Annotated in this window: 106 protein-coding genes and 5 pseudogenes (2 of these 111 only partly in view); 44 read left to right on the top strand and 67 right to left on the bottom strand. The window is 39.4% G+C overall.

The genetic code is table 11. The features are described 5' to 3' along the window. Positions 1-1,187, top strand: partial view of an MATE family efflux transporter gene (locus VCASEI_RS01620; RefSeq protein WP_174208756.1) — the 3' portion only. 157 nt of this gene lie to the left of the window's left edge; 1,187 of the gene's 1,344 nt are visible here — the last part of the coding sequence; the start codon falls outside the window, past its left edge; its stop codon occupies positions 1,185-1,187. Here the strand turns inward: VCASEI_RS01620 and VCASEI_RS01615 are convergent. From VCASEI_RS01615 to VCASEI_RS01545, 15 genes are all read right to left on the bottom strand, one after another. Continuing rightward, entirely contained in the window at positions 1,180-2,904 is a 1,725-nt protein-coding gene (locus VCASEI_RS01615; RefSeq protein WP_089110325.1) for a pilus assembly protein TadG-related protein, read from the bottom strand. The two genes, VCASEI_RS01620 and VCASEI_RS01615, sit on opposite strands and share 8 nt — an antisense overlap. 2 nt (positions 2,905-2,906) lie before the next feature. Next, on the bottom strand, positions 2,907-3,266 hold the full coding sequence (locus VCASEI_RS01610; protein ID WP_086959322.1) for a DUF3613 domain-containing protein: 360 nt from the start codon (positions 3,264-3,266) through the stop codon (positions 2,907-2,909). 56 nt (positions 3,267-3,322) lie between these two features. Then, positions 3,323-4,006: a tetratricopeptide repeat protein gene (locus VCASEI_RS01605; protein WP_226983422.1), complete on the bottom strand. Its 684-nt coding sequence runs from the start codon at positions 4,004-4,006 to the stop codon at positions 3,323-3,325. After that, complete coding sequence (locus tag VCASEI_RS01600) at positions 4,007-4,933, bottom strand: type II secretion system F family protein (RefSeq protein WP_086959326.1); 927 nt, start codon at positions 4,931-4,933, stop codon at positions 4,007-4,009. A gap of 8 nt (positions 4,934-4,941) precedes the next feature. Further along, entirely contained in the window at positions 4,942-5,829 is an 888-nt protein-coding gene (locus VCASEI_RS01595; protein WP_089110326.1) for a type II secretion system F family protein, read from the bottom strand. Then, positions 5,826-7,088: a CpaF family protein gene (locus VCASEI_RS01590; RefSeq protein ID WP_174208755.1), complete on the bottom strand. Its 1,263-nt coding sequence runs from the start codon at positions 7,086-7,088 to the stop codon at positions 5,826-5,828. The genes VCASEI_RS01595 and VCASEI_RS01590 overlap by 4 nt, the downstream gene beginning before the upstream one ends. Before the next feature lie 10 nt (positions 7,089-7,098). Next, on the bottom strand, positions 7,099-8,262 hold the full coding sequence (locus VCASEI_RS01585) for a type II and III secretion system protein family protein (protein ID WP_238321380.1): 1,164 nt from the start codon (positions 8,260-8,262) through the stop codon (positions 7,099-7,101). Positions 8,263-8,314: 52 nt separating this feature from the next. Then, on the bottom strand, positions 8,315-9,400 hold the full coding sequence (gene cpaB, locus VCASEI_RS01580) for a Flp pilus assembly protein CpaB (protein WP_162621004.1): 1,086 nt from the start codon (positions 9,398-9,400) through the stop codon (positions 8,315-8,317). Between the two features lie 47 nt (positions 9,401-9,447). Beyond that, complete coding sequence (locus VCASEI_RS01575) at positions 9,448-9,996, bottom strand: TadE/TadG family type IV pilus assembly protein (RefSeq protein WP_086959334.1); 549 nt, start codon at positions 9,994-9,996, stop codon at positions 9,448-9,450. A gap of 42 nt (positions 9,997-10,038) precedes the next feature. Further along, positions 10,039-10,437 carry a prepilin peptidase gene (locus tag VCASEI_RS01570; RefSeq protein WP_089110328.1) on the bottom strand — a complete coding sequence of 133 codons (399 nt, stop codon included), beginning with the start codon at positions 10,435-10,437 and terminating at the stop codon, positions 10,039-10,041. A gap of 9 nt (positions 10,438-10,446) precedes the next feature. Next, on the bottom strand, positions 10,447-10,656 hold the full coding sequence (locus VCASEI_RS01565) for a Flp family type IVb pilin (RefSeq protein WP_089110329.1): 210 nt from the start codon (positions 10,654-10,656) through the stop codon (positions 10,447-10,449). Between the two features lie 429 nt (positions 10,657-11,085). Further along, on the bottom strand, positions 11,086-11,907 hold the full coding sequence (gene cysE, locus VCASEI_RS01560) for a serine O-acetyltransferase (RefSeq protein WP_086959338.1): 822 nt from the start codon (positions 11,905-11,907) through the stop codon (positions 11,086-11,088). A 132-nt stretch (positions 11,908-12,039) separates the two neighbouring features. After that, positions 12,040-13,062 (bottom strand): NAD(P)H-dependent glycerol-3-phosphate dehydrogenase, encoded by a 1,023-nt coding sequence (gene gpsA, locus VCASEI_RS01555; RefSeq protein WP_174208754.1) that lies wholly within the window; start codon positions 13,060-13,062, stop codon positions 12,040-12,042. A 276-nt stretch (positions 13,063-13,338) separates the two neighbouring features. Next, a complete protein-coding gene (gene secB, locus VCASEI_RS01550) occupies positions 13,339-13,800 on the bottom strand; it encodes a protein-export chaperone SecB (protein WP_089110330.1) in 462 nt (153 codons plus the stop codon). Between the two features lie 119 nt (positions 13,801-13,919). Beyond that, positions 13,920-14,375, bottom strand: coding sequence for a rhodanese-like domain-containing protein (locus tag VCASEI_RS01545; RefSeq protein WP_086959344.1), 456 nt, complete (start codon positions 14,373-14,375; stop codon positions 13,920-13,922). Between the two features lie 298 nt (positions 14,376-14,673). On the opposite strand from VCASEI_RS01545, the gene VCASEI_RS01540 reads away from it, so the two are divergent. The 4 genes from VCASEI_RS01540 (at position 14,674) to VCASEI_RS01525 (ending at position 21,812) form a co-directional block, all read left to right on the top strand. Beyond that, positions 14,674-15,699 (top strand): IS110 family RNA-guided transposase, encoded by a 1,026-nt coding sequence (locus VCASEI_RS01540; RefSeq protein ID WP_110957767.1) that lies wholly within the window; start codon positions 14,674-14,676, stop codon positions 15,697-15,699. 838 nt (positions 15,700-16,537) lie between these two features. Then, positions 16,538-18,082, top strand: a complete 1,545-nt coding sequence (gene gpmM / locus VCASEI_RS01535; protein WP_086959346.1) for a 2,3-bisphosphoglycerate-independent phosphoglycerate mutase — start codon at positions 16,538-16,540, stop codon at positions 18,080-18,082. Positions 18,083-18,260: 178 nt separating this feature from the next. Continuing rightward, positions 18,261-19,463 carry a murein hydrolase activator EnvC family protein gene (locus VCASEI_RS01530; RefSeq protein WP_110957766.1) on the top strand — a complete coding sequence of 401 codons (1,203 nt, stop codon included), beginning with the start codon at positions 18,261-18,263 and terminating at the stop codon, positions 19,461-19,463. Between the two features lie 252 nt (positions 19,464-19,715). Then, on the top strand, positions 19,716-21,812 hold the full coding sequence (locus tag VCASEI_RS01525) for a sensor domain-containing diguanylate cyclase (protein ID WP_162621003.1): 2,097 nt from the start codon (positions 19,716-19,718) through the stop codon (positions 21,810-21,812). Between the two features lie 62 nt (positions 21,813-21,874). Here the strand turns inward: VCASEI_RS01525 and VCASEI_RS01520 are convergent. The 7 genes and pseudogenes from VCASEI_RS01520 to wecA all read right to left on the bottom strand — a co-directional run. Beyond that, positions 21,875-22,330: pseudogene (locus VCASEI_RS01520) on the bottom strand (ShlB/FhaC/HecB family hemolysin secretion/activation protein); the annotation flags it as partial. A gap of 72 nt (positions 22,331-22,402) precedes the next feature. Then, a protein-coding gene (locus VCASEI_RS01515; RefSeq protein WP_225736794.1) for an IS3 family transposase occupies positions 22,403-23,946 on the bottom strand; the annotation gives its coding sequence in 2 pieces (ribosomal slippage) (positions 22,403-23,493 and positions 23,493-23,946; 1,545 coding nt in all). Between the two features lie 34 nt (positions 23,947-23,980). After that, positions 23,981-24,808: a POTRA domain-containing protein gene (locus VCASEI_RS01510; protein ID WP_089111011.1), complete on the bottom strand. Its 828-nt coding sequence runs from the start codon at positions 24,806-24,808 to the stop codon at positions 23,981-23,983. Positions 24,809-24,865: 57 nt separating this feature from the next. Then, positions 24,866-26,380 carry a collagen-like triple helix repeat-containing protein gene (locus VCASEI_RS01505; RefSeq protein ID WP_089111010.1) on the bottom strand — a complete coding sequence of 505 codons (1,515 nt, stop codon included), beginning with the start codon at positions 26,378-26,380 and terminating at the stop codon, positions 24,866-24,868. 426 nt (positions 26,381-26,806) lie between these two features. After that, positions 26,807-27,769 carry an acetyltransferase gene (locus VCASEI_RS01500; protein WP_089111009.1) on the bottom strand — a complete coding sequence of 321 codons (963 nt, stop codon included), beginning with the start codon at positions 27,767-27,769 and terminating at the stop codon, positions 26,807-26,809. A gap of 44 nt (positions 27,770-27,813) precedes the next feature. After that, entirely contained in the window at positions 27,814-28,980 is a 1,167-nt protein-coding gene (locus VCASEI_RS01495; protein WP_086959358.1) for a nucleotide sugar dehydrogenase, read from the bottom strand. 160 nt (positions 28,981-29,140) lie between these two features. Further along, on the bottom strand, positions 29,141-30,256 hold the full coding sequence (gene wecA / locus VCASEI_RS01490) for a UDP-N-acetylglucosamine--undecaprenyl-phosphate N-acetylglucosaminephosphotransferase (protein ID WP_226983471.1): 1,116 nt from the start codon (positions 30,254-30,256) through the stop codon (positions 29,141-29,143). Positions 30,257-31,074: 818 nt separating this feature from the next. Between wecA and VCASEI_RS01485 the strand changes: the two genes are divergently transcribed. From VCASEI_RS01485 to VCASEI_RS01475, 3 genes are all read left to right on the top strand, one after another. Further along, positions 31,075-32,280: a polysaccharide export protein gene (locus VCASEI_RS01485; RefSeq protein ID WP_089111008.1), complete on the top strand. Its 1,206-nt coding sequence runs from the start codon at positions 31,075-31,077 to the stop codon at positions 32,278-32,280. Between the two features lie 133 nt (positions 32,281-32,413). Then, complete coding sequence (locus VCASEI_RS01480; RefSeq protein WP_086959364.1) at positions 32,414-32,857, top strand: arsenate reductase/protein-tyrosine-phosphatase family protein; 444 nt, start codon at positions 32,414-32,416, stop codon at positions 32,855-32,857. A 211-nt stretch (positions 32,858-33,068) separates the two neighbouring features. Next, positions 33,069-35,237, top strand: coding sequence for a polysaccharide biosynthesis tyrosine autokinase (locus VCASEI_RS01475; RefSeq protein WP_089111007.1), 2,169 nt, complete (start codon positions 33,069-33,071; stop codon positions 35,235-35,237). A gap of 924 nt (positions 35,238-36,161) precedes the next feature. Here VCASEI_RS01475 and VCASEI_RS01470 read toward each other — a convergent pair. From VCASEI_RS01470 to VCASEI_RS01450, 5 genes are all read right to left on the bottom strand, one after another. Continuing rightward, positions 36,162-36,464: a type II toxin-antitoxin system RelE/ParE family toxin gene (locus VCASEI_RS01470; protein WP_086963372.1), complete on the bottom strand. Its 303-nt coding sequence runs from the start codon at positions 36,462-36,464 to the stop codon at positions 36,162-36,164. After that, positions 36,464-36,724 (bottom strand): type II toxin-antitoxin system Phd/YefM family antitoxin, encoded by a 261-nt coding sequence (locus VCASEI_RS01465; protein ID WP_086963374.1) that lies wholly within the window; start codon positions 36,722-36,724, stop codon positions 36,464-36,466. The genes VCASEI_RS01470 and VCASEI_RS01465 overlap by 1 nt, the downstream gene beginning before the upstream one ends. Positions 36,725-36,906: 182 nt before the next feature. After that, positions 36,907-37,194 carry a GIY-YIG nuclease family protein gene (locus tag VCASEI_RS01460; RefSeq protein ID WP_086963376.1) on the bottom strand — a complete coding sequence of 96 codons (288 nt, stop codon included), beginning with the start codon at positions 37,192-37,194 and terminating at the stop codon, positions 36,907-36,909. A gap of 1,395 nt (positions 37,195-38,589) precedes the next feature. After that, positions 38,590-40,133, bottom strand: a protein-coding gene (locus VCASEI_RS01455) for an IS3 family transposase (protein WP_110957763.1) whose coding sequence is annotated in 2 segments (ribosomal slippage) — positions 38,590-39,668 and positions 39,668-40,133 — 1,545 coding nt in all. Because the reading frame shifts where the segments join, the coding sequence is not laid out codon by codon here. A gap of 34 nt (positions 40,134-40,167) precedes the next feature. Next, positions 40,168-41,361 carry an aldose 1-epimerase family protein gene (locus VCASEI_RS01450; RefSeq protein WP_110957762.1) on the bottom strand — a complete coding sequence of 398 codons (1,194 nt, stop codon included), beginning with the start codon at positions 41,359-41,361 and terminating at the stop codon, positions 40,168-40,170. Positions 41,362-41,653: 292 nt separating this feature from the next. Here VCASEI_RS01450 and tnpC (VCASEI_RS01445) point away from each other — a divergent pair, with 292 nt between their 5' ends. Together tnpC (VCASEI_RS01445) and tnpC (VCASEI_RS01440) are read left to right on the top strand one after the other, a co-directional pair. Then, entirely contained in the window at positions 41,654-43,042 is a 1,389-nt protein-coding gene (gene tnpC / locus VCASEI_RS01445; protein ID WP_110957761.1) for an IS66 family transposase, read from the top strand. Positions 43,043-43,141: 99 nt separating this feature from the next. Beyond that, positions 43,142-44,556, top strand: a pseudogene (gene tnpC, locus VCASEI_RS01440) (IS66 family transposase). A 93-nt stretch (positions 44,557-44,649) separates the two neighbouring features. Here the strand turns inward: tnpC (VCASEI_RS01440) and VCASEI_RS01435 are convergent. From VCASEI_RS01435 to VCASEI_RS01340, 20 genes and pseudogenes are all read right to left on the bottom strand, one after another. Continuing rightward, a complete protein-coding gene (locus VCASEI_RS01435; protein ID WP_238321378.1) occupies positions 44,650-45,483 on the bottom strand; it encodes an IS66 family transposase in 834 nt (277 codons plus the stop codon). Between the two features lie 77 nt (positions 45,484-45,560). Then, on the bottom strand, positions 45,561-45,728 hold the full coding sequence (gene tnpB, locus VCASEI_RS19845) for an IS66 family insertion sequence element accessory protein TnpB (RefSeq protein WP_089110540.1): 168 nt from the start codon (positions 45,726-45,728) through the stop codon (positions 45,561-45,563). Further along, a complete protein-coding gene (gene tnpA / locus VCASEI_RS01425; RefSeq protein WP_086960553.1) occupies positions 45,725-46,018 on the bottom strand; it encodes an IS66 family insertion sequence element accessory protein TnpA in 294 nt (97 codons plus the stop codon). The genes tnpB (VCASEI_RS19845) and tnpA overlap by 4 nt, the downstream gene beginning before the upstream one ends. Positions 46,019-46,312: 294 nt before the next feature. Further along, entirely contained in the window at positions 46,313-47,431 is a 1,119-nt protein-coding gene (locus VCASEI_RS01420; RefSeq protein WP_089110539.1) for a glycosyltransferase family 4 protein, read from the bottom strand. A 38-nt stretch (positions 47,432-47,469) separates the two neighbouring features. Further along, positions 47,470-48,234 carry a hypothetical protein gene (locus VCASEI_RS01415; RefSeq protein WP_089110538.1) on the bottom strand — a complete coding sequence of 255 codons (765 nt, stop codon included), beginning with the start codon at positions 48,232-48,234 and terminating at the stop codon, positions 47,470-47,472. Next, positions 48,227-48,868: a hypothetical protein gene (locus VCASEI_RS01410; protein WP_089110537.1), complete on the bottom strand. Its 642-nt coding sequence runs from the start codon at positions 48,866-48,868 to the stop codon at positions 48,227-48,229. The genes VCASEI_RS01415 and VCASEI_RS01410 overlap by 8 nt, the downstream gene beginning before the upstream one ends. 2 nt (positions 48,869-48,870) lie before the next feature. Next, positions 48,871-50,091 (bottom strand): O-antigen polymerase, encoded by a 1,221-nt coding sequence (locus VCASEI_RS01405; protein ID WP_089110536.1) that lies wholly within the window; start codon positions 50,089-50,091, stop codon positions 48,871-48,873. A 42-nt stretch (positions 50,092-50,133) separates the two neighbouring features. Further along, the gene (locus VCASEI_RS01400; RefSeq protein ID WP_162621001.1) at positions 50,134-50,940 is read right to left on the bottom strand and encodes a glycosyltransferase; all 807 of its coding nucleotides are present in this window, start codon (positions 50,938-50,940) and stop codon (positions 50,134-50,136) included. 67 nt (positions 50,941-51,007) lie between these two features. After that, positions 51,008-51,856 carry a hypothetical protein gene (locus VCASEI_RS01395; RefSeq protein WP_089110534.1) on the bottom strand — a complete coding sequence of 283 codons (849 nt, stop codon included), beginning with the start codon at positions 51,854-51,856 and terminating at the stop codon, positions 51,008-51,010. 11 nt (positions 51,857-51,867) lie between these two features. Beyond that, complete coding sequence (locus VCASEI_RS01390) at positions 51,868-52,110, bottom strand: hypothetical protein (RefSeq protein ID WP_162621000.1); 243 nt, start codon at positions 52,108-52,110, stop codon at positions 51,868-51,870. Positions 52,111-52,144: 34 nt separating this feature from the next. Next, positions 52,145-53,032, bottom strand: coding sequence for a glycosyltransferase (locus VCASEI_RS01385; RefSeq protein ID WP_089110532.1), 888 nt, complete (start codon positions 53,030-53,032; stop codon positions 52,145-52,147). Positions 53,033-53,058: 26 nt separating this feature from the next. Beyond that, the gene (locus tag VCASEI_RS01380; RefSeq protein WP_089110531.1) at positions 53,059-54,324 is read right to left on the bottom strand and encodes an ATP-grasp domain-containing protein; all 1,266 of its coding nucleotides are present in this window, start codon (positions 54,322-54,324) and stop codon (positions 53,059-53,061) included. Between the two features lie 4 nt (positions 54,325-54,328). Further along, the gene (locus VCASEI_RS19735) at positions 54,329-54,862 is read right to left on the bottom strand and encodes a polysaccharide pyruvyl transferase family protein (protein WP_089110530.1); all 534 of its coding nucleotides are present in this window, start codon (positions 54,860-54,862) and stop codon (positions 54,329-54,331) included. Between the two features lie 26 nt (positions 54,863-54,888). Further along, complete coding sequence (locus VCASEI_RS19730) at positions 54,889-55,593, bottom strand: polysaccharide pyruvyl transferase family protein (RefSeq protein ID WP_089110529.1); 705 nt, start codon at positions 55,591-55,593, stop codon at positions 54,889-54,891. Beyond that, positions 55,590-56,687, bottom strand: coding sequence for a DegT/DnrJ/EryC1/StrS family aminotransferase (locus VCASEI_RS01365; RefSeq protein ID WP_089110528.1), 1,098 nt, complete (start codon positions 56,685-56,687; stop codon positions 55,590-55,592). The genes VCASEI_RS19730 and VCASEI_RS01365 overlap by 4 nt, the downstream gene beginning before the upstream one ends. Positions 56,688-56,690: 3 nt before the next feature. Then, the gene (locus VCASEI_RS01360; protein ID WP_089110527.1) at positions 56,691-58,136 is read right to left on the bottom strand and encodes a lipopolysaccharide biosynthesis protein; all 1,446 of its coding nucleotides are present in this window, start codon (positions 58,134-58,136) and stop codon (positions 56,691-56,693) included. Between the two features lies 1 nt (position 58,137). After that, a complete protein-coding gene (gene rfbA / locus VCASEI_RS01355; protein ID WP_089110526.1) occupies positions 58,138-59,013 on the bottom strand; it encodes a glucose-1-phosphate thymidylyltransferase RfbA in 876 nt (291 codons plus the stop codon). Then, a complete protein-coding gene (gene rfbB, locus VCASEI_RS01350; RefSeq protein WP_089110525.1) occupies positions 59,013-60,104 on the bottom strand; it encodes a dTDP-glucose 4,6-dehydratase in 1,092 nt (363 codons plus the stop codon). The genes rfbA and rfbB overlap by 1 nt, the downstream gene beginning before the upstream one ends. Position 60,105: 1 nt before the next feature. Next, entirely contained in the window at positions 60,106-61,113 is a 1,008-nt protein-coding gene (locus VCASEI_RS01345; protein ID WP_089110544.1) for an NAD-dependent epimerase, read from the bottom strand. A 1,050-nt stretch (positions 61,114-62,163) separates the two neighbouring features. Continuing rightward, positions 62,164-63,285: pseudogene (locus VCASEI_RS01340) on the bottom strand (ISAs1 family transposase). Between the two features lie 170 nt (positions 63,286-63,455). Here VCASEI_RS01340 and VCASEI_RS01335 point away from each other — a divergent pair. Further along, positions 63,456-64,685: a sugar transferase gene (locus VCASEI_RS01335; RefSeq protein WP_197709574.1), complete on the top strand. Its 1,230-nt coding sequence runs from the start codon at positions 63,456-63,458 to the stop codon at positions 64,683-64,685. Positions 64,686-64,707: 22 nt separating this feature from the next. Here VCASEI_RS01335 and VCASEI_RS01330 read toward each other — a convergent pair whose 3' ends face one another. From VCASEI_RS01330 to VCASEI_RS01305, 6 genes are all read right to left on the bottom strand, one after another. Beyond that, a complete protein-coding gene (locus VCASEI_RS01330) occupies positions 64,708-65,451 on the bottom strand; it encodes a glycosyltransferase family 2 protein (RefSeq protein WP_089110523.1) in 744 nt (247 codons plus the stop codon). Next, a complete protein-coding gene (locus tag VCASEI_RS01325; RefSeq protein ID WP_089110522.1) occupies positions 65,448-66,680 on the bottom strand; it encodes an MATE family efflux transporter in 1,233 nt (410 codons plus the stop codon). Before VCASEI_RS01325 ends, VCASEI_RS01330 begins: the two co-directional genes overlap by 4 nt. Continuing rightward, complete coding sequence (locus VCASEI_RS01320; protein WP_089110521.1) at positions 66,670-67,548, bottom strand: polysaccharide pyruvyl transferase family protein; 879 nt, start codon at positions 67,546-67,548, stop codon at positions 66,670-66,672. The genes VCASEI_RS01325 and VCASEI_RS01320 overlap by 11 nt, the downstream gene beginning before the upstream one ends. Continuing rightward, a complete protein-coding gene (locus VCASEI_RS01315) occupies positions 67,548-68,654 on the bottom strand; it encodes a glycosyltransferase (RefSeq protein WP_089110520.1) in 1,107 nt (368 codons plus the stop codon). The genes VCASEI_RS01320 and VCASEI_RS01315 overlap by 1 nt, the downstream gene beginning before the upstream one ends. A gap of 3 nt (positions 68,655-68,657) precedes the next feature. After that, on the bottom strand, positions 68,658-69,740 hold the full coding sequence (locus tag VCASEI_RS01310) for an EpsG family protein (RefSeq protein ID WP_089110519.1): 1,083 nt from the start codon (positions 69,738-69,740) through the stop codon (positions 68,658-68,660). A gap of 64 nt (positions 69,741-69,804) precedes the next feature. Further along, the gene (locus VCASEI_RS01305) at positions 69,805-70,947 is read right to left on the bottom strand and encodes an LPS O-antigen chain length determinant protein WzzB (RefSeq protein WP_238321377.1); all 1,143 of its coding nucleotides are present in this window, start codon (positions 70,945-70,947) and stop codon (positions 69,805-69,807) included. Positions 70,948-71,246: 299 nt separating this feature from the next. Between VCASEI_RS01305 and VCASEI_RS01300 the strand changes: the two genes are divergently transcribed. From VCASEI_RS01300 to VCASEI_RS01290, 3 genes are all read left to right on the top strand, one after another. Further along, the gene (locus tag VCASEI_RS01300) at positions 71,247-72,704 is read left to right on the top strand and encodes an MBL fold metallo-hydrolase RNA specificity domain-containing protein (protein WP_089110518.1); all 1,458 of its coding nucleotides are present in this window, start codon (positions 71,247-71,249) and stop codon (positions 72,702-72,704) included. A 96-nt stretch (positions 72,705-72,800) separates the two neighbouring features. Next, positions 72,801-73,745, top strand: coding sequence for an ADP-glyceromanno-heptose 6-epimerase (gene rfaD / locus VCASEI_RS01295; RefSeq protein ID WP_089110517.1), 945 nt, complete (start codon positions 72,801-72,803; stop codon positions 73,743-73,745). Between the two features lie 182 nt (positions 73,746-73,927). Then, the gene (locus VCASEI_RS01290) at positions 73,928-75,055 is read left to right on the top strand and encodes an O-antigen ligase family protein (RefSeq protein WP_162620999.1); all 1,128 of its coding nucleotides are present in this window, start codon (positions 73,928-73,930) and stop codon (positions 75,053-75,055) included. On the opposite strand, the gene VCASEI_RS01285 is transcribed toward VCASEI_RS01290, so the two are convergent. Further along, positions 74,974-76,095, bottom strand: coding sequence for a glycosyltransferase (locus VCASEI_RS01285; protein WP_089110515.1), 1,122 nt, complete (start codon positions 76,093-76,095; stop codon positions 74,974-74,976). The two genes, VCASEI_RS01290 and VCASEI_RS01285, sit on opposite strands and share 82 nt — an antisense overlap. A gap of 179 nt (positions 76,096-76,274) precedes the next feature. Here VCASEI_RS01285 and lpxM point away from each other — a divergent pair, with 179 nt between their 5' ends. The 5 genes from lpxM to waaA are packed head-to-tail and all read left to right on the top strand — an operon-like array spanning position 76,275 to position 81,808. Continuing rightward, entirely contained in the window at positions 76,275-77,237 is a 963-nt protein-coding gene (gene lpxM / locus VCASEI_RS01280) for a lauroyl-Kdo(2)-lipid IV(A) myristoyltransferase (RefSeq protein ID WP_089110514.1), read from the top strand. 38 nt (positions 77,238-77,275) lie between these two features. Continuing rightward, positions 77,276-78,367 carry a glycosyltransferase family 4 protein gene (locus VCASEI_RS01275; RefSeq protein WP_089110513.1) on the top strand — a complete coding sequence of 364 codons (1,092 nt, stop codon included), beginning with the start codon at positions 77,276-77,278 and terminating at the stop codon, positions 78,365-78,367. A gap of 2 nt (positions 78,368-78,369) precedes the next feature. Continuing rightward, the gene (locus VCASEI_RS01270) at positions 78,370-79,461 is read left to right on the top strand and encodes a glycosyltransferase family 9 protein (RefSeq protein ID WP_089110512.1); all 1,092 of its coding nucleotides are present in this window, start codon (positions 78,370-78,372) and stop codon (positions 79,459-79,461) included. A 31-nt stretch (positions 79,462-79,492) separates the two neighbouring features. Then, positions 79,493-80,524 carry a lipopolysaccharide heptosyltransferase II gene (gene waaF, locus VCASEI_RS01265; RefSeq protein WP_089110511.1) on the top strand — a complete coding sequence of 344 codons (1,032 nt, stop codon included), beginning with the start codon at positions 79,493-79,495 and terminating at the stop codon, positions 80,522-80,524. Between the two features lie 6 nt (positions 80,525-80,530). After that, positions 80,531-81,808, top strand: coding sequence for a lipid IV(A) 3-deoxy-D-manno-octulosonic acid transferase (gene waaA / locus VCASEI_RS01260; RefSeq protein ID WP_089110510.1), 1,278 nt, complete (start codon positions 80,531-80,533; stop codon positions 81,806-81,808). A gap of 1 nt (position 81,809) precedes the next feature. Here the strand turns inward: waaA and VCASEI_RS01255 are convergent, their stop codons facing one another. Then, positions 81,810-82,307 (bottom strand): serine O-acetyltransferase, encoded by a 498-nt coding sequence (locus tag VCASEI_RS01255; protein ID WP_089110509.1) that lies wholly within the window; start codon positions 82,305-82,307, stop codon positions 81,810-81,812. Further along, the gene (locus VCASEI_RS01250; protein ID WP_086962443.1) at positions 82,307-83,035 is read right to left on the bottom strand and encodes a 3-deoxy-D-manno-octulosonic acid kinase; all 729 of its coding nucleotides are present in this window, start codon (positions 83,033-83,035) and stop codon (positions 82,307-82,309) included. Before VCASEI_RS01250 ends, VCASEI_RS01255 begins: the two co-directional genes overlap by 1 nt. 240 nt (positions 83,036-83,275) lie before the next feature. On the opposite strand from VCASEI_RS01250, the gene VCASEI_RS01245 reads away from it, so the two are divergent. From VCASEI_RS01245 to VCASEI_RS01235, 3 genes are read left to right on the top strand one after another with little or no spacing between them, the layout of a single operon-like run. Beyond that, positions 83,276-84,328, top strand: a complete 1,053-nt coding sequence (locus tag VCASEI_RS01245; protein ID WP_086962201.1) for a glycosyltransferase family 9 protein — start codon at positions 83,276-83,278, stop codon at positions 84,326-84,328. Positions 84,329-84,335: 7 nt separating this feature from the next. Next, positions 84,336-85,109 (top strand): glycosyltransferase family 2 protein, encoded by a 774-nt coding sequence (locus tag VCASEI_RS01240; RefSeq protein WP_086962203.1) that lies wholly within the window; start codon positions 84,336-84,338, stop codon positions 85,107-85,109. 29 nt (positions 85,110-85,138) lie between these two features. Then, on the top strand, positions 85,139-85,870 hold the full coding sequence (locus tag VCASEI_RS01235) for a glycosyltransferase family 25 protein (protein ID WP_086962204.1): 732 nt from the start codon (positions 85,139-85,141) through the stop codon (positions 85,868-85,870). Positions 85,871-86,044: 174 nt separating this feature from the next. Here the strand turns inward: VCASEI_RS01235 and VCASEI_RS01230 are convergent, their stop codons facing one another. Further along, a complete protein-coding gene (locus VCASEI_RS01230) occupies positions 86,045-87,046 on the bottom strand; it encodes an NAD-dependent epimerase (RefSeq protein ID WP_086962206.1) in 1,002 nt (333 codons plus the stop codon). A gap of 165 nt (positions 87,047-87,211) precedes the next feature. Between VCASEI_RS01230 and VCASEI_RS01225 the strand changes: the two genes are divergently transcribed. Continuing rightward, complete coding sequence (locus VCASEI_RS01225) at positions 87,212-88,255, top strand: glycosyltransferase family 4 protein (protein WP_089110508.1); 1,044 nt, start codon at positions 87,212-87,214, stop codon at positions 88,253-88,255. A gap of 19 nt (positions 88,256-88,274) precedes the next feature. Beyond that, the gene (gene coaD, locus VCASEI_RS01220) at positions 88,275-88,766 is read left to right on the top strand and encodes a pantetheine-phosphate adenylyltransferase (protein WP_086962210.1); all 492 of its coding nucleotides are present in this window, start codon (positions 88,275-88,277) and stop codon (positions 88,764-88,766) included. Between the two features lie 281 nt (positions 88,767-89,047). Here the strand turns inward: coaD and mutM are convergent, their stop codons facing one another. From mutM to radC, 4 genes are all read right to left on the bottom strand, one after another. After that, the gene (gene mutM / locus VCASEI_RS01215; RefSeq protein WP_089110507.1) at positions 89,048-89,872 is read right to left on the bottom strand and encodes a bifunctional DNA-formamidopyrimidine glycosylase/DNA-(apurinic or apyrimidinic site) lyase; all 825 of its coding nucleotides are present in this window, start codon (positions 89,870-89,872) and stop codon (positions 89,048-89,050) included. Between the two features lie 109 nt (positions 89,873-89,981). Next, positions 89,982-90,149 carry a 50S ribosomal protein L33 gene (gene rpmG / locus VCASEI_RS01210; protein WP_002535344.1) on the bottom strand — a complete coding sequence of 56 codons (168 nt, stop codon included), beginning with the start codon at positions 90,147-90,149 and terminating at the stop codon, positions 89,982-89,984. A 13-nt stretch (positions 90,150-90,162) separates the two neighbouring features. Then, positions 90,163-90,399, bottom strand: a complete 237-nt coding sequence (gene rpmB, locus VCASEI_RS01205) for a 50S ribosomal protein L28 (RefSeq protein ID WP_004728407.1) — start codon at positions 90,397-90,399, stop codon at positions 90,163-90,165. A 441-nt stretch (positions 90,400-90,840) separates the two neighbouring features. After that, entirely contained in the window at positions 90,841-91,515 is a 675-nt protein-coding gene (gene radC, locus VCASEI_RS01200) for a RadC family protein (protein WP_089110506.1), read from the bottom strand. A gap of 395 nt (positions 91,516-91,910) precedes the next feature. Here radC and coaBC point away from each other — a divergent pair, with 395 nt between their 5' ends. The 4 genes from coaBC to lpxL are packed head-to-tail and all read left to right on the top strand — an operon-like array spanning position 91,911 to position 95,253. After that, positions 91,911-93,143 (top strand): bifunctional phosphopantothenoylcysteine decarboxylase/phosphopantothenate--cysteine ligase CoaBC, encoded by a 1,233-nt coding sequence (coaBC, locus tag VCASEI_RS01195; protein ID WP_174208761.1) that lies wholly within the window; start codon positions 91,911-91,913, stop codon positions 93,141-93,143. A 17-nt stretch (positions 93,144-93,160) separates the two neighbouring features. Beyond that, positions 93,161-93,619 carry a dUTP diphosphatase gene (dut, locus tag VCASEI_RS01190; protein WP_086962259.1) on the top strand — a complete coding sequence of 153 codons (459 nt, stop codon included), beginning with the start codon at positions 93,161-93,163 and terminating at the stop codon, positions 93,617-93,619. 53 nt (positions 93,620-93,672) lie between these two features. Next, a complete protein-coding gene (slmA, locus tag VCASEI_RS01185; protein WP_086962261.1) occupies positions 93,673-94,263 on the top strand; it encodes a nucleoid occlusion factor SlmA in 591 nt (196 codons plus the stop codon). Between the two features lie 15 nt (positions 94,264-94,278). After that, the gene (gene lpxL, locus VCASEI_RS01180) at positions 94,279-95,253 is read left to right on the top strand and encodes an LpxL/LpxP family Kdo(2)-lipid IV(A) lauroyl/palmitoleoyl acyltransferase (RefSeq protein WP_086962263.1); all 975 of its coding nucleotides are present in this window, start codon (positions 94,279-94,281) and stop codon (positions 95,251-95,253) included. A 3-nt stretch (positions 95,254-95,256) separates the two neighbouring features. Here lpxL and VCASEI_RS19400 read toward each other — a convergent pair whose 3' ends face one another. Then, complete coding sequence (locus VCASEI_RS19400; protein WP_162620998.1) at positions 95,257-95,433, bottom strand: hypothetical protein; 177 nt, start codon at positions 95,431-95,433, stop codon at positions 95,257-95,259. 96 nt (positions 95,434-95,529) lie between these two features. Between VCASEI_RS19400 and recG the strand changes: the two genes are divergently transcribed. Continuing rightward, positions 95,530-97,611, top strand: a complete 2,082-nt coding sequence (gene recG / locus VCASEI_RS01175) for an ATP-dependent DNA helicase RecG (protein WP_089110505.1) — start codon at positions 95,530-95,532, stop codon at positions 97,609-97,611. Between the two features lie 725 nt (positions 97,612-98,336). Beyond that, positions 98,337-99,698 carry a uracil-xanthine permease family protein gene (locus VCASEI_RS01170; protein ID WP_162620997.1) on the top strand — a complete coding sequence of 454 codons (1,362 nt, stop codon included), beginning with the start codon at positions 98,337-98,339 and terminating at the stop codon, positions 99,696-99,698. A 365-nt stretch (positions 99,699-100,063) separates the two neighbouring features. Here VCASEI_RS01170 and envZ read toward each other — a convergent pair whose 3' ends face one another. From envZ to VCASEI_RS01155, 3 genes and pseudogenes are all read right to left on the bottom strand, one after another. After that, positions 100,064-101,392 carry a two-component system sensor histidine kinase EnvZ gene (gene envZ, locus VCASEI_RS01165; RefSeq protein WP_086962267.1) on the bottom strand — a complete coding sequence of 443 codons (1,329 nt, stop codon included), beginning with the start codon at positions 101,390-101,392 and terminating at the stop codon, positions 100,064-100,066. 214 nt (positions 101,393-101,606) lie between these two features. Then, on the bottom strand, positions 101,607-102,329 hold the full coding sequence (ompR, locus tag VCASEI_RS01160; protein ID WP_086962269.1) for an osmolarity response regulator transcription factor OmpR: 723 nt from the start codon (positions 102,327-102,329) through the stop codon (positions 101,607-101,609). A 164-nt stretch (positions 102,330-102,493) separates the two neighbouring features. Next, positions 102,494-102,844, bottom strand: a pseudogene (locus VCASEI_RS01155) (GreA/GreB family elongation factor); the annotation flags it as partial. A 183-nt stretch (positions 102,845-103,027) separates the two neighbouring features. On the opposite strand from VCASEI_RS01155, the gene VCASEI_RS19395 reads away from it, so the two are divergent. The 13 genes and pseudogenes from VCASEI_RS19395 to VCASEI_RS19605 form a co-directional block, all read left to right on the top strand. Beyond that, positions 103,028-103,165, top strand: coding sequence for a hypothetical protein (locus VCASEI_RS19395; RefSeq protein ID WP_162620996.1), 138 nt, complete (start codon positions 103,028-103,030; stop codon positions 103,163-103,165). A 20-nt stretch (positions 103,166-103,185) separates the two neighbouring features. Continuing rightward, positions 103,186-104,457 (top strand): gamma-mobile-trio recombinase GmtY, encoded by a 1,272-nt coding sequence (gene gmtY, locus VCASEI_RS01150; RefSeq protein WP_238321376.1) that lies wholly within the window; start codon positions 103,186-103,188, stop codon positions 104,455-104,457. Beyond that, positions 104,457-107,726 carry a gamma-mobile-trio integrase GmtZ gene (gmtZ, locus tag VCASEI_RS01145; protein ID WP_110957760.1) on the top strand — a complete coding sequence of 1,090 codons (3,270 nt, stop codon included), beginning with the start codon at positions 104,457-104,459 and terminating at the stop codon, positions 107,724-107,726. Before gmtY ends, gmtZ begins: the two co-directional genes overlap by 1 nt. Before the next feature lie 59 nt (positions 107,727-107,785). Further along, a complete protein-coding gene (locus VCASEI_RS01140) occupies positions 107,786-108,160 on the top strand; it encodes a hypothetical protein (protein ID WP_110957753.1) in 375 nt (124 codons plus the stop codon). Beyond that, the gene (tnpB, locus tag VCASEI_RS01135) at positions 108,157-108,483 is read left to right on the top strand and encodes an IS66 family insertion sequence element accessory protein TnpB (protein WP_004393962.1); all 327 of its coding nucleotides are present in this window, start codon (positions 108,157-108,159) and stop codon (positions 108,481-108,483) included. The genes VCASEI_RS01140 and tnpB (VCASEI_RS01135) overlap by 4 nt, the downstream gene beginning before the upstream one ends. A 115-nt stretch (positions 108,484-108,598) precedes the next feature. After that, positions 108,599-110,197: an IS66 family transposase gene (gene tnpC / locus VCASEI_RS01130; protein ID WP_102969847.1), complete on the top strand. Its 1,599-nt coding sequence runs from the start codon at positions 108,599-108,601 to the stop codon at positions 110,195-110,197. 223 nt (positions 110,198-110,420) lie between these two features. Continuing rightward, a complete protein-coding gene (locus tag VCASEI_RS01125) occupies positions 110,421-110,657 on the top strand; it encodes a hypothetical protein (RefSeq protein ID WP_110957759.1) in 237 nt (78 codons plus the stop codon). Position 110,658: 1 nt separating this feature from the next. Next, on the top strand, positions 110,659-111,282 hold the full coding sequence (gmtX, locus tag VCASEI_RS01120; protein ID WP_110957758.1) for a gamma-mobile-trio protein GmtX: 624 nt from the start codon (positions 110,659-110,661) through the stop codon (positions 111,280-111,282). An 18-nt stretch (positions 111,283-111,300) separates the two neighbouring features. Beyond that, the gene (gene greB / locus VCASEI_RS01115; protein ID WP_110957757.1) at positions 111,301-111,720 is read left to right on the top strand and encodes a transcription elongation factor GreB; all 420 of its coding nucleotides are present in this window, start codon (positions 111,301-111,303) and stop codon (positions 111,718-111,720) included. 59 nt (positions 111,721-111,779) lie between these two features. Continuing rightward, on the top strand, positions 111,780-112,154 hold the full coding sequence (locus tag VCASEI_RS01110) for a hypothetical protein (RefSeq protein WP_110957753.1): 375 nt from the start codon (positions 111,780-111,782) through the stop codon (positions 112,152-112,154). Next, positions 112,151-112,477, top strand: a complete 327-nt coding sequence (gene tnpB, locus VCASEI_RS01105) for an IS66 family insertion sequence element accessory protein TnpB (protein WP_004393962.1) — start codon at positions 112,151-112,153, stop codon at positions 112,475-112,477. Before VCASEI_RS01110 ends, tnpB (VCASEI_RS01105) begins: the two co-directional genes overlap by 4 nt. A 115-nt stretch (positions 112,478-112,592) precedes the next feature. Beyond that, positions 112,593-114,191: an IS66 family transposase gene (gene tnpC, locus VCASEI_RS01100; RefSeq protein ID WP_110957756.1), complete on the top strand. Its 1,599-nt coding sequence runs from the start codon at positions 112,593-112,595 to the stop codon at positions 114,189-114,191. Positions 114,192-114,258: 67 nt separating this feature from the next. Then, positions 114,259-114,351 (top strand): annotated as a pseudogene (locus VCASEI_RS19605) (transcription elongation factor GreB); the annotation flags it as partial. Here VCASEI_RS19605 and VCASEI_RS01090 read toward each other — a convergent pair. Next, positions 114,348-114,662, bottom strand: a complete 315-nt coding sequence (locus VCASEI_RS01090; protein ID WP_110957755.1) for a helix-turn-helix domain-containing protein — start codon at positions 114,660-114,662, stop codon at positions 114,348-114,350. The pseudogene VCASEI_RS19605 and the gene VCASEI_RS01090 sit on opposite strands and share 4 nt — an antisense overlap. 103 nt (positions 114,663-114,765) lie before the next feature. Here VCASEI_RS01090 and VCASEI_RS01085 point away from each other — a divergent pair, with 103 nt between their 5' ends. Further along, positions 114,766-115,236 (top strand): hypothetical protein, encoded by a 471-nt coding sequence (locus VCASEI_RS01085; RefSeq protein WP_110957754.1) that lies wholly within the window; start codon positions 114,766-114,768, stop codon positions 115,234-115,236. Positions 115,237-115,304: 68 nt separating this feature from the next. Here the strand turns inward: VCASEI_RS01085 and tnpC (VCASEI_RS01080) are convergent, their stop codons facing one another. Beyond that, a protein-coding gene (tnpC, locus tag VCASEI_RS01080; protein ID WP_102969847.1) for an IS66 family transposase crosses the window boundary here: on the bottom strand, positions 115,305-115,343 show its 3' portion. It continues 1,560 nt past the right edge of the window; the window shows 39 of its 1,599 coding nt (coding positions 1,561-1,599); the start codon falls outside the window, past its right edge; the stop codon is at positions 115,305-115,307.

Genomic DNA, 115,343 nt, shown 5'->3' with positions numbered 1-115,343 from the left:
GTTTTACTTTCCCTGTCACTTTCGGTGTTAGCTGTATTACGCTCGGTATTGGGATGGGGTTGTCTGCCAATGTCGGACGCTTACTAGGCCAAGGTGACACTCATAATGCCGCCCGTTTTTCTACTCATGGCTTGTTACTGGCCGTGTTACTGGTCACGCTCGCGTCCACATTGGGTTATTTCACTATTGAACCTCTTTTTAGACGACTCGGGGCGAGTGATGATCTCCTGCCGCTCATCGACCAATACATGCAAGTGTGGTACTTCACCATTCCATTACTGGTGATCCCCATGGCGGGTAATAGTGTTATTCGCTCAACTGGTGATACTAAAACCCCCGCTAAAATCATGATGACGGCTGGATTCATTAACGGCGCACTCGATCCATTATTGATCTTCGGTTACGGCCCGTTTCCTGAGCTGGGCATTCAAGGAGCGGCTATTGCTAGCGCAGTGAGTTGGTTTGGGGCATTAATTGCCTCGCTATACATTCTCATTAAACGCGAAAAATTACTCGCGCCCCCCGCTTTCATGCGCATTATTCAAGACTGGACACAAATACTCAAAATCGGCACACCAGCGGCCTTTTCCAGTGCGATGAACCCACTTTCCGGCGCTATTTTAATGATGATACTGGCAAGTTTTGGCACCGAAGCGGTAGCCGCTTATGGCGCGGCGCAACGGGTTGAGTCCATCATGATCCTCGTTTTAATGTCGCTCGGTTCAGTGCTGACTCCTTTTATTGCGCAGAATATTGGTGCAAACCAACCCCAGAGAAGTTTCTCGGCGTTATTTATAACGATGCGCTTTGCGGTGATATTTCAATTGGGTTTATTTGTGTTAATGGTGCCACTCAGCATGCCGATTGCGTCCTTATTTAGCCAAGAACAAAGCGTGCAAGATATGCTGTGGCATTTCTTATTAGTGGTGCCGATCAGTTATGGTTTTCAAGGCATTGTGATGATGATGGTCAGTTGCCTTAATGCCATGCATCAGCCTTTAAAGGCCTTTTTGTGGAATTTTTCTCGGCTGTTTATTTTTACGCTTCCGAGCGCATGGCTAGGCAGTCAATGGTATGGCGTCGAAGGATTATTTGTTGGCATTGCCGCCGGTAATATCATGGGCGGCATCTGCGCGTATGGTTACGCGCTCACATTTAGAAAAAGTGTGTTAGCCACGGCTATTTGATAATACCGTATTGGGTGGTGCCTACAGCGTCTACCCAGACGGTTGTGGTGCCGATATTAACACCAAGGCCAGATAAACTTTGCACGATAACATCATTAATGATTGGTGATAATAAAGACGGTAAAGCTGAAATTAAAGTATTCACTATCGGCGTCACTAACGGTAAGACTAAACCTTGAACCAAACCGGAAATAAGACCACCACTAAAATCTGGCTCACTTGAAGCTACTCTTAAGTGTGTATTAATACTTATTTCTTCAGCATATATAGTTTGTTCAAGTGGAAGATTACTTAGCGAAACTAGGATATTAGTTTCTTGTGCAGACAAGTCTAAATCTGGAGCTTGGCCACTAGCATCATTTTGCGTTAGTGTTATATCAATTGGCACTTTAACGAAACTCAAACCCAATATCCCAAGGTCTACACCAACTTCGACAGTAACTCTAACCCCAAAATCATCAATTTCTACCGTCCCTAATGATTGATTAACCTTTAAATTCAAATCGTCATCAAAATCACCACTCAATAATATCGCAGTAGCTTGTGCACCTTTAGCATGTATGACGATCGGGGATATTTCCACTTTCACAGGGTTGGAAAGAATAGGTAAAGCATCAAGTAGATTCTCTAAAGAACTCAGAGTACCAGATAGAAGTGATATATTTGCAGTCAAATCGACCTGCTCAGTACTTACACTAAGATCATCTCCTTCTTTAATAGGTAATAACGCCACTTTAAATTGAGGAGCCTCAATAAGTTCGAGTGTAGAATTAGCACTAACCACTCCGGGTATATTAATATCTATTTCAGGAGAACTAACACTATTGACCTTATTTGCCGCATACAATGTCGCTTTCACGAGATCTAAAGCATTCAAATTTGCCCCTAATGCTGCAAATGGTTGAGTACTCGATAACTCAAGCAATTGCCCTAAAGTAAGATTAGGAACAGCAGATACCCCATCAACAAGGTTAGCTATAGCATCAAGTTGTGATTTGAATATCGATATATCGCCATCTTCATCATGATTAAGGCGTAAAACATCCGCGTAAGCGTATAATAAGTCACTCGCGGATATTTCCGTGCTCAACACTTCTTCTGGGGTTATGGCGCTTAAATCAATACCCGGTAAAAACGGTATTAGGTCATTAAGCCGAATATTACTTTTGACTAAACCGCTATAACCAACCGCACTGAGATCAACAATAGAGAGATCGGCAGAGATCAACTCAGATCCTATCCCCAACCTCACCACACCACTTTTCTGAATGGCGGCGGTGGCTGTAAGTTTTACCGTATTATCATCTAAAGCACCACCTGCAATCATGCTTTTAGGTACTGTTTTTTCGACCTTTACTTGTGCCGCGGAATAAGGACGCTCATCTGAATAAGTACTGTTGGGGAAAAAAGTCCAATAATCATCCACAATGGCAGCGGAACCCGGTTGAACCTCCAAGGTATCGACTTTACCTTCTTCGTCCTTATATTTAGCTATAAGCTCACCTTCAATACTATCCATATCACCATCAATATAATAAGGATTGTCCCTTGCCACTTCTAATGCCGCAATATCCGCCACACTTTGTAGCGCTTGTTGTTGATAGGTAAGCCGAGCCATGTCGATGGCTAATGCGGCAAATAACACCAATACGAGCATGATCATCGCCATCATTAAGCCTAGGGCTCCACGCTGCTTACGAACGATGCTCGTTTTCATGGCTATTCTCCAAAACTATCAGTGATGAATTTTTCGGGTATCTCATGGGTGAAGCTTTTCGCGGCTCTTTCTTGAACCGATTTTGCCATTTCAGGGGACAGCTCATCTTGGTAAGCTGTCGCTTGAGTATTACTGCGTTGCAAGGCTAACCATGAACGGGTTCTGTCTTCCCGTACCACTTCATCGTTATTCGATTGGCTGGATGGCTGATATTGAACCGGTTGCTGACCATTGCTATTGGTCGTTTGTTCTTCTTGAGCCGCATTCGCTCCCAGCGCCACAAGCCCTAACAACCCGACAAGTAACTTGCTTTTGATTGGCTTACCCAACCGTAACGAATGTCTCGCTATCATTGATTCCATATGTCTTCCTTACCTGTAATTCAGGGCTGCTGTCTACTTACCTTGCTTGAAGCGTATTAAGGCTTATCCACATCTATTGGGCTAAATTGGGTAGCGGCTAACGTCAATTTTTGTGTTTCGTCGTCACTCCAACTAAAGCGCTTATTTAGACTGGAAGCGGCTTTAGTTTCATGATTACGAAAAAGCACTAACCATAAATTTTTCGCGGCCGTTTCATTGGTTGGTGCCAGTTCTAAAGCGGTAATAAATTCGCCTCTTGCTTTTTTGTCTTCCCCAATAGAAAGCAATAAAAAGCCATAATCATTACGAATATTAGGGTTAGCCGGTTCCGATTTTGCGGCTTTCGACAGCCACGTTTGCGCCGACTTCATATCACTTTGGTAAGCAGAAATAAGCCCAAGACCATGCTGTGCATTACCCTTTACACACGTATCGAGCAACGACTGATAGATTTTTTTTGCGTCATCTAACTCCCCTGCTTTTCGGTATGCACTGGCTTGCAGAGCACGTTTGGTGACGGAATCTGAATCGATTTTTTCCAATGTTGCAAGAGAGGAGTAATACTGTCCTTGCTGAAAAGATTGTTTCGCCATGCTGATTTGCATGCCCATACTTTTGGATAAATGCTCCCCACAAAGCCCAGGTTCTTGCTCGGGTACATTTTGCACCACAACCGGTTGGGGCGATGAAGAACAAGCCGATAACCACAGGGTTAAGGTGACGAGTATTATTCGGTTCATTTAATCTCCTAATGCGGTTTTTAGCGCTAACGCTGCTGGCCCGCCAAGCACAATGAATAAAGCAGGAAACATAAAGACCATCATGATCACTGAGATCTTACCCGACATCTTGGTGACTTTTTCTTGTAAATCAGTTCGCTTTCTATCTTGAAGAATTTTCGCTAACGATTGGAACGCACTTTTTAACCCCCCACCTGAATCCCCCGCTTGAGACATCATGGTGAGAAGATCTTGGAAACCAATCGATAACGTTCTTGACGCCATATCGTTAAAGACTTGTTCACGATTTTGCCCGGTATCAATACGAGCCAAAATCAAGCCAATTTCCTTATTTAGCTCAGGGGTGAGTTCTTCTGCTTCTTGATGATAAGCTCGCAACAAGCTTTCAAGAGACAAGCCCACTTGCCAAAGGATCGACATTAAATGCACCGTGATCAAAATCTCATCATCCATTTTCTTCGCTCGGGATTTCGCTTTATAACGAAACCAGCGCAACGTCATCCACAATAAAAAACACACAAAAATAATGAATGACAGCACCCCGTGGGTCGCGGTTTGTTCTGAAAAAAACTGTTGCCCGAAGAACACAGCCGAAATAACAATCCACGCTAATAGCACCTTAAACAGACAGACCGTTTGCTCACGACTGCTGATATAACCCGCTTGTCGCATGGTGCTGACCATATCGGTTAGCCTTTGTTGATTCTGCTGTTTCACTCGTCCCCACAGCTTTTGCCCTTTCTGAAGCCACTTTTCTTTTCTTTCTTCTGAGCGCATTTTGGAACGCGCTTTCAAGTTTTGGGCTTTAACCGCTTGAGCTTGTTGTGCTTCTAGTGTTGTCACGGTCAATGATTGCATCCATAAAAAAGCAGACAAAGCCAATAACAAGAACGATGCCGCCAACCAGAAGAAAAATTCCGTTCCCATAGTGCCTCCTACAAGCTCTTCAGCATTCGCCAAATAACAATAATGCCCATCAACTCCAGTCCACCTGCAAACATCAATAATGGGCGACCCGATTCTGATTCCCACATGTCGATTAACATGGTTGGATTTTGCGACAACATATACCCTGCAACTAATATCGGTGCGACACCGATGACCCAAGCGGTGACTCGTGTTTCGCCCGTTAAAGAGCTTAATTCTCGTCGGCTAGAATCTTGTTGACGGAGCAGTTGCACCACACTTTCTAACGAATCATTGATGCTGCCGCCAAAGCGAGCGTTAACACTGAAAATAGAGCCTAGTAATTGAAAAGATGGCACCCCTGTAATGCGCCATTCTTTATAAAACGCATCTTGCAATTCAATGCCAAGTTGTCTTCTTTGATTAACCCTTTCTAAGATTTCGCTTAGCGGTTTCGGGGTTGTTTTTGCCGATTGTTCTATCGCGCGAGGTAAACTGATCCCCACTTGAATACGGCGGTTAACTTGATCAATAAAAGAGGGCATAAGATTGGTGACTCGGCGCTGAAACTTGGCTCGACGCCATTGAGCCAGTAGAAACAAAACAAATACGCTGGCGAAAACACTGACCAAAGCGCCTACAGTACTCATAAACACAAACCCCAAAAATCCCACCACAATAATCAAAAAAATCAATAACACATTAATAAAACGAGACGTACTAAAGCCCGCTCTTAACCACCACTCATTGATTTTTTCTTGCTGAGAGGTTTTGCGTTTTTTCTTTTTTGGGTGCTTCAGTGCCGCCGATACGGAGGTCGGCTTGGCGATTGGCACTGGGGCGCTTTTGATCAATAACATCATCGCGATAGCGACAATAACGAACAGGCAGGCGGCAACAATAAACCATACATTCATGGTGTTTCCTCCAATTGTTGCTGTAATCGTCCCGATAATTGCCCAACATGTTTGAAGGTGTGAGACGACACCTCATAATGATAAATCGAATGGGTCGATATTTTATCGCCATCAATTTTACTGACTTCAACAATGTCCGTTATGACCCGTTTGCCATTGGGTTGGCGGCTTATCTGAATGATGACATCAAGCGCAGAAGCCACCACTTTACGAATAAAGGTTTCACTGGAATGAAAGCCTGCAAGGGTCACCATCATTTCTAATCGAATTAAGGCATCACTGGGTGAATTGGCGTGTAAAGTACTCATGGAACCCAAGTGCCCAGTGTTCATGGCTTGAAGCATATCCAACACTTCTCCGCCTCGGCTTTCCCCTAAAATAATTCGGTCTGGGCGCATCCGCAGCGCATTTTTCAGTAACTCGCGCGCGCTGACTTCCCCTTTGCCTTCGGCATTAGGCGGGCGAGTCTCCAAGCGAACAACATGGCCATTTCTAAGTTGTAATTCTGCCGCATCTTCAATCGTGACGACACGCTCATGATGTTGAATAGATTGACTTAAAATATTGAGTAACGTGGTTTTACCAGAACCTGTCGCCCCACTGATTAACACATTAAATCGAGCTTTTACCGCCTGCCGAAGAAAGGTCAGCATTTCCTCACTGATCGACGACTTCTCTAATAGGTATTCCCCAGTCAGAATATCTTGTTTAAATTTTCGAATGGAAAGACAAGCACCATCGAGCGCCAATGGGGGAATAATGGCATTAATACGGCTACCATCGGGCAAGCGAGCATCCACCATCGGGTTCGATTCATCCACCCTACGACCAAGAGGCGCTAACATACGCCGGATCACGCGAATAATATGCTCATCGTTAAGGAATTGGTGATCGACTTTTTCTAAACAACCGAACCTTTCAACATAAACCCGACGAGGTCCATTGATCAAAATATCATCCACCGTGTCATCATTTAAAAGGCATTCAATGGGCCCATAACCAATCATTTCATCGACCAGTTGATCAGCAAGATCGTCTATCGTTAAATTAGGCGGAAGCAAATGGGATTCTAGATATTGTTGAATATAAGTATTCACTGGAAGCAATATATTGGCTTTATCTTTCATTGAAGCATCAAAAATCACGCCATCATCTTCCATACATTCCAATACATACTGGTGTAGGTGCGATTTAAACGTTAATGATTCTATAAATTCAATATCTCGATTGTTGAGAGATGACGCCGTAATATCATCCATACATCACCCTCTACATTCCATCAGAAAAACCAATGCCTTTCGGTAGCTCATCGGGTTCTTTATTTAAGAATATCAACTCAAAAAAGTTGGGGTCGTAACGTCGATAAACATCACCAGGCAAAGTGGGTAGTGGCGCATTTTTCGATAATGGTTTGACCAAATGTGGCGTGACCACCATCATCAATTCTTTATCATTTTGTTCTAAACGGCTCGCGCTAAAGAAAGCGCCAATAATAGGAATGTCGCCCAATCCGGGTAAACGATCGGCATTTTTCATGGTACTGCTACTGATAAGCCCACTGATTACAAAGCTTTCGCCATCACCAAGCTGTATCGTGGTATCGGTTCGGCGAACGCTGATCCCCGGAACCACAATGCCTGAAGTGCTCACACCTTGGTTATAATTTAATTCGCTAACCTCTGGTGCCACTTTTAATAAGATTCGGCCGTCTTCACGTACCGTTGGTGACAAGCTTAAACGCACACCAAATTCTTTAAACTCGATGCTGATATCGCCATTATCCGAGCTCACTGGATACGGAAACTCACCACCAGCTAAAAAAGTCGCGCTGTGCCCAGACATCGTAACCAAGCTCGGTTCCGCTAACGTATAGGCAAAACCATTGGAGTTTAATGCACTGATCGCGCCTAAAATACCTTTAGACTGATTACCCAAAACAATATTGAATGCATCTGAAAATGGCAAAGACACACTGTTTGAAAATAACGCACCCGCAATATCGCCGTTACCGACACCAATTGTCGTATTCGGGGTATTTTTACCAAAAAAGAAACCGGCTTCTTTTAACGCAGACTTACTGATTTCAACGACTTTAATGTCCGTTTGAACTTGAATGTCACTCACTTGTATTCCAGAAGGCACTACATGGATTTTTTTCCTAATCGGCTCTTGTTGCCCTTCTCCCCACACCAATAAACTCGTTTGCCCAACGGTTTTCCCTAAAATTAACAGCGTACTACTGTTGATGACACTTAAATTGGCAACATCTGGATCACCAATAGCCGCTCGGGTAATGCTTCCCCCTGAATAAGACCATTCCACTTGGCCATTAGGGGGTAGCTGAATTTTTTCATTATCAAGGTTGGCACCATTGGCGAGGCTTATCATTGAAAAACCAAACATCAGCAATGCGACTATTGAGAATCTGAGCATCGAAAAACAGCACCGTACAGTCCCTGCGAATTTTTTAATCATTGTCCATTCCTCACTTACCTGAGTTTATCCACGCCCGTTTGTCACCTTGAATAATTTCAATGTAATGACCCCTTGGTGCTGTCGATGTTTTTTTCGTTTTAGATGATGTTTTTTTGGGTTGTGAGTCGATTTTGAATTGCTCTAAACTGGCGAGGTAGATGTCTTCTTTATCTGGCTCGCCCTTCTTCTGTTGATCGCTCTGGCTTTGTTGATCCAATAAATCCGAAGTGGTTGTCGCTGGTTGCTGGCTCGCATCAAAAGCAGAGGCAAGAGTAGAGTCGACAATAGAGGCGTTGTCATCATCTGTATTAGTTGGGTATTGATCGGGATGCTCATCTTTTATCGACGCCATCATTTCATCAGTACCGACAATCGATAAACGAAGATCGCCTGAAGATTCCGCTAATAAAATCATAGGGGCAAGCGGTTCTTCTACTGCAAGAACCACCGATCTCGCCGCTCTGGTCGTGGATTTGGCTTTTTGGTTTTTTGCCTCTTTCTTTATTTCCTCGCTGTTACCTAAATCTCGCGACATATCGGTAACTTGATCGCCAACCGCCAACACTTTGATATTACTTGCTAATCGACGTGCAGTAGTCACATCCCCTGATTCATCATTCGGTTTTAAAAGATAAATAATATCCACGTTATCGCCCGGTTTAAGATGGCCTCCAACGGTGGAAACTTCACTGGCGGTGACCGCCAACGCGCGATACCCAACTGGGAGTTCATCGACAATGGCTCTGGCTTTTTCTAGCATGTCTGTCGTTAAAAACGAGCCAGAAACAATGGGTCTTTTCACCCGAAGAGACAACACTTGGCCAAGATCTTGAACTTGATTCGGTGAGACTTTTTCCACCGTTACTTGCTCGACACTATCCTTGGTCAACTTTTCGCCCGGCGACAAATCTTGTGTGAATTTCCACAGCGTGTATTGAGTTGGGGCTGGGGTAAAGGTATTGCTCAAGGTTTTAGAGGCCGTTTGAGACGTATTTTTTTGGTTTTGATACCCCATCCAAGCAAAAAACACCGCCACGATCAAAAGCAATCCCGCCGATATTTTTAACCTTCTTGGTGTCATAAAATTAAGCCGCATAATCATTCCTTTTTATGTGCTGGTTACTCAGGTTTTCATCACGCCATTTAATTGAGCTTCATGGCCGCAGACCCTGTAATATGTGCTGGAAAAACCGAACCTTCACCGGGTAATAAGCCATCAATAATCTCTGTGGGTAAAAAAGGTTCTGATGGATAATCTTGTAACGATACTTGCACCTGGCAGCAATCCCCATCAGACATAAGTTTTACATCAATTGTGTCACCGTTTTTATTACCTAAATCCACACCAAACAAAACCCCCAAACTATCACCCGTTCCACCCGTAAAGTTTTGAATAACGGCGGCGGTATTGTCGGTGATTGGGCCACTGAAAAGATCTTTCGTTTCAGTCGCATCGCATTCAGTGAAATAACAACTCTCATCCACATACGACATGCTATTGCGAATGCCCTCTTTGGCGGCATGTTCAAATAAACTGGCGGCAAAAAAAATCATGCTGTAATGAATAATCGCAAACAGTAAAATAAGCACCAGTGGTAATAAAAATACCGCTTCAATCCCTGCCGCGCCCCGTTGTTTTTTATTTATAAGTAAGTCACGGCTAAATAAATGAGGAGGTCGCGTCTTTTTCATGTTCACTTCCTCCTTATTGGTGTCTGCTATTCAGGTGGTGAATCATCGTATCCACATGGATAAAATAAAGGCGCCTAATACCGCAGGAATAAAAGGCGCTTGTTTTATTGGGCGATAGCACACCACCCAATAAAGACTAAAAATAATAAAAGAAGCCAATAAAATAATGATCATGCTCTCTATTGGCGTCACCAATGCCACGGCGAATAAAATTTTAATATCCGCGGCGCCAAACACCCCTTTGCAATACCCTGGGAGGGTTAATAACAAGGTCATCCCCACAGAGTAAATCACACTCAAAAAAGTAATACTGCCCGGTTTAAACACCAGCCATAACAGGGCAGAGATAATAAAACCAACACTTAAAAGATTCGGTACGCGTTGGTTTTTAAGATCGAAAAGACTCGCAATAATAAGCAAACTAGTAAAAATAATTGGCATAAAGGTAAGCTATGAACCTACATTAGTTCCAATATCGGTTAAAATGCCTGTAAGCCTAGCTCCAACGCCACTACCAGATACAAAAATAGCAATAGCAACCACCGCTATTGCTGCCACTAATACATATTCAATTCCCGACGCGCCTTTCTCATCACGAGAAAACGCGGCCAATTTGCACCATGCTTGTGTCATGTAATCATGTAAACTTTGAATTTTCATAATGACTCTCCAATTTCAAACTATTTATAAACAGCTCAATTAAAAGGCTTTTTTTGAATCCAAACGTTTCGTTGTTTTCAATTTAAGAGTAGATCACAATAAAAAGACAGGAAGTGTTAATTTGTGATAAATGTCACATTACTGAATGTAATATTATGATAGCTGGTAAATGTGAGACAAAACGAACGCTTTGTTTTTATTAGAAATAATTAATCACTGCGTTGAAGCCTGAAGGATTAAGACTTGAAGAAAAGAATGACTAGAGATAAAACATAAAATAATAAAAGTAATAATGGGAAAAAAACGATGAAAAGAAATAAGTAATAAATAGGAAGATAACATTAGGCTTGATAATTGAGCCCTAGAATCGGACTCAATGTCGTGAGCGTTACACTATATTTGTGAAAAGTAGAATTAAGCACAGAAAAATTAAATTCCCGCACCATCAATTAATTTATGCCCATTGCCATTAAAGCCTTGATCCATATCTTCAGAAGGTTTATCACTTTGAGGTCGACCGACTATTTTAGCGGGTACGCCAGCCACTGTGGTATGCGGAGGAACCGCTTGAAGCACAACAGAACAAGAACCAATTTTCGCCCCTTGTCCCACTTCAATATTGCCCAAGATTTTAGCGCCAGCGCCAATCATTACGCCTTCTCGGATCTTAGGATGACGATCGCCACACTCTTTACCGGTACCACCGAGCGTTACATCTTGAAGAATCGATACGTCGTTTTCCACCACCGCCGTTTCACCGATCACAATGCCCGTGGCGTGATCGAGCATAATACCTAAACCAATTTTAGCCGCAGGGTGAATATCCACCTGACAAGCCACTGAAATTTGGTTTTGCAAATAAGTCGCTAGCGCAAAACGACCTTGCTTCCACAACCAGTTAGCCACTCGATAACCTTGCAGCGCATGGTAGCCTTTAAGGTACAACAAAGGGGTAGAATACATGGATACCGCAGGGTCACGATTTACAATGGCGCAGATGTCACAAGCGGCACTTCCGGTGATCAATGGATCATCTTTAAAGGCTTCTTCCACCACTTCACGAACCGCCATTGCTGGCATTGAAGCCGTTTTCAGTTTATTCGCAAGAATATAGCTCAGCGATGCCCCAAGGCTTTCGTGATTAATAATGGTGGAATGATAAAAGCTCGCCAACATCGGTTCTTGCTCGGATTGGTTTTTCGCTTCCTTAACAATCGTATTCCATACTTTTTGTTTTTCGCAGTGTTTCATTCGCTCGCATCTCATTTTTCATGGCTTATGACACCAACTTTATCGTTCGAAGCCATAAACGGTTATTCCATTAACTCAATCCACATCAAGAGCGTATTGACGTCATCCTTAATACTCGATAAAAAAACGGCTCTATCCTTCCGACTTTTTCTGTCTAGCCAGCAAATCTTGCGCCGCTTGACGGGCGTCTTTACCTTGATACAACACTTGATAAATTTGCTCTACGATAGGCATTTCAACCCCCATTCGATTCGCCAACACCCAAACTTCTTTAGTATTACGATACCCTTCCACCACTTGGCCGATTTCTAATTGGGCGCTATCGACATCTTTGCCTTTCCCTAAGGCTAAGCCAAAACGACGATTACGAGATTGATTGTCGGTGCACGTTAGCACAAGGTCACCTAACCCAGCCATACCCATAAAGGTTTCTGGTTGAGCGCCAAGCGCGGCCCCTAAGCGACACATTTCCGCTAAACCGCGTGTGATCAGTGCTGTACGAGCATTTGCGCCAAAGCCAATTCCGTCCGACATTCCCGCACCAATCGCAATCACATTTTTCACCGCTCCGCCTAATTGCATACCGGTAAAATCACTGTTGGCATACACTCTAAAAGTTTTACTGCAATGAATGGTTTCTTGTAAATCATGCACAAATTCAGCATCAGGTGAGGCGACTGAAATGGCCGTCGGCATACCCGCCGCAAGCTCTTTTGCAAAGGTTGGGCCCGACAAGACCGCCAGTGAGATATCGGTGCCTAATATTTCTTCGGCAACGTTTTTTAACAAACGCCCTGTTTCTGGTTCCAACCCTTTGGTTGCCCAACAAATACGAGTGTCATCACGCAAATGAGGTTTCAAGCTTTTCAAAACTACGCCAAATACATGGCTAGGCACAACCACCAATAAATCACGAGATGCCGATACGGCTTTTTCTAAATCCGCTTCGATAACCAAAGATTCTGGAAAATCGATGCCTGGTAAAAACTCTTCATTGGAACGGTCTTCTTCCAAAGCAGTCATATGAACGGGATTATGCCCCCATAATACGATCTTCGAACCATTACGTGCCAACGCAATCGCTAAAGACGTACCGTAAGAACCTGCACCAATCACCGTCATGACAGCATCATTAGGTTTTATCTTATTTGGCATGCTTTTAACCTCATGCTGTAACTGAAAGGAGGATAATGGAAAGACCGTAAATATACCTAAATCACTTCAAGACATACTACTCCTGAGCGTCTTGAGATCAAAGCCACTTAGGTATAACGGCTTAACTTAACTTAACTTAACTTAACTTAACTTAACTTAACTTAACTTAACTTAACTTAACTTAACTTAACTTAACCTATACCCTTCGTTAAAAAATAAGAACCTCGTAACTCAAACGAGCTACGAGGTTCCCAATCACCGAGCACAACGCACAAATTACGCTTCTTGTGGTGCTTGCTCTGCTTGGCTTTGTAGGTAGTTCATGAACAAGGCATCAAAGTTAACTGGCGCTAGATTCAATTGTGGGAACGTGCCTTTAATCACTAAGCTAGAAATCGTTTCACGTGCATATGGGAAAAGGATATTAGGACAAAATGCACCTAAGCAATGTGCTAATTGACCTTGTTCCATGTTTTCAGCGGTGAAGATACCACCTTGTTGAATTTCACAAAGGAACGCATTTTCTTCTTCATTTTTAACCGTAACCGTTAAACGAAGCACGACTTCGTAAACATTTTCACCTAATTCACGGCTTTGTGTATCCAGATCTAGCTTCACATCAGGATTCCAATCTTTTTGGAACATTTGAGGGGAGTTCGGCGCTTCAAAAGAAAGATCTTTTAAGAAAATACGTTGAATTGTGAAGTTTTGTTGTTCTTGAGGTGCTGCTTCAGCCATGGTGAAATAATCCTTATAAATTTAAATAATATTTGATTCGAATCCTGAGCTATTCACGACGAATGAGTGCGTGGCGCTTCTTGTTGCCCGTTCAAATAACGAGCTTTCGAAAATCGACTTTATTTCTTACCTTTTTTATTCGCTGACTTATCAGAAACCAAAGGTAAATTATTTTCGTTCCAAGTGGTCATACCGTTTTTCAATATACTCACTTTTTCAAAGCCGGCTTTGCTTAATGCATTGGCATTTTCATGCGCAGTTTGTCCGGTCTTACATACCACAATGATGGGGGTCGCTTTGTATTTTTCAATAGCCGCAATCGAACCTGATTTGATTTCTGTCGGCAAAATGTGAACTGCACCAGAAATATGACCACGTTTGAACTCATCTTTGGTACGAATATCAACCACCACACCATCTTCACGGTTGATCAATTGCGTTAACTCACTAGACCCAATAATTTTATATTTTGCTGTCGATGATTTAAAAATCGTTCCGATAAGTGCGGCTAAAACCCCAACCCAAACTAAAACGAGAATCATATTTTCTTGAAAAAACTCTGTATATTCTTGCATGCCCTACACTCTTAAACGCACAGGCTGAGATCATCCTCAACCTAAATTGGAAAGGCAAGAGTATAACGGGCAATGCATCAAGTGGCGAGAGTAAAGGTAGAAAAGAGGATTTAGGTCTAGTTATTTGAAGTTAAGGTTATGGGATAAAGACGTTATTCCAGCCGAACCTAAGCGAGAGCGAGAATCTCATACAGCGCGCGGTAAGTAGATACCGGATAACTCAATGGTATGGACTCCTCACTTCCACTCACAATGTGAGCTAAAGTGAATGTAACCAAACAAAAAAGGAGCCCATACCATGAAAAATACTAGCATCATTTGCATTGATCTTGCTAAATCTAAATTCCAAGCAGGCTTATTCAATAAGCACAATATACTTAAATCAAATAAGCAATATTCTGAATCTGCACTATTGAAATTTGTTGCTATGCATCCCGAAGCTATTATTTGTATGGAGGCATGTGCCACCTCAAATTATCTTGGTCGTTACTTTCAAAACCAAGGACATAAAGTTCTGCTTATTCCTGCTCAGGTGGTTGCTAAATACCGACTGGGTAACAAGAATGATGCGAATGATGTTCTCGCTATTTACGAGGCAGCTAACCGCCCTAAAGTGAAATTTGTCGCAGTAAAAACCATTGAGCAACAAGATTTAGCAGCGTTATTAAAACTACGAGAGAGTTACGTAAAACGCAGAACTCAACTATCAAATAGAATTCGCGGTGTAGCAATGGAGTACGCTGTCAAAATGCCACAAGGCCTGAATCAGCTGCGAAAAAATCTTCCTGTTCACTTATCAGATATGAATAATGATCTCATTCATATTGCCCGCTTTGTTTTAAGTGATTTATATGAGCAGCTTATTAAAATAGACGAAAATATTGCAAAAGTGACCACTCAATTAATTGAATTTGCAAAGCAAATTCCTTCCTGCCAATTACTCATTACATTACCTGGAGTTGGTTGGATTGTAGCTAGTGGGTTATATTCTCGATTTGGTGATGCATCTATGTTTCGATTCGGTCGAGATGCTAGCGCTAGTTTAGGGCTAGTACCCGCTCATAATGGAACTGGTGGGAAAAATGTAAATATAGGTATATCTAAATCAGGAGATAGGACACTAAGGTCATTAGTTGTCCATGGAGCAAGAGCCGTAGTTTCTAACATAAAAGAAAAGCAGGATCCTTTAAGTTGTTGGATTCGTGAGCTTTTAAAGCGAAACCATCCAAATAAAGCCACAATTGCTGTCGCAAATAAAATAGTCAGAATGGCTTGCGCCATGCTGAAAACAAGCCAACCCTATCAACCACAATTCGCTAATTAAGCGTTGATAAGGCTGTATAAGTAGCAATTGGTGACTGTCGAGTACAACAAGTAGACAAGATGAAGTGTAACAAAGCACACAACAGAAACTCTGAGAGGAACGACGGTATAAAATACCTTTTACTCGTTAAGAACTGTTGTAATGTGAATTAAGCCATACAGGTTAAGGGTAGCTCCCTATTATAAAAAACCGAATATACGTGCACTTGTAATTTACACTAACAGCAAAATTTACTTGTTATACAAGAGGAGTCCATATACGTTCCTCGTTTCCGGCATGACGATGGTTGGACGTTTCCGGTATGACACCCACACCGTCATTCTTGAGGAGCCGTAGGCGACATCAGGAATCTCGCTTTTCTTTGCCTCGGTAGATACCGGATAACTCGTCCCTCGTTTCCGGCATGACGGTAGTTGAATATTTTCGGTATAACGATGGTTGGGCGTTTCCAGCATGACATCCACACCTTCATTCTTGAGGAGCCGTAGGCGACATCAGGAATCTCGCTTTTCTTTGCCTCGGTAGATACCGGATAACTCGTCCCTCGTTTCCGGCATGACGATGGTTGAATATTTCCGGCATGACGGTGGTTGAATATTTTCGGTATGACGATGGTTGGGCGTTTCCCTATTAATAATATTGATGAATTCGATTTTCATCTCGATTAATAATTAGGCATAATGCACCTCATGAAATGAAAATTTGCACCAGATAAATGTGACACCAAAGGGATGAGGCCAGTTAAATTGATCTTACCCTACAGTTTAGAGTGAAAAATGTAGTAAAATTACGCTAAGTGAAATTTTAAATTCTTTGTATTTTTAAACGAGGTTTGAACATGTCAAATAAAAAACCAATGGCACTTGTCATTCTTGATGGTTGGGGTTACCGCGAAGACAACAGCGACAACGCTATCGCCAACGCCAACACACCGGTATTAGACGGTTTATTTGCTAACCAACCGAACACCTTAATTTCCGCTTCAGGTTTCGATGTAGGCTTACCAGACGGTCAAATGGGTAACTCTGAAGTTGGCCACACCAATATTGGTGCAGGGCGCGTGGTATATCAAGATTTAACCCGTATCACAAAATCTATTGCCGATGACGAATTCAAAGACACTCCAGCGCTAGCAAACGCAATTGATAAAGCGGTAGCGTCTGGTAAAGCAGTTCACATCATGGGTCTTATGTCTCCAGGTGGCGTACACAGCCATGAAGATCACATCTACGCAGCTGTACAAATGGCAGCAGAGCGTGGCGCGAAGAAAGTGTACGTTCACGGTTTCCTAGATGGTCGTGACACACCACCTCGCAGTGCTAAAAACACACTACAACGTTTCCAAGATTTATTTGCTGAGCTAAACCTAGAAGAAGGCCGTATTGCGTCTTTGATTGGTCGTTACTTTGCAATGGATCGTGATAATAACTGGGATCGCGTACAAAAATCTTATGACTTGTTAACACAAGCAAAAGCAGAATTTACCGTTAACTCTGCTGTTGAAGGTTTAGAAGCAGCTTACGCTCGTGAAGAAAATGATGAATTCGTACAAGCAACGGAAGTTCGTGCCGAAGGTGAAGCAAGCGCTGCGATTGTTGATGGTGATGCCGTTATCTTCATGAACTACCGCGCTGACCGTGCTCGTGAAATTACTCGCTGTTTCGTTCCTGATTTTGATGGATTTGAACGTGAAGTATTCCCAAATATTGATTTCGTTATGCTAACTCAATACGCAGCCGACATTCCTTTGCTTTGTGCATTTCCACCAGCATCGCTAGAAAACACTTACGGTGAATGGTTATCCAAATGTGGCAAAACACAATTGCGCATGTCTGAAACCGAAAAATACGCACACGTAACCTTCTTCTTCAATGGTGGTAAAGAAGACGAATTTGAAGGCGAAGAACGTCAATTGGTTGCCTCACCAAAAGTGGCAACTTACGATCTTCAACCTGAAATGAGCGCGCCAGAATTAACCGATAAACTGGTTGCTGCGATTAAATCAGGCAAGTTCGATACCATCATCTGTAACTATCCAAATGGTGACATGGTTGGTCACACTGGTGTTTACGAAGCGGCGGTAAAAGCCTGTGAAGCCGTTGATGAATGCATTGGTCGTGTCGTTGAAGCCATCAAAGAAGTCGATGGTCAAATGCTGATCACCGCCGATCACGGTAACGCCGAAATGATGGTCGACCCAGAAACGGGTGGCATTCATACCGCACACACTAACCTTCCTGTACCACTAATTTATGTCGGTAACAAAGCGTTAGAATTCAAAGCTGGTGGTAAGCTTTCTGATCTTGCTCCAACCATGCTTGAGTTAACAGGAATGGAAATCCCTACCGAGATGTCTGGTCAGGTTATTGTCAATCTGAAATAATCCCCTTATAGGGCAAGGTGATTCACGCTATTATGTTTCAAATAGTGCGTATCACCTGCCCGATTTACGAATGATCGTGGTGATCATTCGTTTTATACTAATGCAGTCTAATAATCGCTCTAACAATGCCAGTCACTTGATGCTATTAGTATTCGTCTCAAAGGGATAATTTTAAAACATGATATCGTCCAAATCTCTTGCTGAACTTATCAATCAAACTCCACTTATAAAAAGTAAAAGCGCCTTCTCGTTCAAATCACCAGCCTCATCAATATGTTCTGGCATTTTTTTATGCCTAACCGTTGCCCTCACTGCATTTCCAACTATAAGCAACGCCGCTTCTAAAGATGAATTAAAAGGTGTGTCGGCGGAAATATCACGCCAGAAAAACTCACTCAGTGGTCAGCAAAAAAAATTGAATGAGCTACAAAGTGAATTGAAGAATCACGAAGTCACTATTTCTAAACTGGGGCAAGAAATTCGCCATACCGAACGAGAATTACGTAACGTTCAATCCAACTTAAACCAGTTAGAAGAACAAAAGCAACAATTAGAAATCACGAAAAAACAACAAACAGAAACCTTAGAAAATCTCATTAAAGCCTATTACATCACCAGTAAAAGTAATGCGATGCCAGCTCTACTTCAAGGTGGTGATGCTGAAAAAATGGATCGAATCAGCCAATATTTTCAACATTTAGCGAAAGCGCGAAGTGAAGCGATCGAAGCACTCGCCCTGACTCAATCTAAGCTAGATGAAAAAGAGAGACAGTTATCGGAAGAAGAAAACCGCCAATCGACGCTCCTTGCTCAACAAAAAAGCAAGCGTGACGACTTACAAAAAAATCAAAGCCAACGTAAGAGCACTGTTAATAAAATTCGCGGCAATATTCGTAACAACGAAAGCTATTTGGCCGAGTTGCGTCGTAATGAATCTCGCTTAAAAGCCGAAATAGCCAAAGCAGCAAAGCGTAACCTTTCACCAATGAATGGTCTTGCTTCGTATCGTGGCAAATTACCTTGGCCAGTGAACGGACAAATACTGCATAGTTTCGGCACATCACAAAGTGGCCAAGTTACTTGGAAAGGTATTGTCATCAATGCCAAACAAGGTGAGGCTGTCAAAGCGGTACACTCAGGAAAAGTGGTTTTTGCAGAATGGCTTCGTGGTTATGGTTTAGTGATTTTACTTGATCATGGTAAAGGCGATATGACGCTCTACGGTTATAATCAAAGCCTACTCAAAAAAGATGGTGATATTGTTCGTGCAGGTGAAACCATTGCCTTGGCGGGTAATACTGGCGGTCAGTCAAGAACCTCTCTGTACTTTGAAATACGCCGAAATAGCCAAGCACAAAACCCTAAAAGTTGGCTGAAGTAATTAATTTATTAGTGTGCTAGAACTAAATCATTAGGACTATATAACATGTTCCAAGGCTAAGCTCTGTCGCTTAGCTTTGTGATATTAGCTTCTCTAGAAAAAGATCCAAAGTTGTCATTATTATGATTTCATTATTTGTACTTCAACTGCTGGCTGCTATTACCTTAATTAAATAATGTTTTTATTTCTAAGCGGTAAACCTATAATTTAAACATAATGCCCACATCGATTTTCGTAAGGAAACGCTACCTGATGTCAAACCAAGATGGATCATTTAATAATATTCCCCCTGAAAGTAATGAATTATTAGAAGAATCGAATTTAAGAAACAATATTCTAAAACGATTTCTACTTATGATGACAATTTTCACCTTGGTTTCATTGGGCTTAGGTTATTATATTTATCAACAATATACCCATAGTTTAGAAGAAAAATTGCTGGCACAAGAAGAAGCTTTTGTTGCAACTACAACCTATTCACTGCAAAAAGAGATGCAAATGCAGCTCATTGCATTACAAATGACATCGAAGTCTAAAGTCTTGAGTGAGTATTTAATAAATCATTCAGAACAAAGTAAAGTAAGCCTAGAAAGTAAAGAAAGCTTAGAAGGCTTATTTAAAAACCTCACGGTAGCTTTTCAGCATTATGATCAAGTTCGACTCTTTGATTTAGATGGCGATGAGATGATCCGTATTAATTATAATCATGGTAATCCAAGTTCAACGGACCAATCAAATCTACAAAACAAACATAATCGTTATTATTTTCAACAAGCTTTATCCATGAAACCGAATGAAACTTATGTTTCTAAAATGGATTTAAATATTGAGAATGAAAAAATTGAAGTGCCCTATAACCCTACATTAAGGTTTGCAACACAAGTATTAGATGATAATGGCGATGCCGTTGGGGTCCTAATATTGAACTATCTCGCAAACGATTTATTAGAGAACTTTCGTCACCAAATGACCTTGCGAATAAATGGACAAGGGATGTTGATTGATGAACAAGGTTATTGGCTCAGTAATCATGATCGAAGCAATGAATGGGGGATGAGCTTAGGGCATCCAGAAAATCATTTCAAAAAACGTTATCCCACCGCTTGGCCAATTATTAGTAAAAGTAATAATGGAACATTAAAAACAGAAAATGGCTTATTTCGCTATCAAGCCATCACACCATTAGACTTTAGTTCGATCGAAAGTCCAAATAAACAAACTGATAATCATGTTCATTTTCCAATTACAATGGAATCGATCCATAATACCAATTGGAAACTAGTGATCTTTCTTCCCAATGAAATTATTCAACAATATTCATTCTTTTATAAGCAAAGTGGCCGCTTACTCATCGCATTACTTTATTTTTCTATCGCATTTATCATGCTTTTATTGATCACAAATTCGGAACAAAAAAAACTACGTAAGAAAAATCACATACGTATCAGTGCTGAATTAAAAGATCTTTATGAAAATGCACCTTGTGGTTACCACACTTTAAACCCTCAAGGAGTAGTCACTCGTATCAATAAAACCGAACTTAATTGGCTTGGGTATGAGCGGGAAGAGGTCATTGGACAGTCTTTTGCAAAATTTTTGACGCCTGCCAGCCAAGATACTTTTGAGACATTTTTAACAGCGCTACCTAAAAAGCAAGAAATGGACGGAATCGTCTTAGAAGTTCAGCCCAAACAAGGTGAAACGTTTTTTGTTTCGACCTCTGCCGTTGTACTGTTAAATGAGGGTAATTTTGCATTAGCCAGAACGTCTGCTTTCAATATTACCGATCGTATCGAGCTAGAAAAACGCTTAGAATATATTGCTAATACCGATGTGTTAACGGGGATTAGTAATCGTCGCCATTTCTTTGAACAAGTCACCCCCTTATTTAATCAATGCCAAGATACTCAAACACCTTTAACACTATTAATGATAGATGTTGATCACTTTAAATCAGTCAACGATATTTACGGTCATGATGCCGGTGACCTAGTATTGCAACACCTTAGCCATACAATAAAAGAAAGCATTCACGAATCAATGTTGTTTGCTCGACTTGGTGGAGAAGAGTTTGTTGTGGTTGCGCAATGTAACCAAGATGAAGGGCTTATTCTCGCAGAGCAGATTCGCAGTATCATTTCCCTGTCCCATATTCATATTACTGAAGATACTCAAGTCACCATCACTCTATCCATTGGTGTGGCTGTCAATCACCCACAACATACTGATATTGATGATATATTAAAACAAGCCGATTTGGCCCTTTATGAGGCAAAACAAACTGGTCGCAATCGAGTCTTAGCCTTTAATGAAGCGATGAAACAAGCCAACCATGATGATTATGAATAAAGGCTAAAAGCTCTCGTTAATACCGATAAAAATCAAAAGGAGATCAGATCGTTGCTTTTAACTTAAAAATTCCACGAAGCCGAAATATTATAAAGTTCACTTTTACGCCCCGTATCAATATTGACATCATCGAGCGGAACCGCGTATTCGAAGGCCACTTTAATCGCGTCTTTATAGCTCACTTCCAATCCTAAAGCATAAGAAGACAGATTATGCTCTATCGCTAATGAATTAAACTTGGTATAGGCGGTATCGGCAACCACATAAGGTTTAAATTGGTCAATAATCATTAAATCGTAATGAAAGCTCCTCGATAACATCACCTCCGCGCCATAGCCAACATCCCCTTCGGCTTGCCCTTCTGGGTAACCTCTCCCATAAAAACGCCCACCATAAGAAACTCGTTCTGCACTGACTAAATCATCATCACTATAAAAGCCATTCCCTTTTACTTGTAGTTGTACATCCCCCACCATGTCATACCCGACCGCCATGTTAACGATCCATGCCGTAAAATTAAGATCGCCTTCTTCAAAATCACGCGTCCCTTGATTACGGTGTTTGTCAAACTAGTTGTCGCGATCACTACGTTATGCACTCTCAGCCTTGACACTATTTTGTTCAGGGTTTAAGTACACTTCTTTTGGTAAATCCCAATTACGGATATTACCGCTCCAGCGCTCAGGGTGAGCATCTTTAGCACCTTGATAAACTTCTTTTCTATTAGCCAATATGTCACCCGCTAATCCTGAATGCCTTTGATGTGGGCTGACGTATTTGATGCCACTATGTTTGTGGTTAAAATTATACCAGTGGCTAAATTTCAACACCCAACTACGCGCCTCATCAATTGTTGAAAACCCTTTATACGGATAGTCAGGGCGATATTTACACGTTTTAAATATCGACTCAGCATAAGCATTATCATTGCTCACCCTAGGACGATTAAAAGACGACACGACACCTAAACTATAAAGTGTTTCAAGCATTGATGAGCCTTTCATTGGGCTTCCATTATCCGAATGCAGTACCAGAGGATTATCTTTAACTCCTTCTTTTAAATGAGCTTTCTTAATTAATATTGATGCATTTTCTGCTGATTCGTCATCATGAATTTCCCATCCAACAATCTTTCGACTAAATATATCGAGTATCAAATATAAATAAAAATGCAGCCCTTTAGCGGGGCCTGGTAACCAAGTAATATCCCAACACCACACTTGGTTTGGCCCTGTAGCACAGTGTGTCGTCGGTACTTTTCTCTCTTTTATCTGACTACGTCCGCGAGCGTTTTGCTGTTTTTCTTCATGAAGAACACGATAATATGTTGATTCAGAAGCAAGATAAATACCCTCATCTGCTAATGTAGGGACGATTTGGCTTGGTGGTAAGCTCTTAAAATCATCGCTATTAACGATGGCTAATATGTTATCTCTCTCTGCTTTTGATAGCTTATTTTTTGGCTCAGGGCGCTGAGATATTGGTCTACCATCTGTTTTTATGTTCCCGTCAACAGTCCAACGTTGATACGTCCGGACACTGATCCCAAGTTCACGGCAAGCTTTAAACTTTGGCGCACCAGAACTCACAGCTTCATTAACTAGTTTAACTGCTTGAATGCGAGCTGAGTCGAGGATCATTCGTCCTCGGCTTCCCCCCAGATCGCATTTGCTTTTTTTCTTAACACCAATAGTGCTGCGGTTTCAGCGAGTGCCTTATCTTTTCGACGTAGCTCCTTTTCTAATTGATTGATCTGTTTTTTATCTTTCTTTGTTTCGGTGGAGAAGGCTTTTTCTTGCTCTTTAACGTTAGCGTTTGCATCTATACACGCATTTCGCCAAGCCGATACTTGTTCCACATAAAGACCTTTGCCTCGACAATATTCCGCTAACTCAGCTTGATTTAAAGAGGCTGTTTCCAACACGACTGAGAATTTATTTGCTGATGACCACTGCTCAGCATTCTTTCCATCACCTGGCACTAAATGCCCCTTATCAATTGCTTGTTTTCGCCAATTATACAAGGTTGATTCACCAATCCCCATCTCGATTGATAATTGGGCTATTGCTATATTATTTGGAGGCATCATCTTCTGAAGAGCCGACTCTTTGCTTTGCGCTGAATAATGTTTCATTGTTACTCCACGCCCTCTGTTTAATGGTTGAATATTAAGCGCGACAACTAGTCTGACAGAGAGGGTACCAAGCATGATCCATACTGATTGCGTAATATTCAGTGTCTCGCTCACTATCAACCGGAATTAAACCAGATAACGACACTTTTTCGATCCAACTATTCAGCGAGTTGACGGTGACAGTCGCATATAAATCATTATCACCCTCTTTTTGGTAGCTGTACGATAAATCAGGTTCAATCCATTTTCGTTCCACCTCCTCGATTCGAATAGAGGTGGCTCCAGAAAGTGTTTTGGGTTTTGGTAAGGCTAACTGAAACCGGTAGCCTGGTATCTCTCTGAGTAACAAAATGGCTTTTTCAAGGCTATTTTGAGTCAGTGGTTTTTCTTGCAAAATGGGCTTAAGCACCCTGTTCACTTTATATTGAATGTTTGCTTGATCAACAATCACCTCTGCACGAACAACATATCCCTCAATCAGCGTAATCGTCAACCGGCCTTGATGAAAACCATCGGCGGCAATGGACGCATACGAAAGTGGATAGCCTTTTTTTTCATACAAAGCATTAATTTTCCCAATAACCCGTTTAGCCATTTCGATTGAATAGTGAGTGTCTATTAAAGGCTGGGCAATCGATGATAGTTCTTCATCACTAATTACCGTTCCGCCACGAAAGTGTACATGTGAAATATATCCCTGATTACTTTCAAGCACATCCGCTGACCCACGAAGATCGGGAGGTTGCGATTCAGATAATGTTGGCGGTGGCTCTTGAGGCTCGGTAATTAAAGGCGGTAATTTTGCATAACTAAAAGAGGTGTAAAGTGACGCAGCCCAAACGGTCATTATTATTTTTTTCATATTGGGATCACTATAAAAAAACCGGAGAAAATCGCCTCCGGTTTTATGGATGAAAAGTTATAGTTTTTTACCTAACAGTGGATCAAGTATTTTGTTATCGATCGTATCGAGCAATCCTGCTTTCTCACCATCCGATTGGGTTTGTAACACACCATTTAGCGTTTGATTTAAGCCAGAGGTGACAGGCCCATTGGTGCTGCCTAATAAAGTATTATTCACACCATTTAAACCATCGGAAACATTATCCACCAACCCAGCTTGTGCACCGGGCGCCGTACCTAATGCCCCTGTTTTTTCTTTTAAACCCGCTAGAACACCACTGAGAGGATTATCTTGAATATTATTCGAGTCTAATAGCTTTTTCGTAACATCACTGACTACTGGAATAGACGCCAGAACATTATCGCTGTTAGGTTGCGTGACAGAAGCAATCAAAGAGCTCACATTCGATGTGACAATCGCTTTTTTCTCACCAACATTAGCAATCACACCCTGTAGTTTACCTTTAGTATCGACTAAAATTTGATCGCCATCGCTGGCGTTTAAACCACCTAATGTAGATTGCAAACTCGTCAATACTTCGTTGTTAGATAAGCGATCACCAACCAACACCGCCGTTAATCCATTACTGCCAACGAGGACTTCACCAACACCTCTAACCATGCCTTGTTTATCAGACAATAATGCTTGTGTGCCTTCTTTCAAACTGCTGCCTGTAACGTATACAAGCTGGCCAAGTGCAGGTTTAATATCGGCTTTATTTTCAAACAAAATAAGCGCGTTGCCTTTAAGATCTAACAAGCCATCTACTTCTTTCAAAATAGGCGCTGTTGTTGCGGAGAGTGTTGAACTTAAGCCATATAAGCCGCCATTTTCATCAGAAAAATGGAATTCTAACGTATCACCAACTTGTTCAAGTTTGCCGCCTAATTCCGACACGGTTCTTCCTGAATAACTTAATACGCCGGTTTTATCATTAAGTTGTACAAAAACAGGTAAAGCATCTAATTGAGCAATGGTATCTCCCGTCGCCACAACCGTGCTCCCAACTTGAGTCGTCACCTTAGAGACCCCGGCACCTGTGTCATTAATCATCGAATCATCGTAGGTAGCCAAACCATGGGTTAATGTATTCCCCGTCTCGGCAACCACAGCGCCAAGATTAACCAATACTTCACCTGAACCTGTCGTGAGGGAATTTGCATAATCGGTCAATGGACTATGGCTGACTGCATCACCTAATCCAGTCACCGCGCTTCCTGAGCTTTGCAAACCATCTTCAAGTAATCCGGCATTTTGAGTTGGTGCATCTGGATCGACTGGGGTTGATGTCTGAGGCGTTGTTTCAGATTCAATATTAGCCGTTTCAGACTCTAGTGCACCATTTGTCGCTGCACCACCGCTGGTTACCGTATTACCACCTTGCCCAGAACAGCCTAAAAGTATTAAAGAAAAAAGTAGAGCTGAAGCAGGAGATCGTAAGGAGCTATATTTGAATTTGAGTTTTAATATTAGATATTTTAATTTTAAAGCGCTATGTCTGAATCTTAGCGCGCTATATTTTATCGTCATTTTTCTATCCTTAGCCGACACAAAACAAGCCGTTTTTATGCATTGTTGTACGTCAAACAAGCCGCATCACTGAAGGATAAACACTAAACATCAATCGATTTATCTTTAAGATAAGCTGTACTCATATTTCTTGTTTAAACCGCACACGTAAGTCTCACATTTGAGATAAAAATAAGATTATTAAAAAAATCATAGATAAAGTGTAGGCATCTTGATATGTAAATTCAATGTCAAAACACAAAACAGGATAATTCAAAATATTCTTTATTTATCAATTTGATAGGATATATTTCGAGATCTTTATTCCAAAATGGTCTAATAACTAATATTGACAATAATTGTTCGTAAGAAAACTAAACAGATACAAGTGGAATAAGCTGAGAGAAGGTAGAAAGAGAAATAAAAAATCGCAAAGAAAATTAAAAGTTAGCCAAACCGTTGGCTGAAAATAGAAATAAACTGCTCATATTGATCGAGAGATAATTGATTGATCCCCGCAGCTGCTCGACGACCGCCACCATTAGGAAATTGACTGCACACTTCATCCGCCCCTTCTCGACGATTGAGTGGAGCTCGAACGCTGACGGTATAATCTCTTAGATTTTCATTCAGGGTCAGAACAGCAAATGCTTTATTTGGGTTAGTATTAGCCAATTCATTGCCAAACACACCACTAATTCGCCTTGCCCATGTCTGATTCGGTAATACATAGACTTCGCAAGTCTCGGTGTTAAACATTGGCATTAAACCATCTAATTGAGCATTATCTTGTTGGTAACCGACCTTAAGTTGGTAAAAAACTGAATCTTGATGGCTTAGCAACTCAAATGGATCTGGGTATTGCAATAACGTTTGAAATAATACGTTGGGTGCAATGTGTAGGTCCTTCACGCTTGCGCCATAACCATTATAGTTAATCAGCGTACCCAGCTCCTTCAAATACTCAATTTGATCCGGTGATAATTGAGATTGTTGAGATAACACCAACGCACGCTTCGTCATATTGTCGCCAAAAGCGCCTGCGATAGCCCACAACTGGTATTGCCCTTTCAATCTCTGATTTATGAGTAAACTGGTGCAGATCTCGGCATCTAAATTAATGCATGCTTCAAGATAAGGAGACTCTGGAATCTCGCCACTTTGATGATGATCGCAATAAAAAATAGGGATATGACGCTCAAGCAATTGCTTTAACGCATCGACATTCTTCTGCATAGAGACATCCAACACCGTTACCGAAGTCACATCATCGACTTTCGCCACTTGAGAGAGTAATTGAATGTCTCTTTTAATACCTGTCACCAGTTGACTTTTTTTCGGCTCAACAAAGCGTAATTGCAATAGCGCAATGATGCCATCGGCATCACCGTTAAACACATCATAGTGCATAAAAAATCCTTTTAAACGCGATATCGAACCAAATGTAACGACACTTAATCGCTACCAAATAAGTCACGGGTGTACACTTTATCCGCCACATCGGCTAATTCTTCAACCATGCGATTTGAAACGATGACATCGGATAATTGCTTGAACTCATCAAAATCACGAATAACGCGTGAGTGGAAAAATTCATCTTCTTTTAGCACAGGTTCGTATACCACAACTTCAATACCTTTCGCTTTCAAACGCTTCATAATGCCCTGAATGCTTGATGCGCGGAAGTTATCTGAACCGGCTTTCATAATTAAGCGGTAAATCCCCACAACGGTTGGGTTACGTTTAATAATAGAATCCGCTACAAAATCTTTACGAGTTCGGTTAGCGTCGACAATTGCCCCAATAATATTATTTGGAACAGACTCATAGTTCGCCAATAACTGCTTAGTATCTTTCGGTAAGCAGTAACCACCATAACCAAATGATGGATTATTATAATGACTACCAATGCGAGGATCTAATCCCACACCTTCAATAATCTGACGAGCATCTAAGCCATTCGCTTCCGCGTAAGAATCCAATTCATTGAAGTAAGCCACACGTAAAGCAAGATACGTATTAGAAAATAACTTCACTGCTTCCGCTTCCGTTGAATCAGTAAACAGCACATCAATATTGTCTTTTACTGCACCTTCAACCAGCAAGCCTGCAAACACTTTAGCTCTTTCAGATTGCTCACCAACAATAATACGAGACGGGTGTAAGTTATCAAATAAAGCACGACCTTCACGTAAAAACTCAGGTGAGAACATAATGTTATCGCACTGCATCTCTTGCTTAATATTTGCCGTGTATCCAACGGGTACGGTAGATTTAATCACCATCACCGCATTTGGGTTAATTTCCATCACCTCACGAATTACCGCTTCTACCGATGAAGTATTAAAATAGTTGGTTTGAGGATCATAATCAGTCGGCGTAGCAATCACGACAAACTCAGCATCTTGATAAGCGGCTTGTTTATCGAGAGTCGCCGTTAGATTCAACTCTTTTTCAGATAAAAACTGTTCAATTTCAGCATCAACAATAGGAGACTTTTTATTGTTAATCATCTCCACTTTTTCAGGAATGATATCAACGGCAACCACTTCATGGTGCTGAGATAAAAGAACGGCATTCGAAAGGCCTACATAGCCTGTACCTGCAATGGCAATTTTCATAATTAAAACTCTATAGTATTGAATTTAATACGATTTAAAGCCTTGATTCAAACTCAATTGGAGAATCATACCAAAGGCTTAATAATGGGAGATATCCTAAAACGAAGGGCGCAACAATACGATTTTGCCAGCCCTTAATATTGTGTTAAAAATTAATTTTTTACATTCGAGCGATTGAATCTTTCTTCTTTCCCTCTACCAATTGACTGCCCTGTCCGGATAAGCCATACCACTGACGCAACTTCTTTGTAATACGCCAAACATTCGATAGCATGGCGGTATAAATACAGAAAGTAACAAGGAAAATATAGAACATGACAGATTCAGGAACATTGGCCATTTCGCCTAAGATACCAAAACCGGCAAACAAAGTGGCAAGAAAGCAAATAATCATTAATGTTTGAGCAGAAGAAAAGCCTAAACGTTGGAATATATGGTGTAAATGTTCTCTATCTGGTTTAAACGGAGAATCACCGCGTCGAATCCGGCGAATCATAATGGCCGCCATATCCATTAGAGGGATAGCAATCAGCCACAAAGCGGTCACAGGACGAATCAATGGTTGGCCTTTGGTTTGGCTAGAACACAATAAAAACCACACCACCATGAAGCCAATCATCATACTACCGGCATCACCCATAAAAATCTTACGCTGACGACCGAGTAACCCTAAGTTCATTAATATATAAGGCAGCATGATCACACCGATCACTAAGCTAGTGTACGAAAACGTAGTTTGTCCATCGGCTAAAAGCAGCAAACCAATCGCCGAAAAAGTCACAACAGATAACCCTCCCAGTAACCCATCAATACCATCAACCATGTTAAAAGCATTGATTGCTGCTACGACAGCGAATACCGTAACCACATAGCCAAACCAATCGAGATGAATCACACCCAAACCGACAATATCACCTAAAGTATGTAACTTAACATTTGTGAAATACATCATCGCGAGCGAAATCAGTGCTTGAATAGCAAAACGAAGTTTAAAACTCACGTCATACTTATCATCCAATGCCCCAACGATCATCAAAATAGTCAGAGAAATTAAAAAGTAATCAGAATAAGGAATAGCTTGGGGATTCATCAAAAGGAAAATAGAAAAAGAGAGATAAATCGAAATTCCACCAACCAATGGTATAGCGCCGGAGTGCATTTTTCGCTCGTTGGGCCGATCAACTAAGCCAATGCGTTTCGCTAGCATCCTCAAAAAATACGTTACTGCAAAAGAAATGCAGAACATCGAGAACAACTCAAACATGATTATAGGCAAAATGTTTCCCTTACTATTTATAATCCATTTATAAATGCATGATGTATTACATCAAAATTAAAAAATGATTGAAAATGGTACGCATTCTACCAAAAAAAACATATTATTTTTCAAATCGATGTAAAAACTAGTCAGTTAATTAAAACTTGAAAAAGTTACAAATTATAGCTCAAATTTAACCGTAATACCTAGTTGTGACAGGAAAATGAACGTTCCGTGTAAATAACATAAATCTCTCACCACTCATTTATGACTCAGCTAATGAGGAGAGGAACAATCTGAACAAGCTATACTTTACCCTTGTACGATTAGTGCTAATATTAGTCATACACCATTTAACCTGCAACTAGCGGAAAATTACTTTGAATACAAAAACAACAAAAGTCAATAAAAATTCAAAATAAAGCACGAAACTCAACCATAATGATCTCATTATTATATACTGCGTCAGATTCGTTTGAAAGGTGCTTCATTCCTAGGCGAATCTTGCTTGTTTAAAGACTTGGATGAGAGTTCTGAATTCTGCATCTTGAAGTCACTTGAGTATAATGGTTATATGCAGTAAGAAAAATGTAAAATATTTATGCTTGAATGAACATGACGTTTATTTATCCTCTGAATTCCAGTAAAATCGAGAGCGGCACCATAAATAAAGACATAGCATTTGCATCTGTATAGCGAATAAAATTAACATTGAACAACAAAGTACTGACTCAGCAAACCTGTTTATAAAGTACTATCAGCAGCTTCATAGCCACCTTTAGGCTATTTTGGAACTCAATTTGTCATTAAATAACTAACATTAGACGACGGACTAAATGGAATTAACAACAAAAACACTCAGTATACTGTTATCAAGTGTCCTACTCGCGGGCTGTACTATGCCAGGCTCCCACATTAGCTTAGGTGGTAAAAATGTTGTTCAATCAGACTCTGAATCAGATTCCGGACAAGCCGAAAATGACATTTCAAGCCGAGTGAATGTTTACTCTTTAACCCCAAATACCGTCACTCAATTTAAAAAAGAACAGGTTACTTCACGTAACAATCCTGAACTTGATGAAACCATTGCCAAATACCAATATTTCATTGGCCCTGGTGATATTTTAAACATCACCATTTGGGATCACCCTGAACTGACCATTCCAGCAGGCTCATACCGAAGCTCGAGTGAATCGGGTAACTGGGTTCATTCTGATGGCACAATTTTCTACCCTTATATTGGCACGGTTAAAGTCGCGGGAAAAACCGTTACCCAAATTCGTGATGAAATTGCCAGACGTTTAGCCAAATACATTGAAAGCCCACAAGTCGATGTCAATGTTGCCGCCTTCCGAGCCCAAAAAGCTTACGTAACTGGTGAAATTAACACTCCAGGGCAACAACCCATCACTAACGTACCATTAACCATCTTAGATGCTATCAACCGCTCTGGTGGTCTAGCTCCGAACGCGGATTGGCGTAACATCACACTAACTCGCAATGGCCAAGAAGAGACAATTTCTCTTTACGCCTTAATGCAACGTGGTGATCTCACGCAAAATCGCCTACTTAAAAATGGCGACATTATTCACGTACCTCGTAATGATGGACAAAAAGTCTTTGTTATGGGCGAGGTGAATGAACCTAAATTACTCAAAATCGATCGTTCAGGAATGAGCTTAACCGAAGCCCTTAGTAGCGTGGGTGGCATTAATGAATTAGAAGCTGATGCAACTGGCGTGTTTGTCATTCGCGGCATTAAACAAAACGTCCAGAATACGCAAACTGAACAAGCGATGGCAACTCATGATAATGCTGACAATCAACCACCGCCACCGATTGCCAATATCTATCAGCTTAATATTAAAGATGCGACCGCATTAGTGATTGGCACCGAATTTGACATGCAACCTTATGATATCGTGTATGTAACGGCAGCTCCAATTACTCGTTGGAACCGTGTTGTTAGACAACTTATCCCAACCATTACTGGGTTCAATAACCTATCGGAAGGCTTAAATTACTACATGGATTTAAAGTAACGTCATAAATGAGATCCCAGATAACACTTGCTTCAAGTTACTGGGATCATAAGTCTTGCTATTTTATATATGATTACTTTATACATAAATAAAGCCAGTAGTGGTTTAACTTAACAAATGAAAAAAGAAAAACATGTTTAATAAAATTCTCGTTGTTTGTGTTGGTAATATATGCCGCTCTCCTACAGGTGAACGCCTATTGCAGCAAAAACTGCCGAATAAAATCGTTTCCTCCGCGGGGATTGGCACAGAACGCAGTGGTTTAACCAATAAACCCGCCGATAAAACCGCCCAATTGATCGCAGAGCAACACGGAGTATCGTTGGAAGCGCACCAAGCTCAGCAACTAACCAATAGTTTATGCCGTCAATATGATCTCATTTTAGTAATGGAAAAAGGCCATTTAGACGCCGTGCATGACATCGCCCCTGAAGCCCGAGGGAAAACCATGTTATTTGGCCAATGGATTGAGCACAAAGAGATCCCCGATCCATTTCGAAAAAGCCAAGAAGAATTTGAATACGTGTTTGATTTAATTGAAAGGTCAGCGAATGGCTGGGCAAAAAAATTACAATAAAAGGCATTACAGCTGAAATTTGATTCATAATAATTGTGTAGAAATACATAACATGAAAAGCAGAAAGTATTTAAAAACAAATAGTATTTATAAATAGATAGTTTTTATAAATAGATAGTATTATACCCAAATAAGTACCTCACAGAAAAAACATGGATTCGTTTTCTCTGTTGAATCAATAATTTAACGTTTATAAAAGATTGGAATGCTCATGAGTGTTAACCCAAGCAACACACAAAAATCATCGGATAACAATGATGTTATCGACCTTGGCAAGTTATTTGGGATCCTCTTAGATCACCGTTGGTTCATCATCCTAACCACGGCGGTTTTTGCGATTCTGGGGGTGAGTTATGCACTACTTGCAACACCAATCTACAATACCGATGCCTTGATTCAAGTCGAACAAAAAAGCTCAGGCATGCCAGTACTCAACTCAGATATGGCGGATTTGTTTAGCTCTGAGTCTCCTGCTTCCACTGAAATTGAAATTATCAATTCACGTATGGTATTAGGCGAAACCGTCGATAAATTAAACTTAACGACCGTTGCCAGTGCGGATCATTTTCCAATCATAGGTAAAGGGCTTTCTCGTATTCTCGGAGATACCCAGCACATCCAAATTAGTCGCTTCATGACGCCAGAGCGAGCTGAACCACAAGCCTATACCCTAACCATGTTAGATGAAGATCAAGGCAACTACCGCTTAACCGATAGTAATGAGCAAACCATCTTAGACGGGAAAGTCGGTGAGCTGGCCCAGCAAGGTGAGTACCGCTTGTTTGTCACTCAAATAACAGCCAACACCGGTGATAGTTTTACCATTAGTAATATTAGCCGCTTAGATGCCATTCAACGTTTACAAAGAAACCTATCGATTAGTGAACGTGGTAAACAAACCGGTATACTACAACTGTCGCTTACGGGTGAAAATCGTGCGGATATTCAAGCTATCTTGCAAGATATTAGCCAAAATTATTTCTTACAAAATGTCGAACGAAACTCTGCTGAAGCAGAAAATAGCTTAGTCTTCCTTAAAGAGCACCTGCCAGAAATTAAAACCCAATTAACCGTGGCAGAAGACAAACTCAATCGTTATCGTCAAAATAATGAATCCGTGGATCTCAACATGGAAGCGCAATCGACTCTTAATGTGATGGTTGCACTTGAAGCACAATTAAATGAACTCACCTTTAAAGAAAGTGATATTTCACAGCGATTCACCAAGCAACACCCTGCTTATCAATCATTACTAGATAAACGCAAAACACTGTTATCGGAAAAAACTCGCCTTGAAAAGCGAATTGAGAAGTTACCAAAAACACAACGTGAAGTATTACGTATGACGCGTGATGTGGAAGTGAATCAACAAATTTACATCCAACTGCTCAATAAAGTTCAAGAGCTGAACATTGTTAAAGCCAGTACCGTTGGTAACGTACGTATTATTGATGGTGCGCAAAGCTTTTCTCAAGCCGTTAAACCTAAAAAACCATTAATCGCCGTACTGGCAACCTTACTTGGTGGTATGTTCTCTGTCGGACTAGTATTACTGAAAGCGGCAATGCATAGAGGTATTGAAACGCCAGCACAAGTAGAAGAAATTGGTTTGCCGGTTTACGCGTCTATTCCTCTGTCTATCTCTCAAGCCGATCTAGACAAGAAAAAGCTCAAGTCCTTATCAATAAACGATACCTTATTGACGGTTTCTCATCCTGCTGATTTAGCCATTGAGGCCATTCGTAGCCTGCGTACTAGCTTGCACTTTGCAATGATGGAAGCAAGAAATAATGTCTTAATGATTTCAGGCCCAAGCCCATCAGTTGGTAAATCATTTGTATCTGCCAACATGGCGGCAGTCGTCAGCCAAGTAGGGCAGAAAGTATTAGTCATTGATGCCGATATGCGCAAAGGCCGTATGGGTCGTCAATTTAATACGAATGATAAGCCAGGCCTATCAGAATACCTAAGCGGGCAAATGACAAAAGAAGACGTCCTTAAAGAATTAGGCGTTGAAAACCTCAACTTTATTCCACGAGGTGAAGCTCCGCCTAACCCATCAGAATTATTGATGCACCCACGCTTTAAAGAACTACTCGATTGGGCCAGTGAGCAATACGATATGGTGATTGTCGATACACCACCTATTCTTGCGGTCACCGATGCTGCCATTGTTGGCGCACACGCAGGCACCACTTTAATTGTTGGTCGATTTGAGCAAAACACCATTAAAGAACTTGAGTTTACTAAACAACGCTTTGAAAATAATGGCATTGAAGTCAAAGGCTTTATTTTAAATGCGGTAGAGAAAAAAGCGGCTGCCGCTTATGGTGGCTATGCTTATTATCAATACGAATATAAGAGCGAAAAAGCGAAATAAACCTCATAAAAAAGGGTACGACAGTCAAATGAGTACCCTTTTTTATAACCAAATAATGAGAACTACCTACACGCCCAATCCTCAGATCGCTTTAACTAGATCCCTGATGTCGCCTAGGCTCCTCGGGATGACGACAATTTACCCTCATCATTCCAACTGTGCATAATCCACACTATTTCAGCCTAACTACCCCCTACCGAGAATAACCAGCTCCAGCCGAGCCTACCACTCCATCATTCCCGCCGAACCTACCACTCCGTCATTCCCGCCGAGCCTTACCACCCGTCATTCCGGCCGAGCCTAAGCGAGAGCCGGAATCTAATCACCACAACCACTACACTAAAAGAAAGAAACTCATTAAAACCAATAACATATCGAAGATCGCTTTAACTAGATCCCTGATGTCGCCTAGGCTCCTCGGGATGACGGCTGTTTACCCTCATCATTCCAACTGTGCATAATCACACTATTTCAGCCTAACTAACCCCTACCGAGAATAACCAGCTCCAGCCGAACCTACCACTCCACCATTCCCGCCAAGCCTAACCACTCCGTCATTCCGGCCGAGCCTAAGCGAGAGCCGGAATCTAATCACCACAACCACTACACTAAAAGAAAACAAAAAACTAATAAAAACCAATAACATATCGAAGATCGCTTTAACTAGATCCCTGATGTCGCCTAGGCTCCTCGGGATGACGGCTGTTTACCCTCATCATTCCAACTGTGCATAATCACACTATTTCAGCCTAGCTAACCCCTACCGAGAATAACCAGCTCCAGCCGAACCTACCACTCCACCATTCCCGCCGAGCCTTACCACTCCACCATTCCCGCCAAGCCTAACCACTCCGTCATTCCGGCCGAGCCTAAGCGAGAGCCGGAATCGAACCACCACAACCGCCCTTCTAAAAAAGCAATAAACTAATTTAATTCAGTAAAGTGTTTAGACGGTGACATGTATTTTCCTAAAACGGCAGCAATAACAATATGATCAGGCTTTCTAATATAATAAATAACATGGTTCTTTAGCGGGAAACGATAATAATGTTCCCCCAATTCAGTGACAGCTATACCCATTTGTTCATTATTGGCCAATAGCGCCATACACTGCTTTAATTCACTGAAATAATTTACCCACTGAGTCAGTCCCCAATGCTTTAATGTATAACGACGAATTTCGATGAAATCGGCCTGAGCCGCAGACGAAATTTTATACTTCGCCATTAATCAAATTTTCCGTTATCTAAATCGTTCATAAACTTATCACCATCAATAGTATTGCCAGCGGTAATATCATTCTCTGCTTGTTCAAAACGAGATTTAATCATCATCATTTTAAGATTTTCTAATTGTTCAAATTCCTCACAAGACATGACAACAGCCACGGGTGAACCATTTTTACTAATCTGAATAGGTTCACGTTGCACCTTGAGTAATAAGTCACCAAATTTTGTTTTAGCGATATTTGCAGTAAGTGATTGCATATGTTTCTCCTTTTCGGCCTATTATAGACGAATCGAACGATTCGAACAAAATAAATGCGATTTCAAAAGTTGAATAGAAAAATCTCAAGTCACCTCTGTCACTCTCAAATTTTTCCTTAGCCGAACATCCTGTCATCCCTACCGAACCTAAGCGAGAGCCGGAATCTACTTACAATCCAACATTACAGATCAAAGTATAAATCTGTAAAGTTAGGATTCACTTTTTGAATAAGCTCATTCTTCCACTCCCTTTTCCATTTTTTTAATTGCTTCTCTCTTACAATTGCTAATTCCATATTGCTATATTGTTCATAATAAACGAGAAGAACCGTATTATATCGACGAGAAAAACCATCAACTTGTTTGTTTTTATGCTGCCAAACCCTTTGCTTTAACTGGCTAGTGACACCAATATATAAAGAACGATGATTTAAAGAAGAGAGAATATAAACACAGGGCTGTTTATTCATTAAATTATCCCAGTATAAATTAGGGAATAATATCAATTATTAAGTATGAGAATTGGTTGAAAATAGATACGATCATTCCTAGCTACTCTATCATTTTCGTCGAGCCTAACACCCGTCATTCCGGCCGAGCCTACCACTCCACCATTCCCGCCGAGCCTTACCACCCGTCATTCCGGCCGAGCCTAAGCGAGAGCCGGAATCTAATCACCACAATCACTACACTTAAATAAAACAACAAATTCATTAAAATTAATAATGTATCGAAGATCGCTTTAACTAGATCCCTGATGTCGCCTAGGCTCCTCGGGATGACGACAATTTACCCTCATCATTCCAACTATGCATAATCCACACTATTTCAGCCTAACTAACCCCTACCGAGAATAACCAGCTCCAGCCAAGCCTACCACTCCGTCATTCCTGCCGAACCTACCACTCCGTCATTCCGCCAAGCCTTACCACCCGTCATTCCGGCCGAGCCTAAGCGAGAGCCGGAATCTAATCACCACAATCACTACACTTAAATAAAACAACAAATTCATTAAAATTAATAATGTATCGAAGATCGCTTTAACTAGATCCCTGATGTCGCCTAGACTCCTCGGGATGACGACAATTTACCATCATCTCTGTCGAGCCTAACCACTCCGTCATTCCGGCCGAGCCTAAGCGAGAGCCGGAATCTAATCACCACAACCACTACACTAAAAGAAAGCAACAAACTCATAAAAACCAATAACATATCTAAGATCGCTTTAACTAGATCCCTGATGTCGCCTAGGCTCCTCGGGATGACGACAACTTACCATCATCATCTCTGTCGAGCCTACCACTCCGTCATTCCGGCCGAGCCTAAGCGAGAGCCGGAATCTAATCACCACAACCACTACACTAAAAGAAAGCAATAAACTCATTAAAATCAATAATATATCCAAGATCGCTTTAACTAGATCCCTGATGTCGCCTAGGCTCCTCGGGATGACGGCAATTTACCCTCATCATTCCAACTGTGCATAATCCACACTATTTCAGCCTAACTACCCCCTACCGAGAATAACCAGCTCCAGCCGAACCTACCACTCCACCATTCCCGTCAAGCCTACCACTCCGTCATTCCGGCCGAGCCTAAGCGAGAGCCGGAATCTAATCACCACAACCACTACACTAAAAGAAAGTACAAACTCATTAAAATCAATAATATATCCAAGATCGCTTTAACTAGATCCCTGATGTCGCCTAGGCTCCTCGGGATGACAACGATTTACCTTCATCATCCCAACGGTGCAAAGTTATTGAACTTTATTGAGATCAACAATGAGCTTTTTACTTTGTTTAACCGGTTTTCCCTTTTGCAGAGTATCGGTGTTTGTCAAACTAGTTGTCGCGATCACTACGTTATGCACTCTCAGCCTTGACACTATTTTGTTCAGGGTTTAAGTACACTTCTTTTGGTAAATCCCAATTACGGATATTACCGCTCCAGCGCTCAGGGTGAGCATCTTTAGCACCTTGATAAACTTCTTTTCTATTAGCCAATATGTCACCCGCTAATCCTGAATGCCTTTGATGTGGGCTGACGTATTTGATGCCACTATGTTTGTGGTTAAAATTATACCAGTGGCTAAATTTCAACACCCAACTACGCGCCTCATCAATTGTTGAAAACCCTTTATACGGATAGTCAGGGCGATATTTACACGTTTTAAATATCGACTCAGCATAAGCATTATCATTGCTCACCCTAGGACGATTAAAAGACGACACGACACCTAAACTATAAAGTGTTTCAAGCATTGATGAGCCTTTCATTGGGCTTCCATTATCCGAATGCAGTACCAGAGGATTATCTTTAACTCCTTCTTTTAAATGAGCTTTCTTAATTAATATTGATGCATTTTCTGCTGATTCGTCATCATGAATTTCCCATCCAACAATCTTTCGACTAAATATATCGAGTATCAAATATAAATAAAAATGCAGCCCTTTAGCGGGGCCTGGTAACCAAGTAATATCCCAACACCACACTTGGTTTGGCCCTGTAGCACAGTGTGTCGTCGGTACTTTTCTCTCTTTTATCTGACTACGTCCGCGAGCGTTTTGCTGTTTTTCTTCATGAAGAACACGATAATATGTTGATTCAGAAGCAAGATAAATACCCTCATCTGCTAATGTAGGGACGATTTGGCTTGGTGGTAAGCTCTTAAAATCATCGCTATTAACGATGGCTAATATGTTATCTCTCTCTGCTTTTGATAGCTTATTTTTTGGCTCAGGGCGCTGAGATATTGGTCTACCATCTGTTTTTATGTTCCCGTCAACAGTCCAACGTTGATACGTCCGGACACTGATCCCAAGTTCACGGCAAGCTTTAAACTTTGGCGCACCAGAACTCACAGCTTCATTAACTAGTTTAACTGCTTGAATGCGAGCTGAGTCGAGGATCATTCGTCCTCGGCTTCCCCCCAGATCGCATTTGCTTTTTTTCTTAACACCAATAGTGCTGCGGTTTCAGCGAGTGCCTTATCTTTTCGACGTAGCTCCTTTTCTAATTGATTGATCTGTTTTTTATCTTTCTTTGTTTCGGTGGAGAAGGCTTTTTCTTGCTCTTTAACGTTAGCGTTTGCATCTATACACGCATTTCGCCAAGCCGATACTTGTTCCACATAAAGACCTTTGCCTCGACAATATTCCGCTAACTCAGCTTGATTTAAAGAGGCTGTTTCCAACACGACTGAGAATTTATTTGCTGATGACCACTGCTCAGCATTCTTTCCATCACCTGGCACTAAATGCCCCTTATCAATTGCTTGTTTTCGCCAATTATACAAGGTTGATTCACCAATCCCCATCTCGATTGATAATTGGGCTATTGCTATATTATTTGGAGGCATCATCTTCTGAAGAGCCGACTCTTTGCTTTGCGCTGAATAATGTTTCATTGTTACTCCACGCCCTCTGTTTAATGGTTGAATATTAAGCGCGACAACTAGTCTGACAGAGAGGGGTATCCACTTGCTTCAATGCTTGAGACACATCGCCTTCATTTCTTAATACGGTATAGGTCACATCAAAATGCTTACTTTCTCCGGCTTTAATGGTTGGAACCAAACCCAGTGGGCGTTGAAACTTAGTGTTATAAGCATAACTGGTTCCGGGTTCAATACCGGTGACATACCCTTGCTTCTCTGTATCGGTGTTTTTCCATAAAGTCAGCACAGGTAACTGCTTAACATTATAGCCAACCGCAACCCCTTTATTTGCCGAACGGTTATGAAGCACCACTAAGCTATTGCCCTTTTCATCACCAATCGGTTTAAGGTTAAACACCATTTCATCGAAATCTTTAGTCGGCCCTAAATACATTTGCCAGCTTTCTAACCCTGCTTGAGCGTAATCATTAAAAGGTGAGACCTCACTCGCCGCAGCCGTCACTTTCGCCCCTTCTTCTAAAATTGGTCGCCCAAAATTAGAGTGATAAATAATTTGGTATTCATCATCGTAGCTAGCATGGTTAGTGAGTGTGTCATGCAATGAAAACGAATGCTCCCCAGGAATAATCTCTAATTTGGTACGAGTCGTCAGTTCTGCCTTTTTGAAGGTACGTTCTGAAACATCACCTTCAATAGTAATTTTATGCGGTGGAGTATCATCAATCGTCACTTTCACATTAGAAGCCGGTGTATTTTGCACTCGGCCGTGTAAGCTTAATAACTGCCCGTTCTCATCAACACCAGGATGCCCCGTCCACTCATAACCACAACGGACTAACATTTCATTAAACCCATCAAGCCAGCCGAGCCCATTACGGCTTTCTAAATCAATGAACATAGGGTTAACCACTTCTTTAACTGGAGAATCCCAACCTAAAATTCGTTCACCATCTCTTTCGACATGAAGAATACCCATGCCACGAGTGGGAACCAAAGTCACTGTTAATTCACCGTTATTCACAATGATGACATCAACACCAAGCTGCTTACCTCCATGCAGGCGGCGCTTCTCAACAGAAAAATGATCATCACTTTTCAGGCCAAGAGATGAATTGCTCACTTGCCAATCCCCCACATCGGTACCTTTTGCAGAGTCCGTTAATACAAACTCAGCCGCTTGAATATTCATGGCAGCTAACCCAAGTACAACCGCAGAAAATGTTTGTTTTAATTTCATAATATTTCCTTATGTCTTTTTATCACGTAAAGCTGAAACGATTCAGCAAAAAGCGTATACCTGTATAAATAACCTTCAATGTGGATGAGAAGGCATTGTGATCGTTATCTCGACATAAAAGAAAATTAAGATGAATTTTGATTGCTGAATCAAGTTCAGCAGATTCTGAATTTTTACACATAAAAAAAGGTAACTATTCACCCAGGAGCTATTGACAGCAAATTTATGTGACTGAGTTAACTTGATCCCACATTCAACTTGAGTGATCTTTTTGTGGTGGCAATCTGGAGGTATGAATAAGAAAACATTACCTCCACCGCCAGATTTCGATTCGCCTGAAGAGGCGAAAGATATCATCCACTTTTTATGGAATAAGTTGGCTGAGCTTGAAGATAGGCTAAACCAAAATAGTCGCAACTCTTCTGTGCCATCATCTCAACAACCCCTGCATAATAAAGCTAAAAATACTTCGCCGAATCGGAAGAAATCTGGAAAAAAGCAAGGAGCTCAACCAGGTCATAAAGGCCATCGCCGACTGCTTCACCCTGTTGAAGACAGTGCCTCGGTTGAGCAATACTTACCGAATAAGATATGCCACTGCGGTGGGTGTGTTATTCCAAATAGAAAACCTTATAAACGACACCAAATCTTTGACTTGCCAGATATCTCATACACGCTTGTTGAACATCAAATTTTTAAAGGCGAGTGCTCATGGTGTGGTGATAAGCATCAAGCGGAGCTTCCAGAGTCTGTGCCCGATGTTCAAATGGGGTCAAATCTACATAGTTTTATCGCAATCCAGGCGACGCAGCACCACCAAAGCATAGGTAAAATACAATCTATGTTGAAAGACGTCTTCCAGCTTAACTTCTCAACAGGTGCAATATCAGCGGCGCAAGGACGAGTCACTGAATACTTAGCCGATACTCATACTCAAATTCATGAAACAGTCAAAGCATCTAAACTGATTATGGCTGATGAGACTTCGCATCAGCGCAATAATGATAAACGCTGGATGTGGGCCGCACTCAGCAATAACGTAGCCTTTTTCCAAATTAACAGTGGAAGAAACCAACATGCTGCCAAACGACTACTTGGTGAAGCGGTTTCACACCTTTTAGTGACTGACCAATATTCTGCCTACAAATATATCGACGAATCTAAGCGCCAATTATGCTGGGCTCACATATTAAGGAACGTCATCGCTATCGAGGAAAGCGTTTGTCCTGAAAACCAAAAAATCGGAGAAAAACTCGCTTTAATCGCTCATAGCGTATTCAGGTGTCATCACCGATATATCGAAGAAAAAATTACCGAAAGCCAATATTACCGCCGACTCAGGCGATTACGAAAGAGCTGGCTTCATTGGCTCAAATTGGGTAGTTATCAATGCTCAAAACGATATCGAGGTAGATGTCGAAACCTCATCGCTGATGATGCCATGGTCTGGCGGTTTATGGACGACTCCGAGTGCCCGTTAACAAACAACGCAGCGGAGCGAGTTCTCCGTAATTACATACTGATGAGGAAGTGTTGTTACGTGACTCGCTCATATCGAGGCGACCAGTTCCGCGAACGAATGTTCTCGCTGATAGAAACAGCCAAACTTCAGCAGGTCTCTGCTTATAAATGGCTGCGTGAAATCGTCGAACATCACATGTTGAGAGTTGATTATCAGTAACTATTCACCCAGGAGCTATTGACAGCAAATTTATGTGACTGAGTTAACTTGATCCCACATTCAACTTGAGTGATCTTTTTGTGGTGGCAATCTGGAGGTATGAATAAGAAAACATTACCTCCACCGCCAGATTTCGATTCGCCTGAAGAGGCGAAAGACATCATCCACTTTTTATGGAATAAGCTGGCAGAGCTTGAAGACCGACTAAATCAAAATAGTCGAAACTCTTCTGTGCCATCATCTCAACAACCCCTGCATAATAAAGCTAAGAATACTTCGCCAAATCGGAAGAAATCTGGAAAAAAGCAAGGAGCTCAACCAGGTCATAAAGGCCATCGCCGACTGCTTCATCCTATTGAAGAGAGCGCCTCGGTTGAGCAATATTTACCGAATAAGATATGCCACTGCGGTGGGTGTGTTATTCCAAATCGAAAACCTTATAAACGACACCAAATCTTTGACTTGCCAGATATCTCATACACGCTTGTTGAACATCAAATTTTTAAAGGCGAGTGCTCAAGTGCTCATGGTGTGGTGATAAGCATCAAGCGGAGCTTCCAGAGTCTGTGCCCGATGTTCAAATGGGGTCAAATCTACATAGCTTTATCGCAATCCAGGCGACGCAGCACCACCAAAGCATAGGTAAAATACAATCTATGTTGAAAGACGTCTTCCAGCTTAACTTCTCAACAGGTGCAATATCAGCGGCGCAAGGACGAGTCACTGAATACTTAGCCGATACTCATACTCAAATTCATGAAACAGTCAAAGCATCTAAACTGATTATGGCTGATGAGACTTCGCATCAGCGCAATAATGATAAACGCTGGATGTGGGCCGCACTCAGCAATGACGTAGCCTTTTTCTAAATTAACAGTGGAAGAAACCAACATGCTGCCAAACGACTACTTGGTGAAGCGGTTTCACACCTTTTAGTGACTGACCAATATTCTGCCTACAAATATATCGACGAATCTAAGCGCCAATTATGCTGGGCTCACATATTAAGGAACGTCATCGCTATCGAGGAAAGCGTTTGTCCTGAAAACCAAAAAATCGGAGAAAAACTCGCTTTAATCGCTCATAGCGTATTCAGGTGTCATCACCGATATATCGAAGAAAAAATTACCGAAAGCCAATATTACCGCCGACTCAGGCGATTACGAAAGAGCTGGCTTCATTGGCTCAAATTGGGTAGTTATCAATGCTCAAAACGATATCGAGGTAGATGTCGAAACCTCATCGCTGATGATGCCATGGTCTGGCGGTTTATGGACGACTCCGAGTGCCCGTTAACAAACAACGCAGCGGAGCGAGTTCTCCGTAATTACATACTGATGAGGAAGTGTTGTTACGTGACTCGCTCATATCGAGGCGACCCGTTCCGCGAACGAATGTTCTCGCTGATAGAAACAGCCAAACTTCAGCAGGTCTCTGCTTATAAATGGCTACGTGAAATCGTCGAACATCACATGTTGAAAGTTGATTATCAGGCGCCAGTATTTTTAGCGTAAACCGTCGTCAATAGCTCGTGGGTGAATAGTTACGATTATCAGGCGCCAGTATTTTTTAGCGTAAACCGTCGTCAATAGCTCGTGGGTGAATAGTTACACTAAAAGGTGTGAAACCGCTTCACCAAGTAGTCGTTTGGCAGCATGTTGGTTTCTTCCACTGTTAATTTGGAAAAAGGCTACGTTATTGCTGAGTGCGGCCCACATCCAGCGTTTATCATTATTGCGCTGATGCGAAGTCTCATCAGCCATAATCAGTTTAGATGCTTTGACTGTTTCATGAATTTGAGTATGAGTATCGGCTAAGTATTCAGTGACTCGTCCTTGCGCCGCTGATATTGCACCTGTTGAGAAGTTAAGCTGGAAGACGTCTTTCAACATAGATTGTATTTTACCTATGCTTTGGTGGTGCTGCGTCGCCTGGATTGCGATAAAACTATGTAGATTTGGCCCCATTTGAACATCGGGCACAGACTCTGGAAGCTCCGCTTGATGCTTATCACCACACCATGAGCACTCGCCTTTAAAAATTTGATGTTCAACAAGCGTGTATGAGATATCTGGCAAGTCAAAGATTTGGTGTCGTTTATAAGGTTTTCTATTTGGAATAACACACCCACCGCAGTGGCATATCTTATTCGGTAAGTATTGCTCAACCGAGGCACTGTCTTCAACAGGGTGAAGCAGTCGGCGATGGCCTTTATGACCTGGTTGAGCTCCTTGCTTTTTTCCAGATTTCTTCCGATTCGGCGAAGTATTTTTAGCTTTATTATGCAGGGGTTGTTGAGATGATGGCACAGAAGAGTTGCGACTATTTTGGTTTAGCCTATCTTCAAGCTCAGCCAACTTATTCCATAAAAAGTGGATGATATCTTTCGCCTCTTCAGGCGAATCGAAATCTGGCGGTGGAGGTAATGTTTTCTTATTCATACCTCCAGATTGCCACCACAAAAAGATCACTCAAGTTGAATGTGGGATCAAGTTAACTCAGTCACATAAATTTGCTGTCAATAGCTCCTGGGTGAATAGTTACGATTACGGTTACAGAAAATAAACCAAGATTCACTGAAAGGATCCATATCTAGGATATCGGCGACAATAATCGATAATCCATCTATGGATTTTCTCATATCGGTGCTCCCAGAGACTAAATACACTTTTCCTGTCGGTATCATTGCAGTGCATCAATCCACGTTTGAATTTGGGACTTGGATAGATTGCAGGGTAATTCAATCCGTAGGCCATTTTGTAAAGTAACGGTAACGGATTGATGACTGTCGTCATCAATCACAATAGCTTGGGCTATTTGTTTTTCAGAGGGTGTTTCATTGAGCCGCTTTGACCAATAATAAAATGTTTGATAACTGATAGCTTGTTGATGACAAAAATCTTTAATCGAAAGTTGGCTCTGCTTGTGTTGTTCGATAATAAGCGCCCATTTCTGGCGTTTTACTGATTGATTCATAGCACCTCCGTTGAAAAAGATACTATGCCCAAGCATTAAAATTATTGATATGTGGGGTTTACTGCGCGCTTACGTATAAATAACCTTCAATGTGAATGAGAAGGCATTGTGATCGTTATCTCGACATAAAAGAAAATTAAGATGAATTTTGATTGCTGAATCAAGTTCAGCAGATTCTGAATTTTTACACATAAAAAAAGAGCCTCAATACTGTAAAAAATATTGAGGCTCTATTATGAAATTTATTACTTTATAAATTAAAAAGAATAAGAAAACTATAAATCAATGAAAAGATTACTTTTGTAAAACCTCATCAATTGCATCAAGATATTTTTGTATAACAATCTTTTCATCAAATTCACGTTCGATCTTCAGGCGACTTTGGCGTCCCATCTCTAAACGTTCTTCATGTGTCATAGTGATCATCAGCTCAAGCTTTTCAGCTAAACTTTCTGTACTGCGTAATGCACATAAATAACCATTCACACCATCATCAACGGTTTCTCGACAGCCCACATTATCAGTGGTTACAATCGGTTTTCCCATTGCGCCCGCTTCAAGTAACGACTTAGGCACACCTTCACGATAATAAGAAGGCAATACCATACAATCAACTTTAGCGATGTCTTGTTCCACACAATCCGATACACCAAGATAATTAACGATTCCCTCATCAACCCAAGCTTGCATTTCAGATTTAGTTACAGCAGATGGATTATTCACACCTACAAAACCAAGCAGTTGAAACTCAACCTTATCGCCGTACTTTGCTTTGAGTGCTCTCGCCGCTTCCACATAATGACCAATGCCTTTATCGTAAAGCATACGGGCAATAAGTAAGAAGCGAACAACACCGTCATCATTGGCGGGTTGAAGGGTAAAGCGAGTTAGATCAACACCAGAACCAGGAAGCCTATCGGTAATAGATTCATCCGCGAGGTTATTATCTAGGAATAACTTTCTATCATCTTCATTTTGAAAGAAGATTTTATCTGCTTTTCGTTGGCTGACTTTATACAAGAAACGAGCTAATTTAGCGGTAAGTGACTCATTAATAAATACCATTCCTAAACCAGCAATATTATTAATGACCTTCACTTTGCAAAGCTTCGCCGCCAACGTGCTATAGATATTATTCTTCGGGGTAAAATTAAGCACAACAGAGGGCTTAATCTTTGAGTAAATTTTAAAGAAATCAATAAAGGTTTTAATATCCTTTACTGGATTCGTTCCTCCTTGATCGATATCGACATGGATAAAGGTGGCACCTAGTTGCTCAATTTTTTCTGAATATTCATCTTTAGGCGCAATAGCTGTAACTTGATAGCCTTTTTCAATTAAAGATAAAATTGTATTTTTTCTGAAGTTGTAAACATACCAACTTGTATTAGACGTTATAGCTATTTTTTTCACAAAATAAATCCCATAAAATGTAAATTAATCATATAGAATTAATAAGAATCATGTTTATTTCTATTAGCAAAACCTCGAAGATAATAAGCTAAAGTTCTATACACTAAAAAATAAACAGGTAATATTAAGTATTCGATATTCCAATCAAAAATAAAAATAATGCCCAAGACAAGGAAAGAAATAAAGGTATAATATTTAACTCGAAAAAAGTCAGGGTCTTTTACAAGATTTTTAATAAAATTAAAGTTATACTTTTTCTTACAACTATGTTCAATTGTTCGACATAAAGGAAAGCATAATAAAACTATAAAAAAAGCAGGTAACGATTTGAAAAATACAATAGGACCAATATATCTTTCTGAGACTAATAAAAAATACGTGAATACATTAAGTCTACTTCTTAGCGAATTATGAAAATAATAAGTTAACAAAATAGCAGATATCACAACTAACAAGTAAAAATCATTATAAAAAATAAAGATAGATATGGCGATTGCATAAGAAAGTAGAATCCGAATCACCACATGACAGTGGAAATTATTATAAACCGCCCCCTCCCATCCACCGGCCCTTAAAGTAGGGTTTTTTTCTTTTTTAGTCGTAACAAAATCATTATACAAATAACCCACTTCATACACAGAAACAATAGAAAAAAGATAGAGTAGGAAATAAACGAAACTTAATTCAAACAAATAAACAAAAAGAAACAAAAATAACGGATAAATAACAAACCAACTAAGTCTTTCTGATTTGGTCAAAATTCGACTTTTAAATGTATAAGATAATGGTAAATAATCAAACATACAAAAACCTCACATTATTACTGTCAAAGTTAATATCACCCTTAGATTTATTCTTTTTTAAAATACAATAATATATTTCAACTAATTTAGAACATGGTAAATCATCAATATTATCAGAATAAAAAATGTAATTATTATACTTATGATTTAAAACCTCATTCTTATTACCTTTCAAATCATAATTAAAATCACCAGAAAACCGCTCATTAATAAATTTTAATTTAGAACTATAGGATTTAACATTAAGTTTTAAAGACAGGTTGTCTATGATAGGATTTATAGATGCAGAAATCAGAAATACTTCAAACTCTAAAGGTTTTGAAACAAAAAAATCAAACTCTTTAAACACTTCCTCTATTTTATTATTTTTTAAAATATAATCCACATAATCACTACCAATATTAAACAAATCATCATGTGATTCATTTAATATTGTTCTGAAAAACATTTTTCTTAATGAAACCTTTAAAATTCGATTAATGATCTTCCCAACAATCCCTTTCAGTATTAAACATAAGAGAGTTTTTAAATGATTATTTTTCTTTTTATGAAAAAATAAAATAAAATCAAATGTTGTATTTACATCAAATAATGTCCCACATACATCAAAATATACTTTCTTTTTCACATCCATATTCAACCCCGAGAAACTCTTAAATTAAACAATTTGTAAAGAAAAAAAACAAACAATATTAACCATATATACTTTAGTTTAAAAAGCATCCAATAATAGAAACTAAGGAAATTACATGTAATTAATATTGCAAAAATAAAATACCAGATGAAATTATTTTTCTTACATGCAAACCTATAAACAACAGAAATTAGTATAATAAACACCATATAACCAAAGCCAGAAAACACACCTAAAATACGATAAAATGCTAAAATAGAAGTATACATATTGTATTTATAATTCAGCAAAAAACCTTCAGTATTTATAATTATATTTTGAACATAATCAGGCTTAGGTAATTTAGCAGGAAAAAGTAAAGAGTAGCCTCCATCGAATAGATTTTGATAACCAAACTTTTCAATTGTAAATGCCAGATTATAATAATTAGGCATAATATAATTAATAATAGCCTGATACCAAGTAACACCATCCCCAGTCCCTCGAGCATAGGTGAAAAATAAATATAAAAAACACAAACCAAAAATAAATATATATAAAAAATTCTTTATTTTAACTTCTTTAGACAAAAGATAATAAAATATAACTGTAGGAAAAAACGCATCAAATACAGTAAATTTAATACCATGAAAGAATGGCATTATGACAGAAATAGAAAACAAAACAAAACCAAACTTAACTTTAACTTTCTTTATATAGGTTAAATAAAAATAACATGGTATTGTTATAACATGCAAAAAATATAAATAATTTATTACACTATTACTACCAAATTCACTTTCATAATCTCTTATATACACCATATTTGAAGTCAATATATCAATGACATTACTTAAATTAGACAAAAAAGCCAAGATTGATAATAGTGAACAGCAATAAAAAATATTAACTATATATTTAACATCATATCTATTTAAATCATTTTCCTTTATAACCTCAATATTATTTCCAGCAATTATTTTATTAGAAAGAATAAGTGCAACCATCACACATAACATCAATATTATGTATGTATAGACATATTCATTAGGAAAGCCAGACAAACTGCCGTATAAAAATAAATATTTTGGAGCTCCTTCTAAAGAAGGAAAAGAAAGTGCCATAAAAAAAAACAGAGGCATTGTCGATAAACTAATTATTTTTCTTTTGCTATTATCGATATAAATACAAGTAATACAAAATAAAATGAAAAATAAAATTAACATTAAATTCATTAAAAACATTAACTTATCAAACCTTATATATTTTAAAAACCAACAAATGAATCATAACCATTCTATAATTTTCTTTATAATCAATTTAGGTGTAAAAAATGAGCTAATATTAAATTTAAAATTTCCATTTAAAAAGTCAATTCTATTGATATTTTTTAAACAACCTAATTTACTTATGTTTTGTTTATGCTTATAAAAAAAACTTTCATAAGCTTCAATATTTTTAATGCTTTTAGTTATACGATACCCATCATGGCTGATATCCATCACATAAGTACAACTATTCAAACGCACAGCAACTTTATACTTTAACATCATTCTAAACCACATGTCATGGTCCTGTAATCTTTTTAAATTTTCATCAAACAATCCTGATTCTTTAATTTTTGACACAGTTGTAAATATTTGATTTCCTGCTTTATTCTCATACTCTAAAGATTTAACACTTAATTTACATTTAGAATAAAAACGCTTTTTCTTTATCCCATTATTTATAATCCAATAATTATCACAAACAAAGGCGTATTTATCATTATATTTATTTATAAATAATTCTATTCTATGTGGTAAAAAATAATCGTCATCATCTAAACCTGTATAATAGTATCCCATAGATGCATTTATACCTAAATTTCTACAATAATTTGCACCTTTATTTTCTTTATTAATTATTACTCTAATTTTAGGGGATATCCTATTTAGTTCAGTAAGAATATTTATAGTTTCTTTATCCTTTGAATTATCATCCACAATGATAATCTCTAAATTCTTATATGTTTGATTTAAAACGCTATTAACCGCTCTTTTTAATAGAGGCCCACGATTATAGCTGGTTATAACAACAGATACAATTTTCATAACAACCTTATAATTAAACATATCATATATAAATTTTACAAACTCATTCTATCATTAGTAGAATATATTATTTATCTCGATAATGCTTACCCGAAATATATGCATCCATAAATTTTAAATAATTCATTTTAACTTTCACCCTAAAGATGCTCTTAATAAATACTGATAATGTAATTCTTATTATGATATCTATTTGCATTTTCTTATTATTATAATATCTTAAAGTCAATCCTTGATCATAAGCACGCTCAATGAATCTAAATGAAGTTACTTCTTCATTTTCGACTTCCAACCTAGAAAGGTTATGATTAAATCCATGAATAAATTTAATTCCATCATTTTTCATTACATTATTAAATCTATAAAAAAATGTAGTATCCACTCCATATAAATAAAACCTTTCATCGAATACAGTATCATACTCATTTTTAATTGATTTTATTATATCAGAACCAAGAACAATTCCACTTCCAATTGCAATTACACTATCATTACTCTTTAATGGAGTATCTATAGATAATAAAGGCTTTCTATTTATAGTAGGACTTCTTGGCTTTCCTTGAGAAAATATATGTGGAATACCCAATTCACTAGACTTTATAGAAAAAGCATCATCTAAGTATGATTCCGTAATACTTGAATCATGATCGAGTATCATGTATTTTTGAGAAGAGTTAGAATCTAAGAAATCATTATATATAATAGCTAATGATTCATTATGTAATGTTTCTTTAATCTCAACATTCAATCCACTGTCTAGCAAAAAAGATACGTCAATACTTTTGAGTTTATGTGGACCATTATTCCAAATGGTTAAATGTGCATTTTTAAATTTTCTTTTAATTATAGAATTTAATGTTACTGACTGTGATATATTACAATCATATAAAACAACTAAAATAGCAACCTCATACATTATCTAAATACTCATTTATCAAAATTAATTACTTTAATAATTTCTTCAAAGTTATTTTTCACTAACTCTAAGTTCTTAACTCTATTTTCTTCTAATCGATATTGAATATTATCACTATTGTTATTAAGTATAACGTCTGAAATTTCATCAATTGAATAACATCTATTAAAAGGAGTAATAGACCAATCATTTAAAAATGCATCTAATTTTTTTATCTTTTTATTTAATCCATAATGAGGTACAGAGTATGACATTGCAATTATTGCACCATGCAAACTTGTACCAATATCAGATTTTATTTTTTATAACATTAAAGAGTTTACAAAGAAAACTAACAGTCAACCCTTTAATACTATTACTTTTTATTATTTGAAAAATAATTGATATTGCAGCATCATTTGCCAACGTTATATCATTATTTTCCTTATAAAAATAATTCAATTCTATCAATTTAGATATATTTGAGTAGTCTTTAAAGTCATTATTTGCTTGACTCCATACCCCCTGAGAAGTAACTCTATATGCACAGCAAACCTTATTATCTATATACGCATATCCTTTATAAGATAGCAAAATTTGTAGCATTGAATCCATATTGATTATTTTTGAAAACCTTTGTGGATATGGTAAAACATCATTTTTTCTAAACATAACGGATAAAGTTAAAAAAATAAATTTTTCATTCATTCTCTTTTTATTGTAGATACCTGGTTCAATTTTAAACTTATTTTGTTTTGAATCAGATATCAAATTTCCATTTTCATCAATTATTTTCGTATCAAAAACATGCATAGAACAATCATGATTACTTGCCAGGTATTGATACTGTTCTTGAATTTTACTATTAGATGTCCAAAAGTCATCACCTTCACAAATACAAATATACTCACCCTGAGCATTATTTAGCAAATTCAATATTGGCCTAGATGGTTCTATCGAATATTGATTTACTTTATTTTCAATAATTCTAATTAGTTTAGGATATTTTTCTTGATACTTATTGATAATTTTTAATGTATTATCCGTGGATTTATCATCATGGATGATAATTTCAAATTTATACTCTGTAATTTGAGAAAGAAAAGATTCTATTGTTTCAGAGATAAATTCTTCTTGGTTATAAGCTGGGCAGATACAGCTTACATATATACGATCTGTATATTTCCAATGAGCCATTATACTTTCTTCAGTCAGATTGGCTATTATTTGGTTCGACAATTTAAACCTCTAATCATATCAACAGAAAAACAAGGTATGCCTAAACTATCAGATACATCTTTTCTCTCAGAAAATGAATCATCAATAAAGATAGAATTGGCATTTAATATATAATTTGATTTTTTATCACCATTAGTTATATGTATTATTTCATCAAACAATGCATAAAGTCGTAATTCTTTTAATTTTTTATTTAAATCACCGCTATGGCGGGTAATTAATGTTATTTTTTTATGATTATTCAATTCATTATATAGAAAAGACACTAACTCACTATTTACCTTATCTTCAAAAATTAAGCAATCATCAAAATCAGTATAAATATGATCAAATTTCAAATCTACTTGAAATTGAAATGCTAAATTTCTAAATAGTTTAACTTTAAAATTCTGTTGTAATACTGAGACTGGTATATTATTTGATATTAAAATAGATAGCTCAGAAAAGTTTATTCCTACAAACCTATTCGTAATCATTGATCCAGCAATTCTTGTTGCGACCTCTAATAAACAAAGATCTCCATTTTTATCTTCTTTAACTTGAAAAAACCAAGCACCTCTAAGATTTAGTTTTTTATTTATACTATATGCAAATGTAAAGAATTGTTCATTATCATCAACCAATTCAGTTTCTACAGCAATACCATTCCTCGTAGATCGTCTTAGTCTTGCTCCAGCAAAGATGAGTTCACCAAATGAATCTGTAACACAATCAACAGTATATTCATTTCCTGGCAAATACTCACATAAGATATCACTATCTGTGACTAAATCTAAATCTTTAATATTTTCTATTTTCTTTACACCGACACTACCTTGACCAGTATCAGGCTTTGAAAATAAAGGAAACTCTAAATCTTGAGATCGAAAGTCATAGATCATCGGCACTCTAATTATATCTTTCAATAATTGATATGTTTTTCTTTTTGAACGACATATTTCATTGGTTTTATAGCAAGAAGATACAACTTTAGCATTTAATTGATGTTGATTTTTTGTAAGCTTTAAAGAGGCATCATCATGTGCTGGAAATATATGTGTTATATTATTTAATTTACAAATTTCAATTATTGATGGTATAAAATTATTATCATTAATATATGGGATCCCAATTGTAATATTTTCTTTGTCTATCTCAGTATAAGAATCAACACTATTGGCTCCATAAACGTTAATATTTTTAACGCCTACAAGTGATCGTACAATTTCATGGGCAACCTCTGTGCCACTTGGTATTACTAGAATGTTCATCTTCTTACCTATTAACAATATTATCAAAGTACTTTGAGCGTTTTTCTTTCAACTTATTTTTATTACTCAAATAAATATCCAAATCATATATTTTATTTTGTCTTTCACAAAAAGAATCGTATTCCGATTTTATTAAATAATATACATCATCTAAACTGGATTTAATAAAATCATTATAATTAATGTTTTCGCTTCCAAATGCATTATCTAAAAAACCCGCATTCTTATTATAATAGTATCTATAATCCCCTACAGGTTTTATGACATTAATAATTGGTGTTTTATTAGCTACCGATAATACCATAGCATGATATCTATTGCATATAACTAGCTTTGCATTTTTAATCATATCAATAGCATCATTGAGTTTTAAATAATCATTCATTTCATAGAATACAAAGTTTTTATTAGCTATATTTTTTCTAAGAAACTCTTCCGTTTTTTTATTTATATCAAATGGCATAAAAACCACTGTAATATTTTTTTCTTCAAAATAACTGACTATATTTCTAAGAGATTCCAAATTTTTAGAGAACATGGATATAGAATCATATAACTCTATAATTATATAATTATATAATCACCATAACATTTAGATTTATTAGAATTAAGTAGATTGTCATGAATTAAATATAAATCATCTGGTAGTTTCTCATATTTATAAACTCCAATATCAGATAAATATAATGGTGAAAGCTTCTCATCTCTACAACCAAAATATGCACCTTTTGCTTCAGAAAATATCATAGAGTAAAAACTAGAGCTATCATCAAAAGGGCCATAACCATTAGCTGTAAATACAATCTTTTTCTTAAGGTAAGAAGCAAAAATGATTGGTATAATGATTTTGAATAAATCATCACTCCTTTTCCAGTTATACCAAAGATCATTAAAGTACCCACCACCAGATACAACCAAAACATCACTTTCAATTATTTTATTTTTTATCTCATCAAAGTTCTCACATCGATTAATGATCTCTAAAGGTGTAGGGTACTTTTTACGATCTAATGATAATATTTGTCTTCTTAATTTTTTAACTTTATCTAAAATACTTGGTTTTTTCTGTTCCTTTTGCTTTAGATCTACATCCACGAAATCTAAATTAAAATCTGATAAAAAATCTTGTTTTAAAGATTTAACAAAATCACTATTATAAGAAAATACCGTATATTCATGCTCAGATGACAAATCATAAATATTATTAATAAACATTCCATAATCCCCTAAATTCTTATCTGCTAGAGGTCCGGTTATTGCTATCTTCATATATCGCCTTTAATAAAATCAATAATTTTTTTAATATTTTCATCATTTAATTTTTGATGAATAGGAATGCATATCACTGCATTAGAAACACTTGTTGCTAAAGGATACATTTCTCTTACATCTTGATAAGGTTTAAAGTCTGTAATTAATGGATAAAAGTACTTTCTTGCTAAAATATTATTCTCTTTTAATTCATTAAATAATTGATCTCGTGATTTTCCATACTCTTTTTCATCAATTACGATAGGAAAGTATGAATAATTGAGTTCTACATTACTTTCAGGCTTAAGTACTCGAATGCCTTTAATTTGTGAAAGATTCTCTTCATAGTATTTGGCAATTTTCTTTCTTTTATCAATTGCCGCATCTATATGACCTAATATTGCTAGCCCAAATGCTGCTTGGACTTCATTGAGTTTTGCATTCATTCCACATAAAGACATTTCCGTTTCTGATTCAAAACCAAAATTCTTTAATCGATCTAACTTTTCTTTCATTTCCAAGGTATGGCAAACAACCGCCCCCCCTTCAATAGTCGAATAAGCTTTAGTTGCATGAAAGCTCAGCATCGATAACTCACCCATGTTCAATATTGAGCTATTATTTTGCTTAACACCAAAGGCGTGAGCAGCATCGTAAACAACTTTTAGATTATGCTTTTTAGCTATGGTTTGAATGGCTTCATCATCACATGGATTTCCGTATACATGTACGGGTAAGATTGCGCAGGTTTTATCAGTTATTGCCGCTTCAATCTTTTTCGGGTCGAGATTAAATGTGTCTGGATCGATATCAACAAAAACTGGGGTTAAGTTCGCCCACTTAATGGCGTGTGCAGTCGCGACAAAGCTATAAGGTGTTGTAATCACCTCTCCTTCCAACTCCAGTGCTTGCAAAGCAGTAATTAGGGCTAATGTTCCATTAGAAAATAAACTAATGTATGGAACCCCTAAGTATTTACACAGCTCGTGTTCTAACAGTTGATGATAATGACCACTATTTGTTAGCCATTTCCTAGACCAAATATCTTCCAAATAAGGGGTTAATTCATTGAGTGGTGGAAGAAGTGGAGACGTTACCGTTATTTTATCCATGCTTTAAGCCAACTTTTTGAGAAAAATTACCGAAATAATACGTTGATAGAGATCTTGTTGTAGTAACCGAATACTCAGTACATAACTGACTATTGCTATTGTCACTACGGTTACGATAGTGATGATATCGTGATTTGGATTTATTTGATTCGCTACCCACCAGCCCAGAAGGCAACAGATAGCACTTAACGCCCAGATTGGCATCAATGCTTTACATTGTTTCATTTGAGATAATGCGGTTAAGCGCCCAGTATAAAAGGTATTTAGCCCAAGCCCTAAATACGACTGAATTATCATTCCTATACATATTGCTTTTATACCCAATGGGATTGTAATTAGTAACGTTATTGAAATAATGACCTTTTTAATAATCTCTAACTTTAAAAATAAATCAGAACGCCCCTTAACTTGCAATAAATTCAAATTGATTGCATGAATGGGGTACAGTAAAAAACCTACAGATAAAATACTCACTAAGGCTGCTGCTTGCTGCCAGCTATCCCCTAATACAACATTAATAAGCGGTTGAGCAATAACGGCTAGGCCAAACATTAGAGGAAATATAACAACCGCAGATAACCTTAAGGTTAGTAGATAGGCCTCTTCTAATTTATCGTCACTATGTTGCAGTTGACTCATCATAGGGTAAGTCACCCTTTGAATAATGGTGGTCATTGTCATTGCAGGCATACTAGATAATTGATTCGCTTGCGTAAACTGCCCGACTTCAACGGCTGTAAACTGTTTACCGATCACTATTTGATAAATATTTTTGAAAATTGTATCAAGTAAGCCTGATAGCAACAATTTAGAACCGAAGCCAAATAAATTCCTAAATGACTCCATAGAAAAGGAGCGCTTAGGTAACCAAGGGTGAATAACATTTAAGATTAATGTATTACAGGCTGCCATGCTTAGGGTTTGAGCGACGAGAGCCCATACACCGTAGCCATTGGTTGCTAAAAAGATAGCAACAAATGAACTAATACCAACACTTGCTAAGGAAGCCTTTGCTTGGGTTTTAAAATCCATTTCAATGGTTAATTTCGCTCTTTGAACCAAAGATAATGAATTTATAAAGACGGTAAGGCCAAGCACTCGCGTTAAATCAATAAGCGCCGATTGCTGATAAAAATCTGCAATGTAAGGTGCGCCAATAAATAATGCTGCGTAACACACTAAAGATACAGCAATATTGAAGTAAAACGCGGTAGAAAAGTCGGATTCTGTTCGATCTGTCTTACGAATTAACGCCGAACTAAAACCACTATCAACAAATACTTGGCACACGGCAATAAAGAGCGCCAGCATACCTATCAAACCAAAGGCATGAGGCCCTAGCATCCTTGCTAAGACCAACATGATAATAAGCTGGATAGCTTGTGTGGCTAGCCGCTCAATCGCACTCCATTTTAAGCCGGATGTGGTTTTCTTTTGAAGATCAGACATCTTATGCTTTTAGTAATTCTGATAGGTATTGACCATAGCTATTTTTCGCCATTAATTTTGCTCGTTCTTCAAGAGATGCGCGACTTAACCAACCTTGGTTAAACGCAATTTCTTCTAAGCAGGCAATTTTGTAACCTTGACGTTTTTCAATTGTTTCTACAAATTGAGCCGCTTCAAGTAAACTTTCGTGTGTGCCTGTGTCTAGCCATGCGTAGCCACGCCCTAACATTTCTACATTTAGTTTACCTTGCTTTAAATACATTTCATTTAAAGTAGTAATTTCAAGTTCACCACGTTCACTTGGTTTTACTTGTTTAGCGAGTTCAACTACTCGGCTATCATAAAAATATAAACCCGTGACCGCATAGTGGCTTTTAGGGTTAGTGGGTTTTTCTTCAATAGAAATCGCTCTATGTTGCTCATCAAACTCCACAACACCAAAACGCTCAGGATCTTTTACTTGATACCCAAAAACGGTCGCCCCATGACCAGACTCAGCATTCTCAACAGCGTGTTTCAGTTTTGGTGAAAGACTTTGCCCCCAAAAGATATTATCTCCTAGTACCAAGCAAACATTATCATCACCAATGAAGTCTTCACCAATAATAAAGGCTTGAGCTAATCCATCTGGGGATGGCTGAATTGCATACTCGAGCTTAATTCCAAATTGGCTTCCATCGCCGAGTAAGCGCTCAAAGCCAGTTTTATCTTCTGGTGTAGTAATGACTAAAATTTCACGAATGCCCGCTAGCATTAAAATAGAAATAGGGTAATAAATCATAGGTTTGTCGTAGACAGGTAACAGCTGTTTTGATACACCCATCGTAATAGGATAAAGGCGAGTACCTGACCCACCCGCTAATACAATCCCTTTCATTATTTATCACCTTTTTGTGTTGCTTCAATTGTCCCTAATCTCTCACGTTGATAAGAGCCATCTTGTACATTTTGACACCAAACTTGGTTATCGAGATACCATTGAACGGTTTTACGAAGGCCCGTTTCAAAGCTCTCAACAGGTGTCCAATTAAGCTCTTTACTCATTTTTGTTGAGTCGATAGCGTAGCGACGATCATGCCCTGGTCTATCGGTTACGTAAGTGATTTGCTCGGCATATTTTCTTTCTACTGGCACTAGTTCATCCAAAATAGAACAAATCGTTTGCACAACTTCGATATTTTGTTTTTCATTATGGCCACCGATATTGTAAGTTTCGCCCACCTTACCCTCGGTTACGACTTTATAGAGTGCACGTGCATGGTCTTCAACGTATAACCAATCACGAATCTGATCTCCCTTGCCATAAATCGGTAATGGCTTGCCCTCTAAAGCATTTAGAATCACTAATGGAATAAGTTTTTCAGGAAAATGATACGGCCCATAGTTATTTGAGCAGTTGGTCACAATGGTTGGGAAACCGTAAGTGCGTAACCAAGCGCGAACCAAGTGATCACTTGAGGCTTTTGATGCTGAATAAGGGCTACTCGGGGCATATGATGTTTCTTCAGTAAATAATGGAAGTTCACCTTCTTGTTCATCTGGATGAGGTAGGTCACCATAAACTTCATCGGTAGAAATATGATGAAAACGAAAACGTTGCTGAAGCTCATTATCTAAGCCATTCCAATATTCACGTGCCGCTTCCAATAAAGTGTAAGTGCCAACGATATTGGTTTCGATAAATGCAGCCGGTCCTGTAATAGAGCGATCGACATGAGATTCAGCGGCAAGATGCATAACCGCATCAGGCTGATGTGTCTTAAATACTCGATCTAATTCTGAGCGGTTACAAATATCCACTTGCTCAAACACATAACGCTCATCATTTTCAACCGATGATAGAGACTCAAGATTACCTGCGTAGGTCAGTTTATCGACATTAATTACGCTATCTTGTGTATTTTCGATAATATTACGAATAACAGCAGAACCTATAAAACCTGCGCCACCTGTTACTAAAATTTTCATTTTACTTACCTTGATAAAATTCATTAAACCACTTCACAAACTCAGCGACACCTTCTTTCACATCGACCTTTGGTTGATAGCCTGTCGCCTCAAACAATGCTTTGGTGTCGGCATAGGTTTGGTATACATCGCCCGGTTGCATTGGCATGAAGTTCTTTTTCGCTTCAATGCCTAGTGATTCTTCAAGGGCTTTAATGTAATCCATTAATTGCACAGGCTGGCCGTTACCAATGTTATACACTTTATAAGGGGCTGAGCTGGTTGCTGGCGAGCCTTCTTCTACGGTCCACTCGTTGTTTTGCTCTGGGATCACATTTTGAATACGTATGATGCCTTCAACAATGTCGTCGATGTAGGTGAAATCTCGGCTCATGTCGCCATTATTGTAGATATCAATGGTTTCACCTTTGACGATTTTATGGGTGAATTTTAGTAGTGCCATATCTGGTCGGCCCCATGGACCATACACAGTGAAGAAACGCAAACCGGTGGTTGGAATGTTATAAAGATGAGAATAGGTGTGCGCCATTAATTCGTTGGATTTTTTAGTCGCAGCATATAAAGAGATCGGGTGGTCGACTGAATCATCGGTGCTAAATGGGACTTTTCCGTTTAATCCATACACTGAGCTTGATGAGGCATAGACAAGATGTTTCACTTTATTATGTCGGCAACCTTCTAAAATGTTGAGATGCCCAATAAGGTTACTGTCTGCATAAGCGAGTGGGTTATCTAGTGAATAACGAACGCCTGCCTGTGCCGCAAGGTGAATTACGCGGTCGAATTGTTCTTTGGCGAACAGCTCTGGAATCGCGTCACGATCTGCGATATCTAATTTGAGAAAGGTAAATAAAGGATGTTTGATGCGCTCTAATCGTGCGTGTTTCAGGCTTATGTCGTAATAATCATTAATGTTATCAACACCAATGACCTCATGGCCCATTTCGGTTAAACGTTCGACAACTGCGCTGCCAATGAACCCAGCGGCACCTGTTACTAAGTATTTCATTTTCAATGTCCAATATTTATTTTTAAATTGATAGAGCAAACCATCCCACTTCATGTTGGAATGCTTGCTAATTAATTAGGCCACGACACTCACAGCCACATAGCTAACGGCACTGTTGAGTACGTTTAGGTATGTGGTAGTAGATTCCTGCTCTCGCTTAGGCTCGTCAGGAATGACGAGGGGTGAAGCTCATCAGGTATGACGATAGGTGAAGTGAGATCTGAGAAAATTCCTACATTGTTTTAAGTAAATTCCTATATCGTTCCAACATAGAAGATGACTATAGTTTCCATTCTAATGACTGACTTAAAAGAGGAACCATGATGATTTTTTCATACACTTACTTTCAGGTTTGTCGTCTCATTAAGCACATGGAAGCGTGTGATAAAGCATCAAAGAAGATGCGCTCTGAAGATAGACATCATTCGTCGTTTTAGCACGAAACTGAAAAACCACCACCCACGCTACCGCACAGGATTTCTATCTATAAGAAGAAACCTGTGTGTTTTTACTGCGCACCTAAATGTGCTTACGGCTTATGTTTTCAATAGAAAGGTTCAGGAGGACGTTGCGAGGTATGGTGCTCATCAATCCCTGAAATCCACTCTTTATGAAAAACTGCCATTAAATAATTTTCTTTAAAAATCAGAAAATTACTAATAATCAACTTTTAAGTATCCAATACTACAAGCTTTTTATTATTTAAAAATGACAAAACCACAAATATGAGAATCCTTTCTGCATAATCAGAAATTATATCAGAAATTCTCCATATTTGAGAACGGTTATTATTAGCAAAGTTGATATTTGCTGTGTTTGTTCTCTGTTAATTCTCATCTTATTGTTGTTATTTTTCTGATATGGTTAGTTAAAGCTTAAAATTAGTACACCTTGCAAGATTCATAGTAGACGTCAAAAATTTATCTATACTGCAAGAGCTTACATTATTAATCAAAATCATTTTATATTTTCCGTTAACCAAGTTCCACCTAGCATAACGATAAAACAACTCTCGCTTCCCCCTTGCGACCAGGGCAACCGCATGAGTATCTAATTTTTCGCCACCTGACTAAAGCCAACACTTAATACTGCCTCTAACATGGCGGTATTCATCATGCATCGCTTTTGCTTACCAACAATGCTTAGCTTCGTTGGCTCTTCTCTTAGCATGTTTAAGCTCATATGACGTAGGCATGATAAGTTTTCAGCCCCATGATCTTTGTATATCTGACACGCATCTTCATTCATGGTGACATCAAGTACCCAGTGCATTGACTCTATGCCCCAATGCTCTCTAACTGCCTCCGCAGCTTGCTTTGCACTAAGCGCTTTAGAGCTGATGTAATAACGGTACTCTAGCTCGACAGATTTTCCTTTCTCAAGGCGGAAGTTTTCAACCATTACAATACTCTTCAATCCTTTCCAGCGAGAGAAGTTACCTTCAAGTTTTGTACTATCAAAAACATAGCATTGACGAGATTCTAGACGTCCGTGCCCTTGTTCAACAGTGAGATCATCAGCCACATTGGCTCGCTGAGGTGAGAACGCTTTTTCTACCGCTTGTCGGAGTTTTCCTTGGTTGCTCTTCACGGCAAGTCAGTAATCGCCACCTTGTTCTACAATGGCTTTGGCTATGTTGGTTTGACAAGCCATTGCATCAATCGTTACAAGGGTTCCATTGATATCGAGCATCTTTATCAGTTCAGGGATCGCTGTAATTTCATTGCTTTTCTGCTCTGTTTTCAGCTGTCCCAAAACGAGCTTATTTGAAGATGCATAAGCACTGATCATATGAATAGTACTCGCTCTGTCTTCACGATTGTATGAGCCACGAAGTGTTTTGCCATCAATCGCAATCACTTGACCTTCGGTAAGAGTATGTATTGACGACATCCAGTTAACGAAGCACTCATGGAACTGCTCGGGTTCAATTGTAGAAATGATACGAGCTATCGTGTCATCAACAGGAATACCATTCAAAAACAGGTCATTACGCTTAAACCAATCATGATGGCCGAGAATGTATTCACGAATATCAAACCAGCCTTTCGCGCCTGCAATCACTGCACAAAGCGAGCCAAAAAGGACTTCAAACAGGCAATACGTGACTTTTGCACCTTGGCGTTGGTCGATAATCGTTTGAAAATGTTCTTTGAAGTGGTCAATGTGCATGATGCTCTCCCTAAAAAGGGAGTATATGATCACAGCTAAATGTGATCGTCAAATTGGTCGTAATTTTGATTAAAAAACGTTCACGATCTCACCCTGCCCTTGCGACACCTAAAGATAAGGATTAGAATTGAGCTCCAATTTATTGTAAACACTCCTAAAAGATAGATATAGTGAAAAAATTACTCATAAACTCGTTTTCCTGCCACCTTATCGGCCTTTGTGTAGTTACTCTCTACCTACTTTCACTAACATCTGAGCGTTCTTTCATTCCCAATACTATCGTTAATAGTATCTGCCTCGTAAATCTGGCTTACTTATTAACGGCTATTGCTTTACCACAAATATCTAAATATGTATTTTTAGAGCGAAAATACTACATATTGCCACTCCTAGCTGTAGCTTATTCTATTATAATTGCAAGTATTGTTATGCTTCGTATTGACTACTCCCGTACATTCTTAATTCAAGGTTTTCTGGTATCTTTTGTATGGCTCTACACGACTACTTATATTAGGAAAAATGCCAAAAAACTATGTCTCTACGCAATTCCAAACTTTGATTTAGAGCCATTAAAAAAGCATAAAAATATAAACCTATTTGTAGTCGATGAAAATAGTCAATTATCTGAAATAAAACATGGCTTAGTTGTTGATTTACATCATAATATAACGGCAGAACAAGAAAAATTCATAGCTGATTGCAGTATCAATAATATTCGAGTATTTCACTCGGAGAGTATTAGAGAAATAGTTGAAGGTAAAGTACAAACTCAGCACTTATCAGAAAACTCAATTGGTACATTACAACCTAACCCTATCTATTTTCATGTTAAGCGTATATGGGAATCAATTCTGATAATTGCAAGCCTTCCAATAACACTCCCTATAATGTTTATTACAGCCATCTTAATCAAAATAGAAAATCCAGGCCCAGCAATGTTTTATCAAGAACGAGTAGGCCAAGGTGGTAAAGTGTTTAAAATTTACAAATTTAGAAGTATGACTGTTCGCCACAAGGATGCAAAATCAAAATTTGCTACAGAAGAACAAGCTAGAGTAACAAGAATCGGAAAAGTTATTCGTAAGGTTCGTATTGATGAATTACCGCAGTTTCTTAATGTATTAAAGGGTGAAATGGCTTTAATTGGCCCAAGACCGGAACAGCAAAGTTTTGTTAAACAATTTGAACAGGAAATTCCATTTTATGGATACCGTCATATGGTAAAACCAGGCATTACAGGTTGGGCACAAACTGTCCAAGGTTATACAGATGATGTTGACTCTACAAGAGAAAAACTTGCTCATGATCTTTACTATATTAAACACTTATCAATATGGCTAGATATTAATATTGTATTTAAAACTATCAAAACAATGATGACTGGATTTGGGGCAAAGTAGTACTAAATATATATAACTAAAATTATTTTTGTGATTTTATTAGTCCTAAAATGGCATAATGTGAAAAGTAATAAATAGATTGTATAACTCCTAGTTTAGCTACATTCCTATAGAATCGCCATTGCCACTTCAATATTTCAAATTTATTTTGAGTCATACCGGAATCAATTCTATATTTAGCAAGAACATCTGGTAGTCCAGCAACTTGATCCGTTTTTTTTAATATACTTAACCACAATCCAAAGTCCTGCCTCTTTCGTATCAGTGGCATATAACATTTACCTAAATTTTTGGTGTCATAAATCGCTGTTAAACAACCGATAATATTACTCTTTAATAACTGATTATAATTTGTTGTTGGAGGCGGTATTATTATCCCTAAATCGCCACCATCACTACTAAACTTTTGATAACCACTATATGATAAGTCAAGTTCATTTTTTATCATAAATGAAATCTGATTTTGAAGCTTTTCAGGTAACCAAAGATCATCAGAATCTAAAAAAGCTATATAACGCCCTTTAGAATGAAAAATAGAATTATTTCTAGCTGCACCAGCTCCTTGATTTTTATCTAAGTAGAAAATACGAACTCTATGATCTATTTTTTCTATTTTTTCCAACTCTTCTTTAAATTCAGGTTCAGAATTATCATCAGTGATGACCCATTCCCAATTCGTATAACTTTGTCCTAAAATACTATTATATGTATCAAATATATATTGAGAATTATAGGAAGGGGTAATAATAGAAACTAAATCACTCAAAATGGTACCTTTAGCATATTTATATTTAAATTCTTTTTAACGTAATAAGATGATAATAAATTAATAGCAGCCGTTGAAATTGCAACACACCAAGCGGCTCCTATCACTCCAAACATTGGAATTAAAATAAAACCAAGCAACACTGATAACGCTAACCCGATAAACATACTTTTCCGCAAATAAGCTACAAAGCCAGTCATACTTAAAACAAGCCCAACATTACCCGTAAATATATTAACTATTTGTCCTAAAGCTAAAATCCTTAGCACATTATAATACTCTTTATATTTAGAACCAAAAATTGACATAATTTCTTGTGGGAAAATTAAAATTATACATATTAAAGGAAAACATATAACAATCATAATTTGAGAAGAATTTTTTAGAATTTTTTTCAATTTTATTATATCTTTATTTTTATAACTAATTGCAACTTCAGAAGATATAACTTTATTTATAGCTAATAATACAATGCTAATACATGTTATAATTCTCAATGAAACAGCCAAAAATGAAACCTCATAGCTATTATCAAAAAAACCCATCATAAGAATTGCATTTTGTGAGAACATTTGAAATAAAATCTGAACGATAAACATATTAAACAATTCATAATCTTTAATAAATTTAAAATTCAAACTCTCTTTAAAGGACGGTCTAACGCTATAAAAAAACATCAATATAGATATCAATAGAGAAACTATTGCTGATATGAAATATATTTTTGAAACCATATCAAAATTAACATCAGAAATAAAAAAAGTAGCGGTACAAAAAATAAAGGGTAGAATGCCAGAAATAAATATAGATTGATAACTAAATTTTTTAGCTTGAAAAAACCCAGATATTAATGCAATTAAAGATATTGGAACAAAAGAAAATATTATATAGAATACATTAATATTTTCAATCGAAATAAACCCTCCAATATATATAAAATAAAAAATAATACAAGAGCATATAGAAAACATTGAAACGAGAGAAATACAAGAAAAAAAGAACCCACTAAACTGTAATTTTTCAGTATAAACAGAAGAACCATTTTTTATAATATAGTCAGTTAGACCTATTGTAAAAAAAACCAATACAATAGATTGTAATGATAAAAAGAGGAAAAAAATGGATGAATCACTAACACTCAGCTTACTAGAGATTACATAAGTCAATAAAAATGATAAAAATGATACTAAAACTCGTATTCCAATAGCTAAAATTGATTTAATTCTCATATGATTTTATTATGCCATTTATAATCAGATCTATTTTTTCATCAGATATAGATACCTTTTCACATAATTTTATTAGTTCATCAAGATCAAGTTTAACTAGTAATTCTTTCTTAATAGCTCCAGCATACTCTCGCTCTATCCCGGAATAAAAATCTTTAAACTTAAATGCTCCTCCTCGAATCGAGTCTGACAAGATAATATGACGACATGGAATATCATAACTTATAGATGCAATTAAACCATGTAAAGATGTCGATAAGATAAAATCACACTGCAATAGCTCATCAATAAACTCTTCGATATCAGATTGTATATCTAAAATTTTCACACCATCGACTTCTTTAACTTTAGTAATCCAATCATCTGCTTTATCTACGTAATGAGGGATAACTCCTAATACATACTTCTTTTCTATCTCTAGTTTGTAGTATTTACGTATGCATAGCCCAGGATCACCTAGAATATAACTTGAAATCGTTGGATTTTTATCTCTTAATTTACTAAGACTTAAGACTCCTCTTACATTAACACTATCTTTATTAATAATTGACGGATTAGAATTTTCTGAAATAAAACCTGAACCAAAAATAATACTATTTTTATTAGCTCGATTCAGGATACTTCCTAGACCAAGAAGGTGTTTTTTACTAAATAGAGGGTAGTATAATACTTTCACATTAAATATTCGCTCTATTAAGTAAACATTAAGATCATCCCCCCAATTCTTCGGGCCTTTATGATATTTAACCCTAATAAAACTTTTATTATTATATTTAAAACTAGATAATTCAAAAAAATAAATAGCAGATTCAAAAATAAATTTTCTTGTTAAAAACAAAGCTGATTTGAAATATTTAAATATCAACATTAGGCACCCACTATATCTATGTATACACTTTTCATTAATTCTTCTTCTTTTTTCCAATTATTATTTTTAATAAATTCATATCCGATATCACCTCTAGCTATTACTTCATCCTTCTGATTTAATACGATATCGACTATTAATTCTGACAGCAATCTGGATTGGTTTGGTTTAAGAAACCATCCACAGTCAATTCCATGTAATTTTTTTTTCCAATCATCAAAATCACTAGCTATAAATGGTTTTTTAAACATCATATATTCATACATTTTATTTGGATCGGTGTATTTGTGATCACCAACATCATGTATATAGATCATACCTAAATCTGATTCACAAACCTTTTCAAAAGCTTCTGATTGAGGTAAGTAAGATAAATAATCAACATATTGCCATCCTTTTTCCAGCTCAAGTTTTGCCATAAATTTAGGTTCAATATTTCCTATCAACCAAAACCTTACATCAATACCCTCTTTTTCATTGCATAACTCTAAAGCTTGAATAATATTCAAAATCCCTCTAGATTCATTAATTAAGCCCAAATATACTAGACGAAATTCTTTATTTAATTCCGATTTAGTATTAAGCTCAACTTCAGATAGTATAGGAAGATTACCTAAAAGGGATGTCTTTTTAGATAAACGTTTTAGCATTCTCTCTTGAGTAACGAAAGTATGATTAGAACAATGAGAAGCTAATTTTTCAGTACTAGAAATTATTAATGCTATAACTTTTCTTAAAGGTTTTGGAATCCATTCTTTGAATAAAATTCTTAATGAAAAATCTTCATGTGTATCATAAATAACTTTCTTTCCCAATAATCTTAAAATAAAAACTGTCATTAGTGTATCAGGATTATGACAATGATAAATATCAGCATTTTCTTTCAAGCACTGGATGAAAAGAAAAGGCGTAAGTAACATTCTTGTCAATTTATTTTTATTACAGACTAAAGATGATTTCAATCTAATCCCATATTTAATCTCTTCTTTTTCACACTTACAAATTTGAGTAACATCAAATCCCATTTTATAAAGAGTGATTGCTTGTTTTTTGAAAACCCTTATATCACTCCAAATATGGATCGGCGCTAAAATACAAACTTTCATACATCATCCTAAAATACTATTATAAACATATTCATTTGAAGGAAAAAATATCACTTTTAACACAAATGGAAATATTAAATATAATAAAGAAATAAAAAAAACATATATTTTATTGACAGATAAAATACTATTTAAAACATAATAAATAGGGAAACAATTAAAAACTACCCAATAGGAGCCCACTCTTGTCATCATCCCAACAGAAGAATAAGATAAAAAACACCAATATAGACAACAGGCTAAAAAAGAGAATTTTAAAATTATTGTATCAACATGACCTTTTTTATATTCTTTACTATAGATAAAAAGAAAGATAACAATAAATGGAAAATAATATAGCTTAGGAATTAAGCTTAATACTGACCAACCTTTCATGAGTTCAGAGTCTAGATAATGTAAATACTGTGGTAGAACCGCTCCCAATACATATGGGACGAAAAAAGACACAAAAAAACCAAAAAAAACAAACGATATAATAAAAGCAAAAACACAACGTTTGGGTGTCACTTTAATAAACTTAATAAGAAGAAAAGATATATTTAAAATAAAAGAAGAATGCATAAGTTGCCCCAGAATAAAGTATCCTCCCGCTTTTAATTTTTTATCTGTAACTACATAAAAAATTGAAATCATCAGAGCATAAATAGCTGAGTACTGCCTTATTCCATTCATTTGGTTCTGATAAATACCAGAGCAAATAAAAAAAACAAATAAAAATAACCATACTTTTATTCTGTTTTTATTTAAATTATTAAGAAAAATATAAAAAAGTAAAGAAAATAAAATTGAGTAAGCAACAAAAATAAACTGCCCTCCCAAATCAACCTCATTAACAAACCGTAATATATATGAAAAAATAAACTCCAACTTTCTATCATAATAAATCACATCTGAAGGTCTTTGATACATTTCCAAATAATTAAAATAATCTGTTCCCACTCCATACTGGAGAGCTGGAAATAAAAAATAGAAGAAAAGGAATGGCAAAGAAAATATAAAAAAACTTCCTTTCCCAACAAGCTTATAACTAGATTCTAAAAAATAGAAATAGGAAACAGAAAATACAGAAAAAAATAAATAAATCATAATTTAAAATTCATACTATTTAAACTATTCATACATATTTCCTCATTAAAAAACAGAATATTCATTAATCTATATTTTTACCAATAATAACTAAACGAGAAAAAACAATAATGAGCCCTATCATACTACCTAAAAATAAGCCTAAAATGATAATCAAAATTCTTTTAGGCTTATCCTTTGAAACCATTCTCTCTGGTTGATCTAAATAACGATAAGCGGAAAACTTCACATTTTTATCAATAGGCAATTGTTCAATTTGCCCTAACTTAGAGCTCAACTGTTCTAATCTCGGTTCAATAACACTTAAATTTTTAAGTTTAGAAAGCGCCGCTACCTTAGCTTTAATTGCATCCGCCCCGAGATTAATGGGAAAGATTTCCTTATCACCAAAATTTTGTAAGGGTTTAGTTACTCCAGCTGCTTGTGCAATATTTAGTGCATACTTACTGCGTTCTTTTTCTACCAGTAAACGTTGGGCAGCCTGCTTAGTTAACATAATTGATTGCTGCTTTAACTCATTTCCTTTAGAAGCAATCGTAGAAGATAAATTATTTAATGCTTTTCGATTCACTTGTGCATCAACAAAGGCAATATAATTTGTAAGTATATCAAAGCTTTCTTGTGAAGTTTCTGCACTTGCAGTAATCACATAAGCACCATCGATTCTTTTCGCATCTTCAGGTTTTATTGAAAGTAGTTTATACCAATCGTTATACAGTCTTCGTAGTGCATCTTCATCTTCTGGGTTATCAAGTTGTGCTTTCACTCTTTTAAACGTAGCGGAGGTTCCTAAAAATGCTTTTTTATTACTCGATGAGTTAAATTCGTCGATGAATAAATAATATAAATTTTTACTATTTTTTAAATCATCAAGCGCTTTACTAACAAGAACTGTGCCGTCTTCTTGATAAACATCAAAAATAGGCTGAAACTGAACTACTTGGTTTTGGTATTCGCTGTAATCACTCACTTGAGGTTGCGCTATTTTTGCCGTCGATGACCATTGTTCTTTTGCCATTAATGCATACACAACTGCCAGCGCAGTACAGATAAAAGTACACGCGATAATAATCCATTTCCCTTTCCATAGCGCAGTAAACAACTCGCGTAGATCGATTTCATCATCTTGTGGTTGAGGGTAGTAATATTGAGGTGGCATTTGCGGATGCAACTGCGCTTGATGCGATGGCGATTGTGGTTGGCTCACATAAACTCCTGAAGTTAGACACGCTACCGCCCTAAGGTTGAACGCATCCTCAAGGCGTAATTCTCAAAAAAGAAGTAAAAAAATTAGTGCCAATTCTACCACTAACCCCCTACTTGCGCGAGCTTAGGTAGGACAATTCCTAGTCAATATGTCATTCTTATTTGTGACACACAGACCATAATTACCACGAATAAAAGTTAACTTGCTCGAAAACGAAACCTTTCCATCTGAATCATTCACATAAAATCCTTATCATTCATTTAAAATCACAGGTTCAAAACGATTAATAAGGTTTTATTATGGGCACTAGCAAGTATCGGTTACACCATAAATATGATTACTTCCTTCTCCATCATGGTGGTAAAAATACGGTTACTGGATCGTGTCATGAACTGCGTATTAACGGCTCTGGTATTTTAATCGATTGTGGCTTATTTCAAGGGAATGACACCAGATCTGATTCTGCCTCAGATCTCAATATCGAATTTGATATCAGCCATATTGAGGCCTTACTCGTCACTCATACCCATATTGATCATATTGGTCGCCTGCCTTGGTTACTCGCGGCGGGATTTGATAAACCGATTTATTGCACCAAAGCAACCGCTGTGCTTATACCATTAATGTTAGATGATGGTTTAAAGCTTCAATTGGGGCTAAATAGCAAACAGCGTAAGTTAATTTTAGACAAGATTGAAAGAATGATCGTGTCGGTGGATTATCATCAATTGAAAAACATTGAGGGAAGACAAGTTCCTAGTTCCTTGTCCCTAGATGAAGAGCACAAGAGCAAAGAAGCGCACTCGGTACAATTTTGTTTCAAACCTGCTGGGCATATTCTGGGTTCGGCTTATATCGAAATCACATTGCCAAATGGTGAGGTGATTGTTTTTTCAGGTGACTTAGGGCCAAGCAATACACCGCTGTTACCCGATCCTATTTCACCAAAACGAGCAGATTATTTAGTGATTGAAACTACTTATGGTAACAAGCACCATGAGGATGTAAGTACTCGCTCACTAAGGCTAGAAAAAATCGTGAAAAAGTCTCTACAAGATGGTGGTGTGATTTTAATTCCCGCCTTTAGTGTGGGGCGTACGCAAGAGATTTTGTTTGATATAGAACGGCTCATTGAACATAGCATTCAGACAGAAACCACAGCCGATGATTTTTGGCAGAAACTGCCGATTATTTTAGATTCTCCACTTGCCTTAAACGTCACTAAAGAATACGAACGTTTTAAGCAACTATGGAACGACGAATGTATTGGAGCGGATCAAAATATTGATAGGCACCCATTATCATTTGAACAGTTGATTACCATAGATAGCCATAAAGAGCATCAAAGATTAGTCAACCGATTAGCTTCAACAAATGAGCCGGCGATTGTGGTTGCTGCGAGTGGTATGTGTAATGGCGGTCGTATTATGAATTACTTACAAGCTTTATTACCCGATAAACGTACTGATGTGATTTTGGCGGGCTATCAAGCACAAGGAACGCTCGGCCGAGAACTACAAAATGGGCAAAATAATGTCAGAATTGATAATGAACAAGTGAAAGTAAATGCTCACATTCATACTATGTCTGGCTATTCTGCCCATGCTGATCAAGATGATTTAATCACTTTCATTCAAGGTATTCCGACACCGCCGAAAACGATTTTTTTGATTCATAGCGAGCCTAAAACCAAGCAAAAATTTAAAGATCAACTTCAAAAACTTAACACATTACAAGGCTGCCTTATTGAAAGTTAACAGAGAAATAACGCTAGGCATTGAGATGTTTTCGCGCTAAGTCTTTCTTCTGATATACTTCAAAAATCTCAGTTTTAATTTCTCTAGGAAGTAAATATGATTATCGTTACTGGCGGCGCTGGCATGATTGGCAGCAACATTGTTAAAGCGTTAAATGAAGCTGGTCATAAAGACATTTTAGTTGTCGATGATTTAACGGATGGTCATAAATTTAAAAATCTAGTCGATTTAGACATTACCGATTACATGGATCGTGATGATTTCTTAACTCAAATCATGGCTGGTGATGATTTCGGTCCAATTGATACCATTTTCCATGAAGGTGCTTGTTCTGCCACTACCGAATGGGATGGTAAATACATGATGCTCAATAACTACGAATATTCTAAAGAGCTTTTGCACTATTCCATTGAACGCCAAATTCCTTTCCTTTATGCCTCTTCAGCGGCCACTTATGGCGCGCAAGGCGATAGTTTTATCGAAGAGCCTGAATACGAAGGCGCACTAAACGTTTACGGTTATTCAAAGCAACAATTTGATAACTACGTACGTCGCTTGTGGGCAGATGCCAAAGAGCATGGTGAAGAGCTTTCGCAAATTACCGGTTTCCGTTACTTCAATGTTTATGGCCCACGAGAGCAACACAAAGGCAGTATGGCTTCTGTTGCTTTCCACTTAAATAATCAATTACTTGCTAGTGAAAACGCCAAGTTATTTGAAGGTAGCGACGAGTTTAAACGTGATTTCATTTATGTTGGTGATGTTTGCAAAGTGAACTTATGGTTTATGGAATCGGGAGTTTCAGGTATTTTCAACTGCGGCACTGGTAAGGCTGAACCTTTCAGAGCAGTTGCAGAAGCGGTTGTAAACCATCATGGCAAAGGCACCATTGAAAGCATCCCATTCCCTGAGCATTTAAAAGGTGCTTACCAAGAATACACTCAAGCCAATTTAGATAAGCTTCGCGCAGCAGGTTGCGATGTGAAATTTAAAACCGTAGCCCAAGGTGTCACTGAATATTTAGCTGAAATTAATCAATAATTAACTTTCGCGTTCATGCTCACTTCCTTCAATAAATGAACGCTTTTATTTTCTTTTTTATATTGAGCCTTATGCAGTCATATATACAGCAGTACATTCAAAAACTTCTCACCTTGCTTATTTATCTGCCTTTCATTTGGCTCGGCACAGGTCTTTGCCTGCTTGATGAAGGCCGCTCGATTATGACGAAAGTGCTTGTCGTGGCAATTGTGGCATTATTGATCAAATATCGACAATCTAGCTGGTCATTAAAAAGTAAACCTAAACAACAACGCTATACTTGCCTAGCCATGTTGATTTTTGCTCTCTACTTATTTGGTTTACAGCTCTATCATGGAGCAGATGAAGGCCTGATACGGGTTGTATTATTAACATCTGCTTACTTTTATCTCTTTCCTCTTGAGCGCTTTGATAAAAATTGGTTAATAGGAGCACTGATTGCCAATGGTTTCCTCTTGGCGATATTTATCTACCACTATGAATTTACACTACATGCACAACGCTTGGTGGGAATGGAACCAAACCGTGTCGGACCTTTGAATGCAATTCCCTTTGCAACCTATTGTTTATTAGCGGCAATAAGCCAATGCTACCACGCTCTTATTCATAAACACTGGGTCATTAAATGTTTATTAATAGTTTCCGCTGTTGTATCAACATCCGCTATTTTTTTTACTGAATCGAGAGGGGTATTTTTAGCATTAATCAGTGTTTTCATTCTGTATTTCATTCATTTTTTATATAAAAAATCCAAATCAACTATTTTTAAAACCATCCCGATGATCATCATCTTACTAGGAGGTATGGCAGTTCTCCAAAAAAATGAAATTCAATCAAGATATGATCAAACATTATCCGAAATTCAACAATTACAGAATAACAATATGGGCACATCGATAGGACTTAGATTCCAGTTTTGGATTAGTGGCGCTCATACTATTATGGACTACCCCATATTAGGCATTGGTAATGACCATTTTCGTTCTGAATTTAAAAAGCATTATGAACAAGGATTAATCACCCAAGTAGCTTATCAATACAACACCATGCATTACCACAATCAATATATTGACATGGCAGTTAAAAATGGGCTTATTGGCCTACTATTATTTTTATCCATAGCCTGGTGTATTTATCAAGGAAGCCAAATATCATTGCCTAAATATTTATTATTGGGGTTATTTATAGCTAGCTTAACCGATGTGCCTTTCGCTCATTTAGCGCTTGGTTATTTTGCATTATTATTATTATTATTTTCCATGGCTATTCCACCTTCCCAAGAAGATAATAACGATATCAATCGTTCATAAACCACAGTTTCCGAGAACCTATGAATTACCTCATCATATTCATTCCTGTGATGAGGTTTTTCTTCTAACATTTGATCAATGGTGTTCGCAATTTTTTCTGGGCAATAAGAGTCGACTAAACCTTTTTCAAATCCATTCGTCATTATTTCATTTGGCCCTGATGGGCAATCGGTACTGACAACGGTGGTTTGGCAAGTCAAAGCTTCAATGATGACGGTAGGTAAACCTTCATGATCAGAGGTTAGTAATAACATCCTCGCATTGTGAATGTAAGGGAACGGATTTTTAACAAAAGGATGGAATTGAACTCTATCTTGTAAATTTAATTCTTGAGTGAGACACCGAAGAAAAGGTTCCTCCTCCCCTTCTCCCATGATAACTAACTTTATTGATTTATCTTTAATGAAAGAAAACGCTCTTAATAATCGATCCACTCGTTTTTGGATACTCAGTCGACCTACAAAGATAATATATTGATCCGCAATAGGACGAATCGACTCTTGAGCTTGTTTTTTAATGAATTCGATATCGAACGGATTATATAGGGTGTTGATTGATAATGCTTTTGCATTGACCTCATTAGCCATAAAATGGTGAATACTGTCAGAAACACATAGTACATGTTTATTCTTTAATAATTTTCTTTGTTTATATCGATACCGCCACTTTCTGGCGATGGATTTTTTTCCATAAGTATATTCATCAGAGTTATGAATGTATTGAATACACTTTCGATCATCAAACCTAGAAATGACTTTTGAAGTTTCACCATGAGAAGCTATCAACCAATCAAATGAAGAATAATGCTGCTGGTACCATTGGCGAAAAATACTGAGATACTCTTTTTTTAAATTTTTAGCACTCTGATTAGCAAAGAGCGATGTCACCTGAATATTCGTTGGTACTTCAAGGTGTTGATCATCAAATAACGTTAGAATTTCGATTTCATGCCCGTGTTGAGCTAAAATTTTCGCCAACCTCACCGTCACGACTTGAACACCTTCTATTTTTAAGTCGCGAATAAAAAACTTAATGCGCATGGGTTATCTCATGTATTCTTTCATAATTGTCAGTTAGGCTTAGTGTTAGCTTAACATAAGATGGCGGTTTAGGATTGTCTAAAGTCATGCACTACCTTACAATTTCAAGTAAAGCGATCAATACCAACACAATCAATAGAATATACATCTATTTTAACCACATTCTCTAGGTCTATTTTATGACTCAACAGCGCGACGATTTTGATGAATATGCATACAATCCCAAATTTCAGTGGGGATTTTTAGCGCCTAAATATTGGGGCACTTGGATTGCGGTTTTCTTTGCATGCTTGGCAAGTTTTTTACCTAAAAGTATTAAGCAATCACTGGCTCAATCGCTCGCGAAGTTAGCGGTAAAGCCAAAATCTGGTGCGGGAAAGCGTGCTCGTGTCAATTTATCTATGTGCTTTCCAGGCAAAGCTGAATCCGAACGTGAAACCATGTTATATAACATGTACGTAACCGCCATCATGTTTATGATGAGTTTCGCTTCAACCAGTTTACGTAATAAACAATGGCTTGAAAAAAACACTACTATTCGTGGATTCGAACATGTCGAAGCGATCTTAGCTCAAGATGAAAGAGTCATTTTATTGGTTCCGCATACTTGGGCTATCGACATTCCTGCTATTTTACTCGCATCGCGCGGGCTTCCTGTTTCGGCGATGGCAAAAAGCCAAAAAAACCTGGTCGCAGATTGGCTGATGCACAAACAACGGGTTCAATACGGTGGCCGTGTATATGATCGCAGTGTTGGCATTAAACCTTTTATTAAGTCAGTTCGAAAAGATGGTTACTTAGGTTATTACCTGCCAGATGAAGATCTTGGTCGTGATCACAGCGTCTTTGTCGACTTTTTTTCGACCCAAAAAGCGACCATTTCAGGGCTAGGTCGCTTGGCAAAATTAAGTAAGGCAAAAATTGTTCCTCTATTCGCTATGTATAACAGTGAAACGGGTCAATATGAGCTAGATTTTTATCCCGCACTTCCCTTTCCTACCGGTGATGAACATCAAGATGCACGTATGATGAATGAGTGTATTGAAGAATATGTCACTCAAAAACCAGATCAATATATGTGGATTTTACGTTTATTAAAGACGCGTCCAGATAGCCATCAAAATCCTTATAAGCAACGCTAAGTGATCGTTTTTTACATTTTGATTTAAGTAGATTAAATATGAATATCTTAATTTTTAGTTCTTATATGGATGCTTGGAATAGTGTTCGTCCTGAAGCAGAAATGTTCATCGAAATGGTCAAGTTGGGCCATAATGTAACGGTAGTCACACAAGGCAAAGCAGAGTATGTTCCTAGATTCATAGATAATGGCATTAAAATTATTGACTGCTACCCAAGTAAGAAAATTTGCTGCGATACGATTAAAACCTTACGAGCAGAACTCAAATCGACTCAATACGATATTGTGTATGCCATGAATTCCAAAACGATTCCCAACGCCGCTTTTGCTTGTATTGGTTTTAAGAAAACAAAGATGGTGACTTATAGAGGAACCGTAGGAGGGCTATATCGTCATGATCCTAGCGCCTATTTAACTCATTTACACCCAAGAGTGGATGGCATTAGCTGCGTCGCTCAAGCAGTAACGGATGATGTTAAAAAGCATGTATGGGGAAATAAGGATAAAGTCACCACCATCTATAAAGGACACGATTTAACATGGTATCAGACCTCACCTTTAGATCGTGATCAGCTCAATATCCCAAAGGATGCTGTCATTGTCACTTGTATCGCCAATGCGAGAGCAAGCAAAGGGGTACATATTTTACTCGCAAGTGCAAAAATGCTTTCCCATATTGAAAACCTACATATTGTGTTAGTCGGCAGAGACATGGACACACAAGAAAATCTCGCTCTAGCTCAAAAGAGTGGAATGAAAGAGCGGATTCACTTTTTAGGCTACCGAACAGATGTCCCTGAAATTTTAGCCAGCAGTGATATACAAATTCAGCCTTCTGTTAGTGGTGAAGGCCTTCCTAAAACGATTATAGAAGCCATGGCGATGGCCATTCCCTCGATTGTCACCACAACGGGGGGCAGTAAAGAATTGATCGTCGATGGCGAATCTGGATTTGTAGTCCCAGTTAATGATACTCAAGCCATTGCTGAAAAAGTCCAACGCCTATGTGACAATAAAGCATTACGGCTATCAATGGGGAAACGGGCTCAGGAACAGTTAGTGACACACTTTTCGGTCCAGCAAACGGCCCAAAACCACATAGAGTTCTTCCGTAGTTTAATGGAGCGATAACAGTGATTAAAGCCTTAAAAAATCAGGTTAGACGCATCCGAGAAAAACGAAAGTCTTGGAAATTAGCCCGTTATATTAAACGTTATGATCACGCTCCTTCTAATGAAGATAAATTACAATGGGAAGATATTCACTCCATTGCATTATTACGCTGGGATAACAAACTGGGTGATGCGATTATGTGTGGTGCATTCTTATCAGCCATGCGGCAGCATAGACCGGATATAAAAATCACGATCATTACCCAAACCTTCTGTGCGGACTGGTTTAAAAAAATCTTCCCAGAATGTGACATTATTTTATGTGGTGGAAGAAGCGTAAAAAATGCCGAAAGTTTTGCGCAATACAGAGGTCAGTTTGATGCTTTAGTTGATCTAGGTACTTACTTTAGCTTCAAGGAGTTAGCCGCGATCTATCATTTAGGTGCACCCTTTAACATTGGCTACGACAAAGAAAAACACCCAATTTTCACCCACAATGTGCCATTAGAATTTATTCATTTTAAGCAGCGTTATTTACAAGCCGCGCAACTGTTTATCTCAGAAATTCTAGATAACGATATCGATTTACCAGTTTTGAACTTTGCACATGTAGAAACATTTGCTTTATCGGAACATCATAATCATGTCGCGATTAATCTCTTTGGCGCCAGTAAATATCGACAATTTAATCCCCCTTATTCTTTAAACTTTTTAAACGCTTGGTTGAATGAATTCCCCAACGACCATCTTCACCTTATTCCCGTACCAGGCAAAATTGAAGCATTAGAAAGTCTTATTTTGGATCTAAACAATCCAAGAGTTTCTTTGGCATCGAAAGTACCATCATTGGAACTGACACTTCGTTTATTAAGCCAAGTTGATCTTTGCTTTACGACAGATACCTCAGTTGTACATATGGCCAGCGCATTAAATACGCCGACTTTAGCTGTTTTTGGTGATAACACTCAAAACATTGCAGAGTGGTGCCCTATCGCCAAGCACACAGAAATTATCCTTAACCCAAAACCAAATACCGAATATCACCGAGTATTTGTGCATGAGTTTGATTGGAATGATTTTACAACCAAGCGAAAAAGCCTGATAAAATCATAAAAGAATACCCCCTTATATAATTGAGATAATCATGAGAATTCTGGTCATTGGCCCATCTTGGGTGGGCGATATGGTGATGTCACAATCACTCTACATTACGCTAAAGCAACAACATCCTGAAGCATTGATCGATGTCCTTGCTCCTGCTTGGTGTAAGCCAATTTTAGAGCGTATGCCAGAAGTTCATCAAGCGATTGAGATGCCTCTTGGTCATGGTGATTTTAATTTACTCGGCCGTAGAGCCTTAGGCAAAGAACTAAAACAACAAGATTATACTCATGCTTTCATTCTACCTAATTCGGCCAAGTCGGCCTTGATCCCTTGGTTTGCTAGAATCCCAGTCAGAACGGGTTGGAAAGGTGAGATGCGTTATGGTCTGCTTAACGATTTACGACCAAATAAAAAAGCCTTTCAATATATGATAGAGCGCTATGTTGCCCTCGCACATCCAAAAGAAAACATGATTGATTCGTCTTCCTTAGCTGGTCTTGAAAATCTTCCAAAACCAAATCTGCATATTGATAACTTTACTCAGAGTCACACGATTGAGAAATTTACCATTAATCAGGATCGCGTCATCATCGGCTTATGTCCTGGTGCCGAATTCGGCCCTGCAAAACAATGGCCGGTTGAACACTATGCCTTTGTTGCAAATGAAATGATTTCTCAGGGAAAACAAATATGGCTGTTTGGCTCACCAAAAGATCAACCCACCACCGAAGCCATTAAATATGCAGTCGCCCCAGAAAATCAAAATCACGTTTTCGATTTAGCCGGAAAAACCAGTTTAATAGAAGCTGTGGATTTACTTGGGGCATGTGAAACTGTTATTAGTAATGATTCCGGCTTAATGCATGTGGCGGCTGCCGTAGGATGCCAAGTGATTGGTGTATATGGGTCGACATCACCGAAGTACACGCCACCATTAGCGAAAAAAGTAGCGATTGTTCATACCGACATAGATTGTCGTCCTTGCTTTAAACGCGAGTGCCCATTAGGGCATTTAAAGTGCTTGAAAGATCTCACACCTCAGCAAGTGCTGACCGCTTATCAATCCTTATAAGGGGCTATTGTGATTCGCTATTTCTACACTTTTTTTCTTACTTTAGTTTCACCCATTTTATTATTTGGTTTGTATAAGAAAAAACCGGGAAAACCGACTTTCGGCTCCCGCTGGAAAGAGCATTTTGGTCACACGCCACCTTTGCATGATCAAACCGCTTCTCCTATCTGGATACATACCGTATCGGTAGGCGAGACGATCGCAGCAACCCCCTTTATTCGCGCGCTTCATCAACAATATCCGAAGACTCCCATCATCATTACCACAACAACGAGCACCGGGGCTCAACAAGCTAAAAAACTCGCAGGCATTGCGGAACATAGGTATATGCCACTGGACTTTCCTTTTGCGATCAAAGGTTTTTTAGGTAGCATACGTCCGAAAGTCATGCTCATTATGGAAACCGAGCTTTGGCCAAACACCCTACATCATGTGGCAAAAACTGGTATTCCTATTACGGTAATTAATGCTCGATTGTCGGAACGCTCTGCTAAAAAATACAAAAAATTCCAACGTATTTTTGATCTACTCGCCAAAAATTTATCTTTGATTCTTTGTCAGCACCAAGACGATGCCGATCGATTTATTCAACTAGGCGTCGTTAAAGATAATGTAAAAGTAACCGGCAGTTTAAAGTTTGATATTCAAGTCCCAGATGAAATACATCAATCAGGCACTTTACTCAGAGAAACGTTAGGGGAAAAAAGACCAATTTGGATAGCGGCCAGCACCCATGAAGGTGAAGATAAGCAGGTACTGAATGCTCACCGTGCAGTATTAAAGCAACACCCTAATGCGCTATTGATTATCGTTCCTCGTCATCCAGAACGTTTTAATGATGTTTATCAACTTTGCATTTCTGAAGATTTTTGTACCCAGCGTCGTACCGATAAGAATAATCAATCCCAACAAACTCAAGTCTATTTAGCCGATACCATGGGTGAAATGATGCTATTACTTCGCGCAAGTGATGTGTGTTTTATGGGGGGGAGTTTACTTGGCGATAAAGTGGGAGGGCATAATTTATTAGAACCTGCCGCGCTTGGTATTCCAACCTTAATCGGCCCTAGTTTTTATAACTTTCATGATATAGCCAACCAACTCATCGCGTGTGGAGCAACGTCCATAATTGAAAACTCTGATCAATTAAGTCAGCATATTATTCAAATATTTAGTGACCCTCAAAAAGCGGTGATTCAATCTAAAATCGCCATGGCGTTTGTCCAAAAAAATACAGGTGCGACCGTAAAAAGTCTTTCTGAAATACAAAAACTCATTGTATAGATTATGAGTTCTCCGTTTTTATCAGTGAACGAACATTGTTCACACCGGTCACCAAACTGAAAGGTGGTACATCTTTTGTTACAATTGCGTTTGCGGCAATCACACAACTTTCGCCAACCACAATGCCCCCAATAATAACGGCACCTGCGCACAAAGTAACATTTTTACAAACCTTTGGCATAGCATCGGAACGAGACGAATAATCTGAAGGTCGTTCTGCAGCCCCCAATGTCACATTTTGAAAAATTCTTACATTCTCTTCCAAAACAACATTATTGCCGATAACAATCCCTACTGTATGAATAAAGTTGGTGCTAACAGGTATTGTTGCCCCTCTTTTTATTTCACAACTATACAAACGATGAATTCTAATCTCTTGGTTTTTAGCAAAAAAATCCCAGCCTTTAGTAAATAACCAATTCATAAGCTGAACATCATGTCTCAGCTTTCGATTTAACCCCGCTCGAGAACGGCTTTTTATATAAGTATATATAATCATTATAAATTCTTATTATATCCTGACAGGAGCATTTCCCAATCTCTATGTTCACCCCATTTAATAGACACTTTTCTTTTTTCTTTATAAAAAGAGCGCAATAATCGATCTAAGTTCGATTTTTTCCAGCCCACCTGATTGATTTCCATCTCAGATCTCTCTCTATAACATTTATCAAAATCAATCAGCCAAACCTTATTGTCTCTGTCTAATAAAATATTATGAATATTAAGATCGGTATGATTTACATTGGCATCATGTAATTGTCTAATTTGCACGCCTATCGATTGATAAACCTCAGGTTCTAAGGTTCGACTTTGTAGAATAGTCACAAGATCTTGAGCACCTTCAATTTTTTGAGTCAAAATATCGGCTTGATAACACAACGTTCGCTTAACGGCGCGAGCAGCAATTGGCTTGGGTACATTCACGCCAGCTTTCACTAAATGCTGTAAGAGCTGAAATTCTTCAAAACTTCGAGTTTTATGCCACTGAATAAACCAATAATGGTCTTTGATCAACTTACCAAATAACCCACCGCGCTTATAATGTCGAAGTGCCGCAGGTAAAATATCCGTCTGTACAAACCAAGTAGTTCCACGCCCTTCAGCTGAACCTAAAACTTTATTTTGAGCATGCCAATAATCAGGGTCAAAAGCCTGCTCAACGCAATGATCAATTAAGGTTTCATCAAACCAAATAACGTGCTTATATGATTTCAAAGTTTTCATAAGCATAGAATAGCGAGAAATGTGGTTTGTGTCTCCTCTATCCATGAAAACCATAAGGAAAGTAGAAGGAAATACGATGATGCAAAAAGTATAATCAACTCCCCTCAACAAAACAGACACCATATTGTTACTTTGAACAAAAATCCAACCGATTCAAACTCATTCTGCAACATACTCACTCTAGCCACCCCTTAGGTATTCACCTATAATCAATTCAACTTTCAACAACATGATACCTTTATGCCTTTATTTACCTCTGCACCTAAATCATTGTGTTTTCTGCGTTTATCTGCCATTGGTGATGTGTGTCATGCGGTTGCTGCCGTACAAGCAGTACAAAGACATTGGCCTGAAACCAAAATAACCTGGATCATAGGGAAGGTTGAAGCACAGTTATTGGAAGGCTTAGCCGGTATCGAGTTCATCATCTTTGATAAAAAAGCGGGTTACTCAGGAATGAAAGTAATTTGGCAGCAAGTGAAACACCAACAATTTGATGCCTTAATTCATATGCAATTGGCGTTACGAGCCAGTATTTTAACGCTTGGTATCCCCGCAAAATTTAAAGTCGGATTCAATAAACAACGTGCTAAAGAAGCCCAATGGCTATTCACTAATAAACGCATTGATGATGTCCAGTCTCAACATGTTTTAGATAGTTTCCTATCCTTTATTGAGTATTTAGGCGTACCTAAAGACCAACCAAACTGGCATATACCTATTGCAACACAAGAGAAAGAGTGGCTCGATGCTTTAAAGCTTTCTGATCAAAGAATTGTCGCTATCTGTCCCGCCGCAAGTAAAGATGAACGAAATTGGTTAACTGATCGCTATGCTCAATTTGCTGATTACGTAATAGATAAGGGTTATCAGGTTGTACTTTGTGGCTCTCCCAGTGAGAGAGAGATCCAACTCGGTAACAATATTCGCCAAATGATGACGCACCGAGCGACAAACTTAATCGGAAAGACGAGCCTCAAGCAGCTATTAGCCATATTAAATAAAGCGGACATCGTTATTGCTCCAGATTCAGGCCCTGCTCACATGGCGACCACACAGGGTACACCCGTTATAGGATTATATGCCCACAGTAATCCTAAACGTACCGGCCCTTATTTAAACCAAGATTCTATCGTCAGCGTTTATGAGGATTGCATTTTAAAACAATTCGGTAAACCTATTTCAGAACTGCCTTGGAGTACAAGAGCAAAAGGCTCTGATCTAATGAAGGAAATAAGCTTAGAATCCGTTATTCAACAATTCGATATACTTTCTTCAAAGGCATCTCATTGAGGTACATATGAATCAACCGACACTAGCCGTTGCACTAATCGTCAAAAATGAAGAAAAGCATTTAGCCGATTGCCTTAACACCGTAAAAGATTGGGTCGATGAGATCATTATTTTAGATGCAGGCAGTACCGATCGTACAGAAGACATCGCCAGACAGTACACGGATAAGTTTTATGTTAATAGCAATTGGCCAGGTTTTGGGCCACAACGTCAATTGGCTCAAACTTATGTAACCAGTGATTATGTATTATGGCTAGATGCCGATGAACGGGTCACTTCAGAATTAAAATCCAGTATTTTGGAAGCAGTACAAACCCATCCTTTGGATAGCCTTTACAAAGTGGACCGACTAAGTTCTGCATTTGGACAATTTATCAAACACTCAGGCTGGTCTCCCGATTGGTTAGTACGCTTATACCCGACTAAGCTGACTCAATATAATGACGCAATGGTACATGAAAAAGTCGAAGAACCTCGTGGAACGAAAATACATAAACTACAAGGAAAACTTCATCACTACACTTATGACTCGTTGCATCAATGTATTAATAAAAATACTAAATACATAAAAATATGGGCTGATGATAAAGAAGGTAAAAAGAAATCAAGTTTTTCGACCGCTTTAGTGCATGGCTTTGCGAGTTTCATAAAAATGTACATTATTAGGCTCGGCTTTCTAGATGGAAAACGAGGCTTTATTTTAGCTTGGCTGACCATGAACAACACATTCTGCAAATACGCTGATTTGTGGCTCAGATCATCTAATAAAGATAATCATTAAATATTTAACATTTATTATATAAGGCTTTTATGAAAACCTTTGTTATTAGCATGCCGACCTCTGTTGAACGCCGTAAGCATGTCACCGACAGTTTATCAAGCAAAGGAATCGCATTTGAATTTATTGATGCTGTCAATGGCAGAGAAAATAAACATCCACTGTTGCATCGTTATGATAGAGCTCACTACATCATCAATCGTGGTCGTGAAGCGAAAGCTGGGGAGCTAGGTTGTTACGCGAGTCATTATTTAGCGTGGGAGAAAGCATGCGAATTAAATGAACCTATTGTGGTTCTTGAAGATGATTTAACAGTACAAGATGACTTTGTTCAAATCATTAATGATTGTGAGCAATGGATATCGAAAAAAGGCTTTATTCGCATTGAACCTTGGAAAACTAAGTTATTTACAAAGATCCAAACCGGCAAAAATACCAATCTGTATTATTTATTCAAAATTCCCCAATGCACTACGGGTTATATTATTTCCCCCAAGTGTGCGAAAGCTTTTATTAGCAGCAGTCAGCAGTTTAAAATGCCTGTTGATTTATTTTTACGTCACACCTACCTACACCGACAGCCTATCCATGGTGTCATGCCTCCAGCAGTAAAAACGGGTACAGCCCCTTCAATTATTGGTGATAGAGCACAAAGAATAAGAACACCAATCATTGCACTGAAACGCACAATTTACCGTATTTCAACCTTCTGTATTGTAGCGCTTGTTAATGCGGGGATGTTCATCAAAACTAAATATACTTAAACTTTATATAGATTTATTCAAAAGGTGCTTTCTTTCATAAATTGTCCTTGTCTAAAAACCTGGATGATAGCTCTGAATTCTGCATCTTGAAGTCACTTGGGTATAATCCAATATAACAAGGTTAAAGGCATCGTTAACCTTGTTATTATTATTTAATAATGATGTTTAGAGCATTTAGCTATAAAACGCCTGATACCACTTAACAAAGTTCTCAACCCCTTCTTTCACAGACATTTCAGGCTTGTATCCTGTCACTTCAAATAAATCTTGGGTATCAGCATAAGTAGCATATACATCACCGGGTTGCATCGCCATGAAGTTTTTCTTCGCCTCCACACCTAGCGATGTTTCTAATGCTTCAATGAAATCCATCAACTTAACCGGATTGCCATTGCCTATATTATAAACTTTATAAGGTGCAGAGCTGGTAGCCGGCGAGCCTGTTTCTACTGACCATTCTTCATTTTTTTCCGGTATTACATCTTGGATGCGAACTACACCTTCAACGATATCATCTATATAAGTAAAATCTCGTTGCATATTGCCATTGTTATAAACGTCTATTTGCTTACCTTCAACCATCGCCTTAGTAAATTTAAATAATGCCATATCAGGCCGTCCCCAAGGACCATATACCGTAAAAAAACGTAACCCTGTTGTTGGAACGCCATATAAATGCGAATAGGTGTGCGCCATTAATTCATTGGATTTTTTGGTGGCCGCATACAACGAAATGGGGTGATCAACACTATCGGCGGTATCAAATGGCATTTTTTGATTTAAGCCATAAACTGAACTAGAAGAGGCATAAACCAAATGTTCTATATTATGATGGCGACAACCTTCTAAAATAGTAAGGTGTCCAACTAAGTTACTATCAGCATAAGCCATTGGATTATCAATTGAGTAACGAACTCCGGCTTGCGCCGCTAGATGAATCACTCTTTGGAATCCGTGCTCCGAAAATAATCCCGCGATACCATCGCGATCAGCCAAATCCAATTCAATAAAAGTGAAGTTTTGATGTTTAGCGCGGTTTAAACGTGCATGTTTTAGCTCAACGGAGTAATAATCGTTTAAATTATCGATACCAATAACTTGGTGCCCTGCTTGACATAAACGTTCAACCACCGCTGAGCCAATAAAACCCGCTGCACCTGTTACTAAGTATTTCATGTCACTTTCCACCGATTGATTATAGTGTGTTGATTTTAATCCACTCTAACCATAATAACCACTCACAAGGCTCAGCGAATAATAAATTCATTAATATTGATAGATTTACTTTTCCCATTTTGAAATACTAGTAAACAGTTCCTACTCTTATTTAAACTGATTCTAATGAAAATATGCCATGTTAATCTGGCTTGTGGCTGCAACGATAGTGACCGCCAAATTCTGCAACTCATCAAACAACAGCTGCGTGAAGGTTATGATCTCATTGTCGTGATGAACCCTAAAAGTGAACTCATACAAGAAGTTCGTAAATTGGGTTGTAAAGTCGTGTTAGCAAAACACTTCACCAAGGCTCACAGTAAAAAAATCACACAAGATTGCACGGCGATTCATGCCCATGAAAAACGAGCAATTTATTGGGCACTAATTCAACACCTATTATATGGCGTGCCTTATTTGATCACTCACCGTGTAGATGATTTATTAAGCAATAAATGGTTATTAAGCCTTGCCTACAATAAAGCAGTAGCATTGGTGGGGTTAAACCGGGAAATGGTTTTAAAAATTGAAGAGATTTATCACCATTCTAAAGTCTACAGAATACCAAGCTCACCCATAAATTATCCCATTGACCAAAATAAAGTGGATCAAATCTGGAATCAATTTCGCGGTAAGTTCATTGTTATCCATTCCGCCGAAATGATGAAACACAAAGGCTTTGATGACACAGTTTCCGCTGCAAAATTGCTCGGTGTCAGTAACCCTAGAGTTCAATTTTTACTGCTGGGTGATGGTCCAGAAAGAGAAGCATTAGAGCATAAAGCGCGTGGTCTCACCAACGTAAGCTTTATGGGAAAACAAAGAGATATCGGGACTTGGTTTGCCTCTGCTGACTTGTTGATTCATCCTGCTTATTCTGAAGATACAGGTACTGTCATTCTAGAGGCCATACGTGCAGGTTTACCGATAATTGGCTCTGATACTGGTGCAATTCCTGACATTATTGACCATGAAATTTCCGGCCTACTCAGCGAACCGGGAAACACAAAGCAACTCGCTAAGCAGATTAATCAATTAGAAAATGACCGTTCATTACGACGTAAGATCCAAATGGGGGGCAAAGAAAAACTCAAACAGTTTGATATTGTGTACACTTCATCCTTATATAAAGAAATTTATACTCAGATTTCTCAAACGTCACTTAACTAATAATTTAACGGGCAAACTCATGACCAAGTTAATCACACCAGCTATTTATCCCGGTACTTTTGATCCTATTACCAATGGTCATTTTGATTTAATTAAACGCAGTGCTCGTTTATTTGACAGTATCGTTGTTGCGGTCGCTGAGAGCCCAAGTAAAAAAACCATGTTTACTTTAGATGAACGTGTCGACATGCTCAAAGAAGTCACCAAAGGTATCGAGAATGTTAGTGTGATTGGTTTTTCTGGTCTGTTGGTCGACTTTGCAAAACAGCAAAAGACTAATATTTTGATTCGTGGCTTACGCACCACCGTCGACTATGAATACGAATTTGGCTTAACGAGCATGTATAAAAAGCTGATGCCCGAATTGGAAAGTGTTTTTCTGACTCCAACCGAAGAGTTTGCCTTTTTATCATCGACCATTGTTCGGGAAGTCGCAATTCATGGCGGGAATGTGGATCAATTTTTACATCCGTACGTGGTAGAGAAGGTAAAGGATCGAGTTAAAACTTAGAGGTCAAATAAAGGTGACGAGTTTCTAGTCGCTCATTTCAAGCAAAACCTTAACTTAACGAGAGCGGAAATCGACTTACCACGCGCTGTTTTAGATCCCTGATAGCTCCTTCGTCGCTTCAGGGATGACGATTATTATCAACTTTGAGAGCTTTTGCCACTTCAGGGGTGACGGTTATTATCTACTTGAGCGTTTTCTCAAAACAAAAACATTCGTCATTCCTGACGAGCCTTCGCGAGAGCAGGAATCTGCTCACAACACGCTGAATGTCGATCAGTCAGTCACTTAGCGCCATCTTTGATTTGACAGCCTTCACAATAAAAACTGTTCCGCTGCCCAATCTTTTCTTCTTGAATCAGCTCAGAACAAATAGGACAAGGTTTTCCTGCTTTACCATAGACTTGAAGCTCTTGAGCAAAATAACCCGGTTTGCCATCTGCCTGATTAAAGTCTTTTAACGTTGTACCACCTTGAGTGATTGCTCGAGCCAACACTTTCTTTATTTCATCAACCAATACCGTAATTTGTTTCAGTGTCAACTGATTGGCAAGTGTTTTCGGATGCACTTTCGAACCAAATAAAGACTCACTCGCATAAATATTCCCCACTCCCACAACCACTTTGTTATCCATAATGAATTGCTTAGTAACGATTTTTCTACTCTGGGCTTTTTCAAATAAATATTGAGCATTAAAGCCATCAGTTAAAGGCTCGGGCCCTAAATGACTCATAACATCATGCTCAGTACCTGTTTCACACCATAACCAAGCTCCGAAACGTCTCGGATCGTGATAACGCAACACTTTGCCATTAGTTAATGTAAGATCCACATGATCATGCTTATTGGGTTCAATAAATTGATCTAGTATCCGTAAGTTACCCGACATACCTAAATGAATAATGGCGGTACCCATGTCGGTTTCAATCAACAGATATTTCGCTCTGCGACGGATTTGACGAATCACCTGACCTTGTAAGCTCAAGATTTCTTCTGGTATCGGCCAGCGTAATTTAGGCTGACGAACATCAATTTTTTGAATGGTTTGATTAAGAAGGTGTGGGGTTATCCCCATTCTGCTCACTTCAACTTCTGGTAATTCAGGCATGGGGAATCTCCTTTATCAACTGTATATTCATAGTCTAAAACCTTTAAAACAAAAAACCCAGCCTACCGAAGTAGTCTGGGTTTTAATCTTTTAAAGAGGGTAGAATCAATTACTTGATTTTAGCTTCTTTGTACATAACGTGCTGGCGAACTACTGGATCAAATTTCTTGATCTCAAATTTACCTGGCATGTTACGTTTGTTCTTATCAGTTGTGTAGAAGTGACCAGTTCCAGCAGATGATACTAGACGGATTTTCTCACGAATGCCTTTAGCCATTGTTCAATTCCTCTTATACGTTCTCGCCACGAGCACGGATATCAACAAGAACAGCATCAATGCCTTTCTTATCAATAATACGCATACCCTTAGCAGTTAGACGTAGTTTAACAAAGCGTTTTTCGCTTTCTACCCAGAAACGGTGAGTTTGTAGGTTCGGCAGAAAACGACGCTTGGTAGCATTTCGTGCGTGTGAACGGTTGTTACCCGTTACAGGACGCTTACCAGTTACTTGGCATACTCGGGACATGAATGTCTTCTCCAAATCGTTTCAGCTCGATATCACCTTGGGGCAAAAACCGCTATGGAAAACCATAACCAAGGCTATCAAAGGTCGCGCATTATACTAACTTGACTTGCATAGCTCAAGACCTGTACGGATCCTTTTTAAGAAAAACGCGATCTTTTTTTAAGCAAAGCAGTTTTTGAACGCTTTACACTAGAACACAGAGCTGAATTAGGTTCTATAAAATTAGTGCGCGGATTGTAGCAGATTTTTGGCGACTAACAAGAAAAAAGCGGCGCTAATTTCAGTTCAACGATCAATTGGAGTATGAGCGACTGGTTGCTTATTCCTCGTTCCTAAAAAAATCAAGAATAAATAACAAGTTAATTACAACACACATTTTTCTTTTCCTTGAAATTAGGAACTCGAAACCAGAAACCTTCTTTTCCCCCACACAAAGCGAATCTACATCCATCCTCTCTCAGCAAACGATACTACCTCACCATCTCCTACAACAAAATGATCAAGGATCCGAATGTCGACCAATGCTAATGCATCAACTAATCGTCGAGTTATTCTTCTGTCGGCATCACTAGGCTCTGCAATGCCTGATGGATGATTGTGTGCAAGAATTAAAGCAGCAGCATTATGATGCATCGAACGCTTGACGACTTCTCGTGGATAAACCGATGCCGAATCAATCGTACCTTCAAACATAACTTCATCACTGATGACACGATGTTGATTATCTAAAAACAACACGTAAAAAGCTTCTCTATGCCTATCACGTAATACACTACTTAAATAATGTTTAGTTTGTTCTGGGCTGGTAAGAGCATCACCTCTTTTAATTGTCTCTGCCAAATAACGCTTCGTCATTTCAACAACCGCTTGTAATTGAGCAAACTTTGCCGGCCCTAATCCTTTATGTTGGCAAAATTCTTCTTGTGTTGAAGCAAGTAAAGCTCGAAGCGACCCAAATTCTTTTAATAAAAAATCCGCCAATTCAATTGCGTTCATTCCTTGCAGTCCTGTTCGCAAGAAAATAGCCAATAATTCAGCGTCCGACAATGATGGTGCGCCACGGGCGAGTAACTTTTCTCTTGGACGAGATTCCTCTGGAAGTAATTTTAAAGACATAACTGGCTACTTTGTATTCCACATGGATAATAAAGATGAGATAAAAGCAGCCTCTAAGGCCATACTCAAACTGAACAAGGGAAAAACATCGTGAGATCTTAATAATGGCGTTTACAAAACCCCGTTACAGATAAAATGATAGTTGGCTCGAAATTTTCTTTCATCGATTGATCATTTAATTCAAAGCTTGATCAAGTAAGATTATCGATTTTGATCGCTCTCTCGATCAAAAAGATGTGATAACTTAGAAGCATTCCAACTCGGCTATTTTTACTCGCTATCGAGCCTGAGTTAATTAATAATGACCTTTGCAGTTATCGTATCATCATCACGTTATGGCAGGATAGACTTAAACAAAAACGCCTTAACAACATTAAATTGGGTGCTTTATTGTGATTGAACAAAGCTTAATTCCACAAAGCTTGTCTGGTAAAAAAATCCTATTAGGGATCAGTGGCGGCATTGCGGCTTATAAATGTGCAGACTTAACTCGTCGTTTAATTGAACGTGGCGCTCAAGTACAAGTTGTCATGACACCTGCGGCAAAAGAATTTATTACCCCGCTGACCATGCAAGCGGTGTCTGGCAGACCGGTATCGGATAGCTTGCTCGATCCAGCTGCAGAAGCGTCAATGGGCCATATTGAACTCGCCAAATGGGCCGATCTCATATTATTAGCTCCTGCAACTTCTGATTTAATCGCTCGACTCCGTGCGGGAATGGGAAATGATTTATTAACGACCCTAATTCTAGCCTCTAACGCTCCGATAGCGGTTGCTCCGGCGATGAATCAGCAAATGTATGCCAATGTTGCAACACAAGAGAATATCTCAGCCTTAACTCAGCGTGGCATGATGATTTGGGGACCGGCAGCAGGACAACAAGCTTGTGGTGATGTTGGTTATGGTCGAATGCTGGAACCAATGGAACTTGTCGCCCATTGTGAAGCCTTCTTTGGTCCTAAGCCGTTGCAAAATATTAAGCTCGCGATTACCGCAGGCCCGACTCGCGAAGCCATCGACCCGGTTCGTTATATTTCCAATCATAGTTCTGGCAAAATGGGCTTTGCGATTGCAGAAGCCGCCGCCAATATGGGCGCAGACGTCACATTAATCAGTGGCCCTGTTGCATTAGCGACACCAGCTAACGTCACACGTATTGATGTTGAAAGCGCAGAGCAAATGTACAAGGCTGCGATGGAACATGCGGTAATCAATGACATTTTCATCAGTTGTGCTGCAGTGGCCGATTATCGCCCAAGTCAGATAGCAGATCAAAAAATAAAAAAGACTGATGACAGCGACCAAATGCAAATTGTTATGGTAAAAAACCCCGATATTGTTGCTTCTGTCGCCGCATTAAAAGACAAGCGTCCCTTCACGGTAGGTTTTGCAGCAGAAACCCAAGATGTTAAGAAATACGCTCTCGGTAAACTCGCCAAGAAAAACTTGGACATGATTTGTGCTAACGATGTGTCCGTAGAGGGTTTAGGTTTTAATAGTAATGATAATGCCTTACACCTGTATTGGAAAAATGGCGAACAAGCCTTGGAAACCGCGTGTAAGCAGCATTTAGCGAAACAGTTATTAGACATTGTGGCAGAACAATATCAACAATATTCGAAATAAAAGAAGACCTATTGATCATGACCAAGAAAATAGACTTAAAAGTTTTAGATCCTCGTATTGGTAAACAGTTCCCATTACCCGCTTATGCGACCGAAGGGTCTGCAGGTTTAGATTTACGTGCTTGTTTGGATCAATCCTTAACCGTTGAGCCAGGGCAAACGCACCTCGTACCAACTGGTCTCGCCATCCATATTGGTGATCCTAGTTTAGCCGCAACAATTTTACCTCGATCGGGGTTGGGTCATAAACATGGCATTGTTCTTGGTAACCTCGTTGGATTAATCGATTCAGATTATCAAGGTCAATTAATGATTTCCGTCTGGAATCGTGGCCAAGATACTTTTACTATTGAACCGGGCGATCGCATCGCTCAATTGGTTTTCGTGCCAATCATTCAAGCTGAATTTAACCTTGTTGACGATTTTGATAACACCGATCGCGGTGAAGGTGGGTTTGGACACTCAGGGAAGAAGTAACATCCAATGTTGAGCAACACTTATTAATAACGCTTTCAAAACAAGGAACAGACATGGCCGGGCCAAAGAAAACCAACCGTCGTGAAGAAATCCTTCAGGCATTGGCACAAATGTTAGAGTCAACAGATGGTGCCTCTCGTATTACGACTGCAAAATTAGCAAAACAAGTTGGCGTTTCAGAAGCCGCGCTGTATCGCCACTTCCCAAGTAAAGCTCGCATGTTTGAAGGCTTAATTGAATTTATTGAAGACGCTTTATTATCACGCATCAATCGGATTCTAGCCGAAGAAAAAGACACCTTGAACCGTATTCGTTTAGTCCTACAATTGTTATTAGCCTTTGCTGAACGTAATCCTGGTTTATCTCGTATTATGTCTGGTCATGCTTTAATGTTTGAAAATGAGCGTCTTCGCAGCCGTATCAATCAACTCTTTGATCGCATTGAAGCACAGTTGCGTCAAATACTTCGTGAGAGACAAATACGAGAAGGCCAGAGTTTCGCTGTGGATGAGTCCATCCTAGCCGCGCAATTATTGGGACAGGTAGAAGGCAGTTTAAATCGGTTTGTACGTTCCGACTTCAAGTATCAACCAACCGAAAACTTTGACCAATATTGGGCGTTATTGAAAGCACAAATAGAGTAATTTAGAGAATAAAGAATGACAGCAGAAAATACCGAAAAAAAAGAAGAGTCATTAGTTAATTTTGTCCCTCCTAGATTCTCAATACGCTTGTTACATCCTAAGTATTGGTTAATTTGGATAGGGTTTAGCTTAACGGCAATATTGGTCAATATTCTGCCTTATCGTGTTTTGTTTTGGATTGGTCGTAGCATTGGATATTTATCAATGTTCGTGGCTAAAAAGCGCGTAAAAGTCGCTCAACGTAACCTTGAATTATGTTTCCCTGATATCAGTAATATTCGACGTGACTTTGTTGTTAAGGAAAATTTCAAAAATACGGGTTTTGCCATTTTTGAAACTGCCATCGCATGGTTTTGGCCCAATTGGCGATTAAGAAAGCATGTGGGCTTCCATCATGTCGATCGTTTAACCACCTTTGAAAAACAAGGCCGAGGTACGCTCATTTGCGGTGTTCATGCCCTTAATGTCGAACTAACGGCTCGTTGTTGTGCATTATTTTCTCCAGGTTATGGTGTATATCGCCCACATAACAATCCAGCTTATAATTTCATTCAGCATTGGGGACGCACCCGTAGTGGCAATATTATGGTGGATAGAAAAGACGTTAAAGGCATGCTGAAAGTATTACGTCGAGGTAAGAAATTGTTCTATTTGCCTGATCACGATTATGGCCCCAAAAATGCCGTCTTTGTTCCTTTATTTGCCGTTCCCGATGCTTGTACGACTACAGGCACGAGTGTTTTAGTCGATGCCAGTAAATGCGCCGTATTACCGGTATCATGCTTTCGTACTGGCTTTCGTTACGATTTCCGTATTGAGCAAGACATTAGCGCAGGCTTCCCTCGCCGAGATCCTGAAGGCGCAGCTATTCATATGAATAAAACGGTTGAGCAACTGATCTTACGAGGCGGAGATCAATGGATGTGGCTGCATAAACGATTTAAAACCATGCCAGATGGTCAAGAAAAAGGCATTCGATATAAAGATTAAAAACTAGCTAGCGGAGAGCCGAGAGCGCTTCGAGTTGCGAGAAAAAGCTTTATCCGCACTTTTGATAACTCGAAATTGCTCTTTTACTTTTCGGTTCCCGAGCGCAACGTCCTCGCTAATAAGCGTCATTCTAACCGAGCCTAAGCGAGAGCAAGAATCGACTAACAACGCGCTGGACATAGATCCCTGATAGCTCCTCCGTCGCTTCAGGGATGACGGGAATTTAGGTTAGGGTATCGATTTTCTAGTCTCCATAAACTAACAACGAGAAACGACATGCAACCACAAATCCTTTCCGCGGTACCATTAACCTCCCTTTCTGGTGTTGGGGCGAAGGTGGCTGAAAAATTAGCCAAAGTTGGGCTTCATTCTATTCAAGATCTTCTGTTTCATTTACCGCTTCGTTATGAAGACCGTACTCGCATCTATCCTATGGCTAAACTACATGCTGGATTATTTGTCGCGATTCAAGGTCGAGTGATGAGTTGCGATACCCATTTTGGCCGCAAAAAAATGCTGACTGTCAAAGTTAGCGATGGCAATGGCACTCTGACACTGCGTTTTTTCAACTTCAATGCAGGTATGAAAAACAGCTTTGCCGAAGGTCGTCCGCTCTACGCTTATGGTGAAATTAAACGCGGTAATATGGGGCTTGAGATCATGCACCCTGACTATCATTTTTTAAATGACGGTAATGCGCCAACATTAGAGCAAAGCTTAACCCCAATTTACCCAACCACTGATGGCTTACGTCAAAACACCCTTAAGAGTTTGACCGACCAAGCGCTTGAATTATTAGATAGTTCTGCGGTGACTGAATTACTGCCTAGTGGTTTATACGATCATCAAATTACCTTAAACCAAGCATTGCATACCATTCATCGCCCTTCTCCTGACATTGATATGCAGCAATTTGAATTAGGTAAACATCCTGCGCAACGTCGCTTAATCATTGAAGAATTACTCGCACAAAACCTTTCCATGTTAGATGTACGTAGTAAAGGACAGCAAGATATTGCCCTACCACTCACTTGTAGCAGCCAACTCAAACAGCAATTACTCGCCACTCTGCCTTTTACTCCAACCAATGCTCAGGCTCGTATCGTTGGGGAAATTGAAAAAGACTTACAACAACCACACCCAATGATGCGATTAGTGCAAGGCGATGTAGGCTCAGGTAAAACGCTAGTTGCAGTGTTAGCAGCTACTCACGCATTGGAGCAAGGTTATCAAGTTGCATTAATGGCTCCGACCGAATTATTAGCCGAACAACATGCGATTAATTTTGCCCAATGGTTAGAGCCATTGGGTATTTCAGTTGGTTGGTTGGCTGGAAAACTTACCGGTAAAGCAAAACAAACTCAGCTAGAACGTATTGCATCTGGTGAAGCTAAGATGATAGTGGGTACTCACGCACTCTTTCAGCAGCATGTCGAATTTAATCATCTCGCGTTAGTGATCATTGATGAACAACACCGCTTTGGCGTCCACCAACGTTTAGAATTGCGCGAAAAAGGCAAAAAACAAGGCAGTTATCCTCATCAGTTGATCATGACGGCCACGCCAATCCCCCGTACATTGGCGATGACTGCCTATGCCGATCTAGAAACCTCAGTCATTGATGAACTGCCGCCGGGCAGAACCCCGATTCAAACCGTTGCCATTGCTGATACTCGCCGAAATGACATTATCGAACGCGTTCGTGTTGCCTGTGCCCAAGAAGGTAAACAAGCCTATTGGGTATGTACCTTAATTGATGAATCGGAAGTATTAGAAGCTCAAGCGGCGGCTGATACTGCGGAAGAATTACAACGCCAACTCCCTGAACTCAACATTGGTTTGGTGCATGGCCGCATGAAGTCCACCGAAAAGCAGCAAGTGATGCAGAAATTTAAATCCGGTGAGTTGCATTTATTAGTCGCCACCACCGTGATTGAAGTGGGTGTCGATGTGCCTAACGCCAGCTTGATGATCATCGAAAACCCTGAACGGTTAGGTTTAGCTCAACTTCACCAGCTACGTGGCCGAGTGGGGCGAGGTTCCGTGGCTAGTTCTTGTGTGCTGCTTTATCACGCGCCACTGTCTAAAACCGCGCAAAAACGTCTTGGGGTACTACGTGAAAGCAACGATGGTTTTGTGATAGCCCAGAAAGATCTCGAAATCCGCGGCCCCGGTGAAGTACTCGGCACCAAGCAAACTGGCGTAGCAGATTTTAAAATCGCCGACTTACTACGTGACCAATATTTAATTCCTGAAGTACAACGCATTGCGCGTCACATCCACCAGCAATATCCAAGCAATGCTAAAGCGATCGTTGAGCGTTGGTTGGGTGAACGTAGTGAGTATGTGAAGGCATAAAAGATTGTTGTTAGGTGCGAGAGCGCTTCGGGTTGTGGGGAAAGCAAAGAATAAAGCGAATCTCGTTTATCGGACACTTCGTTTCTCGCCGCTCGGAAAGATAAAAGCTTCAATGTGAAAAATGAAATAAAGGTTCCTACCCCCTAGTTTCTGGTCCCTAGGCAGAGTCGTTCTGCAATCACGGTTGCTTTACATGAAACACTAAACCCACAGAAAAACGTCATTCCTGCCGAGCCTTAGCCAGAGCGGGAATCTAATCACCACGCGCTGTATATAGATCCTCGATGTCGCTTAGGCTCCTCAAGGATGACGGCTCTCCAACTTTCTCACATTATAATCAGCTCTGTCTTTAGCCTCGGAAAAATATAACCGGAAACAGCATTCTAATTTCAAAAAAATCGTCATCCCTGAGGAGCCGCAAGGCGACATCAGAGATCTAATTAAAGCATGCTGTAGATCCCTGATAACTCGCCCCTCGTTTCTGGGATGACAATTTTTCCTACTGAATCAATCTCTGATAGTACATTTACTTTTCTTCCGATCCACGGGGAAGTGAAACAGCCGACAACCGAGACCCATAACCTCTTTTCGGCTCCTGAGCGTCGTTCCCATAGCTCAGTTCCCCCCGTCACGCGCAAACGTTTGCTTTATTTATTCAAATTCTTATAATATGCGCAAAATTCTTGACGTATCAGTCAACAAATATTTGGATTATAAGGAAGATTATGACTGCCCCGCATACTTCACGACCTATGGAACTGGTTTATCAATTAAATGATCGTCCCCCCTTGCCTCAAACCGTTTTTGCCGCTCTACAACACTTACTTGCAATGTTTGTCGCGGTCATCACCCCTTCCCTTATTATTTGCCAATCTTTAGGGGTTCCTGCCGAGCAAACCAATACCATCATCAGTATGTCTTTGTTTGCTTCTGGTATTTGTTCCTTTATTCAAATCCGCACTATTGGCCCGATTGGGTCCGGTTTACTTTCCATTCAAGGCACTAGCTTTAACTTTCTAGGACCGATCATTGGTGCAGGATTATCATTAAAAGCTGGCGGCGCTTCGATTGAAACCATGATGGCGGCGATTTTCGGCACTATCTTGGTCGCCTCTAGTGCAGAAATTTTCTTATCTCGCATTTTGCAGTACGCACAAAAAATCATTACCCCACTGGTGTCGGGCATCGTGGTAACATTAATTGGTTTAACACTAATCCAAATTGGCTTGGTCTCAATTGGTGGTGGCTATGGCGCAATGGAAAACAACACCTTCGGCAGTTTAGATAACCTAGCACTTGCCGGTGTAGTGTTAGGTCTAATCGTGATTTTAAACCGAGCGAAAAACCCGTATTTACGCGTAGCATCTATTGTGATTGCGATGTTTGTCGGCTGTATTGTGGCTTATTTCATGGGCATGTTGGATCTTAGCCAAACCACACAAACAAAGGTGATTGCTTTGCCGATTCCAATGCAATTCGGTCTAGGCTTTGATTGGTCGCTATTTATTCCTTTAGTGCTGATTTTCCTTATCACCGCACTAGAAGCGATTGGCGATATCACTGCAACTTCAGAGGTTTCCGGTGAGCCAGTTGATGGCCCTATTTATCTAAAACGTATCAAAGGTGGCGTATTGGCCGACGGTTTAAACTCTGCCATTGCCGCGCTCTTCAACAGCTTTCCTAACTCAACCTTTAGCCAAAACAACGGCATCATTATGCTAACCGGTGTGGCGAGTCGTTATGTTGGTTACTTTATTTCTGGCATGCTGATCATTCTGGGATTATTTCCGGGCGTAGCAAGTTTTGTGCAGTTAATTCCAGAACCCGTACTTGGCGGCGCGACCATAGTAATGTTCGGTACCATTGCCGCGGCTGGGGTACGTATCATTTCTCGTGTTGATTTAGATCGCCGCGCGATTTTAATCATGGCGCTGTCATTCTCGATGGGACTAGGCATTGCGCAAAAACCAGAGATTCTGCAATTTATGCCGGAGTTTATTAAGAGTATTTTCTCATCGGGTGTGGCTGCAGGCGGTATTACCGCGATATTGCTGAGTATGATATTACCGGCGAGCAAAGAAGATTAAAGAGCGATAACGGAATCCGAGTGCGCTCCACTTCGTGTCACGAGGAGCGGAGCGAATCTCGATTATCGGGCGCTTCGCTGCTCGTTTTTAGGTAAAAATAGAACCAGCAACACCATTCTAATTTCAAAAAAATCGTCCTCCCTGAGAAGCCGCAAGGCGACAGCTAGGGTACTGCTCGTTTTTAGGGAAAAATAGAACCGGCAACACCGTTCTAATTTCAAAAAAATCGTCATCCCTGAGGAGCCGCAAGGCGACATCAGGGATCGACTTAAAGCACGCTGTAAATAGATCCCGGATAACTCGTCCCTCGTTTCCGGGATGACAACTTTTCCTAAAACTAGGGACTAGGAACTCATTTTCTACTTCTACCCCTTTTTCTTCTTCGCAGTTGGAATACTGATCTGAACTTTCAACCCCCCCTCACTACGATTAGTTACGACAATCAAACCTTGGTGCTGACTCACAATACGTTTGACAATCGCAAGCCCTAATCCAGCGCCTTCACTGCTTCCACGCGCGGTATCACCACGTGTAAACGGTTCAAACAAGGATTCTAATTGGCTCTTATCAATCCCCGGGCCATTGTCTTCAACCGCAACCCAAACCAGTTTGTTGTCCGCAGTGATGCCTGTCGACAGTTTAATCCAACCATTACCATAACGAATCGCGTTAACCACCAAATTCGATACCACACGTTTTAAAGCAACCGCTTCCCCTAAACCATCACGCAACTCTTTGGTTATCATCAATTCAAAATCGATATCGTGTTTATCTTTTTCAGCCGTTACCACATCTGACACAATTTGGTTGAGATCAACCGCATCATGATTACCAATTTGAGCCGGTTTAAGGTAATCCATAAATTGACCAATAATATCATTGCACTCTTCTGTGTCCTTAATCATACTCTCTGCTAAGTAGTCATCTTGTGGTGACATCATTTCGGTGGCTAAACGAATGCGAGTTAGCGGAGTGCGTAAGTCATGGCTGATCCCCGACATCAATAAAGCGCGATCTTCTTCTAATGCTTGAATGCCTTTGGCCATTTGGTTAAAAGCTTTCGTCACAGCTAAAATTTCCGAAGCCCCTCGCTCTGGAACTGGCTCAGGAATTTCCCCTTTACCCACTTTCTTTGCTGCTGCTTCCAATGCCACCAAAGGTCGATTTTGCAAACGAATGAAGAACCACATTCCAGCGATCAGCAATAAAGCGATCAATAAACTATTACGAAATAACGGAGCAAAATCTTTTTCTTTCAGCTCCGTTAATGGAATTCGAATAAGTCTATTTGGCATGGCGTCAATTTTCAGCCATAACACATAGCTTTCATCCCCTAAAATCAAGCGTACTTGAGTCGGTGATCCCACTTGTTCACTCATCTCTTCACTCAAGAAGTCGATAGCCGAAGCATAAAAAAACTCTTGTGATTCAGGCGCATTTTCAGGGTAAATAGACACGCCAAGCTCCGCTAATAATTCACGCCTAAATGGTCGTTCATCATTATCGGTTGTTTTGAGCATCACTTCTTCATCCAGCATCACTTTGACTTCATGAGAAAGAATGCGGTTGAACTGCTTTAAACTCGGTAATAAAGCGTAATTAAACACAATAAGATAAGACAATACTTGGCTGGCAATCAATAACACCACCAAGAAGAATACTGTTTGAGTTCGTGAACTGCGAAAGCGAAGCATAGGCGGGTCCGGTTTAACTGTTGAAAGTACGTGTGTGGCTCGTGACTATTTGGAAGCGAGCAATATCCTAACAAAAAAACGTAATTCCTGCCGAGCCTAAGCGAAAGCAGGAATCTATTCACAGCATGCTGATATAAATCCGGGATGACGATTTATAGCAAATTATATCAAAGCTCTATTATCAAACTTTCATTTTCAAATATAACTCTCGCAATTAGACCTTCTTCCCATCAGGAACGAAGACATAACCTAGCCCCCACACCGTTTGAATATAACGTGGGTGGCTTGGATCTTCTTCTAACATACGACGCAAACGAGAAATTTGCACATCAATTGAACGTTCCATTGCAGAATATTCTCGCCCACGCGCCATGTTCATTAACTTATCACGAGACATCGGTGTACGTGCATGCGTCACGAGAATCTTCAATACCGCAAACTCACCCGAGGTAAGTGGCATAGGCTCTTCGCCGCGGAACATTTCACGAGTTCCGAGATTTAAAGTAAATTCACCAAAGTTAACGATTTCTTCATCTGAACTGGGCGCTCCCGGCGCTTCAACCGATTGACGACGAAGAACAGCACGTAAACGCGCAAGTAGCTCACGTGGGTTAAATGGTTTTGGTAAGTAATCATCCGCACCGACTTCAAGACCAACAATACGATCGATCTCATCGCCTTTCGCCGTCAACATCACAATAGGAAGTTGATTGTTATCTTTGCGTAAGCGACGACAAATCGACAAACCATCTTCACCTGGTAACATTAAATCGAGCACCATTAAGTGAAAATTTTCACGTGTCAATAAGCGATCCATTTGTTCAGAATTAGCGACACTACGAACTTGAAAGCCTTGCTCCGATAAGTAACGCTCGAGCAATGAACGCAGACGAGCATCGTCATCAACCACTAAAATTTTATAATTTTCTTGTTGCATCCATTTATTCCTTTTTCAGTCTTTACGGGTAAAAACTACCCAACCACAAATTACCTTCAGAATACTGAATAACTAAGGGTATTGTCTTTAATTAACTTCATATTTGTAACAAATGCATACCCTTTTTCTATGCCTTATCTGAAGGGTAGCTTTAAGTATGCGAGTTATTCATCAATTGATGGCTTTTCATAACAAATATGATTGATAAACCATTCTTTATCACCATCAGGAGTTTTCACGACCACTTCGTCATCGACTTCTTTTTTCAATAATGCACGCGCCATTGGAGAATCAATCGAAATATAATCTTTCGCATCACCATAAATTTCTTCAGGGCCAACAATTCGAAACTTTTTGATATCACCCGCTTCGTTTTCAATTTCCACCCAGGCTCCAAAAAACACCTTTCCTTCTTGTTGCGGTGAGTAATCAACAACCGTCACCTCGGGTAGAAACTTACGTAAAAAACGAACGCGTCGATCAATTTGTCTCAGCAAACGCTTATTATATTGATATTAGTTCTACTCTTAAAAACATACTAATAGCTGCAATACTACTTATAAATATCTGACATTAAGCTGGCTTGCTTTTATAACTGAATAACTTGAATTAGTAAGAACCATCAACTATATACTAAGTAGTATGTTAAGTATTCCTTAGTATTAGTTGAATTCTGTGAACTCCGAGGAAAGAGCTGAATGTCTAAATTTTATTGGAACTATGAGCAAGCAAGTAAGCTGAAGATAAAGTCAGCAAGAGAGTGGTATGCAGAAGAAGCTTTCCTCAACACTGATGCGCAAGAAAATCAGAATGACTTCGAACAAACAAAGAAATGAGCTTCGTTATAAAGCGTGGGGTGAACTACAAAGCAGGTACAGGCCGGCCTTCGGTTCGTTTTCCTGCACTTTTTACTGAAAGTGGTTTACTGATTTCTCATTTAAGATTTTTGCACGAAAATCGCTACAAATCTCAATCGTGGTTGGAACGTAACACTTTCGCTGTAGAGCTTCTCTTAAAGTTCATTGAGCGCCAAGTATCAAACTTCTCATCTGCTACAGATCTACTAAGAGCTTTTGTTGAAGCATTACAGTTCGGAACCATTCAAGATGGACAAGACACCTCTAATTTGTTCTGGTCTCCTCGCAAAAATGAAGACGTAAATGTTCTTCTTCACCATATTACGGATTATTGCGACTACCTCGACACTATTCATGGCACTGACTTGCCTAAGCTAAATCCCTTGAGGAAAGCTACTCATGCAGAAGAGCGTTTGCAATGGTGTGCTTATTACAGAAGACATAGTCATAGCTTTCTGAATCACTTAGCTAAACCATCCACACATCAGTTTTCACTTACTAGAAAAATTCGTGGTCCACAGAGACATTTTGTTGATGTCGAAGCGGTATATCGCTTTCCAGAGGATCGAATTGAAGACCTACTTCTACATGGGTTTGTTTCTGCTTCAGGAGAGTCAGATTATGCTAGTCAGTTGATCGTCATGTTAATGCATTTCGGTGGACTACGACTGTCAGAGTGTTTTCACATATATACCGATGATATATCAATAGATCCTCAATCAGGGGCTACTATTATTTCTGTTTACCACCCAAGTGACGGAAAGTCTCCTGATGAACGCTTCACTAATCGACGTGAATATTTGGCACATAAATATCGACTGAAACCACGTAATGAGTATTCGAGAAGCCATAGACTCTACTCAGGCTGGAAAGGACCTTTGCTTACAAATCGTAACCTGTCCTTTGACATCATGTTTTATCCCGCAAGTAAAGCTGTTGAGTTCACTCTATTACTGCAAAAATATCTTTCGGCTAAACCTGCTTCAGAATCTCCTTTCCTATTTGTTAACTCAAAAGGTAATACTGAGAGTAAAAAAAATTTCAATCAAAAGCACAGTAGAGCAGTTAAACGAATCGGATTCGAATCTTCAAAATCGCTAGGGACGACTCCACATGCACATCGCCACTCCTACGGCTATAGATTAAGCCAAGGAGGTTTCTCTCAACTAGAAATTCAAAAAGCTATGCATCATAAAAACCCTGACAGTTGCTTGGTCTACTTGAAACCTTCTGACGACGAGGTTCGTCAGCAAATGAGGCGCACTCACTGATGAAAAAATTCTACAAAACTATAAACCATGCCAGCAAAGCGGCGATAGGATTGGGCATTCAATCGCAGCTGGAATATCAACAGCGCTACAAAGAAGATGAGCGCCTTCCCTCATGCCCAAATAAGATTTATGCCACTGACTGGGTGGATTGGTTTAGTTTTCTGGATAAAGAGAAGCGGTCGATATATCCAACCTATGCGGAGGCCAGCAAAGCGGCAATAGGATTGGGCATTCAATCGCAGCCGGAATATCAACAGCGCTACAAAGAAGATGAGCGCCTTCCCTCATGCCCAAATAAGATTTATGCCACTGACTGGGTAGACTGGTTTAGGTTTCTGGATAAAGAGAAGTGGCCTTGGTATCCAACCTATGCAGAGGCCAGCAAAGCGGCGATAGGATTGGGCATTCAATCGCAGCCGGAATATCAACAGCGCTACAAAGAAGATGAGCGCCTTCCCTCATGCCCAAATAAGATTTATGCCATTGACTGGGTGGATTGGTTTAGTTTTCTGGATAAAGAGAAGTGGCCTTGGTATCCAACCTATGCGGAGGCCAGCAAAGCCGCGATAAGATTAGGCATTCAATCGAAGACGGAATATAAACAGCGCTACAAAGAAGATGAGCGCCTTCCCTCAAGCCCAAATAAGACTTATGCCACTGACTGGGTGGATTGGTGTAGTTTTCTGGACAAAGAGAAGCGGTCTATATATCCAACCTACGCGGAGGCCAGCAAAGCCGCAATAGGATTAGGCATTCAATCGCAGACGGAATATCAACAGCGCTACAAAGAAGATGATCGCCTTCCCTCAAGCCCAAATAAGACTTATGCCAGTGACTGGGTAGATTGGATCCATTTCTTACTGGTCAGAGACATATCTAACCTGAAACAGTTCAAAACAGCATGTGCGATTCTAAAAATAAAAAACTCATCTCAATACAGAGTTACACAAAAGAACTATCCTCAATTACCCTCTAAACCTGAAAAAAAAATACCCGACTGGGGCAATTGGTATGACGCCCTGGATATACCAAGGCTTTATGGATATGACGAACTAGCTGCTTTGGTTCAAAGCAAAGGAATTTTCAGTCTTGCAGAATATGCGAAGCTTCGAGCGGAATCCAATGATCCTAGAATGCCAGTAAAACCAGAAGAGCATTATCAGGGAAAGGGGTGGACTAACACCTATGACTTCTGGGGAGTTAAACGACCGTTTCAAGTGAAATACTTTACTGATGAATGGTCTTTGTGGGCGGAGATGATAAAAGAGTTTCTCAAGTCTGCACGAGGGGGAGATACCAAAGCGAAAGACTTATGTGAATTTGTTCGTGAATACATTGAGCCAAATGGGTTTGAAACATCTCCGTTGGAGTTTCTCACACGTGGCTCGACAAACATTCAACCAATGCTCAATCTGTTTGAACAGGTACCAGTGACACGAAGAAAAAAATGGGCGTTTTCAATCAATGAATTCTTAGATTGGATTATCTCGAATTATCTTATTTTGGAAGACACAGAGACTGGAGAAATTACTCATATCAAGAACGCCAAAAACCCTTTTAGTCACATCAATTTTAATGGAAATACTGTTCCTCAAGTTGTCAATGAAACAGACAAAATGGCTCTGCCCTATCAATATGTAAAAGCAGGGAGAGAGTGGATATTTCCATTGGACTCTGTAGAGAAAAAGTTAAGCTATCGGGATCTGGTTCATTTACATCGTTTTTCATCAGATTGGATACAGATCAGCGATAGCTCTCTCCTAGATAAAAACGACCCTGATTGCGTTTTCAAATTTGAAAATGGAAAAGCCTATCTTTGGTTTCCAATATACTGGACATATACGTACTCACTCATGCAACTTCCTGCGAGAGGGATGCAAATTGTCTATTGCGACTCTGGAGAGGCTGATCAAGAACTCGCCGACTTTAAGAATGGTAAAGTCGTTTGGAAGAAAAATAAAACTATGCTGGCTGGCCTAACCAATCGGCAGAGCATGGTAAGTAAATCAGGCCAAGGAGAGTTTGGTGTCCATTACACGTCAAACAAAACTAAGTTTGATGGTTCGGGGTACACGATTCCCTTCATGCCCATAGAGCTGGCATATTGGTTGGTAAAGCTTAGAAAGTGGCAACAGAAATATAATCCACTTAAGGAGCCCACGAAATGGATTGATTGTGATCGCACCAATCTAAACGAAATTCAGCGTAAACAAAAAGGGTCGAATTGCTTTTTATTCCGAGATTTTCTAGAAAAAGAGCCAGGCACATTTGCTGGCAGACTAACGACACGGCTTGCAGCTACACTATATTTCTCTGGCAAGAGTGACATTAAAACAGCCACTTACAAAGGATTAAAATACAATCAATCGATTAAAGAGTTAGAAAAAAGCCAAACGATACCGCTTTCACACTTCAAATCTCCTTATACACCCCACTCAATGCGCGTCAGTTTGATTAACGCATACGCGTATGAATTCGGCATTCCATTAGAAGTCATAATGAAACTGGTCGGTCACTCTAGCATTATAATGACTATCTACTATACCAAGAGTGATAAAACAGGAGCCAACTTACGAGAAAAAATGGAGTTAGGAGAAAAGGAAGCGATGAGCAAAGCGACACAAACGCTCAAATCGTTTGTGGAACAGCAGAGAATTGAAGAGGTTAAATCACAGTTGGTAGGGTCATCAGTGGATCAACTAAGTTCACTCGACAATGCTCGGCCGGCCTCCAGTTATTTATGGAAAGACTTTGGTATCTGCCCCGTAGGAGGTGCTTTTTGTTCACAAGGGGGCAGTCCAGTAGCCACAAAAGCGAACATATATCACCCTGTACCAGCAGGTTATTTGGGTGAGCAGAACTGCTTTCAATGTCGATTTTTTATTACCGGCCCTGCTTTTATGGTTGGCCTTACAGCCATATTCAATGAAATAAGCCTAGCCGTAAATACTCAGTCTATACGTTACACTTCGCTTGAGCAGAAGCTTGATTATATTGCAGAAAAAATAGATATCATTGATCACCAACTTTACAAGTTAAAAGTGGACAGCTCAGAGAAGTCGGCTTTGGAATCAGATAGACATGATTTGGTTGGGGAGCGTATGCACTTGAACTCGGAAATTGAAACACGAGCGAAGAAACTAGATTTGTACCTCTCAGATATGAATGCTATTCACCGACATATCCATAACTGTCAAACGCTTATGCGTAATCCTAAAGAATACACAGAGGATCACTATCAGCTTATTGGTGAGCTTACGGCAGCATAGCTCAACTTAACTCGCCAGCTCTGGTTTACTAAGTGCTTATCCAATATAAGGAAGGCACCATGCAAAACCAGAAAAACCTGATTCAGGCCACTGCTGACTTTGAGCACTGGCGACAAACCCGCATTAATAAACATGCCAGTATCCCCGATGAACTACGCTGCTTAGCACTCAAGCTGCTTGAAGAATATCCGATCAGTCACGTGACCAAAGCACTACGGATCTGCACCACCCAGCTCAATGACTGGCGCAAGCAACTTCCCGTTAAGTCGTCCGCTCCTGATTTTGTTCCGTTACAGATAGAGCCTGATTTACTACCTAAATCAGACCTGAGCCTTCAGCTCACTCTTCCTAATTCAAGTCAGATCTGTATCAGCGGCCTTGTCTCTCCTGACTTATTGCGAGCTCTGATACAAGAAGCAGGAGAAGTAAAATGATCCACCTGACTGCTGAGAGTAAAATCCTGCTTGCGACTCAACCAGCCGATTTTCGCTGTGGTATTGATGGACTCGCCGCCCTGTGTCGTCATCAGCTAAAACAGTCGCCTCGTAGCGGAACCCTGTTTGTGTTTACCAACCGCCGTCAAACCATGCTTAGAGCATTATGTTATGACGGCTCTGGCTTCTGGTTAATCAATAAACGCCTGAGCAAAGGCCGCTTTCAAGATTGGCCCCGTCATCACCAAGATGGGGTGACCCCTGTCGCCGCGAAGCAGCTTAAAGCTCTGTTGGTGGGGCTGCCTGGCTGGCAAAAAGTATGACCGTACGCACACTATTCCCCCTTAAGTTATCGATCCTCACGATCATGTTGACCGATCCCACAATGCTGGAATAATTGAGCGCATCAGCACTGCAAGCCAGCCGACAGGAACTTAAATGGCGCAAGACTTTACCGATATTGACAGCGAAGAGCTGGACGGGCTTATCCAGCGAGTGCACGAGGCAAAGGAGCACGACTTAGCACTGAGTGCGGAAGATTGCCACATCTTGTTGAAGGCATTAAAGACGCTGGCTGCCTTGCAAGAGCGTCTGTCTGATAACGATATCACCCTGCATAAATTGCGTAAGTTGGTTGGCATGGTCAAGTCATCAGAAACGATGGACACTCTACTCGGCCAGAAAAATAAGAAAAACAAAAACCGCGGTCAAAAACGTCCTAAGCCTAAAAATACCCAACCCAGCACACCACCAGTGAAACCGAAAGTCACTCAGCATAAACTGGACGATCTAAAGAAAGGCGATAGTTGCCCCGAGTGTCAAAAAGGCAAGTTATATAAATACGAGCCCGCTACGCTGTTGCGGATCACTGGGCAAAGTCCGTTCGTCCCAGAGCAACACGTTATGGAGCGGCTACGTTGCAATGCCTGTGGTCAGTACTTCACTGCCAAGTTACCTAATGACGTGATAAATGATGGAGAGCCAAGCCAGAAGTATGGTTACAGTGCCCGCAGCCTGATGGCTCTTCACAAGTTTTTTGCAGGTGCACCCTACTATCGTCAGGAGAGTACGCAAGCGCTGATGGGGATTAAACTGACCGCCTCAACCATCTTTGACCAAGTCGAGTTAGTCGCCAATAGCTTGCAACCCATTTATAACTTGTTAAGAGTGTTTGCCGCAAACGCAGAGCACTATTATTTAGATGACACGACCAACCGAATTTTAGACAAAGTCCCGATAGAAAAGCCGCAGAGAAATGGAACAAAAACCCGAGAGCGCAGTGGTGTTTACAGCTCCGGTTTAGTCGCGGGCTTAAAAGAGGGTCGTACTGTCGTGTTGTATCAGACCAATATCGGTCATGCCGGCGAGTTCATCGACGAGATTTTACATGACCGTGGCCGGACACTCGCGCCCCCGATATTGATGAGTGATGCCTTATCCAGCAACCGCCCATCGCTTGATTACGTGGTCGAACACAGTCTGTGCAACAGTCACGGACGACGGCAGTTTGCCGAAGTCCTTAATCAGTTTCCAGATGAAGTGGAGCAAGTACTACAGTGGTATGGTGAAATCTGGCGACACGATGATGAAGCCAGGGAGCTAGGACTTAACGCGGGGCAACGGTTAGCTTGGCATAAAAAGCTATCACTTCCGGTAATGGAGCAGATCCGAAACTGGGGTCAGGCCGAGCTGAACAGGGGAAATACAGAAGAAAACAGCGGGCTTGGTAAAGCAATTAATTATTTTACTAAGCATTATGAGGGGCTGACCGCCTTCTGCCGTCTCGAGGGAGCACAACTGGATAATAACCGAGCGGAGCAAGCACTCAAGCTAGTTGCTCGCAACCGAAAAAATGCCCTGTTCCATAAAACACAGGCTGGTGCGAGCATTGCGGATGTGATCATGGCGATGATAGCGACATCAGCCGAAGCGGGTATAAATGTGCTGGATTACTTTAATACGATACAGCGAATGGAAAGTGAAGTTAAGGCTAATCCACAACAGTTCTTGCCCTGGAATTATCAGTCCAATATCTAATCAAAACAGGCTCTGGCTTTCGGCCAGAGCCGCTTCTTAATACCTATGTACACTATCTTCTCGTAAGCTCACGCTTATTGTTCCGTCTGAATTTACATTAGGTGTAGAGCTAGATGAAGTAAGCAATTTTCACCAACTATCAGAGGTGTGCTCGAATGCTGAGCTGTACCATAGTTGTACTGATGATCTAGCAGTTACCAGACGCTCTCAAATGATAGACAAAATGATGTTCGAAAACGGTATTCAGCCACAGTTCTACTTACTGTCAGAAGAAGAACAGCTTGCAGTGGGGAATCAGTTAACAGAGTTAATGCTGACACGTTTGAAAGGCTGGGAGAACGTTGACCGTCTCATGGATGGGAGCTTGACCCTAAAGGATTTATCGATAGATGACCAGTTCGATGAAAAAACAATTCGTGAATTGTTTGAGAAGTCGAAACCATTAAAAAGGATCGGTTAGTATGTCGGAGATCACCCCTGAACAAGTACTGAGTCAGCTGAAAAAGAAAGCATCATTTCGAGTACAGAACTCACTTAATGCCGTGTTCACCATATGTAAAGAGCAACAAGAGCGTGGATTGAGTGACTTTAGTTATTCAACGATTGCCCGTCTTGGAAAAGGGCGTGGTGTTCCAGCTGCACAGAGCATCCGAAACAAGACGGGGGAATCGTACCGAACCTTAATCGATAGTTTCAACTCTTCAATAAAAGACAAACCGAGGCAAGCACGAAACACCTCAAAAGGTAAGATGCACGCCTGGATAGATGAACTAGACGATCCAGTAGTTAAGCTTCAAGCCAACATTCTCTATGCTCAGAAAAAAGAAGCGGAACGATTACTTAATGAAGTGTTACCTATCAATCAGGTCATTGAAGTATTCGATAATGTCGACGTCTCTGCTGCATCAATTAAGCTAACAGATCTGGAGCGAAGCGCATTGGAGTACCTAATTTCTAGTGAGTTTTTACGCAGACATCAATTGGAGCTTGGAAAAAATGGCAGTATAGTCTCGAGTGATACTCAAAAGTCTTTTTTCCGTGTTGCGACTATAGATGCAATCAAAAAGGCGCTACAGAACTTATAGATAATTTGGATTGTAAAAGTGAAAACAAAACTAATCACCAGAGAAGGTTATAACAAACTCAAAGCAGAGCATGACCATTTGTGGAATGTAAAGCGTCCAGAGATAACCAAAATCGTTACATGGGCTGCTAGCCTTGGCGATCGCTCTGAAAACGCTGACTACACGCTAAACAAGCGTTTACTTCGTCAAATAGACCGACGGGTGAGATTCCTTCGCAAGTTTCTGCCTGAAGTAACCATCGTCGATTATTCTCCTCAACAAGAAGGAAAGGTTTTCTTCGGGGCTTGGGTTGAGATAGAGAATGAAGCCGGTGATGTTAAGACATTCAGAATTGTTGGCCCTGAAGAGATTTATGGTGATGCAAAAGATTATATTTCAATCGATTCGCCAATGGCTCGAGCTTTACTCAAAAAAGAAGGTGAGCTTACGGCAGCATAGCTCAACTTAACTCGCCAGCTCTGGTTTACTAAGTGCTTATCCAATATAAGGAAGGCACCATGCAAAACCAGAAAAACCTGATTCAGGCCACTGCTGACTTTGAGCACTGGCGACAAACCCGCATTAATAAACATGCCAGTATCCCCGATGAACTACGCTGCTTAGCACTCAAGCTGCTTGAAGAATATCCGATCAGTCACGTGACCAAAGCACTACGGATCTGCACCACCCAGCTCAATGACTGGCGCAAGCAACTTCCCGTTAAGTCGTCCGCTCCTGATTTTGTTCCGTTACAGATAGAGCCTGATTTACTACCTAAATCAGACCTGAGCCTTCAGCTCACTCTTCCTAATTCAAGTCAGATCTGTATCAGCGGCCTTGTCTCTCCTGACTTATTGCGAGCTCTGATACAAGAAGCAGGAGAAGTAAAATGATCCACCTGACTGCTGAGAGTAAAATCCTGCTTGCGACTCAACCAGCCGATTTTCGCTGTGGTATTGATGGACTCGCCGCCCTGTGTCGTCATCAGCTAAAACAGTCGCCTCGTAGCGGAACCCTGTTTGTGTTTACCAACCGCCGTCAAACCATGCTTAGAGCATTATGTTATGACGGCTCTGGCTTCTGGTTAATCAATAAACGCCTGAGCAAAGGCCGCTTTCAAGATTGGCCCCGTCATCACCAAGATGGGGTGACCCCTGTCGCCGCGAAGCAGCTTAAAGCTCTGTTGGTGGGGCTGCCTGGCTGGCAAAAAGTATGACCGTACGCACACTATTCCCCCTTAAGTTATCGATCCTCACGATCATGTTGACTGATCCCACAATGCTGGAATAATTGAGCGCATCAGCACTGCAAGCCAGCCGACAGGAACTTAAATGGCGCAAGACTTTACCGATATTGACAGCGAAGAGCTGGACGGGCTTATCCAGCGAGTGCACGAGGCAAAGGAGCACGACTTAGCACTGAGTGCGGAAGATTGCCACATCTTGTTGAAGGCATTAAAGACGCTGGCTGCCTTGCAAGAGCGTCTGTCTGATAACGATATCACCCTGCATAAATTGCGTAAGTTGGTTGGCATGGTCAAGTCATCAGAAACGATGGACACTCTACTCGGCCAGAAAAATAAGAAAAACAAAAACCGCGGTCAAAAACGTCCTAAGCCTAAAAATACCCAACCCAGCACACCACCAGTGAAACCGAAAGTCACTCAGCATAAACTGGACGATCTAAAGAAAGGCGATAGTTGCCCCGAGTGTCAAAAAGGCAAGTTATATAAATACGAGCCCGCTACGCTGTTGCGGATCACTGGGCAAAGTCCGTTCGTCCCAGAGCAACACGTTATGGAGCGGCTACGTTGCAATGCCTGTGGTCAGTACTTCACTGCCAAGTTACCTAATGACGTGATAAATGATGGAGAGCCAAGCCAGAAGTATGGTTACAGTGCCCGCAGCCTGATGGCTCTTCACAAGTTTTTTGCAGGTGCACCCTACTATCGTCAGGAGAGTACGCAAGCGCTGATGGGGATTAAACTGACCGCCTCAACCATCTTTGACCAAGTCGAGTTAGTCGCCAATAGCTTGCAACCCATTTATAACTTGTTAAGAGTGTTTGCCGCAAACGCAGAGCACTATTATTTAGATGACACGACCAACCGAATTTTAGACAAAGTCCCGATAGAAAAGCCGCAGAGAAATGGAACAAAAACCCGAGAGCGCAGTGGTGTTTACAGCTCCGGTTTAGTCGCGGGCTTAAAAGAGGGTCGTACTGTCGTGTTGTATCAGACCAATATCGGTCATGCCGGCGAGTTCATCGACGAGATTTTACATGACCGTGGCCGGACACTCGCGCCCCCGATATTGATGAGTGATGCCTTATCCAGCAACCGCCCATCGCTTGATTACGTGGTCGAACACAGTCTGTGCAACAGTCACGGACGACGGCAGTTTGCCGAAGTCCTTAATCAGTTTCCAGATGAAGTGGAGCAAGTACTACAGTGGTATGGTGAAATCTGGCGACACGATGATGAAGCCAGGGAGCTAGGACTTAACGCGGGGCAACGGTTAGCTTGGCATAAAAAGCTATCACTTCCGGTAATGGAGCAGATCCGAAACTGGGGTCAGGCCGAGCTGAACAGGGGAAGTACAGAAGAAAACAGCGGGCTTGGTAAAGCAATTAATTATTTTACTAAGCATTATGAGGGGCTGACCGCCTTCTGCCGTCTCGAGGGAGCACAGCTGGATAATAACCGAGCGGAGCAAGCACTCAAGCTAGTTGCTCGCAACCGAAAAAATGCCCTGTTCCATAAAACACAGGCTGGTGCGAGCATTGCGGATGTGATCATGGCGATGATAGCGACATCAGCCGAAGCGGGTATAAATGTGCTGGATTACTTTAATACGATACAGCGAATGGAAAGTGAAGTTAAGGCTAATCCACAACAGTTCTTGCCCTGGAATTATCAGTCCAATATCTAATCAAAACAGGCTCTGGCTTTCGGCCAGAGCCGCTTCTTAATACCTATGTACACTATCTTCTCGTAAGCTCACAAAAGAAGTTGATGATGAGTTTGTCGTTAAAACACCGGAGGGTGATAAAGAGTGGCTGATAAACTCAATTACATACGAGCTTTCTTAATCATCTTCCGAATTGGCCAATTGTCGGATTAATTCTTTTCTTTTTGCTTCACTCATTCGAGCGATTATACATGCTAATTCAGCTGAACTATCATCCTCACAGAAGAAGTAGTTCAGTGGCACACCTAATTCATCAGCAATCAGTTTTAGCGTTTGCACATCAGGAGTGTGCTTTCCTTTCTCATACTGATTCATTCGCGGACTTGCTGAACTTTCATCCATCCCTATAAGCACTCCCAAAGCTTTTTGGGAGAGTTTTGATTTGTTTCTAGCTTCTTTGAGGCGTAGTGGTATTGGATTAATGATCGACACTTATAATTCATACATTGAAAAGTCCAGAGTAACTAAGATTTTCTTAGTTTTACTTATTTCTGTATACTAAGCAATCCTTAGTTTTGGTTCGAAAAGAGTAAATATGACGCGTTCTTATAAAATAAATGCAGTGATGTATAAATTATTGATTGAAAAAGAAATGGATGATTTTTCAGTTTTAGAGTTAAGAGATGCATCACTTCTAATTGAGGGCGCTAAACTTAACTTGGAAGAAGCGAGAAAAGTTATTTATCGACAAATCTTACGGTTTGAAAAGAATAATTGGCTTCAAAGCGAAGGGGTTGGACGTAAAAAACGTTATTTTCAAACAGACCTATTTCGCTCTATTAATGTGAAGCAGAAAGCAATACGAAAGGCGTTACCCTCCTCATTAAACTCCACTCCTGATTACTCGGTATTACGCCATGAGCGAAACGAATACAAGGCCGAGTTAGAGATCGTCCTAGGTGAGATCGAAGAATACCAATCTCTCAATCGTCGCTTTCCTGAACTTGAACAAAGACTGAAACCATTGTTACAACAAGCACGAGAGCATTCAGCACATTTACTGTGAGCTTACGAGAAGATAGTGTACATAGGTATTAAGAAGCGGCTCTGGCCGAAAGCCAGAGCCTGTTTTGATTAGATATTGGACTGATAATTCCAGGGCAAGAACTGTTG

The sequence above is a fragment of the Vibrio casei genome, assembly GCF_002218025.2.
GTDB lineage: Bacteria > Pseudomonadota > Gammaproteobacteria > Enterobacterales > Vibrionaceae > Vibrio > Vibrio casei.
Note: the sequence above shows the minus strand (reverse complement) of the source record. Positions and strands in the feature narration are given on the sequence as shown.

What these genes read in the sequence shown, in the direction of transcription:
- VCASEI_RS01615 (WP_089110325.1), bottom strand. Translation starts at nt 2,904, where the DNA reads ATGAAAACGAGCATCGTTCGTAAGCAGCGTGGAGCCCTAGGCTTAATG.
- VCASEI_RS01610 (WP_086959322.1), bottom strand. Translation starts at nt 3,266, where the DNA reads ATGGAATCAATGATAGCGAGACATTCGTTACGGTTGGGTAAGCCAATC.
- VCASEI_RS01605 (WP_226983422.1), bottom strand. Translation starts at nt 4,006, where the DNA reads ATGAACCGAATAATACTCGTCACCTTAACCCTGTGGTTATCGGCTTGT.
- VCASEI_RS01600 (WP_086959326.1), bottom strand. Translation starts at nt 4,933, where the DNA reads ATGGGAACGGAATTTTTCTTCTGGTTGGCGGCATCGTTCTTGTTATTG.
- VCASEI_RS01595 (WP_089110326.1), bottom strand. Translation starts at nt 5,829, where the DNA reads ATGAATGTATGGTTTATTGTTGCCGCCTGCCTGTTCGTTATTGTCGCT.
- VCASEI_RS01590 (WP_174208755.1), bottom strand. Translation starts at nt 7,088, where the DNA reads ATGGATGATATTACGGCGTCATCTCTCAACAATCGAGATATTGAATTT.
- VCASEI_RS01585 (WP_238321380.1), bottom strand. Translation starts at nt 8,262, where the DNA reads ATGCTCAGATTCTCAATAGTCGCATTGCTGATGTTTGGTTTTTCAATG.
- cpaB (WP_162621004.1), bottom strand. Translation starts at nt 9,400, where the DNA reads ATGCGGCTTAATTTTATGACACCAAGAAGGTTAAAAATATCGGCGGGA.
- VCASEI_RS01575 (WP_086959334.1), bottom strand. Translation starts at nt 9,996, where the DNA reads ATGAAAAAGACGCGACCTCCTCATTTATTTAGCCGTGACTTACTTATA.
- VCASEI_RS01570 (WP_089110328.1), bottom strand. Translation starts at nt 10,437, where the DNA reads ATGCCAATTATTTTTACTAGTTTGCTTATTATTGCGAGTCTTTTCGAT.
- VCASEI_RS01565 (WP_089110329.1), bottom strand. Translation starts at nt 10,656, where the DNA reads ATGAAAATTCAAAGTTTACATGATTACATGACACAAGCATGGTGCAAA.
- cysE (WP_086959338.1), bottom strand. Translation starts at nt 11,907, where the DNA reads ATGAAACACTGCGAAAAACAAAAAGTATGGAATACGATTGTTAAGGAA.
- gpsA (WP_174208754.1), bottom strand. Translation starts at nt 13,062, where the DNA reads ATGCCAAATAAGATAAAACCTAATGATGCTGTCATGACGGTGATTGGT.
- secB (WP_089110330.1), bottom strand. Translation starts at nt 13,800, where the DNA reads ATGGCTGAAGCAGCACCTCAAGAACAACAAAACTTCACAATTCAACGT.
- VCASEI_RS01545 (WP_086959344.1), bottom strand. Translation starts at nt 14,375, where the DNA reads ATGCAAGAATATACAGAGTTTTTTCAAGAAAATATGATTCTCGTTTTA.
- VCASEI_RS01540 (WP_110957767.1), top strand. Translation starts at nt 14,674, where the DNA reads ATGAAAAATACTAGCATCATTTGCATTGATCTTGCTAAATCTAAATTC.
- gpmM (WP_086959346.1), top strand. Translation starts at nt 16,538, where the DNA reads ATGTCAAATAAAAAACCAATGGCACTTGTCATTCTTGATGGTTGGGGT.
- VCASEI_RS01530 (WP_110957766.1), top strand. Translation starts at nt 18,261, where the DNA reads ATGATATCGTCCAAATCTCTTGCTGAACTTATCAATCAAACTCCACTT.
- VCASEI_RS01525 (WP_162621003.1), top strand. Translation starts at nt 19,716, where the DNA reads ATGTCAAACCAAGATGGATCATTTAATAATATTCCCCCTGAAAGTAAT.
- VCASEI_RS01510 (WP_089111011.1), bottom strand. Translation starts at nt 24,808, where the DNA reads ATGAAAAAAATAATAATGACCGTTTGGGCTGCGTCACTTTACACCTCT.
- VCASEI_RS01505 (WP_089111010.1), bottom strand. Translation starts at nt 26,380, where the DNA reads ATGACGATAAAATATAGCGCGCTAAGATTCAGACATAGCGCTTTAAAA.
- VCASEI_RS01500 (WP_089111009.1), bottom strand. Translation starts at nt 27,769, where the DNA reads ATGCACTATGATGTGTTTAACGGTGATGCCGATGGCATCATTGCGCTA.
- VCASEI_RS01495 (WP_086959358.1), bottom strand. Translation starts at nt 28,980, where the DNA reads ATGAAAATTGCCATTGCAGGTACAGGCTATGTAGGCCTTTCGAATGCC.
- VCASEI_RS01485 (WP_089111008.1), top strand. Translation starts at nt 31,075, where the DNA reads ATGGAATTAACAACAAAAACACTCAGTATACTGTTATCAAGTGTCCTA.
- VCASEI_RS01480 (WP_086959364.1), top strand. Translation starts at nt 32,414, where the DNA reads ATGTTTAATAAAATTCTCGTTGTTTGTGTTGGTAATATATGCCGCTCT.
- VCASEI_RS01475 (WP_089111007.1), top strand. Translation starts at nt 33,069, where the DNA reads ATGAGTGTTAACCCAAGCAACACACAAAAATCATCGGATAACAATGAT.
- VCASEI_RS01470 (WP_086963372.1), bottom strand. Translation starts at nt 36,464, where the DNA reads ATGGCGAAGTATAAAATTTCGTCTGCGGCTCAGGCCGATTTCATCGAA.
- VCASEI_RS01465 (WP_086963374.1), bottom strand. Translation starts at nt 36,724, where the DNA reads ATGCAATCACTTACTGCAAATATCGCTAAAACAAAATTTGGTGACTTA.
- VCASEI_RS01460 (WP_086963376.1), bottom strand. Translation starts at nt 37,194, where the DNA reads ATGAATAAACAGCCCTGTGTTTATATTCTCTCTTCTTTAAATCATCGT.
- VCASEI_RS01450 (WP_110957762.1), bottom strand. Translation starts at nt 41,361, where the DNA reads ATGAAATTAAAACAAACATTTTCTGCGGTTGTACTTGGGTTAGCTGCC.
- tnpC (WP_110957761.1), top strand. Translation starts at nt 41,654, where the DNA reads ATGAATAAGAAAACATTACCTCCACCGCCAGATTTCGATTCGCCTGAA.
- VCASEI_RS01435 (WP_238321378.1), bottom strand. Translation starts at nt 45,483, where the DNA reads ATGAATAAGAAAACATTACCTCCACCGCCAGATTTCGATTCGCCTGAA.
- tnpB (WP_089110540.1), bottom strand. Translation starts at nt 45,728, where the DNA reads ATGATACCGACAGGAAAAGTGTATTTAGTCTCTGGGAGCACCGATATG.
- tnpA (WP_086960553.1), bottom strand. Translation starts at nt 46,018, where the DNA reads ATGAATCAATCAGTAAAACGCCAGAAATGGGCGCTTATTATCGAACAA.
- VCASEI_RS01415 (WP_089110538.1), bottom strand. Translation starts at nt 48,234, where the DNA reads ATGTTTGATTATTTACCATTATCTTATACATTTAAAAGTCGAATTTTG.
- VCASEI_RS01410 (WP_089110537.1), bottom strand. Translation starts at nt 48,868, where the DNA reads ATGGATGTGAAAAAGAAAGTATATTTTGATGTATGTGGGACATTATTT.
- VCASEI_RS01405 (WP_089110536.1), bottom strand. Translation starts at nt 50,091, where the DNA reads ATGTTTTTAATGAATTTAATGTTAATTTTATTTTTCATTTTATTTTGT.
- VCASEI_RS01400 (WP_162621001.1), bottom strand. Translation starts at nt 50,940, where the DNA reads ATGAAAATTGTATCTGTTGTTATAACCAGCTATAATCGTGGGCCTCTA.
- VCASEI_RS01395 (WP_089110534.1), bottom strand. Translation starts at nt 51,856, where the DNA reads ATGTATGAGGTTGCTATTTTAGTTGTTTTATATGATTGTAATATATCA.
- VCASEI_RS01390 (WP_162621000.1), bottom strand. Translation starts at nt 52,110, where the DNA reads ATGTCATACTCTGTACCTCATTATGGATTAAATAAAAAGATAAAAAAA.
- VCASEI_RS01385 (WP_089110532.1), bottom strand. Translation starts at nt 53,032, where the DNA reads ATGGCTCATTGGAAATATACAGATCGTATATATGTAAGCTGTATCTGC.
- VCASEI_RS01380 (WP_089110531.1), bottom strand. Translation starts at nt 54,324, where the DNA reads ATGAACATTCTAGTAATACCAAGTGGCACAGAGGTTGCCCATGAAATT.
- VCASEI_RS19735 (WP_089110530.1), bottom strand. Translation starts at nt 54,862, where the DNA reads ATGTTCTCTAAAAATTTGGAATCTCTTAGAAATATAGTCAGTTATTTT.
- VCASEI_RS19730 (WP_089110529.1), bottom strand. Translation starts at nt 55,593, where the DNA reads ATGAAGATAGCAATAACCGGACCTCTAGCAGATAAGAATTTAGGGGAT.
- VCASEI_RS01365 (WP_089110528.1), bottom strand. Translation starts at nt 56,687, where the DNA reads ATGGATAAAATAACGGTAACGTCTCCACTTCTTCCACCACTCAATGAA.
- VCASEI_RS01360 (WP_089110527.1), bottom strand. Translation starts at nt 58,136, where the DNA reads ATGTCTGATCTTCAAAAGAAAACCACATCCGGCTTAAAATGGAGTGCG.
- rfbA (WP_089110526.1), bottom strand. Translation starts at nt 59,013, where the DNA reads ATGAAAGGGATTGTATTAGCGGGTGGGTCAGGTACTCGCCTTTATCCT.
- rfbB (WP_089110525.1), bottom strand. Translation starts at nt 60,104, where the DNA reads ATGAAAATTTTAGTAACAGGTGGCGCAGGTTTTATAGGTTCTGCTGTT.
- VCASEI_RS01345 (WP_089110544.1), bottom strand. Translation starts at nt 61,113, where the DNA reads ATGAAATACTTAGTAACAGGTGCCGCTGGGTTCATTGGCAGCGCAGTT.
- VCASEI_RS01325 (WP_089110522.1), bottom strand. Translation starts at nt 66,680, where the DNA reads ATGAGAATTAAATCAATTTTAGCTATTGGAATACGAGTTTTAGTATCA.
- VCASEI_RS01320 (WP_089110521.1), bottom strand. Translation starts at nt 67,548, where the DNA reads ATGTTGATATTTAAATATTTCAAATCAGCTTTGTTTTTAACAAGAAAA.
- VCASEI_RS01315 (WP_089110520.1), bottom strand. Translation starts at nt 68,654, where the DNA reads ATGAAAGTTTGTATTTTAGCGCCGATCCATATTTGGAGTGATATAAGG.
- VCASEI_RS01310 (WP_089110519.1), bottom strand. Translation starts at nt 69,740, where the DNA reads ATGATTTATTTATTTTTTTCTGTATTTTCTGTTTCCTATTTCTATTTT.
- VCASEI_RS01300 (WP_089110518.1), top strand. Translation starts at nt 71,247, where the DNA reads ATGGGCACTAGCAAGTATCGGTTACACCATAAATATGATTACTTCCTT.
- rfaD (WP_089110517.1), top strand. Translation starts at nt 72,801, where the DNA reads ATGATTATCGTTACTGGCGGCGCTGGCATGATTGGCAGCAACATTGTT.
- VCASEI_RS01290 (WP_162620999.1), top strand. Translation starts at nt 73,928, where the DNA reads ATGACGAAAGTGCTTGTCGTGGCAATTGTGGCATTATTGATCAAATAT.
- VCASEI_RS01285 (WP_089110515.1), bottom strand. Translation starts at nt 76,095, where the DNA reads ATGCGCATTAAGTTTTTTATTCGCGACTTAAAAATAGAAGGTGTTCAA.
- lpxM (WP_089110514.1), top strand. Translation starts at nt 76,275, where the DNA reads ATGACTCAACAGCGCGACGATTTTGATGAATATGCATACAATCCCAAA.
- VCASEI_RS01275 (WP_089110513.1), top strand. Translation starts at nt 77,276, where the DNA reads ATGAATATCTTAATTTTTAGTTCTTATATGGATGCTTGGAATAGTGTT.
- waaF (WP_089110511.1), top strand. Translation starts at nt 79,493, where the DNA reads ATGAGAATTCTGGTCATTGGCCCATCTTGGGTGGGCGATATGGTGATG.
- VCASEI_RS01255 (WP_089110509.1), bottom strand. Translation starts at nt 82,307, where the DNA reads ATGATTATATATACTTATATAAAAAGCCGTTCTCGAGCGGGGTTAAAT.
- VCASEI_RS01250 (WP_086962443.1), bottom strand. Translation starts at nt 83,035, where the DNA reads ATGAAAACTTTGAAATCATATAAGCACGTTATTTGGTTTGATGAAACC.
- VCASEI_RS01245 (WP_086962201.1), top strand. Translation starts at nt 83,276, where the DNA reads ATGCCTTTATTTACCTCTGCACCTAAATCATTGTGTTTTCTGCGTTTA.
- VCASEI_RS01240 (WP_086962203.1), top strand. Translation starts at nt 84,336, where the DNA reads ATGAATCAACCGACACTAGCCGTTGCACTAATCGTCAAAAATGAAGAA.
- VCASEI_RS01235 (WP_086962204.1), top strand. Translation starts at nt 85,139, where the DNA reads ATGAAAACCTTTGTTATTAGCATGCCGACCTCTGTTGAACGCCGTAAG.
- VCASEI_RS01230 (WP_086962206.1), bottom strand. Translation starts at nt 87,046, where the DNA reads ATGAAATACTTAGTAACAGGTGCAGCGGGTTTTATTGGCTCAGCGGTG.
- VCASEI_RS01225 (WP_089110508.1), top strand. Translation starts at nt 87,212, where the DNA reads ATGAAAATATGCCATGTTAATCTGGCTTGTGGCTGCAACGATAGTGAC.
- coaD (WP_086962210.1), top strand. Translation starts at nt 88,275, where the DNA reads ATGACCAAGTTAATCACACCAGCTATTTATCCCGGTACTTTTGATCCT.
- mutM (WP_089110507.1), bottom strand. Translation starts at nt 89,872, where the DNA reads ATGCCTGAATTACCAGAAGTTGAAGTGAGCAGAATGGGGATAACCCCA.
- rpmG (WP_002535344.1), bottom strand. Translation starts at nt 90,149, where the DNA reads ATGGCTAAAGGCATTCGTGAGAAAATCCGTCTAGTATCATCTGCTGGA.
- rpmB (WP_004728407.1), bottom strand. Translation starts at nt 90,399, where the DNA reads ATGTCCCGAGTATGCCAAGTAACTGGTAAGCGTCCTGTAACGGGTAAC.
- radC (WP_089110506.1), bottom strand. Translation starts at nt 91,515, where the DNA reads ATGTCTTTAAAATTACTTCCAGAGGAATCTCGTCCAAGAGAAAAGTTA.
- dut (WP_086962259.1), top strand. Translation starts at nt 93,161, where the DNA reads ATGACCAAGAAAATAGACTTAAAAGTTTTAGATCCTCGTATTGGTAAA.
- slmA (WP_086962261.1), top strand. Translation starts at nt 93,673, where the DNA reads ATGGCCGGGCCAAAGAAAACCAACCGTCGTGAAGAAATCCTTCAGGCA.
- lpxL (WP_086962263.1), top strand. Translation starts at nt 94,279, where the DNA reads ATGACAGCAGAAAATACCGAAAAAAAAGAAGAGTCATTAGTTAATTTT.
- VCASEI_RS19400 (WP_162620998.1), bottom strand. Translation starts at nt 95,433, where the DNA reads ATGTCCAGCGCGTTGTTAGTCGATTCTTGCTCTCGCTTAGGCTCGGTT.
- recG (WP_089110505.1), top strand. Translation starts at nt 95,530, where the DNA reads ATGCAACCACAAATCCTTTCCGCGGTACCATTAACCTCCCTTTCTGGT.
- VCASEI_RS01170 (WP_162620997.1), top strand. Translation starts at nt 98,337, where the DNA reads ATGACTGCCCCGCATACTTCACGACCTATGGAACTGGTTTATCAATTA.
- envZ (WP_086962267.1), bottom strand. Translation starts at nt 101,392, where the DNA reads ATGCTTCGCTTTCGCAGTTCACGAACTCAAACAGTATTCTTCTTGGTG.
- ompR (WP_086962269.1), bottom strand. Translation starts at nt 102,329, where the DNA reads ATGCAACAAGAAAATTATAAAATTTTAGTGGTTGATGACGATGCTCGT.
- VCASEI_RS19395 (WP_162620996.1), top strand. Translation starts at nt 103,028, where the DNA reads ATGTCTAAATTTTATTGGAACTATGAGCAAGCAAGTAAGCTGAAGATA.
- gmtZ (WP_110957760.1), top strand. Translation starts at nt 104,457, where the DNA reads ATGAAAAAATTCTACAAAACTATAAACCATGCCAGCAAAGCGGCGATA.
- VCASEI_RS01140 (WP_110957753.1), top strand. Translation starts at nt 107,786, where the DNA reads ATGCAAAACCAGAAAAACCTGATTCAGGCCACTGCTGACTTTGAGCAC.
- tnpB (WP_004393962.1), top strand. Translation starts at nt 108,157, where the DNA reads ATGATCCACCTGACTGCTGAGAGTAAAATCCTGCTTGCGACTCAACCA.
- tnpC (WP_102969847.1), top strand. Translation starts at nt 108,599, where the DNA reads ATGGCGCAAGACTTTACCGATATTGACAGCGAAGAGCTGGACGGGCTT.
- VCASEI_RS01125 (WP_110957759.1), top strand. Translation starts at nt 110,421, where the DNA reads ATGATGTTCGAAAACGGTATTCAGCCACAGTTCTACTTACTGTCAGAA.
- gmtX (WP_110957758.1), top strand. Translation starts at nt 110,659, where the DNA reads ATGTCGGAGATCACCCCTGAACAAGTACTGAGTCAGCTGAAAAAGAAA.
- VCASEI_RS01110 (WP_110957753.1), top strand. Translation starts at nt 111,780, where the DNA reads ATGCAAAACCAGAAAAACCTGATTCAGGCCACTGCTGACTTTGAGCAC.
- tnpB (WP_004393962.1), top strand. Translation starts at nt 112,151, where the DNA reads ATGATCCACCTGACTGCTGAGAGTAAAATCCTGCTTGCGACTCAACCA.
- tnpC (WP_110957756.1), top strand. Translation starts at nt 112,593, where the DNA reads ATGGCGCAAGACTTTACCGATATTGACAGCGAAGAGCTGGACGGGCTT.
- VCASEI_RS01085 (WP_110957754.1), top strand. Translation starts at nt 114,766, where the DNA reads ATGACGCGTTCTTATAAAATAAATGCAGTGATGTATAAATTATTGATT.